Source organism: Salmonella sp. SAL03688, assembly GCF_046551895.1.
In the GTDB taxonomy this organism is placed as follows: domain Bacteria; phylum Pseudomonadota; class Gammaproteobacteria; order Enterobacterales; family Enterobacteriaceae; genus Salmonella; species Salmonella enterica.
Map to the genome: position 1 here is coordinate 115,343 of NZ_JBGDVI010000003.1, position 115,343 is coordinate 230,685.

Annotated in this window: 99 protein-coding genes, 1 tRNA gene, 1 other RNA gene and 5 pseudogenes (2 of these 106 running past the window's edge); 38 read left to right on the forward strand and 68 right to left on the reverse strand. The window is 54.2% G+C overall.

What is annotated here, in order from left to right; translation table 11 throughout:
• Window positions 1–698 carry the beginning of a gamma-glutamyltransferase gene (ggt, locus tag ACLJR2_RS04000; protein WP_000805089.1) on the reverse strand. Its footprint begins 1,045 nt before the window's first position, so only the first 698 of its 1,743 coding nucleotides appear in the window; it begins with the start codon at window positions 696–698; its stop codon lies off the left edge, out of view.
• A 125-nt stretch (window positions 699–823) separates the two neighbouring features.
• Here ggt and ACLJR2_RS04005 point away from each other — a divergent pair, with 125 nt between their 5' ends.
• A complete protein-coding gene (locus ACLJR2_RS04005) occupies window positions 824–1,240 on the forward strand; it encodes a DUF2756 family protein (RefSeq protein ID WP_000826042.1) in 417 nt (138 codons plus the stop codon).
• 12 nt (window positions 1,241–1,252) lie between these two features.
• Here ACLJR2_RS04005 and ugpQ read toward each other — a convergent pair whose 3' ends face one another.
• The 12 genes from ugpQ to livK form a co-directional block, all read right to left on the reverse strand.
• Complete coding sequence (ugpQ, locus tag ACLJR2_RS04010; protein WP_000073548.1) at window positions 1,253–1,993, reverse strand: glycerophosphodiester phosphodiesterase; 741 nt, start codon at window positions 1,991–1,993, stop codon at window positions 1,253–1,255.
• Window positions 1,990–3,060, reverse strand: a complete 1,071-nt coding sequence (locus ACLJR2_RS04015; protein ID WP_000907843.1) for a sn-glycerol-3-phosphate import ATP-binding protein UgpC — start codon at window positions 3,058–3,060, stop codon at window positions 1,990–1,992. Before ACLJR2_RS04015 ends, ugpQ begins: the two co-directional genes overlap by 4 nt.
• Before the next feature lie 2 nt (window positions 3,061–3,062).
• Window positions 3,063–3,908 (reverse strand): sn-glycerol-3-phosphate ABC transporter permease UgpE, encoded by an 846-nt coding sequence (ugpE, locus tag ACLJR2_RS04020; protein WP_000572196.1) that lies wholly within the window; start codon window positions 3,906–3,908, stop codon window positions 3,063–3,065.
• The gene (ugpA, locus tag ACLJR2_RS04025; protein ID WP_000099303.1) at window positions 3,905–4,792 is read right to left on the reverse strand and encodes a sn-glycerol-3-phosphate ABC transporter permease UgpA; all 888 of its coding nucleotides are present in this window, start codon (window positions 4,790–4,792) and stop codon (window positions 3,905–3,907) included. Before ugpA ends, ugpE begins: the two co-directional genes overlap by 4 nt.
• Before the next feature lie 104 nt (window positions 4,793–4,896).
• A complete protein-coding gene (ugpB, locus tag ACLJR2_RS04030) occupies window positions 4,897–6,213 on the reverse strand; it encodes a sn-glycerol-3-phosphate ABC transporter substrate-binding protein UgpB (protein WP_000624747.1) in 1,317 nt (438 codons plus the stop codon).
• Between the two features lie 258 nt (window positions 6,214–6,471).
• Window positions 6,472–6,840 (reverse strand): type II toxin-antitoxin system death-on-curing family toxin, encoded by a 369-nt coding sequence (locus tag ACLJR2_RS04035; RefSeq protein WP_000174964.1) that lies wholly within the window; start codon window positions 6,838–6,840, stop codon window positions 6,472–6,474.
• The gene (locus tag ACLJR2_RS04040; protein WP_001520924.1) at window positions 6,837–7,058 is read right to left on the reverse strand and encodes a type II toxin-antitoxin system Phd/YefM family antitoxin; all 222 of its coding nucleotides are present in this window, start codon (window positions 7,056–7,058) and stop codon (window positions 6,837–6,839) included. Before ACLJR2_RS04040 ends, ACLJR2_RS04035 begins: the two co-directional genes overlap by 4 nt.
• Before the next feature lie 131 nt (window positions 7,059–7,189).
• Entirely contained in the window at window positions 7,190–7,903 is a 714-nt protein-coding gene (gene livF, locus ACLJR2_RS04045) for a high-affinity branched-chain amino acid ABC transporter ATP-binding protein LivF (protein WP_000416116.1), read from the reverse strand.
• 1 nt (window position 7,904) lies between these two features.
• Window positions 7,905–8,672 (reverse strand): high-affinity branched-chain amino acid ABC transporter ATP-binding protein LivG, encoded by a 768-nt coding sequence (gene livG / locus ACLJR2_RS04050; protein WP_000082083.1) that lies wholly within the window; start codon window positions 8,670–8,672, stop codon window positions 7,905–7,907.
• A complete protein-coding gene (livM, locus tag ACLJR2_RS04055) occupies window positions 8,669–9,946 on the reverse strand; it encodes a branched chain amino acid ABC transporter permease LivM (RefSeq protein WP_000803764.1) in 1,278 nt (425 codons plus the stop codon). The genes livG and livM overlap by 4 nt, the downstream gene beginning before the upstream one ends.
• Complete coding sequence (gene livH / locus ACLJR2_RS04060; RefSeq protein ID WP_000003007.1) at window positions 9,943–10,869, reverse strand: high-affinity branched-chain amino acid ABC transporter permease LivH; 927 nt, start codon at window positions 10,867–10,869, stop codon at window positions 9,943–9,945. Before livH ends, livM begins: the two co-directional genes overlap by 4 nt.
• Window positions 10,870–10,928: 59 nt before the next feature.
• Entirely contained in the window at window positions 10,929–12,038 is a 1,110-nt protein-coding gene (gene livK / locus ACLJR2_RS04065; RefSeq protein ID WP_000822976.1) for a high-affinity branched-chain amino acid ABC transporter substrate-binding protein LivK, read from the reverse strand.
• A 421-nt stretch (window positions 12,039–12,459) separates the two neighbouring features.
• On the opposite strand from livK, the gene panM reads away from it, so the two are divergent.
• A complete protein-coding gene (gene panM / locus ACLJR2_RS04070) occupies window positions 12,460–12,843 on the forward strand; it encodes an aspartate 1-decarboxylase autocleavage activator PanM (protein ID WP_000778873.1) in 384 nt (127 codons plus the stop codon).
• A complete protein-coding gene (locus ACLJR2_RS04075; protein WP_001517957.1) occupies window positions 12,821–12,955 on the forward strand; it encodes a hypothetical protein in 135 nt (44 codons plus the stop codon). The genes panM and ACLJR2_RS04075 overlap by 23 nt, the downstream gene beginning before the upstream one ends.
• A gap of 83 nt (window positions 12,956–13,038) precedes the next feature.
• Here the strand turns inward: ACLJR2_RS04075 and livJ are convergent, their stop codons facing one another.
• The 5 genes from livJ to ftsY form a co-directional block, all read right to left on the reverse strand.
• Complete coding sequence (gene livJ, locus ACLJR2_RS04080) at window positions 13,039–14,142, reverse strand: branched chain amino acid ABC transporter substrate-binding protein LivJ (RefSeq protein ID WP_001533929.1); 1,104 nt, start codon at window positions 14,140–14,142, stop codon at window positions 13,039–13,041.
• A 321-nt stretch (window positions 14,143–14,463) separates the two neighbouring features.
• On the reverse strand, window positions 14,464–15,318 hold the full coding sequence (gene rpoH, locus ACLJR2_RS04085) for an RNA polymerase sigma factor RpoH (RefSeq protein WP_000159621.1): 855 nt from the start codon (window positions 15,316–15,318) through the stop codon (window positions 14,464–14,466).
• A gap of 245 nt (window positions 15,319–15,563) precedes the next feature.
• On the reverse strand, window positions 15,564–16,619 hold the full coding sequence (ftsX, locus tag ACLJR2_RS04090) for a permease-like cell division protein FtsX (protein WP_001081703.1): 1,056 nt from the start codon (window positions 16,617–16,619) through the stop codon (window positions 15,564–15,566).
• Complete coding sequence (gene ftsE, locus ACLJR2_RS04095) at window positions 16,612–17,280, reverse strand: cell division ATP-binding protein FtsE (RefSeq protein ID WP_000617729.1); 669 nt, start codon at window positions 17,278–17,280, stop codon at window positions 16,612–16,614. The genes ftsX and ftsE overlap by 8 nt, the downstream gene beginning before the upstream one ends.
• A gap of 2 nt (window positions 17,281–17,282) precedes the next feature.
• Window positions 17,283–18,758: a signal recognition particle-docking protein FtsY gene (gene ftsY / locus ACLJR2_RS04100; protein ID WP_001533896.1), complete on the reverse strand. Its 1,476-nt coding sequence runs from the start codon at window positions 18,756–18,758 to the stop codon at window positions 17,283–17,285.
• A gap of 125 nt (window positions 18,759–18,883) precedes the next feature.
• Between ftsY and rsmD the strand changes: the two genes are divergently transcribed.
• Together rsmD and ACLJR2_RS04110 are read left to right on the forward strand one after the other, a co-directional pair.
• Window positions 18,884–19,480: a 16S rRNA (guanine(966)-N(2))-methyltransferase gene (gene rsmD, locus ACLJR2_RS04105; RefSeq protein ID WP_000743276.1), complete on the forward strand. Its 597-nt coding sequence runs from the start codon at window positions 18,884–18,886 to the stop codon at window positions 19,478–19,480.
• The gene (locus ACLJR2_RS04110; RefSeq protein ID WP_000906759.1) at window positions 19,470–19,739 is read left to right on the forward strand and encodes a DUF1145 family protein; all 270 of its coding nucleotides are present in this window, start codon (window positions 19,470–19,472) and stop codon (window positions 19,737–19,739) included. The genes rsmD and ACLJR2_RS04110 overlap by 11 nt, the downstream gene beginning before the upstream one ends.
• A 21-nt stretch (window positions 19,740–19,760) precedes the next feature.
• Here the strand turns inward: ACLJR2_RS04110 and ACLJR2_RS04115 are convergent, their stop codons facing one another.
• Entirely contained in the window at window positions 19,761–20,132 is a 372-nt protein-coding gene (locus tag ACLJR2_RS04115) for a DUF2500 domain-containing protein (protein ID WP_000042851.1), read from the reverse strand.
• 141 nt (window positions 20,133–20,273) lie between these two features.
• Between ACLJR2_RS04115 and ACLJR2_RS04120 the strand changes: the two genes are divergently transcribed.
• The 3 genes from ACLJR2_RS04120 to tcp all read left to right on the forward strand — a co-directional run bounded on the left by ACLJR2_RS04120 (window position 20,274) and on the right by tcp (window position 25,022).
• Complete coding sequence (locus ACLJR2_RS04120) at window positions 20,274–20,900, forward strand: lysoplasmalogenase (protein ID WP_000964735.1); 627 nt, start codon at window positions 20,274–20,276, stop codon at window positions 20,898–20,900.
• Window positions 20,901–20,980: 80 nt separating this feature from the next.
• Window positions 20,981–23,179 (forward strand): Zn(II)/Cd(II)/Pb(II) translocating P-type ATPase ZntA, encoded by a 2,199-nt coding sequence (zntA, locus tag ACLJR2_RS04125; RefSeq protein WP_000106648.1) that lies wholly within the window; start codon window positions 20,981–20,983, stop codon window positions 23,177–23,179.
• Between the two features lie 199 nt (window positions 23,180–23,378).
• Window positions 23,379–25,022: a methyl-accepting chemotaxis citrate transducer gene (gene tcp / locus ACLJR2_RS04130; protein ID WP_000789682.1), complete on the forward strand. Its 1,644-nt coding sequence runs from the start codon at window positions 23,379–23,381 to the stop codon at window positions 25,020–25,022.
• 23 nt (window positions 25,023–25,045) lie between these two features.
• Here tcp and tusA read toward each other — a convergent pair whose 3' ends face one another.
• A complete protein-coding gene (gene tusA, locus ACLJR2_RS04135) occupies window positions 25,046–25,291 on the reverse strand; it encodes a sulfurtransferase TusA (RefSeq protein ID WP_001541054.1) in 246 nt (81 codons plus the stop codon).
• A 169-nt stretch (window positions 25,292–25,460) separates the two neighbouring features.
• Here tusA and ACLJR2_RS04140 point away from each other — a divergent pair, with 169 nt between their 5' ends.
• Both ACLJR2_RS04140 and ACLJR2_RS04145 read left to right on the forward strand, forming a co-directional pair.
• Window positions 25,461–26,126, forward strand: coding sequence for a 7-cyano-7-deazaguanine/7-aminomethyl-7-deazaguanine transporter (locus tag ACLJR2_RS04140; protein ID WP_001533906.1), 666 nt, complete (start codon window positions 25,461–25,463; stop codon window positions 26,124–26,126).
• Between the two features lie 72 nt (window positions 26,127–26,198).
• Complete coding sequence (locus ACLJR2_RS04145; RefSeq protein WP_001245277.1) at window positions 26,199–26,756, forward strand: DcrB family lipoprotein; 558 nt, start codon at window positions 26,199–26,201, stop codon at window positions 26,754–26,756.
• 3 nt (window positions 26,757–26,759) lie between these two features.
• Here the strand turns inward: ACLJR2_RS04145 and ACLJR2_RS04150 are convergent, their stop codons facing one another.
• A complete protein-coding gene (locus ACLJR2_RS04150; protein ID WP_001576500.1) occupies window positions 26,760–28,019 on the reverse strand; it encodes an MFS transporter in 1,260 nt (419 codons plus the stop codon).
• An 89-nt stretch (window positions 28,020–28,108) separates the two neighbouring features.
• Here ACLJR2_RS04150 and ACLJR2_RS04155 point away from each other — a divergent pair, with 89 nt between their 5' ends.
• The 3 genes from ACLJR2_RS04155 (at window position 28,109) to nikR (ending at window position 30,281) form a co-directional block, all read left to right on the forward strand.
• Window positions 28,109–29,158 carry an AI-2E family transporter gene (locus tag ACLJR2_RS04155; protein WP_000179594.1) on the forward strand — a complete coding sequence of 350 codons (1,050 nt, stop codon included), beginning with the start codon at window positions 28,109–28,111 and terminating at the stop codon, window positions 29,156–29,158.
• A 51-nt stretch (window positions 29,159–29,209) separates the two neighbouring features.
• A complete protein-coding gene (acpT, locus tag ACLJR2_RS04160; RefSeq protein ID WP_000285380.1) occupies window positions 29,210–29,788 on the forward strand; it encodes a 4'-phosphopantetheinyl transferase AcpT in 579 nt (192 codons plus the stop codon).
• Between the two features lie 91 nt (window positions 29,789–29,879).
• Window positions 29,880–30,281 carry a nickel-responsive transcriptional regulator NikR gene (gene nikR / locus ACLJR2_RS04165; protein WP_001190057.1) on the forward strand — a complete coding sequence of 134 codons (402 nt, stop codon included), beginning with the start codon at window positions 29,880–29,882 and terminating at the stop codon, window positions 30,279–30,281.
• An 89-nt stretch (window positions 30,282–30,370) separates the two neighbouring features.
• On the opposite strand, the gene ACLJR2_RS04170 is transcribed toward nikR, so the two are convergent.
• From ACLJR2_RS04170 to ACLJR2_RS04185, 4 genes are all read right to left on the reverse strand, one after another.
• Window positions 30,371–31,495 carry an ABC transporter permease gene (locus ACLJR2_RS04170; RefSeq protein ID WP_001214755.1) on the reverse strand — a complete coding sequence of 375 codons (1,125 nt, stop codon included), beginning with the start codon at window positions 31,493–31,495 and terminating at the stop codon, window positions 30,371–30,373.
• Complete coding sequence (gene rbbA / locus ACLJR2_RS04175) at window positions 31,495–34,236, reverse strand: ribosome-associated ATPase/putative transporter RbbA (RefSeq protein WP_000202925.1); 2,742 nt, start codon at window positions 34,234–34,236, stop codon at window positions 31,495–31,497. Before rbbA ends, ACLJR2_RS04170 begins: the two co-directional genes overlap by 1 nt.
• A complete protein-coding gene (locus ACLJR2_RS04180) occupies window positions 34,233–35,300 on the reverse strand; it encodes an HlyD family secretion protein (protein ID WP_000359828.1) in 1,068 nt (355 codons plus the stop codon). Before ACLJR2_RS04180 ends, rbbA begins: the two co-directional genes overlap by 4 nt.
• A gap of 305 nt (window positions 35,301–35,605) precedes the next feature.
• Entirely contained in the window at window positions 35,606–36,802 is a 1,197-nt protein-coding gene (locus ACLJR2_RS04185; protein ID WP_000439230.1) for an NAD(P)/FAD-dependent oxidoreductase, read from the reverse strand.
• A gap of 230 nt (window positions 36,803–37,032) precedes the next feature.
• On the opposite strand from ACLJR2_RS04185, the gene pitA reads away from it, so the two are divergent.
• Complete coding sequence (gene pitA / locus ACLJR2_RS04190; protein WP_000902764.1) at window positions 37,033–38,529, forward strand: inorganic phosphate transporter PitA; 1,497 nt, start codon at window positions 37,033–37,035, stop codon at window positions 38,527–38,529.
• Window positions 38,530–38,669: 140 nt separating this feature from the next.
• Here pitA and uspB read toward each other — a convergent pair whose 3' ends face one another.
• Complete coding sequence (gene uspB / locus ACLJR2_RS04195; protein WP_000626193.1) at window positions 38,670–39,005, reverse strand: universal stress protein UspB; 336 nt, start codon at window positions 39,003–39,005, stop codon at window positions 38,670–38,672.
• A 386-nt stretch (window positions 39,006–39,391) separates the two neighbouring features.
• Here uspB and uspA point away from each other — a divergent pair, with 386 nt between their 5' ends.
• Both uspA and dtpB read left to right on the forward strand, forming a co-directional pair.
• A complete protein-coding gene (gene uspA / locus ACLJR2_RS04200; protein ID WP_000323565.1) occupies window positions 39,392–39,826 on the forward strand; it encodes a universal stress protein UspA in 435 nt (144 codons plus the stop codon).
• A gap of 324 nt (window positions 39,827–40,150) precedes the next feature.
• The gene (dtpB, locus tag ACLJR2_RS04205) at window positions 40,151–41,623 is read left to right on the forward strand and encodes a dipeptide/tripeptide permease DtpB (RefSeq protein ID WP_001098270.1); all 1,473 of its coding nucleotides are present in this window, start codon (window positions 40,151–40,153) and stop codon (window positions 41,621–41,623) included.
• Between the two features lie 91 nt (window positions 41,624–41,714).
• On the opposite strand, the gene rsmJ is transcribed toward dtpB, so the two are convergent.
• The 3 genes from rsmJ to ACLJR2_RS04220 form a co-directional block, all read right to left on the reverse strand.
• The gene (gene rsmJ, locus ACLJR2_RS04210) at window positions 41,715–42,473 is read right to left on the reverse strand and encodes a 16S rRNA (guanine(1516)-N(2))-methyltransferase RsmJ (protein WP_001165134.1); all 759 of its coding nucleotides are present in this window, start codon (window positions 42,471–42,473) and stop codon (window positions 41,715–41,717) included.
• A gap of 6 nt (window positions 42,474–42,479) precedes the next feature.
• Window positions 42,480–44,522: an oligopeptidase A gene (prlC, locus tag ACLJR2_RS04215; protein WP_000184176.1), complete on the reverse strand. Its 2,043-nt coding sequence runs from the start codon at window positions 44,520–44,522 to the stop codon at window positions 42,480–42,482.
• 162 nt (window positions 44,523–44,684) lie between these two features.
• Window positions 44,685–45,338 carry a hypothetical protein gene (locus ACLJR2_RS04220; RefSeq protein ID WP_000469190.1) on the reverse strand — a complete coding sequence of 218 codons (654 nt, stop codon included), beginning with the start codon at window positions 45,336–45,338 and terminating at the stop codon, window positions 44,685–44,687.
• 623 nt (window positions 45,339–45,961) lie between these two features.
• Here ACLJR2_RS04220 and ACLJR2_RS04225 point away from each other — a divergent pair.
• A complete protein-coding gene (locus ACLJR2_RS04225) occupies window positions 45,962–46,804 on the forward strand; it encodes a 23S rRNA (adenine(2030)-N(6))-methyltransferase RlmJ (protein ID WP_000954233.1) in 843 nt (280 codons plus the stop codon).
• 104 nt (window positions 46,805–46,908) lie between these two features.
• Window positions 46,909–48,261 (forward strand): glutathione-disulfide reductase, encoded by a 1,353-nt coding sequence (gene gorA / locus ACLJR2_RS04230; RefSeq protein WP_000160780.1) that lies wholly within the window; start codon window positions 46,909–46,911, stop codon window positions 48,259–48,261.
• 46 nt (window positions 48,262–48,307) lie between these two features.
• On the opposite strand, the pseudogene ACLJR2_RS04235 reads toward gorA, so the two are convergent.
• The 7 genes and pseudogenes from ACLJR2_RS04235 to ACLJR2_RS04265 form a co-directional block, all read right to left on the reverse strand.
• A pseudogene (locus ACLJR2_RS04235) lies at window positions 48,308–48,439 on the reverse strand (L-asparaginase); the annotation flags it as partial.
• Window positions 48,432–48,512 (reverse strand): annotated as a pseudogene (locus tag ACLJR2_RS04240) (asparaginase domain-containing protein); the annotation flags it as partial. The pseudogenes ACLJR2_RS04240 and ACLJR2_RS04235, both read right to left, overlap by 8 nt.
• A 148-nt stretch (window positions 48,513–48,660) precedes the next feature.
• Window positions 48,661–49,032, reverse strand: a pseudogene (gene fraE, locus ACLJR2_RS04245) (fructose-asparagine asparaginase); the annotation flags it as partial.
• A 58-nt stretch (window positions 49,033–49,090) separates the two neighbouring features.
• Complete coding sequence (locus ACLJR2_RS04250; RefSeq protein WP_000498935.1) at window positions 49,091–50,410, reverse strand: anaerobic C4-dicarboxylate transporter family protein; 1,320 nt, start codon at window positions 50,408–50,410, stop codon at window positions 49,091–49,093.
• Window positions 50,411–50,463: 53 nt separating this feature from the next.
• Window positions 50,464–51,309, reverse strand: coding sequence for a fructose-aspartate kinase (gene fraD, locus ACLJR2_RS04255; protein ID WP_000028438.1), 846 nt, complete (start codon window positions 51,307–51,309; stop codon window positions 50,464–50,466).
• Window positions 51,310–51,372: 63 nt separating this feature from the next.
• Window positions 51,373–52,350 carry a 6-phosphofructose-aspartate deglycase gene (gene fraB / locus ACLJR2_RS04260; RefSeq protein WP_015633161.1) on the reverse strand — a complete coding sequence of 326 codons (978 nt, stop codon included), beginning with the start codon at window positions 52,348–52,350 and terminating at the stop codon, window positions 51,373–51,375.
• Window positions 52,351–52,525: 175 nt separating this feature from the next.
• Window positions 52,526–53,245: a GntR family transcriptional regulator gene (locus ACLJR2_RS04265; protein WP_000572565.1), complete on the reverse strand. Its 720-nt coding sequence runs from the start codon at window positions 53,243–53,245 to the stop codon at window positions 52,526–52,528.
• 325 nt (window positions 53,246–53,570) lie between these two features.
• On the opposite strand from ACLJR2_RS04265, the gene ACLJR2_RS04270 reads away from it, so the two are divergent.
• A complete protein-coding gene (locus tag ACLJR2_RS04270) occupies window positions 53,571–55,220 on the forward strand; it encodes an alpha,alpha-trehalase (protein WP_000934257.1) in 1,650 nt (549 codons plus the stop codon).
• 12 nt (window positions 55,221–55,232) lie between these two features.
• Here the strand turns inward: ACLJR2_RS04270 and ACLJR2_RS04275 are convergent, their stop codons facing one another.
• Entirely contained in the window at window positions 55,233–56,822 is a 1,590-nt protein-coding gene (locus ACLJR2_RS04275; protein WP_000185016.1) for an STY4199 family HEPN domain-containing protein, read from the reverse strand.
• Between the two features lie 280 nt (window positions 56,823–57,102).
• Between ACLJR2_RS04275 and ACLJR2_RS04280 the strand changes: the two genes are divergently transcribed.
• Window positions 57,103–57,459, forward strand: coding sequence for a glycoside hydrolase family protein (locus ACLJR2_RS04280; RefSeq protein ID WP_001120251.1), 357 nt, complete (start codon window positions 57,103–57,105; stop codon window positions 57,457–57,459).
• A gap of 5 nt (window positions 57,460–57,464) precedes the next feature.
• Here the strand turns inward: ACLJR2_RS04280 and ACLJR2_RS04285 are convergent, their stop codons facing one another.
• Entirely contained in the window at window positions 57,465–58,067 is a 603-nt protein-coding gene (locus tag ACLJR2_RS04285; RefSeq protein ID WP_001196081.1) for a response regulator transcription factor, read from the reverse strand.
• Window positions 58,068–58,697: 630 nt separating this feature from the next.
• Between ACLJR2_RS04285 and ACLJR2_RS04290 the strand changes: the two genes are divergently transcribed.
• The 3 genes from ACLJR2_RS04290 to ACLJR2_RS04300 all read left to right on the forward strand — a co-directional run bounded on the left by ACLJR2_RS04290 (window position 58,698) and on the right by ACLJR2_RS04300 (window position 62,371).
• On the forward strand, window positions 58,698–59,597 hold the full coding sequence (locus tag ACLJR2_RS04290) for a LysR family transcriptional regulator (protein ID WP_000358046.1): 900 nt from the start codon (window positions 58,698–58,700) through the stop codon (window positions 59,595–59,597).
• A 72-nt stretch (window positions 59,598–59,669) separates the two neighbouring features.
• Entirely contained in the window at window positions 59,670–60,698 is a 1,029-nt protein-coding gene (yhjD, locus tag ACLJR2_RS04295) for an inner membrane protein YhjD (protein WP_000191227.1), read from the forward strand.
• Between the two features lie 350 nt (window positions 60,699–61,048).
• On the forward strand, window positions 61,049–62,371 hold the full coding sequence (locus tag ACLJR2_RS04300) for an MFS transporter (protein WP_001148983.1): 1,323 nt from the start codon (window positions 61,049–61,051) through the stop codon (window positions 62,369–62,371).
• A gap of 39 nt (window positions 62,372–62,410) precedes the next feature.
• Here ACLJR2_RS04300 and ACLJR2_RS04305 read toward each other — a convergent pair whose 3' ends face one another.
• Both ACLJR2_RS04305 and pdeH read right to left on the reverse strand, forming a co-directional pair.
• A complete protein-coding gene (locus ACLJR2_RS04305; protein ID WP_000158680.1) occupies window positions 62,411–64,471 on the reverse strand; it encodes an AsmA family protein in 2,061 nt (686 codons plus the stop codon).
• A 109-nt stretch (window positions 64,472–64,580) separates the two neighbouring features.
• Window positions 64,581–65,348 (reverse strand): cyclic-guanylate-specific phosphodiesterase, encoded by a 768-nt coding sequence (gene pdeH, locus ACLJR2_RS04310; RefSeq protein WP_000595623.1) that lies wholly within the window; start codon window positions 65,346–65,348, stop codon window positions 64,581–64,583.
• A 229-nt stretch (window positions 65,349–65,577) separates the two neighbouring features.
• Here pdeH and ACLJR2_RS04315 point away from each other — a divergent pair, with 229 nt between their 5' ends.
• Window positions 65,578–66,507 (forward strand): sugar kinase, encoded by a 930-nt coding sequence (locus tag ACLJR2_RS04315; protein WP_000037575.1) that lies wholly within the window; start codon window positions 65,578–65,580, stop codon window positions 66,505–66,507.
• Window positions 66,508–66,560: 53 nt separating this feature from the next.
• Here ACLJR2_RS04315 and ACLJR2_RS04320 read toward each other — a convergent pair whose 3' ends face one another.
• From ACLJR2_RS04320 to bcsR, 9 genes and pseudogenes are all read right to left on the reverse strand, one after another.
• The gene (locus ACLJR2_RS04320) at window positions 66,561–68,048 is read right to left on the reverse strand and encodes a M16 family metallopeptidase (RefSeq protein ID WP_001163182.1); all 1,488 of its coding nucleotides are present in this window, start codon (window positions 68,046–68,048) and stop codon (window positions 66,561–66,563) included.
• A gap of 219 nt (window positions 68,049–68,267) precedes the next feature.
• Window positions 68,268–69,552 (reverse strand): annotated as a pseudogene (dctA, locus tag ACLJR2_RS04325) (C4-dicarboxylate transporter DctC).
• 157 nt (window positions 69,553–69,709) lie between these two features.
• Window positions 69,710–71,716, reverse strand: a complete 2,007-nt coding sequence (gene hmsP / locus ACLJR2_RS04330) for a biofilm formation regulator HmsP (RefSeq protein WP_001266348.1) — start codon at window positions 71,714–71,716, stop codon at window positions 69,710–69,712.
• A 173-nt stretch (window positions 71,717–71,889) separates the two neighbouring features.
• Window positions 71,890–75,432: a cellulose synthase complex outer membrane protein BcsC gene (gene bcsC, locus ACLJR2_RS04335; RefSeq protein ID WP_001225184.1), complete on the reverse strand. Its 3,543-nt coding sequence runs from the start codon at window positions 75,430–75,432 to the stop codon at window positions 71,890–71,892.
• Entirely contained in the window at window positions 75,414–76,523 is a 1,110-nt protein-coding gene (gene bcsZ, locus ACLJR2_RS04340) for a cellulose synthase complex periplasmic endoglucanase BcsZ (RefSeq protein ID WP_000988793.1), read from the reverse strand. Before bcsZ ends, bcsC begins: the two co-directional genes overlap by 19 nt.
• Window positions 76,524–76,526: 3 nt before the next feature.
• Window positions 76,527–78,827, reverse strand: a complete 2,301-nt coding sequence (gene bcsB, locus ACLJR2_RS04345; protein ID WP_000823796.1) for a cellulose biosynthesis cyclic di-GMP-binding regulatory protein BcsB — start codon at window positions 78,825–78,827, stop codon at window positions 76,527–76,529.
• A gap of 10 nt (window positions 78,828–78,837) precedes the next feature.
• The gene (gene bcsA, locus ACLJR2_RS04350; RefSeq protein WP_001275331.1) at window positions 78,838–81,462 is read right to left on the reverse strand and encodes a UDP-forming cellulose synthase catalytic subunit; all 2,625 of its coding nucleotides are present in this window, start codon (window positions 81,460–81,462) and stop codon (window positions 78,838–78,840) included.
• Window positions 81,459–82,211, reverse strand: a complete 753-nt coding sequence (gene bcsQ / locus ACLJR2_RS04355) for a cellulose biosynthesis protein BcsQ (protein ID WP_000996113.1) — start codon at window positions 82,209–82,211, stop codon at window positions 81,459–81,461. Before bcsQ ends, bcsA begins: the two co-directional genes overlap by 4 nt.
• The gene (bcsR, locus tag ACLJR2_RS04360) at window positions 82,212–82,415 is read right to left on the reverse strand and encodes a cellulose biosynthesis protein BcsR (RefSeq protein ID WP_000282616.1); all 204 of its coding nucleotides are present in this window, start codon (window positions 82,413–82,415) and stop codon (window positions 82,212–82,214) included.
• 244 nt (window positions 82,416–82,659) lie between these two features.
• On the opposite strand from bcsR, the gene bcsE reads away from it, so the two are divergent.
• Genes bcsE through bcsG form a run of 3 tightly spaced genes read left to right on the forward strand, consistent with a single transcriptional unit; the run spans window position 82,660 to window position 86,095 of the window.
• Window positions 82,660–84,231, forward strand: coding sequence for a cellulose biosynthesis c-di-GMP-binding protein BcsE (bcsE, locus tag ACLJR2_RS04365; RefSeq protein WP_001205775.1), 1,572 nt, complete (start codon window positions 82,660–82,662; stop codon window positions 84,229–84,231).
• On the forward strand, window positions 84,228–84,419 hold the full coding sequence (gene bcsF, locus ACLJR2_RS04370) for a cellulose biosynthesis protein BcsF (protein WP_000988321.1): 192 nt from the start codon (window positions 84,228–84,230) through the stop codon (window positions 84,417–84,419). The genes bcsE and bcsF overlap by 4 nt, the downstream gene beginning before the upstream one ends.
• Complete coding sequence (gene bcsG / locus ACLJR2_RS04375; protein ID WP_001533877.1) at window positions 84,416–86,095, forward strand: cellulose biosynthesis protein BcsG; 1,680 nt, start codon at window positions 84,416–84,418, stop codon at window positions 86,093–86,095. The genes bcsF and bcsG overlap by 4 nt, the downstream gene beginning before the upstream one ends.
• 81 nt (window positions 86,096–86,176) lie before the next feature.
• On the opposite strand, the gene ACLJR2_RS04380 is transcribed toward bcsG, so the two are convergent.
• Window positions 86,177–86,284, reverse strand: a complete 108-nt coding sequence (locus ACLJR2_RS04380; RefSeq protein ID WP_001537650.1) for a type I toxin-antitoxin system toxin Ldr family protein — start codon at window positions 86,282–86,284, stop codon at window positions 86,177–86,179.
• A gap of 372 nt (window positions 86,285–86,656) precedes the next feature.
• Here ACLJR2_RS04380 and ACLJR2_RS04385 point away from each other — a divergent pair.
• Together ACLJR2_RS04385 and ACLJR2_RS04390 are read left to right on the forward strand one after the other, a co-directional pair.
• Window positions 86,657–86,809 (forward strand): annotated as a pseudogene (locus ACLJR2_RS04385) (PLP-dependent transferase); the annotation flags it as partial.
• 117 nt (window positions 86,810–86,926) lie between these two features.
• On the forward strand, window positions 86,927–88,225 hold the full coding sequence (locus tag ACLJR2_RS04390; protein ID WP_001150184.1) for an aromatic amino acid transport family protein: 1,299 nt from the start codon (window positions 86,927–86,929) through the stop codon (window positions 88,223–88,225).
• A gap of 100 nt (window positions 88,226–88,325) precedes the next feature.
• Here the strand turns inward: ACLJR2_RS04390 and dppF are convergent, their stop codons facing one another.
• From dppF to ACLJR2_RS04425, 7 genes are all read right to left on the reverse strand, one after another.
• On the reverse strand, window positions 88,326–89,339 hold the full coding sequence (gene dppF, locus ACLJR2_RS04395) for a dipeptide ABC transporter ATP-binding subunit DppF (RefSeq protein ID WP_000103561.1): 1,014 nt from the start codon (window positions 89,337–89,339) through the stop codon (window positions 88,326–88,328).
• Entirely contained in the window at window positions 89,336–90,319 is a 984-nt protein-coding gene (gene dppD / locus ACLJR2_RS04400) for a dipeptide ABC transporter ATP-binding protein (protein ID WP_001196509.1), read from the reverse strand. The genes dppF and dppD overlap by 4 nt, the downstream gene beginning before the upstream one ends.
• A gap of 10 nt (window positions 90,320–90,329) precedes the next feature.
• A complete protein-coding gene (dppC, locus tag ACLJR2_RS04405) occupies window positions 90,330–91,232 on the reverse strand; it encodes a dipeptide ABC transporter permease DppC (protein WP_000084690.1) in 903 nt (300 codons plus the stop codon).
• 9 nt (window positions 91,233–91,241) lie between these two features.
• Window positions 91,242–92,261, reverse strand: coding sequence for a dipeptide ABC transporter permease DppB (gene dppB, locus ACLJR2_RS04410; RefSeq protein WP_000938843.1), 1,020 nt, complete (start codon window positions 92,259–92,261; stop codon window positions 91,242–91,244).
• Window positions 92,262–92,417: 156 nt separating this feature from the next.
• Window positions 92,418–94,025 (reverse strand): dipeptide ABC transporter periplasmic-binding protein DppA, encoded by a 1,608-nt coding sequence (gene dppA, locus ACLJR2_RS04415; RefSeq protein ID WP_000028047.1) that lies wholly within the window; start codon window positions 94,023–94,025, stop codon window positions 92,418–92,420.
• A gap of 555 nt (window positions 94,026–94,580) precedes the next feature.
• Window positions 94,581–95,906: a uracil-xanthine permease family protein gene (locus ACLJR2_RS04420; RefSeq protein ID WP_001136080.1), complete on the reverse strand. Its 1,326-nt coding sequence runs from the start codon at window positions 95,904–95,906 to the stop codon at window positions 94,581–94,583.
• 57 nt (window positions 95,907–95,963) lie between these two features.
• The gene (locus ACLJR2_RS04425; RefSeq protein ID WP_000940803.1) at window positions 95,964–97,088 is read right to left on the reverse strand and encodes an aryl-sulfate sulfotransferase; all 1,125 of its coding nucleotides are present in this window, start codon (window positions 97,086–97,088) and stop codon (window positions 95,964–95,966) included.
• A gap of 149 nt (window positions 97,089–97,237) precedes the next feature.
• Here ACLJR2_RS04425 and ACLJR2_RS04430 point away from each other — a divergent pair, with 149 nt between their 5' ends.
• A complete protein-coding gene (locus ACLJR2_RS04430) occupies window positions 97,238–98,245 on the forward strand; it encodes a substrate-binding domain-containing protein (RefSeq protein WP_000290701.1) in 1,008 nt (335 codons plus the stop codon).
• On the opposite strand, the gene ACLJR2_RS04435 is transcribed toward ACLJR2_RS04430, so the two are convergent.
• The 4 genes from ACLJR2_RS04435 to ACLJR2_RS04450 form a co-directional block, all read right to left on the reverse strand.
• Window positions 98,236–98,355: non-coding RNA, RtT sRNA (locus ACLJR2_RS04435), on the reverse strand. The two genes, ACLJR2_RS04430 and ACLJR2_RS04435, sit on opposite strands and share 10 nt — an antisense overlap.
• A 35-nt stretch (window positions 98,356–98,390) precedes the next feature.
• Window positions 98,391–98,467, reverse strand: a tRNA-Pro gene (locus tag ACLJR2_RS04440).
• A gap of 90 nt (window positions 98,468–98,557) precedes the next feature.
• Window positions 98,558–100,249, reverse strand: a complete 1,692-nt coding sequence (gene eptB, locus ACLJR2_RS04445) for a kdo(2)-lipid A phosphoethanolamine 7''-transferase (RefSeq protein WP_001269255.1) — start codon at window positions 100,247–100,249, stop codon at window positions 98,558–98,560.
• Between the two features lie 230 nt (window positions 100,250–100,479).
• On the reverse strand, window positions 100,480–101,184 hold the full coding sequence (locus ACLJR2_RS04450; protein ID WP_000637069.1) for an autotransporter outer membrane beta-barrel domain-containing protein: 705 nt from the start codon (window positions 101,182–101,184) through the stop codon (window positions 100,480–100,482).
• A 155-nt stretch (window positions 101,185–101,339) separates the two neighbouring features.
• Here ACLJR2_RS04450 and tag point away from each other — a divergent pair, with 155 nt between their 5' ends.
• Window positions 101,340–101,921, forward strand: coding sequence for a DNA-3-methyladenine glycosylase I (gene tag, locus ACLJR2_RS04455; RefSeq protein ID WP_001188419.1), 582 nt, complete (start codon window positions 101,340–101,342; stop codon window positions 101,919–101,921).
• On the forward strand, window positions 101,899–102,339 hold the full coding sequence (locus ACLJR2_RS04460) for an N-acetyltransferase (RefSeq protein ID WP_000619902.1): 441 nt from the start codon (window positions 101,899–101,901) through the stop codon (window positions 102,337–102,339). Before tag ends, ACLJR2_RS04460 begins: the two co-directional genes overlap by 23 nt.
• Here the strand turns inward: ACLJR2_RS04460 and ACLJR2_RS04465 are convergent.
• Window positions 102,308–104,641, reverse strand: coding sequence for a molybdopterin guanine dinucleotide-containing S/N-oxide reductase (locus tag ACLJR2_RS04465; protein WP_000148456.1), 2,334 nt, complete (start codon window positions 104,639–104,641; stop codon window positions 102,308–102,310). The genes ACLJR2_RS04460 and ACLJR2_RS04465 overlap by 32 nt on opposite strands.
• 152 nt (window positions 104,642–104,793) lie before the next feature.
• Here ACLJR2_RS04465 and ACLJR2_RS04470 point away from each other — a divergent pair, with 152 nt between their 5' ends.
• Together ACLJR2_RS04470 and ghrB are read left to right on the forward strand one after the other, a co-directional pair.
• The gene (locus ACLJR2_RS04470; RefSeq protein WP_000747548.1) at window positions 104,794–105,456 is read left to right on the forward strand and encodes an OmpA family lipoprotein; all 663 of its coding nucleotides are present in this window, start codon (window positions 104,794–104,796) and stop codon (window positions 105,454–105,456) included.
• A gap of 218 nt (window positions 105,457–105,674) precedes the next feature.
• Window positions 105,675–106,649: a glyoxylate/hydroxypyruvate reductase GhrB gene (gene ghrB, locus ACLJR2_RS04475; RefSeq protein ID WP_000804682.1), complete on the forward strand. Its 975-nt coding sequence runs from the start codon at window positions 105,675–105,677 to the stop codon at window positions 106,647–106,649.
• Window positions 106,650–106,698: 49 nt separating this feature from the next.
• Here the strand turns inward: ghrB and ACLJR2_RS04480 are convergent, their stop codons facing one another.
• A complete protein-coding gene (locus ACLJR2_RS04480; RefSeq protein WP_000190524.1) occupies window positions 106,699–107,409 on the reverse strand; it encodes a DUF3053 domain-containing protein in 711 nt (236 codons plus the stop codon).
• 438 nt (window positions 107,410–107,847) lie between these two features.
• On the opposite strand from ACLJR2_RS04480, the gene ACLJR2_RS04485 reads away from it, so the two are divergent.
• The 3 genes from ACLJR2_RS04485 to cueP all read left to right on the forward strand — a co-directional run bounded on the left by ACLJR2_RS04485 (window position 107,848) and on the right by cueP (window position 109,351).
• Window positions 107,848–108,138 carry an HTH-type transcriptional regulator gene (locus ACLJR2_RS04485; protein ID WP_000455790.1) on the forward strand — a complete coding sequence of 97 codons (291 nt, stop codon included), beginning with the start codon at window positions 107,848–107,850 and terminating at the stop codon, window positions 108,136–108,138.
• A 287-nt stretch (window positions 108,139–108,425) separates the two neighbouring features.
• Window positions 108,426–108,638 carry an RNA chaperone/antiterminator CspA gene (gene cspA, locus ACLJR2_RS04490; RefSeq protein WP_000014594.1) on the forward strand — a complete coding sequence of 71 codons (213 nt, stop codon included), beginning with the start codon at window positions 108,426–108,428 and terminating at the stop codon, window positions 108,636–108,638.
• A 173-nt stretch (window positions 108,639–108,811) separates the two neighbouring features.
• Window positions 108,812–109,351: a copper-binding periplasmic metallochaperone CueP gene (gene cueP, locus ACLJR2_RS04495; RefSeq protein WP_000047141.1), complete on the forward strand. Its 540-nt coding sequence runs from the start codon at window positions 108,812–108,814 to the stop codon at window positions 109,349–109,351.
• Between the two features lie 50 nt (window positions 109,352–109,401).
• Here cueP and glyS read toward each other — a convergent pair whose 3' ends face one another.
• From glyS to ACLJR2_RS04510, 3 genes are all read right to left on the reverse strand, one after another.
• The gene (gene glyS, locus ACLJR2_RS04500) at window positions 109,402–111,471 is read right to left on the reverse strand and encodes a glycine--tRNA ligase subunit beta (protein ID WP_001291739.1); all 2,070 of its coding nucleotides are present in this window, start codon (window positions 111,469–111,471) and stop codon (window positions 109,402–109,404) included.
• A gap of 9 nt (window positions 111,472–111,480) precedes the next feature.
• Entirely contained in the window at window positions 111,481–112,392 is a 912-nt protein-coding gene (glyQ, locus tag ACLJR2_RS04505; RefSeq protein ID WP_001168551.1) for a glycine--tRNA ligase subunit alpha, read from the reverse strand.
• A gap of 138 nt (window positions 112,393–112,530) precedes the next feature.
• On the reverse strand, window positions 112,531–112,833 hold the full coding sequence (locus tag ACLJR2_RS04510) for a YsaB family lipoprotein (RefSeq protein WP_000605592.1): 303 nt from the start codon (window positions 112,831–112,833) through the stop codon (window positions 112,531–112,533).
• Between the two features lie 165 nt (window positions 112,834–112,998).
• Here ACLJR2_RS04510 and ACLJR2_RS04515 point away from each other — a divergent pair, with 165 nt between their 5' ends.
• Window positions 112,999–113,994, forward strand: a complete 996-nt coding sequence (locus ACLJR2_RS04515; RefSeq protein ID WP_001182574.1) for an acyltransferase — start codon at window positions 112,999–113,001, stop codon at window positions 113,992–113,994.
• Window positions 113,995–114,016: 22 nt separating this feature from the next.
• On the opposite strand, the gene ACLJR2_RS04520 is transcribed toward ACLJR2_RS04515, so the two are convergent.
• Both ACLJR2_RS04520 and xylB read right to left on the reverse strand, forming a co-directional pair.
• Window positions 114,017–114,370, reverse strand: coding sequence for a YiaA/YiaB family protein (locus ACLJR2_RS04520; RefSeq protein ID WP_000340935.1), 354 nt, complete (start codon window positions 114,368–114,370; stop codon window positions 114,017–114,019).
• Between the two features lie 174 nt (window positions 114,371–114,544).
• A protein-coding gene (gene xylB, locus ACLJR2_RS04525; protein WP_000275307.1) for a xylulokinase crosses the window boundary here: on the reverse strand, window positions 114,545–115,343 show its 3' portion. 656 nt of this gene lie beyond the right edge of the window; only the last 799 of its 1,455 coding nucleotides appear in the window; its start codon lies beyond the right edge, outside the window; the stop codon is at window positions 114,545–114,547.

The window sequence follows — 115,343 nt, forward strand, 5'->3', positions numbered from 1 at the left end:
ATTTCCAGGCTTTTCGCCAGATTCTTCTGGATCAGCTTATCGCCTTTTTTCAGCGGCTCGCCGTCTTTCCAGAAAATAGCTTTGCTGTTCTCATGATTAGGGATCACTTCGCTGCCGTAAGTTTTTAAGTCGTCGGCCAGCGCATCGTTAACCACAAAACCCTCTTCCGCCAGCTTCATCGCCGGACGCACCACTTTATTCAGCGGCATCGTGCCGTATTTCTCCAGCGCCAGCGAGAACCCCGCCACGGTACCCGGCGTACCGGATGCCAGATGCGACGTCAGCGACTTTTTCGCATCGGCGTTACCCTGATCGTCGAGGAACATATCACGGGTCGCGCCAGCCGGCGCCATTTCACGAAAATCGATCGCCGTGGTAGCGCCATCTTTAGTGCGCAGCAGCATAAATCCCCCGCCGCCCAGATTCCCGGCTTGCGGATGCGTGACAGCCAGCGCATAGCCCACGGCGACGGCGGCATCCACGGCATTACCGCCCTGCTTTAAGATATCCACGCCAACCTGCGTCGCCATTGCATCCACCGAGGCCACCATCCCTTGCGTCGCCCGCACAGGATGAAAGACATCTTCTTCAACACCATAGGAGACTGGCGGCGCGACGGGAGGATTGGCCACCGCGCTAAACGTCCCCCCGGCCAGCAGAGCGGCGATCGCCACCCAGCGCATAAACGTTGGTTTCATCGTTGTTTTTCTCCAGATAAATGGGTGTATGTCCCGTTTAATCCTGGCCCACAACGCTTAAAAAATCATCATCATGGCGAAATAGAGGTACACTTAAAAAGAGGCCTCATCGGGAGGAGACGACAATGAAACGCTTACTACTTATTACGGCTTTGTTACCCTTTGCTGTATTGGCCCAGCCAATTAACACTATGAATAATCCTAATCAGCCAGGTTATCAGATCCCCAGCCAGCAGCGTATGCAGACGCAGATGCAAACGCAGCAGATTCAGCAGCAGGGTATGTTGAAACAACAGATGCAAACGCAGGCGCGCAGCCAGCAGCAAAATCTACAGTCGCAGTTGAATGCCAATACGCAGCGGGTTCAGCAGGGACAGCCGGGCAACGGTATGCTCGGTCAGCAAACGCTGCCCAATACGCAGGGCGGAATGCTCAGCGGCAGCGGAAATCCGGACCGGATGCTAAACCATTCCCAGCCAATGTTGCAGCAGGGCAGCGGGACGCCGCAGCCTGACATCCCGCTGAAAACCATCAGCCCTTAAAACTGACGGCCCTTAAAACTGAAAGTGAGGGCCGATGTCATCAATGCGATCGGTGCAGATACAATCCACGCCCCAGCGCAGCAGCTCTGCCGCCCGCTGGGGCTGATTGACGGTATACACCAGAATCCGCAGACCCGCGGCCTTAATCTCTTGCACTCGCGTCTCATCGAGTAATTTATGGTTGAGATGGAGGGAAACACAGCCCAGACGGGTCGTCAGTTCACGCCAGTCTTCACGCCATTTATCCAGTAGTAACCCGCGCGGCAGTTCAGGTGCTGCCGCCTGCGCCGCTTCCAGCGCCTCTATCTCAAAGGAAGAAAGCAGCGGCGGCGTCATCCCGGCCCACAGTTCGCGGGCGGCCAACGCCACGACACGTCCTGTTAGCCTTCCGCTCCCCGTTGTCGGTTTGATCTCAATATTCGCCATCATGCCGTGTTTACGGCAGCGCTCCGCCACCTGCGAGAGCAGCGGCAGCGGCTCGCCTTTAAATTCGCCGCTAAACCAACCGCCAGCGTCCACACGCAATAAATCCTGCCAGTTCAACTCGCCCGCCACGCCCCAACCGTTGCTGGTGCGCTCCAGGTTATCGTCATGCAGCAGGAAAATTTCGCCGTCTTTCGACAGCTTGGCATCAAACTCAATCATGGTGTGCCCGTATCGCGCGCCCACGTCAATCGCCGCCAGAGTGTTTTCCGGCGCCAGTTTACCGCCGCCGCGATGGGCGACAATGTGGGGATAAGGCCAGTTACTCATACACGTTGTCCTGTTTCGCCATCAAAAAGATGCCGCTGATGTTCCGGCAGATGCAGCCATAGCGTACTGCCCGCCACCGGGCGCTGCTGATGCGCCAACCGCACCACCAGTTTCTGATCGCCCCAGCGCCCATGCGCCAGATTATCCGCGCCCAGAATCTCCAGCGTGTCTACCGTTAGCGGCACGCCGCCTTCCGCCTGCGAGCTTAACGCAATATGCTCCGGGCGAATACCCAGCGTCATGTTACGTCCGGCATGACCCCGATAGCCCGCACCAATCGGCAACGCCAGACCGCCAGGCAATTCGAAACGGTCGCCGGAAGCGCTGATAACGCCGTCCAACAGGTTCATCGCCGGGCTGCCGATAAAGCTCGCCACGAAGCGACTGGCCGGTTTTTCATACACCTCTACCGGCGTGCCAATCTGTTCTGCGACGCCTTTATTCATCACCATCACCCGCTGGGCCAGCGTCATCGCCTCTACCTGATCGTGAGTAACATAGAGCGAGGTGGTACGAAGACGACGATGCAGATGTTGTAACTCCAGACGCATCTGCACGCGCAGCTTGGCGTCGAGGTTAGAGAGCGGTTCGTCGAATAAGAAGACTGCCGGCTCGCGGACGATCGCGCGCCCCATTGCCACGCGCTGCCGCTGACCGCCGGAAAGCTCGCGTGGACGGCGTTTAAGCAGGCCGTCCAGCTCCAGAATGCGCGCCGCCTCCCGCACGCGTTCTTCAATATGCGCTTTGCTCATACCGCGAATTTTTAGTCCCCACGCCATGTTCTCCTCTACGCTCATATGGGGATAGAGAGCATAGTTCTGAAATACCATCGCGATGCCGCGATCTTTGGGCTCCATCTCGGTGACCCGTTTGCGATCAATCCAGATATCGCCGCTGGTCACGCGTTCCAGACCGGCCACCATCCGCAACAACGTTGATTTGCCGCAGCCGGACGGCCCGACCATCACAATAAATTCGCCATCCGCCACGTCCAGCGTCAGCGGTTGAATGACCTGGGTTTTGCCGTCCCAGCTTTTGGTTACTGCCTGTAGTTTTAAACCAGCCATTTTTATTTCTCACTGTCCACTAAACCACGCACAAACGCCCGTTGCATGGCTAACACAATTACGACCGGGGGAATCAGAGTCAGCAGCATCGCGGCCATCACCTGGTTCCATTGCGTGGTACCTTCGCCGGTGGCGATCATCCCTTTGATACCCGCTACGGCAGTGCCAAGATTCACGTCGGTGATAATCAACAGCGGCCACAGATACTGGTTCCAGCCGTAGATAAAGGTGATGACGAATAACGCCGCCAGGTTGGTTTTTGACAGCGGCAACACGATGTCGCGGAAAAAGCGCATCGGCGACGCGCCGTCAATACGGGCCGCCTCCACCAGTTCATCCGGAAGCGTCATAAAGAACTGACGAAACAGGAAAGTGGCGGTAGCGGACGCCATCAGCGGTAGCGTCAGACCGGCATAGCTGTCGAGCATTTTCAGGTTGGCGATCACTTCCACCGTCGGGAAGATACGCACTTCAACCGGCAACATCAGGGTGATAAAAATCATCCAGAAGAACAGGTTACGCAGGGGAAAACGAAACCAGACGATGGCGAATGCGGAAAGCATAGATACCGTGATTTTGCCTACCGTAATGCTGAACGCCATAATGAAACTGTTAAGCATCATCAGCCAGAATGGCGCGCTATTAACACCGACGCCGTTGACCCAAATAGTTTTGATATTCTCCAGTAACTGCGTGCCGGGAAGCAGCGTCATCGGCGTCTCAAACACCGCGCGGTCGTCCAGCGTCGCCGCGACAAACGCGACATACAGCGGAAACAAAATGACCGCGATCCCCAGAATCAGCATGGTATGGCTGAATATTGTCAGCCCGCGACGATTCTCTATCATTGGTAACGCACCTTACTTTCCACATAGCGGAACTGCACCACCGTCAGAATGATGACGAGGAACATCAACACCACCGACTGCGCGGCGGACGCCGAGAGATCCAGGCCGGTAAACCCTTCGCGATAGATCTTATAAATCAGCGTCGTGGTGGCTTGTACCGGCCCGCCGGCGGTCGCGGCGTCGATCACCGGGAAGGTGTCGAAAAAGGCGTACACCAGGTTGACCACCAGCAGGAAGAAACTGACCGGCGCAATAAGCGGCAAAGAAAGCCGGAAGAAACGACGAATCGGCCCGGCGCCGTCAATGGCCGCCGCTTCCACCAGCGAGCGGGGAATGGATTGCAGCGCGGCAAAGAAGAATAAAAAGTTGTAACTAATCTGCTTCCAGACTGACGCAAATACCACCAGGAACATCGCCTGACCGCTGTTTTGCGCGTGGTTCCAGTCATAGCCGAATTCGCCAAGGAAATGGGTGATTAATCCCCGCCCCGGGTTAAACAGGAAAATCCACAATACGGCGGCGACGGCGGGCGCGACGGCATAAGGCAGCAGCATCAGCGTCTGATAAAAACGGCTGCCGCGCACCACGTAATCCACCAGGGCGGCGAAAAACAACGAGACCAGCAGGCCGCTAAATGTGACCAGCGCGCTGAATTTAATCGTCGTCCAGAAGGCGTCGAGATAATAACTGTCGTGAAAAAGCGCGACAAAATTCTCCAGCCCGACAAATTGGCTGGAAAAACCAAACGGATCGACGCTTTGCAGCGAATACCACAGCGCTTCGCCCGCAGGCCAGATAAAGAAAATAACGGTGATAACCAACTGCGGGGCAACCAGTAAATACGGCAGCCAGCGCGAGCGGAACACCGGACGGGATGATGACATGAAGGTTCTTTTCCTGGAAGGTGCCGGATGGCGGTGCAAGCACCTTATCCGGCCTACAAACGCTGTAGGCCTGATAAGCGCAGCGCCACCAGGCACTTATACACTTAAGATTTGCTCGCTTTCTCAAAACGACGCAGCAACTGATTCCCGCGATCCACTGCGGTATCCAACGCCTGTTGTGGGGTTTTCTTCCCGGTCCAGACGCTTTCCAGCTCTTCGTCCACGATGGTACGAATCTGCGGCATATTGCCCAGACGCAAGCCTTTGGTGAAGGGTAACGGCGGCTTATTCAACATCTGGCGAGTGGCGATATCCGCACCAGGGTTTTTATCGTAATAACCCTGCTCGCGGGTCAGCTCGTAGGCGGCGGTGGTAATCGGCAGGTAGCCGGTTTTTTGATGCCATTCAGCAGCGTTTTCCGGTTTTGCCAGGAAGTCGAGGAATTTGGCGACGCCGGTATAGGTTTCTTTATCTTTACCCTGCATGACCCATAGGCTGGCTCCGCCGATAATGGCGTTTTGCGGCGCGCCCTTGATATCAGCGTCGTACGGCATCATACCCACGCCATAGTTAAATTTGGCATACTGGCGGATATTGGCGAGCGAGCCGGAGGACGCGGTTGTCATCGCGCAGTCACCGTTATAAAACTTCTCGGTAGACTCGTCCTTACGCCCAACATAGCTAAAATCGCCTTTTTTATTCATCTCTTCCAGCAGCGCGATATGTTTCACCTGCTCTGGCTTATTAAACTCCAGCACCGCATCTGTACCGTCAAAGCCATTGTTTTTACTGGCGAAGGGGAGACCGTTCCAGGCGCTGAAGTTTTCCAGTTGGATCCAGCCTTGCCAGCCGCTGGCGTAACCGCATTTCATGCCTGCCGCTCTCAGTTTCGCGGTATAGTCAGCCAGCTCCTGCCAGGTTTTCGGCGGCTGTTCCGGATCTAAACCGGCTTTCTTAAAGGCGTCTTTGTTGTAGTACAGTACCGGCGTGGAGCTGTTAAAGGGCTGGGAGAGCAGATGCCCGCTTTTAGCATCGGTGTAGTAGCCTGCAACGGTCGGTACAAACTGGGACTCGTCAAAGTTAATACCGGCGTCTTTAAACACTTCATAAACCGGCTTAATAGCTTTCGAGGCCATCATGGTCGCTGTCCCAACCTCATAAACCTGCAATATTGCCGGCGCGTTGCCGGTACGGAATGCCGCGATCCCGGCGCTCAGGTTCTGCTCATAGTTCCCCTTATAGACCGGAACGATTTTGTAATCCGGATTGGCCTGGTTGAAACGTTGCGCCAGTGAATCAACTTCTTTGCCTAACTCCCCTTCCATTGAATGCCAGAATGGAATAGTGGTGACGGCCAACGCCTGACCCGTAAATGCCAGACTCAGCGCCAGTCCTAAAGCTGTATGTCGTAACGATATCATCGGTTATCTCTCTTTTTGTGCCGGGATGCGCGATATCACGCGTTTTATGTTCGCGGGGGTAACATGACATGCTCGAATGACAGAAAAATAACTTTTTTATTACAAAAAAAAGATAGTAAGGCGACAGAGAGATGGCAAGGCAGTGAAAGCGCCGGAAAAGAAAAGTGGGAGCTACGGCACGGATAGGTACGACATTATTCCCGGGGGCGGCGCACATGCCGTAACTCAACCAGGCGGAGCGTCGCCGGGATTAACGTCTCAGGCGCGTAAGCGAACGACAATTTGCTCCAGCGTAAGCCGCCCTGCCGCCGCATCGACTGTCATATCGACAAAATCCGGATTCGCAGCGAGTGAGATCCCGTTACGCTTTAAAAACAGCAGCGTAATAAATAAGGCGGTACGTTTGTTACCATCATTGAAGATATGCCCACGGGATATAGCGAGCAAATGCATTGCCGCCAGCAGCCACACGTCGGTCACCCCTTCATATTCGATTTGATTGAGTACCCGGTACATTAGCGCTTCCGCGCGCCCAGGATCAGGCATGCCTGTTACACCAGGCGTAACGCGGAGAAGCCTGTCGTGAAACTGAATTATCTCTTCCGCTGAGATAAGTTGTAGGGTCATTTATCCGCCAGCTCCCTGAGCTCATTGCCATGAACCGCCATAATGGCAGCAAACTCATCATCCATTCGCGCCGTCTGATAACGCTCAAACTCCTCGGCGCTGATGATCACTGCGGACTTATGCCCACGACGCGTGATGGTGACAGGGCCCCCCGTCACCGCACTTTCCAGGACTTCGGCCAGATTTTGCCGCGCTTCGCTATAGTTAACCGTACGCATAAACACCTCCCCAGTTGTACATGTTTATTGTACAACAAACATGTACAAAAAAAGAGCCATCAGGCTCTTTTGAAAAATTTTACCGCTTGCCGTTACCGGGGGCGGCGCACGCGCTTCCCCCCTGGCACAGTCTAACCGCCCAGATAGGCGCTGCGCACCGCTTCGTTCGCCAGCAGTGCATCACCGGTATCGGATAGCACCACGTGGCCGTTTTCCAGCACATAACCGCGGTCGGCGAGCTTCAGCGCCTGGTTGGCGTTCTGCTCGACAAGGAAGATGGTCATACCCTGCTCGCGCAACTGCTCAATGGTGTCGAAGATCTGCTGGATGATGATCGGCGCCAGCCCCAGCGACGGTTCATCCAGCAGCAATAGCCTCGGCTGGCTCATCAGCGCGCGGCCAATCGCCAGCATCTGCTGTTCACCGCCGGACATGGTGCCCGCTCGCTGGATACGGCGTTCATGCAGGCGCGGAAACAGCTCGTACACCCATTTGATACGCCCCTGAAACCGATCGCGCTCGGCAAAAAAACCGCCCATCGCCAGATTCTCTTCCACCGTCATCCGCGAGAAGACGCGCCGCCCTTCCGGCACTATCGCCACCGCTTCACGCATGATTTTCGCCGTCTGCCAGTCGGTGATGTCTTTACCGTCAAACACCACCCGTCCGCTGGAGGCACGCGGATCGCCGCACAAGGTGCCAAGCAGCGTCGTTTTCCCCGCGCCGTTAGCGCCAATCAGGGTAACGATTTCCCCCTGGTTGATGTGCAGACTGACGTCGTGCAGCGCCTGAATCTTGCCGTAGTGGGCGCTGACTTTTTCAAACGTTAACATCGTTTTTTCCATCTTATGCCTCACCCAGATACGCGCGGATAACATCCGGGTTGTTGCGGATCTCTTCCGGCGTGCCGTTAGCCAACGGCGTGCCCTGGTTCACCACGTAGATACGGTCGGAAATGCCCATCACCAGCTTCATATCGTGTTCAATCAGCAAGATAGTGGTGTTGTGATGGTTACGTAGTTCGGCAATCAGCTCATCCAGCTCTTTGGTCTCTTTCGGGTTGAGGCCGGCGGCCGGTTCGTCGAGCATCAGAATTTCTGGCTGCGTCACCATGCAGCGGGCAATCTCCAGCCGGCGCTGGTCGCCGTAGGCCAGATTACTGGCCTGGCGGTTGGCATGTTCCAGCAGGCCAATACGCTCAAGCCAGGTCGCCGCGCGGTCCAGCGCTTCGCTTTGCGCGCGGCGGAAAGCGGGCGTTTTCAACAGGCCGGAAAAGAGGCCCGTTTTCAGTTGCTGGTGCTGCGCCACCAGCAGGTTTTCAATCACCGTCATTTCGCGAAACAGGCGAACATGCTGGAAAGTACGTACCACGCCCATGCGGGCGATCTGCTGGCCCGGCAATCCTTCCAGATGCCGCTCGCGCAACGTGATCGTACCGCCTGTCGGCTTATAAAAACCGGTCAGGCAGTTAAACACCGTCGTTTTACCCGCGCCGTTAGGGCCAATCAGCGACACAATTTCCCGCTCACGCAATTCCAGCGATACATTGTTGACCGCCAGCAAACCGCCAAAGCGCATCATCAGGCCGTTAACCGCTAATAATGGCTGACTCATGCCTGCTCTCCTTTCGCCTGACCACTTTTCAGCTTCAACTGCGGACGCGTCATCGGCAGCAATCCCTGCGGGCGCCAGATCATCATCAACACCATCAAACCGCCGAGCATCAACATGCTGTATTCGTTGAAATCGCGCATCAACTCGCGCGACACCACCAACAGAACCGCCGCCAGGATCACCGCAAACTGCGAGCCCATTCCGCCCAGCACCACAATCGCCAGCACGAAGGCGGATTCGGCGAAGGTGAAAGATTCCGGGCTGACAAAGCCCTGGCGGGCGGCAAACAACGTCCCGGCGAAACCGGCAAACGCGGCGCTGATAGTAAAAGCGGTCAGCTTGATGCGCGTCGGGCTTAAACCTAATGAGCGACAGGCGATCTCATCCTCACGCAACGCTTCCCACGCCCGGCCCAGCGGCATACGCAGCAGGCGGTTAATGACAAACAGCGACAGGACCACCAGCAACAGGGCCACCAGATAGAGGAAAATGACCCGGTCGGATGGGTCGTACTTCACGCCAAAGAAATTGCTGAAGGTATCCCAGCCGCCTTCGCGGGTGTTGCGGCTAAACTCCAGACCAAACAGCGTCGGTTTGGGGATCTGACTGATGCCGTTCGGGCCGCCGGTAATTTCAGTGTTGTTGAGCAGCAGGATACGGACGATTTCGCCGAAGCCGAGCGTCACAATCGCCAGATAGTCGCCGCGCAGACGCAGTACCGGGAAGCCGAGCAGGAAACCAGCGGCGGCAGAGACCAGTCCCGCCAGCGGCAGGCAGGTCCAGAAACCCAAACCGTAATAGTGGTTGAGCAGCGCAAAGGTATAAGCGCCGATGGCGTAAAAGCCGCCGTAGCCCAATACCAGCAGGCCGGACAGCCCTACCACCACGTTCAGCCCCAGACCGAGGATGATATAAATCATGGTCATAGTGGCGATATCGACGCTACCGCGCGACACCATAAACGGCCACGCCACAGCGATAACCAGTAGCGCCATCAGAAACAGCTTTTGCTTAACGGTAGAGCCATCGATCGCCGGCAGAATAAACTTCGGTCCGGAGACGTGCTTCACCGCTTTCTGGAACATCGGACGCAGCAACTGAAAGAAAAAAACCACTGCCGTACCGATAAAGATCCACTGCCAGCGGATGTCGGCGGCGGTATCCACCACCAGTTTGGTGCCGTCCAGCTCCAGTTGTACGCCCATGAAGACGCCAGCCAGAACGAAGAACATCGCCGCAGAGAACAGAGCCATCGCAATATGCATCGGTTTCATACTTTCTCTACCTCCGGACGCCCCAGGATACCGGTCGGCATCACCAGCAGTACCAGAATCAGCAGAGCGAACGATACGACATCTTTATATTCGGTACTTAAATATGCAGACGAGAGCGCTTCGGCAACGCCCAAAATCAGACCGCCGATCATCGCGCCCGGAATGCTGCCAATACCGCCCAGCACCGCCGCGGTGAACGCTTTCATCCCGGCCATAAAACCGATGTAGGGGTTAATTACGCCATAGAACTGACCGAGCAGCACGCCCGCCACCGCCGCCATTGCCGCGCCGATAACAAACGTTAGCGCAATGACACGGTCGGTATTAATGCCGAGCAGGCTGGCCATTTTCAGATCCTCCGCGCAGGCGCGGCAGGCGCGGCCCATCCGGGAGTAGCGAATGAAAATGGTGAGCGCCAGCATAGCCAGAAAGGTGACTATCCAGATAACCGCCTGCATGGTGGTGATGGACGCGGAAAAGTTTTCGCTGCTGCCCACAATCCACTGGCCGTTAAACAGGCTGGGTAACGCCACGTCGCGCGAACCTTCCGTCAGGCTGACGTAGTTTTGCAGGAAGATGGACATCCCGATGGCGGAAATCAGGGCAATCAGGCGCTTGGAGTTGCGCACGGGCCGGTAAGCGACTCGCTCGATACTCCAGCCGTAGGCGCTGGCAATAATAATCGCGCCGATAAATCCAGCGGCCACCAGGAGCCAACTGGTGTCTATTCCCATCATCATTAGCGCGGCGATGATCATAAAAGAGACGTAGCTGCCGATCATATACACCTCGCCATGAGCGAAGTTGATCATGCCGATAATGCCGTACACCATCGTATAACCGATAGCAATCAGCGCGTAGGTGCTCCCCAGCGTGACGCCGTTAAACATCTGCTGCAAGAAATAGAGAAACTGCTCGGACATAAGGTAACCTTTTTAAACCCGCCCGGCGTGCGGGCGGTGGGATAACTTATCTTCTGGCATTACTTCGCGACGGTTGACGAGCCGTCGGCGTGCCACTGGAAGACGCCAAATTCAAATCCCTTAAGATCGCCTTTTTCATCCCATTTCAGCGGCCCAATAACGGTATCAGCCCCGTTCGCTTTAAGATCTTTCACCAGATCCAGTGGAGCATGGCTGGCGCTACGCGTCATTGCGGTCGCCAGTGACTGGACGGCGGCGTAGGTGATCCAGACATACGGACCGCTGGGATCTTTCTTGTCGGCTTTCAGCGCCTCAACAATCGCTTTATTCGCCGGGTCCTGGTCATAACGTTTTGGCATCGTCACCAACATGCCTTCCGCCGCACCGCCCGCAATATTGGACAGCGACGCGTTACCAACGCCTTCCGGCCCCATAAATTGCGTTTTCAGGCCATTAGCCCGCGCCTGGCGCAGCATCTGCCCCATTTCCGGGTAGTAGCCGCCGTAATACACAAAGTCGATATTCTCTTTTTGCAAGCGAGCAATCAGGGCGGAGAAATCTTTTTCACCGGCGGTAATACCATCAAAAAAGACAATATTGGCATTGCCCTGCTTCAGGCCATCCTGCACGGAGCGCGCCAGTCCTTCGCCGTATTGCTGTTTATCGTGAATGATAGCGATGCGCTGCGGTTTCACCGTTTCCAGGATGTATTTCGCGGCCGTTGGCCCCTGGGAGGAGTCCAGGCCGGCGGTACGCATAATGTACTGATAGCCGCGCTGGGTCAGCTCCGGGTTAGTCGCCCCCGGGGAGATCATCAGAATACCTTCATCTTCATAGATATCGGATGCTGGCTGAGTAGAAGAAGAACACAAGTGACCAATAACGTACTGAATACCGTCGTTAACGATTTTGTTGGCCACCGCCACCGCCTGTTTTGGATCGCAGGCATCATCGTACTCTACGCCGACCAGCTTATCGCCTTTAATACCGCCTTTAGCGTTGATGTCTTTAATGGCCTGGCGCGCGCCGTTAAATTCCATATCGCCCCATTGCGCTACCGGGCCGGACATCGCCCCGACTATGGCGACTTTAATATCATCTGCCATTGCCCCCTGCGAGACTGCTAATGCAACAATCCCTGCGATTATTGTTTTCGCTTTCCGTTTCATGTGCCTGTATCCCCATTCGTGATGTTATATGTTTTGTTTTTTGCTGGTTAAAAAGCAGACTGTACTTTTTATAAATGGTGCGCTTTTTACTGACTCATTAATGAGTTAGCGCAGCATTTAAAGCATAATAAGATTAAAATCTCTATTTTTCAGTCTATTAAGAAAAGATAATATTCTGCTTTTCGCTATAGATAAACAAAAAAAAGCATGCTTGTCAGCATAAAATAACGGCATATTAAGCGGAATAATTCACTAGCATTCAGGGAATTATGCTGCCTGTTTTCCATTCTCTAATGCTTCAAACTGTAATTATCGTTGTTAAAAAATTAATAACCTGGTAAATGACACAAAAAAGAGAAAGCATCTGGCCTGCCTGTTTCGGTACACTGATCGCATCTTTTGAAATCGGGACAAGCCGTCGATGAAGCTGACCATTCTTCGTTTAGAACACTTTAGCGCTCAGGATCAGATCGATCTGGGCAAAATCTGGCCGGAATATTCCGCCTCCTCATTAAGCGTAGATGAAACGCACCGGATTTATGCCGCGCGGTTTAATGAGCGTTTGTTGGGCGCCGTAAGAGTGACGCTGAGCGGAACGCAGGGCGCGCTGGATTCCTTACGCGTGCGTGAAATCACCCGTCGCCGCGGCGTCGGGCAATACCTGGTAGAAGAAGTCATCCGCGATAATCCCAACGTCTCGTCGTGGTGGATGGCGGATGTCGGTGTTGAAGACCGCAGCGTGATGGCCGCGTTTATGCAGGCGTTAGGTTTTACCGCCCAGCATGACGGCTGGGAGAAGCGCTAAAAGAAAGCCGGATGGCGCTGACGCTTATCCGGCCTACATGCCGGGAGAAAAGATAAAAACCACCTCGCAATTTTCCAAGAATTTCGCGTTGCAGGCAGGCGGCAAGTTATGAAATCCCCGGGAGCTTACATAAGTAAGTGGCCGGGGTTGAATAACGTAGCCAACGCACCTGCAGCGCGAAAGGCGCCAGGAAAATTACTTAGCGTCTGTCGCCGTACCATTCGCATGCCAGTCAAACACGCCGAACTCAAATCCTTTCAGATCGCCCTTCTCATCCCACGACAGCGGTCCCATTACGGTGTCGACCGTGGCGCCTTTCAGGTATTTGGCGATTTCCGCCGGATCGTCAGACTGGTTCAGACCCGCCTGCAACGATTGCAGCGCGGCGTAGGTGGTCCACACGAATGCGCCGCTAGGATCTTGTTTCTTGGCTTTGATGGCATCCACAATCGGTTTGTTCGCCGGGACCTGATCGTAGTTCTTCGGTTTGGTGACCAGTAAGCCTTCCGCCGACTCTCCGGCGATGTTAGACAGCGAGACGTTCGCCACCCCTTCCGGCCCCATAAACTGGGTTTTCAGCCCTGCGGCGCGGGACTGGCGCAAAATCTGCCCCATTTCCGGGTGATAACCGCCGTAGTAGACAAAGTCGATATTCTCTTTCTTCAGGCGCGCAACCAGAGTGGAGAAATCTTTTTCGCCAGCGGTGATGCCGTCAAAGAATACGACGTTAACGCCGCCTTTCTTCAGACCGTCCTGCACCGCGCGCGCCAGCCCTTCGCCGTACTGCTGCTTATCGTGGATAATCGCGATGCGCTGCGGTTTTACCTTCTCCAGAATATACTTTGCCGCCGTTGGCCCCTGGTCAGAGTCCAGGCCGGTCGTGCGCAAAATCAGGTTATAGCCGCGTGCGGTCAGCTCCGGCGCGGTCGCCGCCGGGGTTATCATCAGGATACCTTCGTCTTCGTAGATATCAGAGGCTGGCTGTGTGGAAGAGGAGCATAAGTGTCCGATAACATACTTGATGCCGTCGTTCACCACTTTGTTAGCGACAGCTACCGCCTGTTTCGGGTCGCAGGCGTCGTCATATTTCACCGCGACGAGCTTATCGCCTTTAATACCGCCTTTCGCATTGATATCGGCAATTGCCTGCTCCGCACCGGTAAATTCCTGGTCGCCATACTGCGCCACCGGACCGGACATCGCGCCGACAACCGCGACTTTAATGTCCTCTGCGAATGCCATATGGCTTAATGACAGGGCGATACATCCTGCCAATAACGTTTTACCCTTCATATTCATCCTGATAATCCCCATTATTCTGGTTGTTACGTGTGTTGTGGTGTTATTGTTCAGCACTTTATTTCGATTATTGGCTAGCTACCCGTGCTTTAGCAGCATACTCTGCTAAAACATACCCGATTTTTATTATTTTGGAATAGCTAAATTTACATCCAGATAACAGATTTGTGTCGGTGGGGGAGAGGAAGGGCCCGTAGGCCCGATAAGCGAAGCGCCATCGGGCCTACGTGTTGCCGGATGGCAGGGTAAACGCCTTATCCGGCCTACAAAAAACAAAACCCCCGAATTCACATTCGAGGGTTCATTGGCAATTCGCGAAGATTACGCTTCGATCGCAGCGCGAAGCTTTTTCATGGCGTTCTTTTCAAGCTGGCGCACACGCTCAGCGGAGACGCCGTAACGATCGGCCAGCTCCTGCAACGTAGACTTATTGTCTTCGTCCAGCCAGCGAGCGCGGATAATATCCTGGCTACGCTCGTCGAGCCCCTGCATCGCATCGGTCAGTCGGTTGGCGGCCTGCTCTTCCCAGTTATCGTCTTCAATGCCGTCGGCAAAGTTAGACGATTTATCCTGCAGATACAGCACCGGCGCCATTGGCTGGCTGTCGGACTCATCGTCCGAAGACATGTCAAACGTCATGTCCTGCGCCGCCATACGCGACTCCATCTCACGCACGTCTTTACTGGAAACACCCAGTTCGCGCGCCACCATTTCAACCTCATCCTGATTAAACCAGCCCAGACGCTGCTTGGTTTTACGCAGATTAAAGAACAGCTTACGCTGCGCTTTCGTGGTTGCGACTTTAACGATACGCCAGTTACGCAGCACGTATTCGTGAATTTCTGCTTTAATCCAGTGTACGGCGAAGGAGACCAGGCGCACGCCTACTTCCGGGTTAAAACGACGTACGGCTTTCATCAGGCCGATGTTGCCTTCCTGGATCAAATCCGCCTGCGGCAGACCATAGCCCGCATAGTTACGAGCAATATGAACAACAAAGCGCAGGTGAGACAGGATCAGCGTTTTAGCTGCTTCCAGATCGCCCTGGTAATGCAGCCTTTCAGCCAATGCCCGCTCCTCGTCAGCCGATAACATCGGCCACGCGTTCGCTGCCCGGATATAAGATTCCAGGTTGCCAACAGGGGCTAAAGCTAAATTTTGCATTTCTTTGGTCATTCAAATCCTCTCAATCAGTATTGCCTGGCACCGTCAGCGAGCAACAACCGTGCCAAAGCCGATGAGCAACGAGAATATCACCCACTCTTTTATCAGACAGTGATTTTATCCACAAGTTCAATGTAACACTGTGCATAATTTGCACAAATCTTGTGACATAAAGATGACGCGCGGGGAAGAGACAACAGGGACTCTTTCCCTGCGAACGGAAGCCCATTGCAGGGAAAGATTATACCACGATTTTATCAATCGGGAGTAAAGTGACGTAAATGTTGCACCGTGGCCAGCCAGGCGGCGATCCAGCCAATCATGGAACAGACCAGCAGCAGCAACAGGCACTCATCGAACGATAAGCCATTGAGATCAAACTTCGTGCCGAAGACCTGCGCCACTTCAGTCACCGCCGATGATAAACGCATCACCAAAATTTCAGACAATATCAGTGAAAGAAACGCGCCGGAAAAACCGAGCAACGCGCCGCCATAGAGGAACGGACGCAGGATAAAGCCATCGGTCGCGCCAATCAGCTTTTGCACGTTAATGGTATCGCGACGGGCAAAAATGCTCAGGCGCACGCTGTTGCCGATAACGAGGAAGACCGCCGCGACCATCAGCACGCCGATCATCGCCGACACGCGGCCCACCAGCCCGGTGAGCGCCGCCAGGCGCGCAAACCAGCTATCATCCATGCGGACTTCGTCAATGCCGTTAATCTGCGAGATACGGTCGCGCAGCGTATTAAGCGAGGCGGTACTCTGGAAGTCCAGCTTGGGGATCACCACCGCTACCGCCGGCAGCGGGTTCTCTTCCAGCATGTCCAGCGCGCCGCCAAAACCCGACCAGTTGCGGAATTCTCCCAGCGCGTCCTCACGGGACAGGTAGTTGACCTTTTCAACGCCCTGCTCGGCCTGAAGCTGCCCAACAACCCGCGCCGCCGCATCATCATCCAGCGTTTTTTGCAGATAAACGGTGATCTGCGGCGACGGATAATACTGAGTCGCCGCCTGGTTGACGTTCTTATAGACCATGTAACAGACGCTGGGCAGCGTCAGGGAGATGGCGATCACCATCACCGTCAGAAACGTCGCCAGCGGTTTGCTTTTCAGATCTTGCAGCGCGCCGTGCCAGGCATAGCGCACCTGTTCATTAAAGACATTCGTTTTACGTGAGTTCGGTTTCGGCATCGGCTTCTGGCGTCCTGGCGCGTTGCGCCCGCCGCCTGTTCCGCCGCGAGACTTACGCAGTCGATCCAGCCGTCCGCCGAACTGCCTGATTTGGTTAATCGCGTCGCGCCTATTCATTGGCCAGGCCTCCATGCAGATGTCCATCGCTCAGGACGAGCTGCCTATAGGAACGACGGGAGATAAGTCCAATATCGTGCGTCGCCATCAGTACCGTCACCCCTACGCGGTTAAACTCTTCAAACAGACGTAAAATCCCTTCCGACAACGCGTCGTCCAGGTTCCCGGTCGGTTCATCCGCCAGCAATACCGCTGGCTTATTGACCACCGCGCGGGCGATGCCCACGCGCTGTTGTTCGCCTCCGGAGAGTTGAATCGGGAAGTTTCTCGCTTTGTCCAGTAGTCCAACCTTATCCAGCGCCGCCGACACACGACGACGGATATCATCGCCGCTGGCACCGGCAATGATTAACGGTATCGCCACATTGTCATAGACCGTGCGATCCATCAGCAGATGGTGATCCTGGAAAATCATCCCAATCTGGCGGCGCAAAAACGGCACTTCGCGGTTTTTCAGACGCGTAATATCATGCCCGCTGAAGAAGATTTTGCCGGCGCTGGGCCGCTCAATCCCACAGATTAGCTTCAGCAGGGTACTTTTCCCCGCGCCGGAGTGGCCGGTCAGAAACGCCATCTCGCCTGGCCGCATATGGAATGTCACTCCCTGCAGCGCTTGTCTCCCGCCGAGATAGGCCTTGCTGACATGTTCAAAGCGAATCATTGTTAATCCTCTCGGGCAAAAAGTGCCTCAATAAAATCGTCCGCCTTAAACGGACGCAAATCCTCGATACGTTCGCCCACGCCAATGTAACGGATAGGAATGCCAAACTGGTCAGCTACCGAGAAAATCACCCCGCCTTTCGCCGTACCGTCCAGCTTGGTCAGGGTAATACCGGTTAAGCCTACCGCTTCATGGAACAGTTTGGCCTGGCTTACCGCGTTCTGTCCGGTGCTGGCGTCAATGGTCAGCATAACTTCATGTGGCGCTTCTTCGTCCAGCTTTTTCATGACGCGAACGATTTTTTTCAGCTCTTCCATCAGGTGCGACTTGTTCTGCAGACGCCCTGCCGTATCGGCAATTAACACATCCACATTACGCGCCTTCGCGGCCTGGATAGCGTCAAAAATCACCGAGGCGGAGTCCGCGCCGGTATGCTGGGCGATAACCGGAATGTTGTTACGCTGTCCCCAGACCTGTAGCTGTTCGACCGCCGCCGCGCGGAAAGTATCCCCCGCCGCCAGCATCACTGATTTACCCTGCTGCTCAAACTGGCGCGCCAGTTTACCGATAGTGGTGGTTTTACCCACGCCGTTCACGCCAACCATCAGAATAACAAAAGGCGTTTTACCTTCAATATTAAGCGGTTCGTCTACCTTCGCCAGAATCTCGCCCATCTCGTCTTTCAACAGACCATACAGCGCCTCGGCATCTTTAAGCTGTTTGCGGCTGGCGCCTTCCGTCAGATTAGCGATAATCTTACGCGTGGTTTCCACCCCGACATCAGCGATGAGCAACTGCTCTTCCAGCTCCTCGAACAAATCATCGTCGATTTTCTTGCCGCGGAACAGACTGATAAATCCGGAACCGAGATTTTCTTTGGTTTTCAGCAGGCTGCGTTTCAGGCGGGCAAAGAAACCTTCTTTAGTCGGTTTTTCCTGCTCCTGAACGATCGCTTCCACCGGCTCGTCTTCTTCCGCTGGCGGAACAACCATCACCGCCTCTTCCGCCGCCTGAGCGGCCAGCGCCTGCGCTTCCAGCTCTTCGTCGGTGAATTTCGCCGCGTTTTCGCCCTCTTCTTCTACCGCGGCAATGACCTCTACGGTTTCCGCTTCGGCCTGCCACTCTTCCGGCGAGATAGCCTCGTCTTTGACCTCTTCCGGCAGCGGCAATTCCTCGCGTTCCACCGCGATCTGCGGCGCTGCCGTCTCAATGGCCGCCGCGGGCTCCGGCTCTACCGGCTGCGGTTTTTCGCTCTCCTGAACTTTCTCAGTAACGTCCACCACCTCTTCCGCAAAGGCTTCGGTTTCTGCTTTGCTGTGTGCGGGCGTTTGCGCGTCTACGTCTGCCGCCGTTTCAACAGGGGGCTCAACCGGTCGTTGTTCCTCAACAATCTGCTGTTCTTCGGTCTGTTCCTGCTTCTGCTCTTTATCACCGAAGCCCAACCAGGAAAAGAAGCCACGTTTTTTCTGTTTTGCCATCTGCGACTACACCCCTCGCGGCGCTATATACATGGAAGCTAAAAAAATGATGAAATAGTCTATCACTTAACTTAATTCACATCACCGCCTGGAATAACTTGCAACAGGCGGTTCGAGCAAGAGAAATGAAAAAACCGACTCACTCTGGCAGCGGCCAAATCCGCATTATTGGCGGGCAATGGCGTGGCCGTAAATTACCGGTTCCGGACAGCCCGGGTCTGCGTCCCACCACCGATCGCGTGCGCGAAACGTTATTTAACTGGCTGGCTCCGGTAATGGTAGACGCCCATTGTCTGGATTGCTTTGCCGGCAGCGGCGCGCTGGGTCTGGAAGCGCTATCGCGTTATGCGGCCCAGGCAACGTTACTGGAAATGGATCGCGCCGTATCGCAGCAGTTGCAAAAAAATCTGGCGACGCTGAAAGCCAACAATGCTCGCGTCGTCAATACCAATACTCTGGCCTTCCTCAGCCAGCCGGGGACGCCGCATCACGTCGTCTTTGTCGACCCGCCGTTTCGTAAAGGGCTGCTGGAAGAGACGTTACAATTGCTGGAAACCCAGGGATGGCTGGCCGACGACGCGCTAATCTACGTAGAAAGCGAGGTGGAAAACGGTCTGCCGCCCGTTCCGGCGAACTGGACATTGTATCGAGAAAAGGTGGCCGGACAGGTCGCTTATCGTCTGTATCAGCGCGACGCGCAAGGAGAAAATGATGTTGATTAATCTGGGCCGCTTATTAATGCTCTTCGTGTGGGCATTTTTGATTCTTAATCTGGTGCATCCCTTCCCGCGCCCGCTCAATATTTTCGTCAACGTGGCGTTGGTGTTCATGGCGCTGATGCACGGTATGCAACTGGCGCTGCTGAAATCAACGATACCGAAAGAGGGTCCGCAGATGACGACGGGAGAAAAAATCCGCATTTTCCTGTTCGGCGTGTTTGAGCTGCTGGTCTGGCAGAAGAAGTTTAAGAACAAAAAATAACGTTTGCTGCCGGATGACGGTTTATTCGTTATCCGGGGTACGGCTAACAAACCCGACGAACCGCGTTCCCTTATAGCTCAGCGTACCTTGATCGCCCACCGTCAAAGCGTGGTACTGCTGCGCTTGTAAACGGAACGTTTTTTCCAGACCGCCATTGAGCGGCTTAAAACTGACCTCATAGCGCATACTGGTTCCCGCCGGGCTCACTTCCTGCTGGCGAGAGCGTCGGTCGTTAACCGGCTTCTCCCGTTTATTGCTAACCACGACCAGCTTTTGCTGTAACGGCGCCGCCTCATTAGCGGCTTTTTCCCGCCGTTGCTGAACGAAGCGAAACGACGCGGCAACTACGATTAATGCGATGATTATAATGAAGAAAAGCGGTGGCTTACTCATACTGTTAACCTGTCAGAAAATGCGGAAATAAGCATACCCTGCCCGTTATAGTGTTGTCATCTGACCGTCACGGCCTCTACACTGAATAATAGAGCCGCAAGCATACCGTTTGCGAAAAAATAACGAATTCAAGGAATTAAGATGCTTTGGTCGTTTATCGCTGTCTGCCTGTCCGCATGGCTGTATGTGGACGCCTCCTATCGCGGGCCAGCCTGGCAACGCTGGGTTTTTAAGCCCGTCACGTTATTACTATTGCTGTTACTGGCCTGGCAAGCGCCGATGTTTGACGCCATCAGTTATCTTGTGTTGGCCGGACTGTGCGCCTCGCTGGTCGGCGATGCGTTAACGCTCTTGCCGCGTCAACGCCTGCTGTACGCCGTCGGGGCATTTTTCTTATCGCATCTGCTCTACACCATTTATTTTGCCAGCCAAATGACGTTGTCGTTCTTCTGGCCGCTGCCGCTGGCGTTACTGATAGTCGGCGCGTTGCTTATCGCCGTTATCTGGACGCGACTGGAGGAGCTACGCTGGCCGGTATGTACTTTTATCGCCATGACTCTGGTCATGGTCTGGCTGGCGGGCGAACTGTGGTTCTTCCGCCCAACGGCGCCAGCCCTTTCGGCCTTTACCGGCGCGACGCTGCTGTTTATCGGCAATATCGTCTGGCTGGGTAGCCATTACCGCCGCCGTTTCCGGGCGGATAACGCGATTGCCGCCGCCTGCTACTTTGCCGGACACTTCCTGATTGTTCGCTCGCTGTACCTGTAAATAATAGCGCTTGACTCTGGAGTCGACTCCAGAGTGTATCCTCCGGTTAATGAGAAAATTATCATCAACCGGAGGACGTTATGTCGACCCCTGATACCGATGGCAAAAAAGTCCCGCCCTTTACCTCCTTCAGATTAGCCCCGGCAATACAGAAGGCCGATAGCTGCTGCTGCGAAGAACATTGCGCGTCCAGCGCGCCTGTTTCTACTGCCGTGGCAGGCACGCGCTATACCTGGAAAATCTCCGGCATGGACTGCGCCGCCTGCGCCCGAAAAGTGGAGAATGCGGTCCGCCAAATTCGTGGCGTCAACCAGGCGCAAGTGCTGTTCGCCACCGAAAAGTTAGTGGTCGATGCCGACGCCGACCTCCGCGCGCAAATTGAACGCGCCGTACAGAAGGCGGGTTATACCTTGCGTAGCGAAGATTCGCGCGACGCCGCGCCTGAATCTCGTCTTAAAGAGAACCTGCCGCTTATTACGCTGATCATTATGATGGCGATAAGCTGGGGGCTGGAGCAATTTAACCACCCGTTCGGCCAACTGGCCTTTATCGCCACCACCCTGGTCGGTCTGTATCCTATTGCCCGCCAGGCGCTGCGGCTGATGAAAAGCGGCAGTTGGTTCGCTATTGAAACGCTGATGAGCGTCGCCGCCATTGGCGCGCTGTTTATTGGCGCGACGGCGGAGGCGGCAATGGTATTGCTGCTGTTCCTCATCGGCGAGCGCCTGGAAGGATGGGCCGCCAGCCGCGCCCGTAAAGGCGTCAGCGCGTTAATGGCGCTTAAACCGGAAACGGCGACCCGTCTGCGCGACGGCGTACGGGAAGAGGTCGCTATTAATACCCTGCGACCGGGCGATATTATCGAAGTCGCCGCCGGGGGGCGTTTACCCGCCGACGGTAAACTGGTTTCCGGTTTCGCCAGCTTTGATGAAAGCGCGCTCACCGGCGAGTCTATCCCGGTGGAGCGCGCAACGGGCGACAAAGTCCCGGCAGGCGCGACCAGCGTTGACCGTCTCGTCACCCTGGAGGTGCTATCTGAACCTGGCGCCAGCGCGATTGACCGTATCCTGACGCTGATTGAAGAGGCGGAAGAGCGCCGTGCGCCCATTGAGCGGTTTATTGACCGTTTCAGCCGCATCTATACGCCAGTCATTATGGTCATCGCGCTGCTGGTGACGCTTATTCCGCCGCTGATGTTCGATGGCGGCTGGCAGGAGTGGATTTATAAAGGGCTGACGCTGCTGCTCATCGGTTGCCCGTGCGCGCTGGTGATCTCCACGCCCGCGGCCATTACCTCCGGGCTGGCGGCGGCGGCACGGCGCGGCGCATTGATTAAAGGCGGCGCAGCGCTGGAGCAACTGGGCCGTATCACGCAGGTCGCCTTTGATAAAACCGGTACGTTGACCATTGGTAAACCACGGGTGACGGCGATTCATCCGGCAAGCGGTATCAGCGAGGCTGAACTGTTGGCGCTGGCGGCAGCCGTAGAACAAGGCGCTACGCACCCGCTGGCGCAGGCTATTGTCCGCGAAGCGCAGACACGCGATCTGGCGATCCCGACGGCGGAATCGCAGCGAACGCTGGCCGGCACCGGAATTGAAGCGCAGGTTAACGGCGAACGTATTCTGATTTGCGCGGCGGGAAAACAGCCTACGGCAGCGTTTGCCGGGCAAATTAGCGAACTGGAAAACGCCGGGCAGACGGTGGTTCTGGTGCTGCGTAACGAGACCGTTGTTGGCGTCCTCGCCCTCCAGGATACGTTGCGTGACGATGCGCGCGACGCCATCCGCGAACTGCATCAGTTAGGCGTTAACGGCGTGATTCTGACCGGCGATAACCCACGGGCGGCGGCAGCGATTGCCGGCGAGCTGGATCTGGCGTTTAAAGCCGGACTACTGCCGGAAGACAAGGTGCGGGCAGTCACCGCCCTTAACCAACAAGCGCCGCTGGCGATGGTGGGCGACGGCATTAATGATGCGCCCGCGATGAAAGCCGCCAGTATCGGAATTGCGATGGGCAGCGGTACTGACGTCGCGCTGGAAACGGCTGACGCCGCCCTTACTCATAACCGTCTGCGCGGGTTAGCGCAGATGATTACGCTGGCGCGCGCTACCCACGCGAATATCCGGCAGAACATCACCATTGCGCTGGGGCTGAAAGCTATTTTCCTGGTGACGACGCTACTGGGTTTTACCGGGCTATGGCTGGCAATCCTGGCGGATACGGGAGCCACGGTATTGGTGACCGCCAACGCGCTACGTTTGCTGCGTAAAAACTAATCTTCTCCCGCCCGGCGGCGTCGTGTCGCCGGGTTATCCCGCGATATTCCTTTCTTTGTACATATTATTCACGCGAAAATTATTTATTTTCTATTACTTATCAAACCATTAATCAGAAATAGCGTGATTTGATGTAAGGTTAATATTTATCCAACCGATATTGATCATACCGTCTACAAAATAAGGAATGTTAGGCACTATGAAAAATATCAAAGTCATCACCGGCGTTATCGCGACGCTGGGCATATTTAGCGCCTTATTGTTGGTGACAGGAATACTGTTTTATTCCGCCGTCAGCAGCGATCGGCTGAATTTCCAGAATGCGAGCGCGCTGAGTTACCAACAACAGGAACTGGGCGGCAGTTTTCAGACATTGATCGAAACCCGCGTCACCATTAACCGCGTGGCGATACGCATGTTAAAAAATCAGCGCGATCCCGCCTCACTGGACGCCATGAACACGCTGTTAACCAACGCTGGCGCGTCGCTCAACGAAGCGGAAAAGCATTTCAACAACTACGTGAACTCCGAAGCGATCGCGGGCAAAGATCCTGCGTTGGATGCCCAGGCCGAAGCCAGCTTTAAGCAGATGTATGACGTTTTGCAGCAGTCTATCCACTATCTTAAAGCCGATAATTACGCCGCCTATGGCAACCTTGACGCGCAAAAAGCGCAGGATGACATGGAGCAGGTATATGACCAGTGGCTCTCTCAAAATGCGCAATTAATAAAATTAGCCAGCGATCAGAATCAGAGCAGTTTTACCCAGATGCAATGGACGCTGGGGATAATTCTACTTATCGTGCTCATCGTGCTGGCGTTTATCTGGCTGGGGCTGCAACGCGTTCTACTCCGCCCGCTGCAACGGATTATGGCGCACATTCAAACGATCGCCGACGGCGATCTTACCCATGAGATAGAGGCCGAAGGACGCAGTGAAATGGGCCAACTGGCCGCCGGTCTTAAAACGATGCAGCAGTCGTTAATCCGTACCGTCAGCGCGGTGCGCGATAACGCAGACTCTATCTATACTGGCGCAGGCGAAATTTCCGCCGGCAGCAGCGACCTCTCTTCCCGTACCGAACAGCAGGCCTCGGCGCTGGAGGAGACCGCCGCCAGCATGGAACAGTTAACCGCCACGGTACGGCAAAACACCGATAACGCACGCCAGGCGACGGGTCTGGCGAAAACCGCATCAGAAACCGCGCGTAAAGGAGGACGCGTGGTGGATAACGTAGTGAGCACCATGAACGATATCGCCGAAAGTTCGGAAAAAATCGTGGACATCACCAGCGTGATTGACGGTATCGCCTTCCAGACTAATATCCTGGCGCTGAACGCTGCGGTAGAAGCCGCCCGCGCCGGCGAACAGGGGCGAGGATTCGCGGTTGTGGCCGGAGAGGTACGCACGTTGGCCAGCCGTAGCGCGCAGGCCGCCAAAGAGATCAAAGTGCTGATTGAAAACTCCGTGTCGCGCATTGATACCGGCTCTACGCAGGTACGCGAAGCGGGAGAAACCATGAAAGAGATCGTTAACGCCGTGACCCGCGTGACCGATATTATGGGCGAAATCGCCTCTGCCTCCGATGAGCAAAGCAAAGGCATTGAGCAGGTGGCGCAGGCGGTATCGGAAATGGACAGCGTGACGCAGCAAAACGCCTCGCTGGTAGAGGAATCCGCAGCAGCAGCGGCGGCGCTGGAAGATCAGGCTAACGAACTTCGTCAGGCGGTCGCCGCGTTCCGCATCCAGAAACAACCTCGTCGGGAGGCGTCGCCGACGCCGTTAAGCAAAGGTTTAACGCCGCAGCCCGCCGCAGAACAGGCGAACTGGGAAAGCTTCTAATCAGAATAGTATCTGCCGTGCGGTTAATGCGCTTTACGCAATAAATAGCGGTACGGCAGCCCCTCCGTCTCTTGCGCCAGCAAATCGTGTTCCATAAAGGTACAGAACCCCGGAATATCACGCGTCGTCGCCGGATCGTCGGCGATAATCAGCAATGTTTCGCCAGTTTGCATGTTGCGCACCGTTTTGCGCACCATCATTACTGGTTCAGGGCAACGCAGCCCCAGGGCGTCAAGCGTATGGTCAGGGGAGGAAAACAGATCGCTCATCTTCGTCTCAATGGTAGAAAAACGGCGATATTTTACGCCCATCTTCGTCAGTAAGCCAGGCAGGTTAACGATTGCGTGAAAATTAGCCATTGCAATGCCAGCGCAAAACAGTATTATGCGGCGGTTCTTTATTGGGTTCCCTCACCCCATCCAACAAAAAGGTCACAATATGACTCCGTTTACACAATCACAGCGCATAAAAGCGTTGTTCTGGCTATCGCTATTCCATTTACTGGTGATCATTTCCAGTAACTATCTGGTGCAGCTCCCCATCACTATTTTTGGTTTCCACACGACCTGGGGCGCGTTTAGTTTTCCTTTTATTTTTCTCGCCACCGATCTTACCGTGCGTATTTTTGGCGCACCTCTGGCGCGCCGCATTATCTTCGCCGTCATGATCCCTGCGCTGCTGGTGTCGTATGTGGTGTCATCGCTGTTCTATATGGGCGCCTGGCAAGGTTTCGCCGCGTTGGCGGACTTTAATCTGTTTGTCGCCCGTATCGCCGCCGCCAGCTTTATGGCCTACGCGCTGGGACAGATCCTTGATGTCCATGTGTTTAACCGCCTGCGCCAAAATCGTCGCTGGTGGCTGGCGCCGACTGCTTCAACGCTGTTTGGCAATATCAGCGATACCCTTGCCTTTTTCTTCATTGCGTTCTGGCGAAGCCCCGATGCGTTTATGGCCGAACACTGGATGGAAATTGCGCTGGTGGATTATTGCTTTAAGGTGCTCATCAGCATTATTTTCTTCCTGCCGATGTACGGCGTTCTACTGAATATGTTGCTGAAAAAGCTGGCAGATAAATCTGAAATTTCCCCATTACCGGCAAGTTAAAGGTTCGTTTTCCGAGTTGTGATAAGATGGGCGAATGAGCCGTTATGGCCGTTTATCGAAAGGAAGAAGTCAATGCGCAATTTGGTTAAATATGCCGGTATTGGCCTGCTGGTTATGGGGCTTGCGGCCTGTGATAACAATGATACAAAAGCGTCGGCAGAAAGCGCCGCCGCAGAAAGCCAGGCCTCCGGTCAGCCCATCAGTCTGATGGATGGCAAACTCAGTTTCTCACTGCCGGCGGATATGACCGATCAAAGCGGTAAGCTGGGCACCCAGGCGAATAATATGCACGTTTATTCTGACCCGACGGGCCAGAAAGCGGTGATTGTTATCGTCGGCGATAATACCGATGAAGCGTTGCCGGTGCTGGCGAACCGCCTGCTTGAGCAACAGCGTAGCCGCGACCCGCAGCTTCAGGTCGTCACCAATAAGTCTATTGAGCTCAAAGGCCATACGTTGCAACAACTGGACAGCATTATCTCCGCGAAAGGCCAGACGGCGTACTCTTCCATCGTGCTGGGCAAAGTGGATAACCAATTGCTGACGATTCAGGTCACGCTGCCTGCGGACAATCAGCAAAAAGCGCAAACCACGGCTGAAAACATCATCAATACGTTAGTTATTAAGTAACCTTTACGATGATGATGCGGCCTCCGGCAGTGCAGACGGAGGCCGTTTTTTTAAGCGCCAGGTCAGCAATAGCGCCATCGCTACCAGCCCGGCTGCCGCCAGATAAATCACCGGCACGCCCGCCCAGGTCATCACCAGCCCCGCCAGCGGCCCGGTAACCCCCAAAGACATATCCATAAAGACGGTATAGGTCGCCAGCGCCGCGCCCTGGTTCTGCGGCGGCACGGCTTTGACGGCCACCACGCCCAGCGCCGGAAAGACCAGCGAAAACCCCATCCCCGTGAGTAAAACGCCGATTTTTGCCATCCACGGCATGGCTGCCGTCCCCACCAGTAACAGACCAATAATCTCCACGCCAAAGCAGATCATGGCGACATTCAACCCGCCTAAACGATTGATGCCGTTAGGGAACAGCAAACGCGTGCCGACAAACGCGACGCTAAATAACGTGAGCGCAAAGGCGGCACCATCCCAACCTTTAGCATCATAAAATAAGGTAATAAACGTCGCGATGACGCCAAACCCTGCCGAGGCCAGCGCCAACGCCATACCATACAGCCAGACACGCCCCAGCACCGCGCGAAACGGCAGCGGCTTGCCTTTGTTCGCCTTCACCGACGGACGTGGAAGGGCTAACAGTACCGCCAACAGCGCCACGCCCATCACCGTTAGCGCCAGTCCCTGTAACCCGCCCCAGGCATAACACAGCACGCCCAGCGGCGCGCCCATCGCCATTGCGCCGTAGGTGACGATACCGTTCCAGGAGATGACCCGACCAATATGCAACGACCCGACGACGCCGACGCCCCACAGTGTCGAACCGGTGCCGGCAAAACTTTGCCCAATCCCCAAAATCACGCGACCCAGCCCCAGTAGCAACAAACTGATCATCGGCCAGGCGCTGGCGATATCCGCCAGCAGGTAGCCGAGTCCGCTTAAAAAACAGCCGCATAAGCCAAAGACAACGATTTTTTTCGGCCCTAATACATCCGCATACCGCCCGGCATGGGGACGGCTTAACAGAGTGGCGAAGTATTGCAGGCTGATAATAAGCCCCGCCCAGAACGCGCTGAATCCCATCGCATCATGCACATAGCCTGGCAAGACGGCGAGCGGCAGGCCGATGGTCAGGTAGCTGGCAAAGTTAAACATCACAATGGAGACAATACGCAGATTGAGGCGCAATCCGTTTAGCGCCGGTTCAGCGACGGGTTCGGGCATGAGTATCACCGCATTTTTACAACATGTTTTCTTTTCTATCATGGCGCGCGGTGAAAATCAGTAGTGAGATTCAGATTATCGGTATCAGGGCAGCCGCTACACTTAGAAAAAAACACAACAAGGAAAACTTCATGGCAACCGCTCAACCCGACAAAACGGGTATGCATATTCTGCTGAAACTGGCCTCCCTGGTTATTATTCTCGCCGGGCTTCATGCCGCGGCGGATATTATTGTACAACTCTTGCTGGCGCTCTTTTTCGCCATTGTTCTTAATCCATTAGTGACCTGGTTTATTCGCCGGGGCGTGAAGCGACCGCTGGCGATTACTATCGTGGTGGTTGTCATGCTGATCGTGCTTACCGCGCTGGTGGGTGTGCTTGCCGCATCGCTTAATGAATTTATCGCTATGCTGCCTAAATACAGCAAGGAGCTGACGCGTAAGGTCTTACACCTTCAGGAGTTAATGCCCTTCCTGAATTTACATATGTCTCCGGAACGTATGCTCCGCGGGATGGATTCCGATAAAATCATGCTCTTCACCACAACATTAATGACCGGCGTATCGGGCGCGATGGCAAGCATTGTGCTGCTGGTGATGACCGTGGTTTTTATGCTGTTTGAGGTGCGTCACGTGCCTTATAAATTACGTTTCGCGCTAAACAATCCACAAATCCATATTGCCGGCCTGCACCGCGCCCTGAAAGGCGTCTCGCATTATCTGGCGCTGAAAACGCTGCTCAGTTTATGGACGGGCGCGATTATCTGGCTGGGACTGGCGTTAATGGGTATTCAGTTTGCGCTAATGTGGGGCGTACTGGCCTTTTTGCTCAATTACGTTCCTAATATCGGCTCGGTGATTTCCGCCGTTCCCCCCATGATTCAGGCGCTGTTATTTAACGGTTTTTACGAGTGCGTACTGGTCGGCGCGCTCTTTTTGGTGGTCCATATGGTGATTGGCAACATTATGGAGCCACGCATGATGGGCCATCGTCTGGGAATGTCCACGCTGGTGGTATTTCTTTCGTTACTGGTCTGGGGATGGCTATTAGGCCCGGTCGGGATGCTCTTGTCCGTTCCTTTGACCAGCGTCTGCAAAATCTGGATGGAAACCACTAAAGGCGGCAGCAAACTGGCGATCTTACTGGGGCCAGGCCGACCGAAAAGCCGTTTACCGGGATGAGGCGACAGATGCTACAATCTCCTCTTCTTCATAGGCAACGTTGGTCCTGATATGTACCAGGTCGTTCTGGGAAAAGTGTCAACATTAAGCGCAGGTCAATTGCCCGACGCGTTAATCGCTCAGGCGCCGCAGGGCGTTCGCCGGGCAAGCTGGCTGGCCGGGCGCGTGCTGCTTTCCCGTGCGCTCTCGCCGCTACCGGAGATGGTGTATGGCGAACAGGGTAAACCGGCTTTTTCCGCCGGAACGCCGCTGTGGTTTAACCTCAGCCATAGCGGCGACACTATTGCTCTGTTGCTTAGCGACGAAGGTGAAGTCGGCTGCGATATTGAAGTGATCCGCCCGCGCGATAACTGGCGTTCGCTGGCAAATGCGGTATTCAGCCTCGGCGAACATGCTGAAATGGAAGCGGAACGTCCGGAGCGACAACTGGCGGCCTTCTGGCGTATCTGGACGCGTAAAGAAGCCATCGTAAAACAACGCGGCGGCAGCGCCTGGCAAATCGTCAGCGTGGACAGCACGTTGCCCTCTGCCTTGTCGGTCAGCCAGTGTCAGCTCGATACGCTCAGTCTGGCAGTCTGTACCCCCACACCGTTTACGCTGACGCCGCAGACGATAACAAAAGCGTTATGACACATTAATTTTTCCCTCTGGCGGCGGACGTGTGTTACAAAATGCGGAGCTTCCCATGCGCCGACGCGCCATACCAAAAGGTTTAAGTCAGATGCAACGTGTCACCATCACCCTCGATGACGATTTACTGGAAACGCTGGACAGCCTGAGCCAGCGACGCGGCTACAATAATCGCTCCGAAGCGATCCGTGATATTCTGCGCGGCGCTCTGGCGCAGGAGGCCACCCAGGAACACGGTACACAGGGTTTCGCGGTACTTTCATATGTTTATGAACATGAGAAACGGGATTTAGCCAGCCGCATCGTCTCCACCCAGCATCATCATCATGATTTATCCGTCGCCACGCTGCACGTCCATATCAACCACGATGACTGTCTGGAGATCGCCGTTCTGAAGGGCGATATGGGCGACGTACAGCATTTTGCCGATGATGTTATCGCCCAGCGCGGCGTGCGCCACGGCCACTTGCAGTGTTTGCCGAAAGAAGACTAACGCCGGGGGCGCTTCGCTTGCCCGGCCTACGCTCGCACGTCTGTCGTTTGTAGGCCGGATGAGGCGCAGCCGCCATCCGGCAATAATGTTTACGCCATTGTGCCAATCGTTTTTCTGAAGCGTAACAGCGCTATCAGGAAGAACACGCCGCCTATCGCCAGCAGGGTCAGGAACTGCGGCCAGACGATACTCAAACCTGCGCCGCGATAAAGAATAGCCTGGGCAAGGCTGACAAAATGCGTCGTCGGCATGGTCAGCATAATATCCTGCACCGCCTGCGGCATACTTTCGCGCGGCGTGGAACCGCCGGAGAGCATTTGTAGCGGCAACAGCACCAGAATCATTAATAACCCCAGCTGCGGCATCGAACGGGCGATGGTGCCCATAAAAATCCCAATTGAAGTGGTGGCGAACAGGCTCAGCGCCACGCCCAACATAAACAATGGGATCGATCCTTCAATCGGTACGCCAAGCACGCCTTTCACCATCAGCATCAAAGACAAACCGGAAACCACCAGCACAACCAGCCCCATCGACCATACTTTTGCCATCATGATCTCAAAGGGCGTGACCGGCATCACCAACAGATGCTCTACCGTGCCGTGTTCTCGCTCGCGGATCAGCGCCGATCCGGTCAGCACTATCGCCAGCATGGTAATGTTGTTGATAATCGCCATCACGCCGCCAAACCACGCCGGGTCCAGATTTGGGTTAAAGCGCATCCGAATCTCCAGCGACACCGGCTGAACGCTATCTCCCCGCGCGCGCGCCACAAAGCTGTTGACCTCGCCGCTAATAATATTCTGGATATAACTGTTGCCGGTAAACGCCTGACTCATGCGCGTCGCATCGACGTTAACCTGAATATCAGGCTGACGTCCGGCCAGCACATCACGCTGGAAATTCGGCGGAATATTGACCGCAAAGGTATAGCGTCCGGCATCCAGTCCGGCATCCATTTCCGTTGCCGTAATCATCTCCGGCGGCAGAAACCACGGGCGGTAAAAACTATTCACAATACGGTTCGACAACTGCGACTGATCCATATCGGCGATGGCGATAGGGGCAAGATGCAACGAACCGGGCAGGACGGTAGCAGAGGAGTAAACCGAAATCGTAAAGGCGAAGACGATCAGCGCCAGCATCGCTTTGTCGCCCAGCAGACTGCGCAGTTCTTTAACGCCGAGGTTATAAATATTACGTAATCCGCGCATTACCCCTCCTGTTTTTTCAGCAGCAGAATGCTCAGACCCATCACCACCGGGACGGCAATCAGTAACGGCATAAATAACGGCCAGAGATCGGACAGATCCAACGCTTTGGAAAACGTCCCGCGCGCGATCGTCAGAAAATGACTGGTCGGGTAGATCTCGCCGATCCATCTTCCCGGTCCTTCCAGCGAAGCCACCGGATCGATCATGCCGGAAAATTGTGTTGCCGGAATGAGGGTAATAATCGACGTCCCAAAAATAGCGGCGATTTGGCTCTTCATAAACGTGGAGATCAGCAGCCCCAGACCGGTGGCGATGATGACGTAAAGTAGCGCCGCGAGGGTAAGCGAGAGAAAGCTGCCTTTCAGCGGCACGCCGAACACAAAGACCGACAGCGCGCACAGTAGCAAGAAGTTCAGCATACCCAGCGCGATATACGGCAGTTGTTTACCCAGCAAAAATTCGCTGCGCGTCGTCGGCGTTACGTACAGATTAATCATCGACCCCAACTCTTTCTCCCGCACCACGCTCAGGGCGCTAAGCATTGACGGGATCATCATGAGCAGCAGCGGAATGACCGCCGGAACGATAGCGGGCAGACTTTTCACATCCGGGTTATAACGATAGCGCGTTTCAATATTGAGCAGCCCGACCTGTTTAACCGGGTTCGGCTGACGACTTGCCGCCTCCTGCAGCCAGCTTTGGTGCATCGCCTGAACGTACCCCTTCACCGTCTCGGCGCGGCTGGGCATGGCGCCATCCACCCAGACGCCAATCTGCGCTGGCGTACCGCGAGCAATATCGCGGCCAAAATTAGGCGGGATCTCAATGGCAACCGCCAACTCTCCCGAACGCATCCGCCGGTCAAGCTCGTCATAGCTGGCGAGCGGCGGCTGTTCGATAAAATAGCGCGATCCCGCCAGATTGAGCGACCATGCCTGGCTGCTGACGGTTTGATCGCGGTCGAGTACGGCAAAACGCAGGTTCTCCACGTCCATACTGATGCCATAGCCCATAATCAGCATCAGAATTACCGTTCCCAGCAGCGCCAGCGTGGAACGTACCGGATCGCGGCGTAGCTCCAGCGCTTCGCGGCGACTGTAGCTGAACAAACGCCGGAAGCTCAATCCCTGCCGCGACGGTTTACCTGACGCGGCGGGCGTCTGGGATGGCGGTATTGGGGTTTCAGGCGCCGCTCCCGCAGCTTCCTGTAGCCAGGAAATAAACGCCGCCTCCAGATTGGCCGCGCCCCGCTGTTGCACCAATTCCTGCGGCGTACCGCTGGCGAGCACTTTACCGGCGTGCATCAATGACATTCGGTCGCAACGTTCCGCTTCGTTCATAAAATGGGTCGAGATAAAAATCGTCACCTTATCCTGACGCGAAAGATCGACCATAAGCTGCCAGAACATATCCCTGGCGACCGGATCAACGCCGGACGTTGGCTCATCAAGAATCAGCATTTCCGGGCGATGGATCACCGCTACCGCCAGCGATAAACGCTGGCGGATACCGAGCGGCAACGAAGCGGGGAGCGTATCTTCCACCTCCGTTAGCATAAAGCGTTCGATCATCTGCGCGACGCGCGCCGGGATCTCCGCTGGCGGAATATGAAACAGGCGGGCATGAAGTTCCAGATTCTGCCGCACGGTGAGTTCGTTATAGAGCGAAAAAGCCTGCGACATATACCCGACCCGGCGACGGGTATCGATGTCGTTCGGGTCTACCGGCTGGCCAAATAGCCAGGCCTGGCCTTCGCTGGCGGGAAGCAGACCGGTCAGCATTTTCATGGTGGTCGATTTGCCGCAACCGTTTGAACCGAGGAAGCCAAAAATCTCGCCGCGCGGAATGCGGAAATTAACATGGTCAACCGCGACGAACTTACCGAAGCGCATGGTCAGATCTTTCGCCTCAATGGCAATCTCTTCCTGCTCAGCGTGATACGGCGGGATCACCACTGGCTTATGCGCCTGGCGCTGCGCTTCTGGCAACAGGGCGATAAACGCCTGTTCCAGCGTCGCGCTATGGGTTTTTGCCCGCAGTTGCTGCGCGCTGCCGGTTGCCAGTATCTCGCCCGCATTCATCGCCACCAGCCAGTCAAAACGCTCCGCCTCTTCCATATAGGCCGTTGCGACCAACACGCTCATATTGGTCTGGCGCTGGCGGATACTGTCGATTAAGTCCCAGAACTGAGCGCGGGAGAGCGGGTCCACGCCGGTGGTAGGCTCATCAAGAATCAGCAATTCCGGGTCATGAATCAGCGCACAGCACAGCCCCAGCTTTTGTTTCATCCCACCGGACAGCTTCCCGGCAGGACGGTCACGAAACGGCGCCAGGCCGGTGCTGTTCAGCAGCTCGGTAATACGCGCTTCGCGTTCAGCTTTGTCATGACCAAAGAGACGAGCGAAAAAATCGACGTTCTCATAAACCGATAACGTGTGATAAAGGTTTTTCCCCAGCCCCTGCGGCATCCAGGCGATGCGCGGACAGACGTCGCGGCGATGTTTCGCATCGCGCATATCGCCGCCCAGGACGATAACGTTCCCTTGCTCAATCACCCGCGCGCCAGAAATCAGCGACAGCAGGCTCGACTTACCCACCCCGTCCGGACCAATCAGCCCGACCATACTACGGGCGGGAATGTCCAGCGTGATATTGTTCAGCGCGACCGTTTTTCCGTAATGCTGGCTCACCCCCTCAAGCTGCGCCACGGGAGGAACAGGCACCAGCGTCAGCGACGTCATTGCGACAGCCTCACGTTCAGATCGTCAGGCCAGGGCACGCGCTCATCCAGACGAACCCAGGCCATTCCCGGCAAACCGGTTTTGACATATTCCAGATGCTGTCGCAGCAGCTCTGGCGGAATACGCGCTTTGACGCGGAACATCAGCTTCAGCCGTTCATCGTGGGTTTCCACGGTTTTGGGCGTGAACTGCGCCACGCTGGCGACAAAACTGATCGTCGCCGGAATACGCAGATCCGGCGCGGCGTCCAGCACCAGTCGCGCTTCGCCGCCGATCTTCAACAACCCCGCCTGTTCGGTCGGCAGGAAAAATGTCATATAAACATCGCTGAGATCGACCATGTTCAACACCCGGCCGCCAGCCGATAACACTTCGCCCGGCTCCGCAACGCGGTACTGCACGCGTCCATCGCGCGGCGCTTTTAATTCGCTGTCGTCGATGTCGGCGACAATACGCCGCTCGGTCGCCTGCGCCGCTTCCACGCGCGTTTGCGCCTGGATAATACTGGTACGCGCCGCCTCAATCGCCGCTTTTGCCGCAGATACCTGCGCTTTGGCGGTCTCCAGGGCGGCGCGCGCGCTTTCCGCCGCCGCGCGATCGTCATCTAACTGTTGTACAGATACCGCGCCACGCTGCGACAGCGAACGGGAACGCACGTGACGTTTAGAGACGGAGTCCAGCTCAGCTTCCCGCTGTTTGACGACCGACTGCGCGGCGCGCATTTCACTCTGGCGTTGCTCCAGCAAGGCACGGGCGGCGGCAACCGCGCTCTCGGCCTCTTTAATCTGCGCAATCGCCTCCAGCCGCTGCTCCTGCAATACGCGGGTATCCATTTTCGCCAGCACCTCGCCCTGACGAACGAACTGCCCTTCCGAAACGAGGATGGTATCAATACGCCCGGCAATCTTAGTGGCAATATCCACTTCGGTGGCTTCAATTCTGCCGTTGCTGGCGGCAAATCCCTCCGGTATTCCCGCAGGGCGCAGCATCCACCAGGCTATCGCGGCCATCGCCACAAGAATCCCCGCTCCCCACCACACCAGATGACGCTTCATTTTGTCCATAATCGACCCGCCGTAATCCCTGTTGTCTAACCATGCGTGTCACAAAATCCGCCGGGCGTGCGCTCAGCGGGGGTTTCCATTCGGGATAAGAATGAAAAAAGAAAAGGGGCCAGACGACGAACAGACGCCGATGAAGCGCTCGCCGTCAAAGGGAGTGAATGATGTAGGTACCCGGAAAAGAGGGAGTAATGTTGTCATCATCAGCGTTCCTGGCCGTAAATGAAACACGCATACTCATAACTGCTATAAATCGATACTAACACCTCTGTCCGGGATGTCTATTCGCTTATTGTTTGTAATGGTACTTAGCGTTTTGCCGCCAAATCCTGCGCGCAGGCCCAGGCGCTCGACCACGCCCACTGGAAGTTATAGCCGCCCAACCAGCCGGTGACATCCATCACTTCGCCGATAAAATAGAGACCCGGCACGCGGCGCGCTTCCATAGTCCGCGATGATAGTTCGTTTGTATCCACGCCGCCCAGCGTCACTTCCGCTGTCCGATAGCCTTCGGTGCCGTTAGGCTGCACTTGCCAGGCCGTAAGCGTGTCAACCAACGCCTGCTGGTCACGAACGTTCAACTGCCTGAGCGATACATCCGGGATGTGCCCCAACTGTTGTAAACACTCCACCAACCGTTTCGGCAGATGCATCGCCAGCGTGTTCTTCAGACTCTGGTTCGGGTGCGCGTTACGCTGTTCATTGAGAACGTCTTCCAGCGAGAGGTCCGGCAATAAGTTAATGCTCACTAACTCGCCCGGTTGCCAGTAGCTGGAAATCTGTAAAACAGCGGGGCCGGACAGCCCACGATGGGTAAAAAGTAGGTTTTCCCGAAATACCGTGCCATTGCGGGCGGTAATTACGCAGGGCACAGAGACGCCAGACAGCGTCTGGAGCTGTTCTAACAGCGGCTTATGTAGCGTAAAGGGCACCAGCCCGGCGCGCGTCGGCAACACCTTGAGACCAAACTGTTCGGCGATTTTATAGCCAAACGGTGATGCGCCAAGCCCCGGCATCGACAGGCCGCCGCTGGCAATCACCAGCTTTTGCGTAGTCACCGTCTCGCCGTTCAACGCCAGTACGAAACCCGACTCATCACGCTCGACGCTCAGTACCTCGCTACGCAGGCGCATCGTTACGCCGCCTTTGTCGCACTCGGCAACCAGCATATCGACAATGCGTTGGGCGGAATCATCGCAAAAAAGCTGTCCCAGCGTTTTCTCATGCCAGGCTATCCCATACCTGCCGACCAGATCGATAAAGTCCCACTGGGTATAGCGGGCTAATGCTGATTTGCAAAAATGGGGGTTCTGGCTCAAATACGCAGCAGGCTCAACATAAAGATTAGTAAAGTTGCAGCGTCCACCACCGGACATGAGGATTTTACGTCCTGGCTTCTTGCCATTATCGATGAGCAGCACGCGGCTACCCGCCTGTCCTGCCTGCGCGGCGCAAAACATGCCCGCTGCGCCAGCGCCTATAATAACGGCATCAAACCTTTCCACGTCGCCTTCCTCTCTCAAATTCGGGCGGGAATTGTAAAGTTTCCTCAGTGGTCGCACCAGCGCGAAAAGCGCCTGAAAATGGTATTTATCTGAAATATATAAGATAATTCTTTAGTGATATCAAACAAAGCACGAAGTACATCAAAAAAAGTCTATATTTCACTTTGCCCGCGCCGCCAAAGTCACTGATAATGCGCCGCGTTCATGTCCTCAAAATGGCGTAACGTCCTATGCTACATTTGTTTGCTGGCCTGGATTTACATACCGGGCTTTTATTATTGCTTGCTCTGGCTTTTGTGCTGTTCTACGAAGCGATTAACGGCTTCCATGACACAGCCAATGCAGTCGCAACCGTGATTTACACCCGTGCGATGCGTTCGCAGCTGGCGGTTGTCATGGCGGCGGTGTTTAACTTTTTTGGCGTTTTGCTGGGGGGTCTCAGCGTGGCGTATGCCATTGTGCATATGCTACCAACGGATCTCCTGCTCAACATGGGTTCCGCGCACGGCCTCGCTATGGTCTTTTCCATGTTGCTGGCGGCGATTATCTGGAACCTCGGCACCTGGTATTTCGGGTTGCCGGCGTCCAGTTCCCACACGCTGATTGGCGCCATTATCGGCATCGGTTTAACCAATGCGATGATGACCGGCACGTCAGTGGTGGATGCGCTTAACATCCCGAAAGTTATCAATATTTTCGGTTCACTCATTATCTCCCCTATTGTCGGTCTGGTATTCGCCGGCGGTCTGATTTTCTTGCTGCGCCGCTACTGGAGCGGTACTAAGAAACGCGCCCGTATCCACCTGACGCCAGCCGAACGTGAAAAGAAAGACGGCAAGAAAAAGCCGCCGTTCTGGACGCGTATCGCGCTGATCCTCTCAGCTATCGGCGTGGCGTTTTCGCATGGCGCGAACGATGGTCAGAAAGGCATTGGCCTGGTCATGCTGGTGCTGATTGGCGTCGCGCCTGCGGGTTTCGTGGTCAATATGAATGCCTCCAGCTACGAAATCACCCGTACGCGCGATGCTATCAACAATGTCGAAACGTACTTTGAGCAGCGTCCTGACCTGCTGAAAGCCGTCACCGGCGTTGACCAACTGATTCCGTCTCCGGAACCGGGCGCGACTGAACCGACTGAATTCCACTGCCATCCGGCTAACACCATTAACGCGCTTAACCGTGCGAAAGGGATGCTGGCAAACGTGGAAAGCTACGACAAGTTAAGCGTTGAACAGCGTAGTCAGTTGCGTCGCATTATGCTGTGCATTTCCGACACGACCGACAAAGTCGTGAAATTGCCTGGCGTAAGCAGTGATGACCAGCGCCTGCTGAAAAAGCTGAAGACCGATATGTTAAGCACCATTGAGTATGCGCCGGTGTGGATCATTATGGCAGTGGCGTTGGCGCTGGGTATTGGTACGATGATCGGCTGGCGTCGCGTGGCGACCACTATCGGCGAGAAAATTGGTAAAAAAGGCATGACGTATGCGCAGGGAATGTCGGCGCAGATGACGGCGGCAGTCTCTATCGGTCTTGCCAGCTACACCGGTATGCCAGTTTCTACCACTCACGTACTCTCCTCTTCAGTGGCGGGAACCATGGTCGTTGATGGCGGCGGGTTGCAGCGTAAAACCGTGACCAGCATTCTGATGGCCTGGGTATTTACGTTACCGGCGGCGATTATTCTTTCCGGCGTGCTGTACTGGCTTTCCCTGAAGATTATTTAAGCCAAATGGGCCGGATAGCGCTGTCGCTAATCCGGCCTGTCAGAATGAAGCAACACAGGCCTGACAGGCCGCTACAAGCGGCGTCATCCGGGAGGCTTATCTAATACGAGCGGGTCAGGAAACTGGCCCGCTTTTTTCATTCAGTGCCAAATCATGAGCGCAATCAAGCTCACCACCACCAAACCGCATAACGCGCTGGTCAGCAGAAACTGGCGGCGCACGCGTTCACAACGGCGAATAAATTCTTCATCATGATGATCGCGATAGCGCTGAGCGTAGATATACCATACCAGGCGCACCTGTTTGTTGGGCTGACCATGCGTGGTAAAGAAGCCGCCGCCATCGACATATTGATAGAGCAAAGGATCGCAACCACGAAGTACCACTAACAGTGCGCGTAGCGATGAGAAATAGCGCGCCATATTAACAATGCAAACGACACATAAAGCCCAGAATAGTGAGACGGTGCTTATCATATCTCCTCCCCGGCGACCCGCCCACGGAGTTCCTCTCCGGGACTACCGCTCCCCGATACCCTGCCAGACAATCAGTGAAAGAGTACTACGAAAGCCGTCATATTAGCGCTCCGCATTCGAACGGCTCTTATACACATTGTAGGAGATCAGTTAATTTTTTTACCAGAAGGTTAATCACTATCAATGCAATTCCCTGAAAATTTTGTTTAACTAACTGGCAAGCAAGGCAGATTGACGGATTATCCTGGTCGCTATAATGTAAGGATAGTTATGGTAAACGGCTGAGCTAGCCCCGCGCATAGAGTTCGCAGGACGCGGGTGACGCGGCGGCATAAGAAACGCCAGTAGCTCAATGGTCATCGACAACTTATGGAAGGAGTAACACTATGGCTTATAAACACATTCTTATCGCAGTTGATCTCTCCCCGGAAAGTAAAGTTCTGGTTGAAAAAGCGGTCTCTATGGCGCGCCCCTACAACGCGAAAATCTCCCTCATCCACGTTGATGTGAATTATTCAGACCTGTACACCGGTCTGATTGACGTCAATCTGGGCGATATGCAGAAACGTATCTCCGAAGAAACCCACCACGCGCTGACCGAGCTGTCTACCAACGCTGGCTACCCTATCACTGAAACCCTGAGCGGTAGCGGCGATTTGGGCCAGGTGCTGGTTGACGCCATCAAGAAATACGATATGGATCTGGTCGTTTGCGGTCATCACCAGGACTTCTGGAGCAAACTGATGTCTTCTGCGCGCCAGCTGATCAACACCGTTCACGTTGACATGCTGATTGTGCCGCTGCGCGACGAAGAAGAGTAATACTTGCCGTACCGGCTGGCGGCTAAGACCGCATCTGGTCTATAGTCAATCAGGTTGGCCTGAACCATCAGGCAAATTCCGGCTATCAACAACAACGCCCGCTTATGTGGGCGTTTTGTTTATCCCCCCTTCTTCGCAGTACTCAGTACATCATTCCATCACACCAAACATAATTAGTGTGATCCACTAATTAGTTTGCGTATCATTTGTATAATAACCTATTGATCAGGCTAATAACCGCAGTCTATATCAGGGTAAGTCTTTTCGGCGCGTTTTGATATACGCGCTCATACGTTTCGGGATGGCATTAAAAGGCGAAGGAATATGAATACAACTGCACCTACGGGCTTGCTGCAGCAACCTCGTCCATTTTTCATGATCTTTTTTGTAGAATTATGGGAACGATTTGGCTATTACGGCGTCCAGGGCATCCTGGCGGTCTTTTTCGTTAAACAATTGGGTTTTTCTCAGGAACAGGCCTTTATTACCTTTGGCGCTTTTGCGGCGCTGGTTTATGGCCTGATCTCCATCGGCGGCTATGTTGGCGACCATCTGTTAGGGACTAAACGCACCCTGGTCCTGGGCGCAATTGTGCTGGCGATTGGCTATTTTATGACCGGCATGTCGCTATTAAATCCCGATCTGATTTTTATCGCACTGGGTACGATTGCCGTGGGCAACGGGTTATTTAAAGCCAATCCCGCCAGCCTGCTCTCTAAATGCTATCAGCCTAAAGATCCCCGGCTGGATGGCGCTTTCACCCTGTTTTATATGTCGATTAACATCGGTTCTTTGTTATCGCTATCGCTGGCGCCGGTGATTGCCGATAAATTTGGCTATGCGGTGACCTATAATCTGTGCGGCGCTGGTTTAATTGTTGCGCTTCTGGTGTACTTCGCCTGCCGTGGCATGGTGAAAAATATCGGTTCTGAACCGGATCATAAACCGCTACGTTTTCGCAATTTGCTGCTGGTACTACTCGGCACCGTCGTCATGATTTTCCTCTGCGCCTGGCTGATGCACAACGTTAAGATTGCCAATCTGGTGCTCATCATCCTTTCTATCGTCGTCACTATTTTCTTCTTTCGCGAAGCGTTTCGTCTGGATAAAACCGGCCGCAATAAAATGTTCGTGGCGTTTATTCTGATGATTGAAGCCGTGCTGTTTTACATTCTGTATGCGCAGATGCCTACCTCGCTGAACTTCTTTGCGATTAATAACGTGCATCATGAAATTCTTGGATTCGCCATTAACCCGGTGAGTTTTCAGGCGCTGAACCCATTCTGGGTGGTCGTGGCCAGTCCGGTACTGGCAGCGATTTACACCCGACTGGGTAGCAAAGGCAAAGATCTGACTATGCCGATGAAGTTTACGCTCGGCATGTTCCTCTGCGCGCTGGGTTTTCTGACCGCCGCCGCCGCCGGGATGTGGTTTGCCGATGCGCAAGGATTGACGTCGCCGTGGTTTATCGTGCTGGTGTATCTGTTCCAGAGTCTGGGCGAGCTGCTGATTAGCGCGCTGGGACTGGCAATGGTCGCCGCTCTGGTGCCGCAGCATCTGATGGGCTTTATTCTGGGAATGTGGTTCCTGACCCAGGCCGCCGCCTTCCTGCTCGGCGGTTATGTGGCGACCTTCACTGCCGTACCGGAAAACATCACCGATCCGTTGCAGACGCTGCCCATTTATACCGGCGTCTTTAGCAAAATTGGTCTGGTAACACTGGCGGTCACCGTGGTGATGGCCATTATGGTGCCGTGGTTAAACCGAATGATTAATACGCCAGGTACCGAACAGTAATACTCAGTGCCGGATGCGGCTTACGCCTTATCCGGCCTACAAATAATTGAGAATCGTAGGCCCGATAAGCGCAACGCCATCGGGCAATCCGTTACTCCGTCAGAGGGGTTCCGGCATAAATATCAAACCGATGCCCTTTGGTAACGATGGCGTTGGGCGTCGCGACATCCGCCAGCGGCGGCGCATAATCGGGACGTTTAACCACCACGCGTTTGGTCGCCAACTGACGCGCCGGCTCCAGCAGTCCGTCGGCGTCGAGATCCGGCCCCACCAACGACTGAAACACCCGCATCTCTTTCTTCACCAGCGCGCTTTTCTGCCGGTGAGGAAACATCGGATCGAGGTAGACCACCTGCGGGCGCGGCGTGATATCGGTTAACGCCGTCAGGCTGGAAGCATGAATCAACTGCAAACGCTCCTGAAGCCAGCCGCCAATATCCGCATCGGCGTAGCCGCGCGTCAGACCGTCATCGAGCAACGCGGCGACCACCGGATTACGCTCCAGCATCCGCACGCGGCAACCGACGGACGCCAGCACAAACGCATCGCGCCCCAGCCCCGCCGTGGCATCGACCACATCCGGCAGATAATCGCCTTTGATACCGACGGCTTTCGCCACCGCTTCGCCGCGCCCGCCGCCAAACTTGCGCCGGTGCGCCATCGCCCCGCCGACAAAATCGACGAAAATGCCGCCGAGTTTCGGTTCGTCGCGCTTGCGCAGCTCCAGATGTTGCGGCGTCATCACCAGCGCCATCGGGTTGTCTTCGTCATGCTCCAGTCCCCAGCGGGCAGCCAGAACAGATAAGGCGCCGTCTGTGGCGCCCGTTTCATCCATTAAGCAGATTTGCACGTAAAATCAGCCTTTAATCCCGTAATGCTCCAGCATCGCGTCCAGTTGTGGTTCACGGCCACGGAAGCGTTTAAAGAGTTCCATCGGCTCTTCAGAACCACCGCGAGTCAGGATGTTATCAAGGAACGACTGACCGGTCTCACGGTTGAAAATGCCTTCCTCCTCAAAGCGGGAATAAGCGTCCGCTGCCAGTACGTCGGCCCACAGATAGCTGTAGTAGCCTGCCGCATAGCCGCCAGCAAAGATATGGCTGAACGCATGTGGGAAGCGGCCCCATGTCGGTGACGGCACCACGGCGACCTGTTTTTTGATTTCAAAGAGCGTCTCAAGAATTTTCGCTCCTTGCTGCGGGTTAAATTCCGCATGCAGACGGAAATCAAACAGACCGAACTCCAGCTGACGCAGAATAAACAGCGCCGCCTGATAGTTTTTCGCCGCCAGCATTTTATCCAGCAGCTCCTTCGGCAACGGTTCGCCGGTCTCATAGTGGCCGGAGATAAACGCCAGCGCTTCCGGCTCCCAGCACCAGTTTTCCATAAACTGGCTTGGCAGTTCGACCGCGTCCCACGGCACGCCGCTGATACCGGAGACCCCGGCGGTCTCAATGCGGGTCAGCATATGATGCAGGCCATGACCAAACTCGTGGAACAGGGTGATCACTTCGTCATGGGTAAACAGAGCGGGTTTACCGTTCACCGGACGGTTGAAATTACAGGTCAGATAAGCGACCGGCTTTTGCAATGTGCCGTCCGCTTTACGCATCTGGCCGACACAGTCGTCCATCCACGCCCCGCCGCGTTTGTGTTCGCGTGCGTACAGGTCAAGGTAGAAGCTGCCGCGCAGCTCGTTATTTTCGTCATACAGTTCAAAGAAACGCACTTCCGGGTGCCAGACATCAACGTCAGTACGCTCTTTGGCGGTGATGCCGTAAATACGTTTCACCACTTCAAACAGGCCATTCACGGCTTTGTCTTCCGGGAAGTACGGACGTAGCTGCTCATCGCTGATGCTGTACAGGTGCTGTTTTTGCTTTTCACTGTAGTACGCGATATCCCACGGTTGCAGCTCCTCAACGCCAAATTCGGCTTTGGCGAAGGCGCGCAGCTGGGCCAACTCTTTCTCCCCCTGCGGGCGGGCGCGTTTCGCCAGATCGGTTAAGAAATCGAGCACCTGCTGCGGATTTTCCGCCATTTTGGTGGCCAGCGATTCATGGGCATAATTTTCGAAGCCCAGCAGTTGCGCCAGTTCATGGCGCAGCGCAAGAATTTCTTCCATCACCGGGCTGTTATCCCACTTACCGGCGTTCGGCCCCTGGTCGGAGGCGCGAGTGGAATAGGCGCGATACATCTCTTCGCGCAACGCCTGGTTGTCGCAGTAGGTCATGACCGGCAGATAGCTCGGGATATCCAGGGTCAGCAGGTAACCTTCCTGCTCTTTGGCTTCCGCCTGGGCTTTAGCGGCGGCGAGCGCGCTTTCCGGCATTCCCGCCAGTTCGGCTTCGTCGGTGATGAGCTTCGTCCAGCCCATGGTGGCATCGAGCACATTATTGCTGTACTGGTTGCCCAGCTCAGACAGGCGAGTGGCGATTTCGCCGTAACGCTGCTGTTTCTCTTTCGGCAGACCGATGCCGGACAGTTCAAAATCACGCAGCGCGTTATCGACCGCTTTCTTCTGCGCGGTATTCAGAGTGGCGTAATGATCGCCGTCGCGCAGGTCGCGGTACGCGTTGTACAGTCCTTCATGTTGCCCAACCCAGGTGCTGTATTCAGACAGCAGCGGCAGCGTCTGTTCGTAGGCTTCACGCAGCTCCGGACTATTTTTCACCGAGTTTAAGTGGCTAATTGGCGAGAAAATACGCCCCAGAACATCGTCGGCTTCCGCCAACGGCTGGCAGAGGTTTTCCCAGCTATACGGCGCGCCATGCGCCACAACGCCTTCTACCGCTGCCCGGCAATCGGCCAACGCTTTGGTGACCGCAGGCACCACATGCTCCGGTTTAATTGCAGAAAAAGGCGGCAGTGAAAAAGACGTTAGTAATGGATTGGTCATATGCGCAGTCCTGGTCTAAAAAAGAAATGAAGCGCTCTATCGCGCTTTCGCTATGGATCTAGAATGGGGGATAGTTGGGGGAATTTCAATGATGGTGGGCGCTCATTTCACCCGTGCAGCAACGCCAGCATCCGAACGTAGGCATTGCTGCTGAATCCAATTTTAACGACTGAAGATCAGTAGCTGTAGCGGCATAGTGACAATATCCAGCGCCAAAGTTACCGGCAGCAACACTCTGCCAAATTTTGCCCCGGACATACTGCGCTGATACTGATAGAACTCAACGGTGAAAGGATGGTAAAACGCTAGCTGCTGAGTAACGCTCTGATCTTTATTTTTCTGATGGATAGTCCCCTTCAGGTCCATGACGGATAGCGTGCAATTTACCGCGCCGTCTGCACAAATAAACCCATAGCCTACCGCCGCCAGTTTATCTTTCTCGTCCACCCAGGCGTAAGTCACATTGACTTCCCCCGTAAACTCCTTCTTATCTGTATCAATCAGGAATTTAACACCATCCTTTACTCGCATTTTATCCCGGCGAATAGTCGCATCTTTTAACAGCGCCACCACATTATCGCCGCCCTGGGTCAACAGGTAGTCAAAATGTTCGCCAACAAACACCCAGCCCGTTTTCCCGTTGCTATCTTTACCTAAGGAAAGCGCGGTAACGGTATCCGATTTCCAGGTAGACTGATGACGATTGCCATCTTTATCGGTGGCAAGTATCAGCCCAAATGAAAGACAGCCCGACAGCGAACAGCAAACCAGTAATAAAAACAGCGTGCGAACGACACATTTTCCATAATGGAACATCAATGAATCCTTTCTTTTCTATTATTAGCGCTATCATTTTAATCAATTAAACAAGGTAAAACCAGCACTATCATCATAATAAAAACGATTTCAGAATAAGACCCGGCAGGGGTAAGTCGGTGGACGCGTCGCGGCATAATTAGCGTTAAATTCAGATAGGCTTTTCATGGGCGTTTTTCTGAAAACAGGGCCGTGGCATCAATCGCTGTCATTTTTGCGCAAACTGCCCATGTATAATATTCTCAACTTTTTCGTTTCTGGAATACAAGGATTGTATATGACCACGTTATTATAGGTTATTGTACTGATATTTATTGTTTTCTTTATTTTCCCTGGGCGAAAAATTTTCCGTCGGAGTAAGCATCTGCAAGATGGCCGTAAATTAATTTCATCTTCTTCGCTGCTGCTGCGAAAATTTGGCAGCTCTCGCGGCTATAACGCGGATTACTACTTTGACATGCAGTACCTCTATGAAGTCTTCGTTGACGTTATTTACGCTCTGACGCCACAGCCTACTTGTTTTTCCTCCTGGCCAACGGCGATAAAAGCGCAAGAGCGGTAATCTCTACGGATCTGCGGTAAACTATCGGCTAACTTGTTTACTTCCCGGAATATCTGCATCCATGCTCAGTTATCGTCACAGCTTTCACGCTGGCAACCACGCCGACGTCCTTAAACATACCGTTCAGAGCCTGATCATCGAGTCGCTAAAAGAGAAAGAAAAACCGTTTCTCTATCTGGACACGCACGCGGGCGCGGGGCGTTATCAGTTGGGCAGCGAACATGCTGAACGTACCGGAGAGTATCTGGAAGGCATCGCCCGTATCTGGCAGCAGGACGATCTGCCCGCCGAACTGGAACCGTATATTAGCGTCGTAAAACATTTCAACCGCAGCGGGCAGTTACGCTACTACCCGGGCTCCCCGTTAATCGCCCGCCAGTTGCTGCGTGAGCAGGACAGTCTGCAACTCACGGAATTGCATCCCAGCGACTTCCCACTGTTGCGCGCGGAGTTTCAAAAAGACAACCGCGCCCGTGTGGAACGCGCTGACGGCTATCAGCAACTGAAAGCCAAATTACCGCCGGTTTCCCGCCGCGGTCTGATCCTCATTGACCCGCCTTATGAAATGAAAACCGACTACCAGGCGGTAGTCAGCGGCATCAGCGAGGGTTATAAACGTTTCGCCACCGGGACATACGCGCTATGGTATCCGGTGGTGCTCCGCCAGCAAATTAAGCGCATGATTCATGATCTGGAGGCCACCGGCATCCGTAAAATCCTGCAAATTGAGCTGGCGATCCGCCCGGACAGCGATCAGCGCGGGATGACGGCGTCCGGTATGATCGTGGTTAACCCGCCGTGGAAACTGGAGCAGCAGATGAACAACGTGCTACCGTGGCTGCACAGCAGGTTGGCGCCAAACGGTCACGGACACACTTCGGTAAGCTGGATCGTGCCGGAGTAATCACAGCCATCGGTGGAACCTTTCACCTTCAGGTATACAATCGCGAATATTTTGGCGGGTAGCGCAGAATCTATCCGTCCGACAACGAACATAAAGGAGCGGTCATGACCAAACACTATGATTACATCGCTATCGGCGGCGGCAGCGGCGGTATCGCCTCGATTAACCGCGCCGCTATGTACGGCCAGAAATGCGCGCTCATCGAAGCCAAAGAGCTGGGCGGCACCTGTGTTAACGTGGGCTGCGTGCCGAAGAAAGTGATGTGGCATGCCGCGCAGATTCGTGAAGCGATTCATCTGTATGGCCCGGACTACGGTTTTGACACCACGATTAATCAGTTCGACTGGAGCAAGCTGATTGCCAGCCGTACCGCGTATATTGACCGCATCCATACTTCATACGACAACGTGCTGGGCAAAAATAACGTGGATGTGATTAAAGGCTTTGCCCGCTTTGTCGATGCCAAAACCATTGAAGTGAACGGCGAAACCATCACCGCCGACCATATTTTGATCGCTACCGGCGGCCGTCCGAGCCATCCGAGCATTCCAGGCGTGGAATACGGCATTGATTCCGACGGTTTCTTTGCGCTGTCGGCCTTGCCGGAGCGCGTCGCGGTGGTAGGCGCAGGTTATATCGCCGTTGAACTGGCTGGCGTTATCAACGCGCTGGGGGCGAAAACGCATCTGTTTGTCCGTAAACATGCGCCGCTGCGCAGTTTTGACCCGATGATTAGCGAAACGCTGGTTGAGGTGATGAACGCCGAAGGCCCGCAACTGCATACTCACGCCGTGCCGAAAGCGGTAGTGAAAAACGCCGACGGCAGTCTGACTCTGGAACTGGAAGATGGCCGCAGTGAAACCGTTGATTGCCTGATCTGGGCCATTGGTCGCGAACCGTCGACCGACAATATTAATCTGGCGGCAGCGGGCGTGAAAACCAATGAAAAAGGTTACATCATCGTTGATAAATGGCAGAACACGAACGTAGAAGGCATTTACGCCGTTGGCGATAACACCGGCGCAGTGGAGTTAACGCCAGTCGCCGTCGCCGCCGGTCGCCGTCTCTCCGAACGCCTGTTTAACAACAAGCCGGACGAGCATCTGGACTACAGCAACATCCCGACCGTGGTCTTTAGCCATCCGCCTATCGGCACCGTCGGGTTAAGCGAGCCGCAGGCGCGCGAGCAGTACGGCGACGAGCAGGTGAAAGTCTATAAATCATCGTTTACCGCTATGTATACCGCGGTGACGACGCACCGCCAGCCGTGCCGTATGAAGCTGGTCTGCGTCGGGCCGGAAGAAAAAATTGTGGGTATCCACGGTATCGGCTTCGGCATGGATGAAATGTTGCAGGGCTTCGCGGTAGCGCTGAAGATGGGCGCTACCAAGAAAGACTTCGATAATACCGTCGCCATTCACCCGACCGCATCGGAAGAGTTTGTGACCATGCGTTAATATCTTGTACGCCCATCTTCAAGGGTGGGCGCACAAGCCTGCATGATTAATACGTACTGAAATAACTCTGGATCAGTTCCGGATTACGCGTCTGAGTTAATGCCGTCATCAGCAACACTCGCGCCTTCGCCGGGTTGAGCGAGTCAGACACCAGTCCAGGCTGCCCTTGCGCCATCGGCGCTGATTGCCGACGCGGGCCGCATTGCAGCGGTAAACACCACCGGTTTGTCGCTTTTCACGGTCAAATTAAGAGCCTATCCCAGTAGGCGTTATTGGCGCAGCCAGTTTGGACACGGACAGCGCGCAAAAACCGGAGCGTACACGTAGTACGTGAGGATTTTGAGCACTGCCCAGGACCAAAATGGCAAGTAAAATAGCCCTAATGGGATAGGCTCTAAGAAAGTAGGCGGTTTCATCGAGCGTGTCAGTGCCATGAGTAATAACCACACCGTCAACATCGTCCCGCGCCAATAACGCATTCACCTTCTGTGAAAGTTTCAGGATGATATCGCTGGTCATATTTTCGCTACCAATATTCGCCACCTGCTCGCCGTCAACGCGAGCGATATTATTCATTTCCGGCACGGCATTTATTAATGTTTGCACGCCAAGTTCACCAGATTTATATCCGGCGGTTTGCGTATTATTGGCTGCCGTCCCGGCGATAGTACCGCCTGTCGCGAGAATAACAATATGCGGTAGTGACGTTGTGCTAAATACACAGTGGCTGATGAGCAGCAACACGGTGGCCATGAAAACTCTAATTTTCATTTTCTTCCTCTGAATTAAAAATAATAAGTGACGTGTGCTATAAAAAATTTAATAACAATCAGGCCAGAACCATTTTTCCTATTAACAGCCCGACAATGACCGAGACAATCACGTTAACTAATCCCGGACGCATAAAACTATGGTTAAGCACATATTTGCCAATACGCGTCGTACCGGTATCGTCAAACGCCAGCGCCGCCAGACACTGCCCTGCCACCGGAATAAAGAAATAGCCGTTAACGGCAGGCCAGGAGCCGATTAACGCATAAGCGGGCAACCCTAACGCCAGCCCCAGCGGCAACAGAATTAACGTCGTTGCCGCCTGGCTGCTGACCATAGCGGACACGAAAAACATCATAATGGCGATAAGCCAGGTATGCTGTTGCAATAGAGTTTGCACTTCTGCCTTAATCAACGCGATATGACCATTCACGAACGTCTCACTCATCCAGGCCAGGCCGAAGGCGCAGACAATCGCCAGCGCGCCTGCCCGAAATACCGTACCGCTGATAATTTGATCGACCTGCGGCCGGCATAACAACACAATCAGGCAGGCAAAAGAGAGCATCGTAATCTGGATAGCGGCGGACATCGAAAGCGGTTGTAGCCCTTTCGCTGTCTCCACCATGGGCCGCAGCGCCGGAATCAGTCCTAACAGAACGATAACGATCGCGCTGGTCAGAAATAACGCCACCGACAATTTGGCGCGCGAAGTGACCACCGTATTTTTACTTTCTTTCTGCGCAGGTTTAATTAACCCTTCAGCAAGCCGACGTTGATATTCCGGATCGTCTTTTAACTCTTTTCCTTTATTAAAGGTCGCTATTGCCCCCATCGCTACGCCGATTAACGTGGCGGGCACGCAAATCATCATAATGGTTGAAATAGAGACGCCCAACGGCGCCATTAAACCAATCATCGCCGCCATGGCGGCAGATATAGGACTGGCGGTGATCGCCTGTTGCGATGCGATAACGGAAATAGATAAAGGACGTTCCGGTCGAATACCAGAATCCCGTGCGACTTCAGAAATAACCGGTAACAAGCTATAAACGACATGCCCCGTTCCTGACATAAAAGTGAAGATATAACAGATAAACGGCGCTAATAACGTAATGTAACGCGGGTGGCGACGCAGAATTTTTTCCGCCAGTTTGACCAGTAAATCCAGCCCGCCGGAGGCCTGTAAAGAAGCGGCCGCCAGGACAACAGAAAGAATAATCAGAATAACATCAATCGGTGGCGTAGAAGGCGTCAGGCCAAAAATAAAAACCATCACGCCGACGCCTAACCCGCCGACCATCCCTAAAAATACGCCGCCGATCCTGGCGCCTATCATCAGGGCCACCAGGATAAAACATAATTCCGTCCAAAACATACTTCCTCCTGGGTTATCTGGAGTGAGTGTCGCTTTACATTGAGGGACGTAACCTATTGTGCAAACGGTTTACCAAAACCAAATGCGCCGTAATGAGATAACACCTGCGCCGCCGATTTCCCGCCCTGCCGCATGGCGCGTAACACGCTTTCTTTATCGGGTTCCGCCATACCCGATTGCAAAATGGAAAGCAAAAAACCGGTTAAGAAGGCGTCGCCTGCGCCCAGCGTATCGACAGGTTCGATATAAGCAGGTTGCCACTCCAGATAATCCGCGCCGGAAAAATAATAAACTTTTTCATGCCCGCAGGTGGCAATAATATGCCGACAGCCATAACGATAAAGTTTATTGAGTTTTATTTTGATTTCATCTGGCGATAACCCGCTACAGGAGACAAATCCATAATCTACCCACGGGCATACCTTTTCAAAATAGTCGTCTGTACCGCGCCCGGAAAAATCAAAAGAGAGTAAGACGGTTTGTTGTTTAATTTTCTCCAGTTCCGATTCCAGGTGGCCGTTAATACTGGAATGGACTAAGGTAAATTGTGATATATAGCGAAGATCGTCGTCAGACAGACTAAAAGGATGTTCCCGCAATACGCCGTTTTTGTTGCTGGCGACAAATTGTCGATCACCATGCGAGAGACGGATACAGGCATACCCATTTTCGCCGGTATAATGGCGGCTGTGAGAGATGTCTATCTGTAGCTGGTGTAATACATTCTGTACGTGCTGCGCGGCGTCGTCATTGCCAAACGCCCCCATAAACGCGCTGGGGATGTCTGCTAATTTCGCATAGACAGCAAAATTTAATGCATTACCGCCGGGGTACATGATGCCGGAATGCAGGTATTTATCGACAACGTTGTCGCCAATACCCAATACGCTGATGCTCATCATTATTCCTTGTTTGTCTTTACAATAAAAAGCGTCCCTGCTTTTTTATCCATCCTGATGTAATTAATATTCCACTTTCCACATATAGCGGCGCGTCGTTAACGGATGCTGACGCTCCTCAGCTAACGCCCGATTGTAAACGGGATAAACGTTATTAAAGAGAGAGTGGTTAAAGTAATCAATAACCGTGGTTTTAATGGTCGATAGCCCCAGCTCTTTCGCATCGACAACTTCAATCCGGCGGCCATATTTTTTCAGGAAGTTTAACGCGCGTTCATCCACCGTCCGCGTATTGCCCTCGGAAAACTGGAAGAAGAAAGGCGTATTCGCATCGGTAATTTCAAACGGCCCGTGGAAAAACTCACCGCTATGAATACAGGCGGAATGTATCCATTGCATTTCCATAAAGATACAGATGCTCTGTAGGTAGGCTGCGCCATAGCCCGCGCCGCTGGCGACGGTGTAAATGACTTTATCGTCTTTATATTCCTGCGCGAACGCCTGCGCACGCTCCGCAACCTGCTCGCAAGCGCGCCAGACGATACGGTTGATTTTGCTGACGCCATCCTGAAAATCGTCGTAGTGCGCATACCCTTCCGTCTGCTGGAGCAGTTCGACCGCACTCAGCAGGCCTTTCATCGTTTTCTCTCCGGCAATATCTTTACCGTCGCCAAACGTGTACGTTTCCACATAGTCGCAATGCGCCACCAACGGTGAATCCATTATCCAGGTTAAACCAATGACCGGCGCGCCGTGCTGACGGGCGATTTCAGCCGCTTTAATTGTCTCTGGCGTATTACCTTTGTGAGAGGCGACAACCACAACGGCATTTTCTCCCAGCGCTACCGGCGGGTTGTTAATAAATTCTCCGCTGTTATACAGACCGACAGTCAACGCTTTCGCTTCTTTTTCTAAAAATGCTTTCGCCGGATAGAACGCCGCATAAGAACCGCCGCACGCCACATAATAGACGTGTTTAATGCCTCCTTTCTCTGCCTGGCTGGTCACAATATTGCTAACTGTCTCTTTCATACCCATCATGCTTTCCTCTGGTTCCATCAATGATACAGGCGAGGATTCGCCATAAATGACTCATAATGTATTATTATTTTTATATGACATTTAAAGACATTTTATCAAGATGGAAACCAAAAAAAATCGGGATCCGCGATCTGGATCCCGATTCAGCCTGCTCTTCGTTAGCGTAATGCTGACATCATACGGTAAACCGTATTTTATCGCCGACAATCAACTGTTGCGAAACGCAGGAGAGTTCTCCTTTGTTATCAATCATTTCACTTTTTATCAGGATCAGCGGATAACCCTCGTTGACGCCAAGATAATGGGCGACTTCAAAGCTGGCATAAACCAGTTCGATCATCTTACGGGAGTGGGTAAACCATAAGTGGTGTTTCTCGCGTAAGCATTCATACAAAGAGTGATTATTAAGATCTTCGTCCAGCAAAAACGCAAAACGTGGGGGAAGATGTACGGTTTCCAGCGATACCGCCACATCGTCGGCATAGCGGATACGTTCAATGACGACCGCTTTTTCGCCATCGTTCATATTCAGTAACGCTTTTGTCTCATCGTCTACCGATTCAAAAACGGATTTGATAGTGCGTGACCCCGGGCGACGTCCCTGGGACTGGCATAACTCGCTGAAACTCATGATGCCGGTCATACTGCGCTGAAATTTCTCACCAGAGACAAAGGTGCCTTTGCCGGAGACACGGGTCAGCAAATTTTCACGCGTCAGCGCATCCAACGCCTTACGGACCGTGACCCTGCTCACCTGCCAGCGCGCGCTCAGTTCATTTTCCGTCGGGATCTGCTGGCCTGGTTTATACTCTCCACGCGCAATGGCCTCTTTTAAGGCGGCTTCAAGCTGCTTATAAAGCGGTTTGGCGCTTTTACTGTCGGGTTGCTCGATCATTTGTATCCATTTGTATTATCATGATGCCATAGCTTGTATTATAACTATTTACGTTACCTTTGCTTGTGAATCCACGCCATGCGACGACGTAGTGATACCGCTATGAAACGAATGTTCTGATTTTAGGTCTGGGGCGGGCGTCATGAAAATAGGATTTTCGCAATACTATTCAGTAAGTTATGAAGTGTTTTTCTTGAGAGACAAATTGCAAAATGTGATCTATCGCACACTTTGCCACTCAGGTATCGAAGCGAATGTCTACGCTTAATAGACAGCCGGGCAACACCCGTATCTTTTACGACGCAAGCCGGAGGTCCTTGTCATTATGCTCAACCAGAAATTAAACCCCACGCCTTCTGAAGATCTGACTATTGATGTCGATCTGCTTTATGAAACAGACCCGTGCGAGTTAAAGCTGGATGAAATGATCGAGGCGGAGCCGGAGCCGGAGATGATCGAGGGGCTTCCCGCCTCTGACGCCCTGACCCCTGCCGATCGGTATCTCGAACTGTTCGAGCATGTACAGTCAACAAAACTGTTTCCAGACAGTAAAACGTTCCCGGACTGCGCGCCGAAGATGGACCCGCTTGATATCCTGATCCGCTACCGTAAGGTCAGACGCCACCGTGATTTTGACTTACGCCGCTTCGTCGAGAACCATTTCTGGCTACCGGAAACCTTATCCAGCGAGTATGTCTCTAACCCCGAAAACTCGCTCAAAGAACATATTGACCAGCTTTGGCCGATACTGACGCGCGAACCGCAGGATCATATTCCGTGGTCTTCGCTGCTGGCGCTGCCGCAATCCTATATCGTGCCGGGAGGCCGTTTTAGCGAAACCTATTATTGGGACTCTTATTTTACCATGCTGGGTCTGGCGGAAAGCGGGCGCGAAGATTTACTTAAATGTATGGCGGATAATTTCGCCTGGATGATTGAAAACTATGGCCATATTCCCAACGGCAACCGGACCTATTATCTGAGCCGCTCGCAGCCGCCGGTTTTCGCCCTGATGGTTGAACTGTTCGAAGAAGATGGCGTGCGCGGCGCGCGGCGTTATCTCGACCATCTCAAAATGGAATACGCCTTCTGGATGGACGGCGCCGAATCGCTGGCGCTCAACCAGGCTTATCGCCACGTTGTGCGGATGCCGGACGGTTCCCTGCTGAACCGCTACTGGGACGATCGCGACACGCCGCGCGACGAGTCCTGGCTGGAAGATGTCGAAACTGCAAAACATTCTGGTCGTCCGCCCAATGAAGTCTACCGGGATTTGCGCGCCGGGGCGGCGTCCGGCTGGGACTATTCTTCACGCTGGCTACGCGATGCGGGCCGGCTTGCCAGCATACGTACGACCCAGTTTATCCCTATCGATTTGAATGCTTTTCTGTATAAACTGGAGAGCGCTATCGCCAATATTTCAGCGCTGAAAGGCGAACGTGACACCGAGGCGCTATTTCGCCAGAAAGCCAGCGATCGACGCGCCGCCGTAAACCATTATCTGTGGGATGATGAAAACGGCTGTTATCGGGACTATGACTGGCGACGCGAAGAAATGGCGCTCTTTTCCGCTGCCAGTATCGTGCCGCTGTATGTCGGTATGGCGAACCATGAGCAGGCCGACCGTCTGGCAAATGTGGTACGCAGCCGTCTGTTAACGCCCGGCGGGATTATGGCGACCGAATACGAAACCGGCGAACAGTGGGATAAACCGAACGGCTGGGCACCGCTGCAATGGATGGCGATCCAGGGCTTCAAACGGTATGGCGACGATATGCTGGGCGATGAAATCGCCCATAACTGGTTAAAAACGGTGAACCATTTTTATCAGGAGCACCATAAACTGATCGAGAAATACCATATTTCCGGCGGTACGCCCCGTGAAGGCGGCGGGGGCGAGTATCCGCTACAGGATGGGTTCGGCTGGACCAATGGCGTGGTGCGCCGCCTGATTGGCCTTTACGGAGAGCCTTAACCTGCTCCGACCTCAGTGAATCGCATCATAAATGGCTGACTGAATTTTCAGCCATTTTTTATTGTCTGCGCTGGGCCGGGCCTGAGCGCGCAATCGGGCCTGCTCCGTATCGTGCTGCTGGCGCGTCACAACAGCCGGAACGGTGCAAAACGTTTGCAAATAGGTTTTATGCATCGCGGTCAGCGGCGCGCCGCTCGACATGTCATGACTTAACGTTGTGATAAATCGTCGGCAGGGTTTGACCTCATCCATCAGCGCGGGATAACGCAACAACAGTTGCAGCACCTCGGTATGTCCTGCCGCAAACGCCTGCTCCGTCCACGCGAGCTGCCAGTTCATTCCGCCCTGGAGGAACAGCGCCGTCACCCGCGTATCATTGCGCTCTATCGCCGCCCGCATGGTAAACGCATCCCAGGTAATCCCCATATGATTGAGCGTTTCCCGCGCGGAAGGCGCCTCGCGCGGCGGTTCATCCTGCGCCATTGCGGGAGTTTGCCCGTTATCGGAGCCTGGCGACGGCGAACTAAATAGCCAGAACGCGCCCGCCAGTATCGCCAGCGTCATGACGCCAACCCCGGCCCACAAAGTGCCGGAAATAAGTTGCTCACGCTCTTCAGGCGTACGCGGAGGCCGCTTACGCGGTGGTTCTATGCTCTCGCTAATCTCATGCTTATCTCCCCCGGCCTGCCGATCTTTAAGCCGCGCGGTTTCCCAGAACTGGCGCAATTCACGTTCATCCGCCAGCAGAAACGAAGCGGGATTCACGCGAGTACGTTTTTCGGCATAGGCGCGCTGGATGGGCCGAACGATTTGCTGATACTGAACGTTTAGCAGCATAAGCTGCGCTGAGGTGAGCGGCTGCCTGGCGATAACCTCGTTTCGCGCGAGGCGGCAATCATCCAGAAACATACGCAGGGTGGTGCGCGACTCGGCGAACAGCGTTAACGCTGAGGCGTCATTAAAAATTCTGACGTAATGACGGGCAAATAATTTTTTATCGACCACCATAAGCGCCAGTTCGCTGAACAACATGCCTTCCAGCGCATGTTGATCTTCTCCCTGTTTTAACCACTGGCGCAAACGGTCCGGGCCAAAATTTTGCTTGAGGTAGTGATTCAGCGACGCCCGATCCGGCCATGCGCGCGCAATAAGCGCTTTTAACGTCAGTTCTATCGCCCGAAGCTGACGCTGCGCCTCAAGATGCGCCTCCTGGTCGGGGTCTTCCAGCTCAGTTTGATACGTCAGTAGCGGCTGCTGCTGACGTAGATGTTCCAGCGAGGTGACAAAACGCAACGCGGCAAGGAGTTGATTTTCGCTCACCTCTTGCCCGCTGTCATACTGGGGAACATGCTGCTGAAGGTGACGCAGTTGCAGCATAAACTGGCTCAACTGCGCGTCATTTATCCGCAATTTTTTCGCCACCGCGCCCCAACCGCCCAGGTTAAGACGCGCCTGCTCAAGTTGTTCCATGAACCACCGGGGCTCTTTTCCCTCGGTGGTATGAATACCCAGCAGCAGCAGGATTTCTATTGATGCCTGGCGGATAATCCCCAGGCTATGTTCAAAAGGCGCACGTGTCGCCTGCGAAGCGCTATTCGTCATTATCTTCCCTAAAAAGACGATCCCGCGACGAGATCTTCGTTTTCTTTTAATTATGTTTTTTCATAGATATAACAGATTTAGCCACATTTCAGTGACTTAATCTTAATGATTGCAAATTTATAAGAAGATCGGTTACTAACCAAAAACATCAGTTTTTCATTCTGTCAACGCGGCGTGACGCTGAACGGCATAGACCTTTTCCCTGCCTGCGTTTGGCCGTCTGACCGCTAGCCACGCGTGCAGCACACTTTATAATCGCGCTTTTTATGAGAAAGATGCCATGCCGCACATTTCATCTCGCTTTAGCTCCGCCTGCATCGCGTTTATTAAACAGTGGCAGGGTCTGTCGCTGGAAAAGTATCGCGATCGGCAGGGTAACTGGGTGATTGGTTACGGGCATATGTTGACGCCGGATGAGACGCTGACGTTCATTACGCCCGACCAGGCGGAGGCATTCTTGCTGGATGACCTCAATAGCTGCGATATGCTGCTACAGAATTGTTTGCCGGAACTTAATGATCGGTTTCAACGCGAAACGCTTATTGCGCTGATGTTCAGCATCGGACATCAGCGTTTTTTATCATTAATCAATACGGGTGATATTTCACAGCCAGAAATAAGCGGACTGCGAATTTAACGTCGTTAATTCGATTCATTTAACATCATGGCGGCCTGGGTACGATTTTTTACATCCAGCCGCCGGTAAAGCGACTCCAGATGCGCTTTAACCGTCCCGGTACTAATATTTAACGCCCGCCCAATTTGTTTATTTGATTCTCCTGCGGCAAGCATCTGTAAAATTTCCCGCTGGCGGGCGCTTAACGCTTTTATATCACGGGACTCCAGCTCCGTTGAATTTAACCAATCCCCCGGTAAAAACATCATCCCGCGAGCGACAGCATTGAGCGCAAGGACAAAGGTTTCGGCATCAGAATCGCGTGGCACCACGGCCTGAACGTTAAATTGCATGACTTCATGCAGCCACTTTTGACTGCCATCCATCGCCGTGATAATAATCTTCACCTCCGGAAATTGCTGCGCGATTCTTTGTAACACCTCGCGGCAAAATTCAGCATCCAGGCCGCTATCCAGCATGACCAGCGCATCCGGCGCGCTTTCTATTTTTTGCCAGAGTTCTTCTGCCTGACCGACACTCTGGATACTTATTCCTGGAATGTGCTGCTGCAAACTGATTTTCATTCCATGAATAAATATTGACTGCCTGTCAAACATGATTACCTGCATTACTTTTCTCCACCTGGGTAAGATAATAGTCTCAAGATGAGGAAGGGTATTACCCGTAGGGTAAAATAAGAAGTCGCCATTTGGTATAGGCCATTTTACCGATAGTCATTGGTTGAGGAAGGGAAAGGTTATGAATATTTACAGCTTCAACATCGGGATTACAGAATTCGCTAAAATTAGCCTTTTAAAGTAAGGAATATCTTATTAGCGTGAACAGTCAAGGCTAATTTGAATATTAATTTAATGAAGAGTACGCCTGGCGCGTCACAAAGGAAATATCTGCTTTTCACCTGATGTGTTACAAAAAATAAAGTAGCACATTTTGTTAAAAAATAGCCAATCCGCCTGAAAACCGCGACGATGGGTCAATGACAATACCGTGTATGTACATACATTTCTCTCTCCCACTACACCCGCTGCTATCAGCGTGTTTTACCGCTCTCGTCCCGTTTATCGGCTTTTTGGCGCTAAAATGCCTGGCCGGAAGGCGATAAATCCGCCGCGCAACGCGATCAGACGTATTCGTCACGCGAGCAATGATTGCGAAAGGGCTTATTAGGTGCTAGAAAATCAATAAAACCAGCCGCTTCAGCGTCACTGTTTCAATAAGAACAATAATAGAGCCTGATGATGGATAAAATATATGCAATGAAATTGTTTGTACGCGTGGCGGAACGGGAAAGTTTTTCCCGTGCAGCAGAGGATATCGGCCTTCCCAAAGGCAGCGTCTCACGGCAAATACAAGCGTTAGAACATCAACTGGGCATCCGCCTGCTCCACCGCACCACCCGGCGGGTACAGCTTACTCAGGACGGAATGGTTTACTACGAACGGGCAAAAGATCTGTTGAGTAACCTGGATGAACTGGAGGGTCTTTTCCAGCCTGATCCCGCCAGTATCAGCGGCAAAATACGGGTAGATATACCGCCATGTCTCGCAAACAGCCTTATCATGCCGCGCCTGCCCACTTTTTTGCATCAGTATCCCGGCATTGCGCTGGAACTTTGTAGTAGCGATCGACAAGTCGATTTACTACGGGAAGATTTCGACTGCGTGGTGCGCACAGAGCCGCTACATGCGCCAGGGATACTGACGCGCCCGCTTGGCAAACTGAGAAGGGTGAACTGCGCCAGCCCACAATACCTGGCGCGCTTTGGGTATCCAGAAAACCTTGACGACCTCGCCTCACATGCGGTGGTGCATTATTCATTGACGCCGGGAGTCTCTTCACCGGGTTTTGCCTTTGAAACTCCCCACGGTATGCAGTGGGTAAAAACCGGCGGAATGCTAACGGTAAACAGTACAGAGACCTGGCATACGGCCTGTCTGGCAGGATTAGGGATCATTCAGACGCCGCGCATTGCTGTACGGGAGGCGTTACGCGCCGGAACGCTCATTGAAATTTTACCGCAATATCGCGCCGCTCCACTGCCGGTGACGCTGCATTATCCCCATCGCCGTAATCTTTCCCGCCGGGTACACCTGTTTATGGTATGGCTGACTGAAACCATTAAAGAGGCCGCAGAGTAGCCGCATTTTCAGCATCCACCGGGGAGAAGCTATACTGACATATTCTATTAATGATGAAGGACTACCGACCTGATGACGCAGGAAAATGACGTAAAACGCCCTATTCAGGAACTGGAGCACGACCCGATACAAAAAATAGAAACGCAGCCGCATGACGCCCTGGAAAAAAACGAAAAGGCAAATCAGGCGTTGCATTCCGTCACCACCCTGATGCAAAAAATACAGCGTCAACCAATGGTGGCCCACCTCATTCGCGCGACCGAACGTTTTAACGATCGACTGGGTAATCAGTTTGGCGCGGCTATCACCTACTTTTCGTTTCTGTCGATGATCCCGATAATGATGGTGTCCTTTGCCGCGGCAGGTTTTATCCTCGCCTCGCACCCTAATCTACTGGAAGATATTTTCAGCAAGATATTGATGAATGTGAGCGATCCTACGCTGGCGTCCACGCTTAAAAATACGATTAATACGGCGGTTCAACAGCGTACCACGGTAGGGCTGGTCGGACTGGGTATCGCGCTCTATTCCGGCGTTAACTGGATGGGCAACCTGCGGGAAGCGATTCGCGCCCAGTCACGGGACGTCTGGGAGCGCAAGCCGCAGGATCAGGAGAAAATCTGGCTCAAATATCTGCGCGATTTTATCTCGCTGATTGGATTATTAATCGCTTTAATCATTACGCTGTCCATTACTTCCATTGCCGGTTCCGCCCAGCAGATGATCATCTCCGCCTTGTACCTCGACAGCATCGAATGGTTAAAACCGGCCTGGCATTTGATCGGTCTGGCCATCTCTATTTTTGCCAACTATCTACTTTTTTTCTGGATTTTCTGGCGACTGCCTCGCCATCGTCCCCGTAAAAAAGCGTTGATTCGCGGGACATTTATCGCCGCTATCGGTTTTGAGGTGATTAAAATCATTATGACCTATACGCTGCCGTCACTGGTGAAATCGCCTTCCGGCGCGGCGTTTGGCTCCGTACTCGGTCTGATGGCATTCTTCTACTTTTTTGCCCGCCTGACGTTATTCTGCGCGGCCTGGATAGCCACCGCCGAATACAAGGACGACCCGCGAATGCCGGGTAAAACGCAACGCTAGTCTGCGGCTTGCTGCCGAATGGCACGCACGGCGTCGTCATTCGGCCTACTGATGTGTAGATCCAGGCCGGGCAAGCAAAGCGTACCCGGCGGTACAATCAGGCACGTCCTTCCGCCTCATCTCATTGTTTCAGCATATAAATCCAGTAATTAACTTTTATTTAACCATAAACCAGTTTTATCCACCAATTCTAAAATTATGTGAAGCATTTCATAGACGCAAAATGGCTGGCTTAAACATTATCCCCTTTTTGCGCTTTTTTTGACCATTTTTGGCTTTTGTTACACATTGAAATATAACTTTTGCTGTGCGTAATATGGCTATTCGTTCGCTAAAAATAAGAAAATAGTATGCAAGCAACCGCCACAACACTCGACCATGAGCAGGAACATGTTCCGGTAAACTCACGCAATAAAGTCGTTATTGCCTCGCTTATCGGCACCGCGATTGAGTTCTTCGACTTCTATATTTACGCCACCGCTGCGGTGATCGTGTTCCCCCTTATCTTCTTCCCCCAGGGCGATCCCACTGCGGCAACGCTACAATCGCTCGCCACCTTCGCTATCGCGTTTGTGGCGCGTCCGATCGGCTCTGCGCTATTCGGCCACTTCGGCGACCGGGTAGGCCGCAAAGTCACGCTGGTGGCTTCGCTGCTGACGATGGGGATCTCCACGGTTATTATCGGTCTGTTACCGGGCTACGCGACGATAGGTATTTTCGCGCCGCTGCTGCTGGCGCTGGCGCGTTTCGGTCAGGGACTGGGGCTGGGCGGCGAATGGGGCGGCGCGGCGTTATTAGCGACGGAGAATGCGCCGCCGCGCAAACGCGCGCTGTATGGCTCCTTCCCGCAGTTGGGCGCGCCGATCGGCTTCTTTTTTGCCAATGGCACCTTCCTGTTGCTCTCCTGGCTGCTGACCGACGAGCAGTTTATGAGCTGGGGCTGGCGCGTGCCGTTTATCTTCTCGGCGGTGCTGGTGATTATCGGCCTGTATGTGCGCGTGTCGCTGCATGAAACGCCGGTGTTTGCGAAAGTCGCCGCAGCGAAAAAACAGGTAAAAATACCGCTGGGCACGTTGCTGACGAAGCATGTCCGCGTAACCGTTCTCGGCACGTTTATTATGCTGGCGACCTACACGCTGTTCTATATCATGACCGTCTATTCCATGACTTACAGCACTGCCGCCGCGCCGGTGGGGCTTGGCTTGCCGCGCAATGAAATACTGTGGATGCTGATGATGGCGGTGATTGGTTTCGGCGTGATGGTGCCCATCGCCGGCCTGCTGGCGGACGCATTTGGCCGTCGGAAAAGCATGGTCATCATTACCACGCTCATCATTCTCTTCGCGTTGTTCGCCTTTACCCCGCTGCTGGGTTCAGGCAATCCAGCGCTGGTATTCGTGTTCCTGTTGTTAGGCCTGAGCCTGATGGGGCTGACCTTCGGCCCAATGGGAGCGCTGCTGCCGGAGCTATTTCCGACGGAAGTGCGCTATACCGGCGCATCGTTTTCCTACAATGTATCATCGATTCTGGGCGCTTCCGTCGCGCCGTATATTGCCGCATGGCTGCAAAGCCACTACGGGCTGGCGGCGGTAGGGGTTTACCTGGCGTCAATGGCGGCGCTGACGCTGATTGCACTGCTGTTAACCCATGAGACGCGTCATCAGGCGTTGTAATAGGGCGCCGGATGGCATCATCCGGCGCTACGTTTCACGTTACTGCTTCATCTGCGTTAAAATCGTCCGGCACTGATTGGCTTCGCCTTCAGAGGGCGAAATGAGCGCCAATAGCGCGGCGGCGGGCGTTACCAACGTCGCCAGCGCTGCCGCAACCGCGCCGCGCGCAATCAGCGGGCCGGGCTTGACGCCCGCCTGCGGATTTTTAAATGTCCCGCGCACGTACAGCGGCGATCGCAGCGTAATAATACGAATCCCTTTACTTTCCGGATCAATGGTTAAATCGAGCTGTTCAGAGGCGAAGCTCGCCGTACCGGTCACGTTAATCAACGCATTTTCTGTATCAAAAGCAAAAATTTGCGGTCGCGCCACGCCGTTCGCAATATTGAGATTCGCCGCCGCGCAGTTAACCCGCACTTCGTCATCGCCAAAAATCTGCCCGACAATATAGTTGCCGACGTTCAGCCCCACGATTTCCATCAGGTTGCGGCTAATCAATCCATCATTCATCAATAATTTGAGATTGCCGTTACTGTTGCCAAGCAGCGCGGCGACCGAGTTGCCCGTCCCGCGAATATCCGCATCGCCGTTCAGCTCGCCCAGCGTTTTCTGCATCAGCTCCACATCCGGCATCAGTTCTTTAAGCTTCAGCCGACGCGCCTGTATATCCGCCCGCCCCTGCATTGGTTTTTTATCCCCTTCCAGATGGATGTTGGAGACAATACTGCCGCCTGCCAGACCAAACTTCAGCGGCTGTAGACGTAAGTCGGCGTTTTTTAGGATGATATGGGTCGAAAGATCGCTAATCGGTAGACTGCCGCCATGCTCAATACGTCGGCCTTTAAACCGGACATCGGCGTCCATAACGTCCCATTTGTCGGTTTCAAAGCGATCGTAAGGCAACACTTTATCCGCCGGCTGAACATTCTTCTCGCCTTTGCGCTGTTCAGACCGTTTCGACTGCTCAGCGTCTTTCCCGGAATCCACGCCAATCAGCGGCCCAAGATCGGCCAGTCGTAACTGGCGCGATTCGACATCGCCTTCCAGTTTAGGGCGCGGTTTACCGGTGGTATAAGTGAGGGAGCCGTGGATATCACTGTCGCCAATGCGCCCATTAAAACCGCGATAATCAAATACCGATGACTTTTCGGCGTCAATTTTCGCCACCAATCGCCCATCGGTCTCAAACGGCGGCGTATCCGGCAGCAGCACGCCGGTTAAATCATATAAATCGCCCAGTGAATCGCCAGAGAATTTAAGCCGCAGATCGACGCCGCCCATTTTCATCGGCTCGTTCACCACGCCGCTAAAAGCCACCCGCGTATTACCAGAGCGGAAATCGGCCTGCACAGGAAAAGGCGTACTTTCGCTGCGTAGCGCCAACATACCGCCTATTTTGCCCGTACCGGTCAACGGTTCCCCGTTATAACGCCCCTGCGCCTTCAGGCCGAAGACATAGTCGCCCACGGTGGATTTGTCTGCTTTGCCTTTCGTTCCCGTCACTTCGCTGAACGGCAACGGTTTGCCTAACGGATCGACCAGAATAGTGATATCCGCTTTACTGACCTTATCATCGATCGCGATTCGCCCCTGGTCGAAGAGAATATTATCCAGCCGGAAGGACCAGGCTGAAGGTTTAGCATTGGGGTCCGTATTCTTGTCTTGCGCGAGGTTAAAGGTCCAGTTATTGGTTTTCTCGGACAGACGAATAAGACGCGCGTCGGGTTTCACCAGTTTGATCCACGGCAGCCAGACGGTTTTGGTCAGGAGCGCCAGCGGGGCAAGCGTCGCCTCAACGCGTGGCAGATGTACCATCGTAACTTCCGGAATATCCGGCGGATTGCCGAGAATGACGTCTTCCGCGTGAACATGCGGCCACGGTACCCAGCTTCGCCAGCCGGTCTCCTGTTTTTGGCGTTCCCACACCACGCCTAAATCGCCGCGAATAGCGAAAGGCCGGTTCAATTCGGTAGAGACTTTCTGGTTGATGGTCGGTTTGAGGCGGTTCCAGTCAAATGTTGCGATCAACAAAATCACTATGGCGATCAACAACAAGAAAGTCCCTGTGATGGCGGCGGTTATTTTGCCTGCTTTAGTCATGTGTTATTTCCTCACTTCTTCCCTTGCCTGTCCTAAAGATAGTTCAGCCAGACGAAAAAGGAGGATGACCGCGCCTCGTAATACCACGTATTACGGGAACAGTCTGGCGTTACAGGGTCAGAATCACCTCTTCGAGCGATATCAGCGGCACGGGTCGAGAAAGAAAATAGCCCTGGGCAGCAAAGGCGGGCGAACGCTGCACATCACGCCACTCTTCCAGCGTCTCCACGCCCTCGACAATAACGCCGCGGCAGTAGCGGTTCATCAGTTGCAGCAGCAGAATGAACAGGTTGCGCCCCTCCGCGGACTGACGCAGCATGACGAATAGCTCGCGCGCCACTTTAATGTAGTCATAACGCACTTCGCTCAGCGCTGAAAAATTGGCCATGCCTGTACCAAAATCATCCAGCCACAGCGGGCCGAACTCACACATCGAGGCGAAAGAGGAGTCTTTCGGCAAACGAATATGTTCCACCAGTTCGAAACGCAGCCAGGGTAAGCGCTCCATCGCGGCCAGAATGTCCGGCTGTCGTCGCATGGCAATCAGCGTAGGGCCATCGACATTGACCGATGCCAATAAGTGATGGCGAGTGAAAAAATCCGCTTTTTGTTCAAGCTGATGAAGTTGTTCTTTCACTACGTCAATGCGGTGTCGAACCGCTAACTCCGCGAAATAACGATCCGGGGCAATACGTCTGGAAGGGTTATCAGGATGGGTGACGACAGTGAGAAGTTCAACCGCCATCAGACGGCCATCCGTCTGGTATATCGGCTGGTAAGTATAGGCACGCTCGCATTGCAGCCAATAGCGCCGTTCCTGCAAATTCTCTATACCTGCATCAGGAACGCGTAGCTGCTGGATAACCTGCTTTATCATCTCAGTTGTCCTGTTAATGGGAGTGTGACTGTCCGGACTCGTCAAAGGTTATCGGCGTTCAGGCAGAGAACTTTACCCTCGGTCCCTGGCAAAATAAAAAACAGACCACGAAACTTGTCAAAAATACGCACTTGCTCAAAAAAATAATGGACCGATGTTTTAATATTATTGACCACTAAACATCCACAGCGCACACTAACGCTAATTTTTACAGATCAGGTTCACGACTATGTCTAAAAAGATTGCCGTGATTGGCGAATGCATGATTGAGCTGTCGCAGAAAGGCGCTGATGTTCAGCGCGGCTTCGGCGGCGACACGCTGAATACCTCCGTTTATATTGCCCGTCAGGTCGATTCTGCCGCTCTGGCCGTTCACTATGTGACGGCGCTGGGTACCGACAGTTTCAGCCAACAGATGCTGGAGGCGTGGCAGCATGAAAATGTGGATACCTCGCTAACGCAGCGGATGGAAAATCGCCTGCCAGGCCTCTATTACATCGAAACCGATGATACTGGCGAGCGTACCTTCTACTACTGGCGTAACGAAGCGGCAGCGAAATTCTGGCTGGAGAGCGAGCAGTCAGCGGCTATCTGCGAGGCGCTGGCGACCTTCGATTATCTCTACCTGAGCGGCATTAGCCTCGCAATTTTAAGCCCGACCAGCCGTGATAAGCTGCTATCTTTATTGCGTGAATGTCGGGCCAACGGCGGGAAAGTCATTTTTGATAATAACTATCGCCCGCGTTTATGGACAAGTCGCGAAGAAACGCAGCAGGTCTATCAAAAGATGCTGGAATGTACTGATATCGCCTTCCTGACACTGGACGATGAAGACGCACTATGGGGTCAACAACCGGTGGAAGAGGTCATTGCCCGCACCCATGCGGCAGGCGTGCAGGAAGTGGTGGTAAAACGCGGGGCGGACTCTTGCCTGGTCTCGATTCAGGGCGAGGCGCTCATTGACGTTCCGGCAGTGAAACTGCCGAAAGAGAAAGTGATAGACACCACTGCCGCAGGCGACTCCTTCAGCGCCGGTTATCTGGCCGTTCGTTTGACGGGCGGCAGCGCGACGGATGCCGCGAAGCGCGGACACCTGACGGCCAGCACGGTGATTCAGTACCGTGGGGCCATTATTCCGCACGACGCGATGCCGCAGTAAGTCATTCGCTCTTGCCCGGTGGCGCTGCGCTTACCGGGCCGACAGGCGGCAGCTTACTGTGCCGCCGGTGTTTCCGTCACTTCCGGATGCGCCTCATCTGCTTCAACAGCGGCGGCAGTTGTCGGGACCATGATTTCATCCCACGTCGCCTTTAACGCCTTCATATTAAATTCCGGCTCGCCTTGCGGTTGCAGCAAAATTAATGCCATCTCCTGCGATAGCTGCTGACGTAGATTCTGATTGAGCATATCGACGGTCAGGCTGTTGAGGAAATTCTGACGCAGCTTCTGATACTGCTCCGGCGCGATATCCACCACTTGATTCTGCAGCGAGCGCATACGCTGTCCAGTCAAAATGTCAGTATCGGTACGCGCGTAGGTCGCGAACAGCTTTTGCAATTCGAGATTTTTCTGCGCCACCAGCGCAGTAAACTCCTCTTCCGACAAACCTTTATCGCGTACTTTCGCCAGTTCATTCGCCACCAGGCTCAAATTGGTATTGAGCTTATCATTAGGTGATTCAATGTTGATGGCGCACTGCGCGCGCAGGAACAGAACCCGGCAGTCAAACCCCAGACCAATATCTTTCGCGTTATTTTTAGTAAGCTCTTGCTGGATATGCCAGAACAGCGCTTCGCGCGCCAGATCCGCCTGCCAGTAGCGCAACAGCGCCGCCGACTCGCGAATCGGTTGCCACGGCGTATCCCACATAATGGAGAGACGATCCTGGCGCACCGCATCGGTCATAATGCTCACTGATTCCGCCCGCAGCGGCGAAAGCGTCGGCACCGGGGCGGGCGTTTCGCGTTTACCTTTCAGCGTACCGAACGTTTTATTGATCTGCTCGGCGACGGAGCGCGCATCAATGTTGCCGACAACAATCAGCGTCATGGCATCCGGGGTGTACCATTTTTCATAGAAAGCCTGAATTTTGGCTGCGTCTACCGGCTGCTTTAACGGTTCCGCGGGATCGTGCCCCAATAACGCCGACCCTTTCAGCCGATAACGCCACCAGCCCTCTTTAGTATCTGCTGGCCACGTCGCAACCATATCTTCGCTGCTTAACGCATGATTCACCGTCTCTGGCGTAATGGTTAATTTACCGGAGACGTTAGCCAGATAGGTCAGCGCTTCTTTCAGCAGATCGTTACGGTTATTGGGTAAACTGAGGTTATAGAGCGTGGAATCATAAGAAACAATAACGGGCGGCATGGGACGTTTCGGATCAAACCCTTGCTGCCATAAAGAACGTGCCTGTGCGGCATCCAGACCACCGCTTTGCGTCAGCGCGATACGGGGAATCGCATGGCTGAACCCGCTCTGTTGCGTACTTTCGGTGAGCGAACCGGTATTAACCTGGAGACGAACTTCAATACGATCGCTGGGGCGCTGAGGCGTAGCCAACACTTGCCACTGTAACCCATTAGCCAGCGTCCCCTGTTGCCATGCCGGATCGGGCTGGAGCGCATCTGCCTGCACATAGCCGGCAGAGGCCAACATCAACAGACTGCCCGCTAAGAGTCGAATTTTTGTGCCCTGCATGTGAACCCCTGATCAACAATCCTGGTAATAAAAAGACAGCCCCGGCAGGGATGTCTGAATATGACGTAAAAACACTTCGTGTTAGACCGCGAGAACCTAAAAATGTCACGGAAGAAGTGAAATAATCCCTAAGCATCATGCTGTATGCTTTGGGCGCAGGGGTCAATTATGCGCAAACACCCGCAGTCCTGGAAGGGACTACGGGCATAAGTGGCGAGATTAGGAGGAAATTTCGTGCGTTTTGCCATCCGGCGCACGATTATTAAGCACATCGTCCAGCTTTTGGTGATCTAACTCTTTCACCCATTTGGCAACCACCACCGTCGCCACGCCGTTACCCACCAGGTTAGTCAGCGCGCGCTTCGGACATAAAGCGGTCGATACCGAGGATTAACGCCAGTCCCGCAACCGGTAAATGGCCCACGGCGGAGATAGTGGCCGCCAGCACGATAAAGCCGCTTCCGGTCACGCCCGCGGCGCCTTTTGACGAGAGCAGCAGCACGACCAGCAGCGTGATCTGGTGGAAGATATCCATATGGCTGTTGGTCGCCTGGGCGATAAACACCGCCGCCATCGTCAGGTAGATAGAGGTGCCATCAAGGTTGAACGAATACCCCGTCGGGATCACCAGCCCCACCACCGATTTACGGCACCCCAGTTTTTCCATCTTATTGAGCATACGCGGCAACGCTGACTCGGAAGAGGAGGTGCCGAGCACAATGAGTAATTCTTCCCGGATATAGCGAATAAATTTAAAAATGCTAAAGCCCGTTACCCGTGCAATCGTCCCCAGCACCACCACCACGAAGAGAATACAGGTGATATAGAAGCAGATAATGAGCTGCCCCAGTTGCACCAGAGAACCGACGCCGTATTTACCGATGGTGAAGGCCATCGCGCCGAATGCGCCAATCGGCGCCAGGCGCATGATCATATTGATGATGCCGAAAATGACCTGCGAAAAACTCTCAATCACATTGAAAATGAGCTGGCCTTTGCTGCCCAAACGGTGCAGCGCAAAACCAAACAACACCGCAAACAGTAAGACCTGCAGAATGTTGCCGCTGGCAAACGCGCCGATCACGCTGCCCGGTATGACATCCATCAGGAAGGCAATAATGCCCTGCTCCTTGGCTTGTGCGGCATAAACGGCCACCGCCTGCGCATCCAGCGTTGCCGGATCGACGTTCATCCCGGCGCCAGGTTGCACAACGTTGACGATGATAAGACCGATAATCAGCGCAATCGTACTGACAATTTCAAAGTAAAGCAGCGCGACCGCGCCGGTACGGCCCACCGCTTTCATGCTTTCCATGCCTGCGATGCCCGTCACGACAGTACAGAAAATGACAGGAGCGATGATCATCTTAATGAGCTTAACGAACGCGTCGCCAAGCGGTTTCATTTGTGCGCCCAGTTCAGGATAGTAATGGCCAAGGAGAATACCAATGGCGATTGCTGTCAGGACCTGAAAATAAAGACTTTTGAACAGAGAGGTTTTCATAGGGTGTCCTTGAAGTAAAAACCACAGGTCTTGTAAGGTTATGAGTAACCTGCGGCCTTAAAATAACACCCACACAACATGACAGAAATGCGCCAAGATCATAATTGAAACAAAAATGTTAAAAAGTTTGAGCTGGCTCGCACAAGCGCGACCTTTTTTAACTTTTGTAATCAGGATTTTCGTGCGACAGATACCGTTCTTCAAAGATATCCGCGGGAACGGGCCGAGCAAACAGGAAGCCTTGCGCGACGTTGACTCCCGCCTGTTCCAGCCACGCGCGTTGCGCCTCGTTCTCCACGCCCTCGGCAATCAATTGTAAATTAAGACTGCGGGCCATCAGAATAATCGCCGTCACCATACTGTGATCATCCGGTAACCCATCGACAAACATTTTATCAATTTTAAGGATATCGACCGGTAGCGACTTCATATGCTGTAACTGGCGCAGCCCCGCGTAACCCATGCCAAAATCATCCAGTGCGATACGCACGCCAGCATTACGTAACGGACGTAAGATAGCGACGGCAGCGTGCGGATCGTCGATACGGCGGCTTTCAGTGACCTCAAGAATCAGCGTACCCGGTTGAATACGATAGCGGTTTAACAATTCCAGCAGCTCCGACACCATGCCAGGGTGCATGAGCTGTAACGCGGAAAGATTGACGGAGAGCGGCAATGTCACGCCGCGCTCCTGCCAGGCGGCAAGCTGGCGGCAGGACTCTTCCAGCACCCAATGGCCCACCGTGACCATCAGGCCGCAGGATTCAATGCGCTCAATCAGCCCATCTGGTAATTCCCAGCTACCGTCCGGCTGTTGCATACGTAACAAGGCTTCGGCACTTAATACGTTGCCGCTGCGCATCTCGACCTGCGGCTGCAGCCAAATGGCAAACTGATGGTTATCCAGCGCGGTAAGGATATCGCTCTCTTCGGTAAGGCGCTGTTGAGCGGCCTCCATCTGCGCCGGGTCAAAGAACTGGATTTGATTTTTACCTTTTCGGCGCGCGGTAAACGCGGCGGAGACGGCGCGACCATAGAGCTCTTCGGCGGTCAGATCGCCATAATACATCGCAATGCCAATACTGCAGCTTGGGCGCAGTTGAATACCCTGAATGGGTAGTCGTTCATTAATGATAGTGAGTATTTGCTGACCTAATGTGATGGCGTGCCACGGCTCTTTGACGCCGTGGGCGATAATGGCAAAGTCATACCCGCTGACCTGCGTAAGCACCATGCGCGGCGCCAGCACCGACTTCAGCTTCTCAACCAACGTCAGTAATAGAATCTCCCGCTGCGTTTCTTGCAGCACGCCTGCCGTGTCACGCAACGTTTCGCACGTCACGATGATAAGCGCGGTGGTCTGTTGGCGGGCGATAACCTGTTCCAGCAATGCCATTAAAAAGGCTTTATTGGGCAGCTCGGAAACCGGAAAACGCATCGCGTTGTCCGTTTGCTCCTCGCGTTGACGCTGCATAAGCTGCTGGTTGAGGTTATAGCTGCGCACCAGCATTCCAATTTCATCATCCTGATGCAAACGCGGCAACGCCAGCTGATGTCCGATCAGCTCCTGCTGCGGAATGTCGTTCAGCTCGCGGGCGATTTTGCGCAGCGGATGCACAATCAGGCGGTTTACGCACCAGGCGATGGCCACCGTCAGGATCAGCGATAGAAGTAAGTAAATGGTCACTAACGTAGAGAGCGCGCTCATGACGAACTTGTACATACGGTACGAATCCGCCTGCAATACAAGGTAGGCCAGCGGTTGCGGATTGGCGGGACGCTCCAGCGAATAAACCGGCAAAGAAATTTGTACCGGCAGTTCGAAGAGACGCGTCACCATAACCGGGACGGGGCGTTCAGGAATGAAGCGCTTACGCAACGCCTGGAACTGATTCGGCAATACCACATCGGCGCGACTCACCACGCCCGCAGGTTTAATACTTTCCAGAATGGTTTCCGCGCCGGGGAGATCCGCTTTTAAAATCGCGGAAGAAAGAGGTTCCCGAACAGATCGCGCGATGCTTTCCAGTTGCGTAGCCGTGTTGTAGCGGTTCTGCTGTACCAGATGGAACAACAAAACGGTGCAAAAGACAAAAACAAACACCATGACAACGGCCGCAACCATTGCCATCTGTTTAATTGTTAACGAGCGGCTGACGCGCAAATTGACTCTCCCTGGATATCCCGGACTGCCGCCTGAGTATACCCGATTGCAGCGGCATTAAGAGAGGCTGTATCTGAAAAGGACTTTTCTGAATAACGGTTAATGATAGCGTCTGATGGCGCTGCGCTTCTCAGGCCTACGACGCCTGTCAATTCGTAGGCCTGACGCAATGATTACCAGTCAGCGTAAGGCACCAGAGGCTGCGGCGGTAAATCCATATCCCCCTGCCAGCCCGCCGCGGAATAACGGACATACAGCAGCAGATGACTGGGGGTATAATCTTTCGCCTGCTGAATATCGACAGCCGTACCCACAAACCAGTTGGCAGTAACACGGCGTTCAATGAGCGCCCGCGCGGTATAGCCAAATCCCTGGCTGCTGCCGCCGCCGTTGGTCTGGTCACGCGCATCCTCCTGATAATCTGCCGGGATCAAATTCATCAGCGGATAACGCGGCATGGTACGGGTGCGGGAGTGCGACCAGGATACCGAGCCGCCTAGCTCCCACGACCAGTTTTCCGTACGCTGCCGCCACATCACCGGCACCGCAAACGACAGGTATTCCTGCGGGCTATAATAACCGCCCTGACCCAGTGAATAACCGCTCAGATCTTTGTCGTAATGCCAGATCATGTTATTCAGCCCGACGGTAACGCGGCGGTTATTCTCGTTAATCACCTTATAGTAATAACCGGTCATCCAGCGCACGCGCCAGTTATCTTCCACATTTTTACCACTCAACTGGTCGCCGCTGAGCGACGCCCAGACACCGTTTGCTTCGCCTTTATCATAGCTGAGACTGACGCCGCCGCCGTTGGCCCGCACGCCGCCCCATTTGGTGCCGGTATTGCTGCTGGCGTCCTTTTGCCCGCCAAACGCCAGCAGCGAGCTGGAGATCGGGCGACGATGCGCGTTCAGGGTATAACCCAACGGCCCGATATCGTCGCTGTAGCTGACGCCGCCGACCACATCAACGACATTAAAGCCCATCGGCGTCGTGCCGATATCCCAGCGCCAGGTCTCATTCTGCCAGCCGACCGCCACGCTCGCGCCCGTATCGGCCTGGCTACGATGTCCGCTGCATTTCTCCAGCGTACAGGTACCCCAGTTATTATCGTATTTTCCGTCCGCATCCGTAGAGAAACGGCCAACATCCATATTCACCATATCAGTACGAAAGAACGCCCGTCCGTCCGACCAGGGCGCATCCACCTGAAGCATCGTGGTATGCGCCTTCAGATCGGAGTAGCCGCCAGTCCCGCTCGACCCCCAATAATCGTGCGCCAACGTGACATTGAGATCCTGCTGACGGTACAACTCCGCCGCATCGCTACGCACGCCGCGTTTTAGCCAGTCGTCTTTTTCATCATTGCGCGTCAGGCGGGTAAAGGTATCGTTATCCTGGGGACGAACCGGCGTAATCGCCGCGGCGACCATTGCGTCTTTGTAGGTCTCCAGCGCCCGCTGCGGCTCGCCCGTTTGCGCCTGAAAAGCGGCGGCGTCACGCAATACCATCGCGCTTTCCATTGATGGCGGCTGTGCTTTTGCCTGCGGCGTAATGCGGTTGAAGGTCCGCGCCGCCGCCGTGATATCGCCAAGCTGGAGCTGCGCCAGCGCGACGCGGCGCTGCATGTTAATAGAGGTGATTTGCGACGCAGGCAGCGCCGCCAGCTGAGCGCGCGCCGCGGCGTTATCGCCCTGTGCGATGTCGATTTCTACCCGCCCCAGCATGGCATCGACATTACCCGGTTCCCGCGCCAGAACGGCGTCATAAGCGGCGCGGGCCGCCGCATTATCGCCACGCTGCTGCGCCCAGTCCGCCAACGTTAACGCAATGCGCGTAGAGGGCGGCTGCTGACGTAACAACGCTTCCGCTTCGCGTTCTTTGCCGCTATCGCGCAAGCGGTTAGCGCTTTCCAGCACCTGGTTACTTTGCAATCGGCCCGCCAGTTCCTGAATATTGCTGTTCCACTGGCTGGTCGGTAGGGTATTGAGATGCGCCAGCGCCGCCCGGTCCCGATCGCTGCCGGAAAGATAAAGCCCATAAGCATAGACCTGTTCCGGATCGTTTGGCTTCTGCTGCGCCAGAGAGCGCATTTGCGCATCGGCCTGGGCGTGCTGCCCGGCCTGCCACAGATCGCGTGACAGTCGGTACGTCACCCACACGCTCCCCGGATCTAATGCCAGCCGACGACGGTGCAGTTCTGCGGCCTGCGCCCATTTGCCCTCGCTTTCCAGCGTTTCCGCCTGCTGCGCCAGACGGTCATTTTCCAGACTGCGTTCGATATCGTCGATACTGCGCCGCTGGCTGGCGGAAAGAGAAGCGATAAACGCGGCGGCTTTTTGCGGCGACTGCTGGCGATAAAGATTCGCCAGCCCGCGTACAGCATTGGTATTACCGCTATCCATACGCAGCGTCTGCTGATAATAACGTTCGGCGGCGGCATTATCTTTGCGCGCCATCGCCACATCCCCCAGCCCCAGTACCGCGTAGCTGTCGGTGTTATCCACCGCTCGCGCCTGCTGATAGAAACGCTCCGCCTGGGCCAGATTATTCGCTTTTAAGGCCGCGTCGCCCTGCTGAATTAACAGCCAGTAGCGATTGACCTTCAGCAGACTCTCCCACTTATCGCGGCTGCTGCTGTGCGGCGCTATCGCCAGCGCCTTTTCAAACTGCGCGACGGCGCGGGCGCGATCGCCACGCTGTGAGTATGCCTGCCCCAGCGCGCCGACCGCCTCGCTGTCGTCCTGCCGGGCGCTTACCGCCTGCTGCAATTGCGCAATGGCCTTACCGCCTTCTCCGGCATTAACCGCCGCGATGCCCTGCGAGCGCGCGCGGAACGCCGGATCGGCTAACTGTTTTTGCTGCTCGCTAAGCTGGGCGCGGGCGGCAGACACGCTATCGCCTTCGCTAAACTGCGTCAGATAGTCTTGCAACGCTTTTACGCTGGCGTCGCTCACCGGGAGATCTTTTATCTGCTGGTACCAGATGGCGGAGGCCGCGCTGCGTCCCATACTGGATTTCGCCATCTGTTTTAGCACCGCGAATCCCTCATCGCGCCGCCCGCTGGCGAACAACAGTTGCGCCAGCGCATTTTGCAGAGCGTTATTACCCGGACTGACGGCATTAATTTTCTGTAGCTGGTTAATCGCTTCGTGACGGCGGGCGGGCAATTTCGCCACGGTCGTCCAGTATTCGACCGCCAGTTCGCCCTCCGGCGGATAACCTTTAAACAACTTGTCGTAGCTGGCGATCGCTTGTTCAGTATGGCCGGTCGTCGCCAGTAAACGCGCCTCCTGCAAAGACTGGCGTCCTTGCGGCGTGGAGAGCAGCATCGCGGTGCGGGAAGATTGATACGCCGTCGACTCCGGCGCCAGTTGCGCCAGCCGGTCAAGTAGCTTCTGTGCCCCGTCGCTATCCCCCTGGCGCAACAAATAGCGGAAACGGGCAGCGATAACCTGTGGATCATTGGGGTCGATCAGCTCCAGGCGATAGAGCGACTGACGGACTAAGTCCTCACGGTGCGTGGCCTCGCCCAGCCGAACCTGCTCCAGCAACTGTTGCTGCGCGGAGGTCGCTGCGCCGGCAAGCGGTGTTAGCGCCATACCAAGCGATAAACCCAACAATGCCCGAGAAACGCCCCTTTTGCCAGGTAAGGCGTTTCGACCGCCAGCCGGCAAAAAAGCGTGCATGAGACTTAACGTGAACTTACGCATTCCTGGCCCCAGTCAGGTAATAATTCACCTTTGACGGTGAAGCGAAAACGGTGCTGATCCCAGCCTTGTCCAAAGAGAGTCAGCACATAGTTGTAATAGGCATCGCTGCCAGGAAAATGGTCTGCGACCCGCTGTCGCTGCACGGCCTGGGCGTCGCGATTTTGCAGGAAAGGCAGTAAGGCGGCGGAAAACCCGACCGGCCCCGTCCCTTGCGCGTTCCCGCTGACGACATCCACTTTCTCCGGTGGAACGCCGTTTTTCATCGTTAACGTCGCCATCGGTTTAAATCGCGCCAGTAAACGCGCTTTTTGCGGATCGCCATCATGCATCATTCCCGCCCATAAATAGACGCGAATCGCATCGTAGCTACTGATCAGCGTCTTTTCCGCTTTCAACTGCCAGCCTTGCTTGCTTTCATAACGCACCCAGTCCGGCGAGAAACCTTTCGGCGCGGTTTCCAGCAAAAGCCGCAAATTGGTTTCCCGTAACGTCGACCACGGCGCGCCAAAACGGCTAAAGTATTGCGCCAACTGCGGCGGCAGATAGCTTGGGTTAAAACGCCAGCTATTCGCCTCGGCAAAGCCGATTTTGCCAGGTAGCAGCATTGAGCCCAGCCCCGGCACATTCACGACCTCTTCGCGGGCGATGCGTTTTAGCAACGCCGTGCCCACCTCGGTATAACGCGTCTCTTTCCACAGACGACCGGCCTCCAGCAGCGACCATGCCATCCAGATATCGCCGTCGGACGCGGAGTTGCTGTCCAGCACCGACCAGGTGTCGGGATCTTTTTGCCCCCACAGCCAGGCGGGCAGATGTTCACGCAGCGATCCCTGCGCCAGATTGTTTTGCGTCCAGTTAAACAGTTGCGCGAACGCCGGTCGATCGTTCGCCGCCAGGGCAAAGAACATGGCGTAGCTTTGCCCTTCGGAGGTGGTAATTTTTCGCGCATCGCCCGGATCGATAACGCGTCCCTGCTGGCTAATGTAATCTTTCTTGAACTGTTCCCACGCAGGCCAGCTACAGGCCGCCTGCGCATTTATTGCCGTCAGCATGACGATCATCGTTATCCATCCGCACAGCATAGTCATCATGCGTTACTCATGGTCAGGGTCGAGACGACGGCGACTGAGAATACGTAGCAGACGCCACAATACCCACGCCAGTAATACCACACTGAGGGCCGCCAGTACCGCCAGCAGCACCGGGTGATTCGCCAGCGCATACCACAGCCGCTCAAACCACGGCAGATGTCCGACGTAATAGATATCGCCAACGCGCAGACTGTGAACGCCGGACTCGCGGATCACCGCCACGGAACCAAACATCGCGGCGCGTTTACCGCTGTCGTTCACAGCGTCGTTCAGTAGCTGGTAACCGCGCGGGCTGTCAGCCAGCAGAGCAATCACGCTGCGCTGATCATTAAACGGCGACTGGAAGCCCACCACCGCCGCCATTGGGCCGCTGGCGGTGACGGTGGACTGCGCATCCGCCGCGCGATCGGCCTCATCCGGCATAATCGACGGGAAAGCGGTCTGCCGCATCGGGGTTTTTACCCAGCTTTGTGTCGCCTGCACCAACAGATCGATACGCTTATCGTCTTTTAGCTTGCCCGGAATAGCGCCAATAATCAGCAGATCGGCGTCTTTGTCGGCTATCTGAGCGCTATCATCGGTGATGGTCAGATTAATTGCCGGGAAACCGGTCTGCCCGCCAATGGCGCCGACCGTATTCAGCAGCGTTTCCATTTGCGCTTCGGTTGGGGTCTTCGGCATCACCGCCAGCGTGTCAGACAGGTCGGCCATTCGGCTGAACGGGAAACCCGCATTGGCGAACGCGCGTAAATCCGGCATCGCGATAAAGTGGTAATATTTCGAAAAATCGATAGTGGAGTCATCCCCTATCACCACATGATTCGGTACCGGCTGGAAGGTAATACAGTTGTCCACCGACCCGCCCGGCATCGGATTCATGTAGCGGAAGTCAAAACGTAGTTGGTTCATCGCCCCCAGTTTGAGCGCTGGAATAGACACATCCGTTTTACCATCCAGCAGTCCCTGAAGTACCGGCAGGCGCAACAGGAGTCGATTAGTTTCCTGCGTGCTGTTGAGGCTAAAGGCTTGCAGGAACTGGTTATTCAGACTGATGTCCAGCCGTGAACTGTCTTTGGTCGGCGGCGAGGTATAACGGTAGTTGAGATCCATATCAATACCGTTGCTACGCAGCAAATAGAGGTCCGGCGGCAGATTCAAAGAAACGTTGATGGGCGCCGGCTCCAGCCCACTCGACTGGAGCTGCTCTTCATAGGTTTTCAGCTCGCCAAAAGTGACCGGGCGATCGGTACGCACCCAGTTCGGCGCATCATACGGTTTGCGCGCCAGCAGCGGTTTTACATCGTTGACCACCACGCTGGAACCGCGGAAGAGAATATTCCCTTGCGCGATACCTTTTGCCGCCTGCAACAGGTCTTTATCATCACGGCCAAACACGACCAGCAACTTCACATACGGATTATCCGGATGGCTCATCATCTCGATAACCGGCGCGTTAACCGCAGGATGATCGCGCAGGAAATCGGGGCGTCGATCGTTGGTGGCGAACACGATGGCATTGCGATCCGGCAGGTGATTATACAACACCGGGAAGCGCTGACCGCGCCAGCCCGCCCGCGAGCCAAACCAGGACGCGACAATAGAAGCCGCCTGCTGCTGCGCCAGATCCGGCATGTCAGCAAACACTATCGGCAACGTCACCGGACGGTTATCCCGCGGATCGAAAAACGGCACCGGGAAGTGGGACAGATCGTTATTCACCGCCAGCATGTTATAGGTCAGATCCAGGGCGCTATTTCGCCCGATGTCTAACCACAGAGTACTGCTGGCCGGGTTTTCACACACGTCGCGATAGTGGCCGACAAACTCCAGCCGCACCCGGTTAAAGTCGGTGATAAATAGCGGATTGATAGGTACCTGCGCCAGCGTCTTTTTCCCCAACTGCTCTTTTGTCACCGGCAGTACGCCCATCAGTTCATCATTGAGATAAACCTTGAGCTGCGACTGAACCGGCAGGAGCGACGGCGAGGGCGTATATTCCAGATTCAGCACCGCTTTCGACGCCACTTCATCGCTGCGCATACCAAATTCAATGCCGCCGTTAGGGTTAACGCCACGCAGCGCCATACTGCCCGGCGGCGGCGCGATTTGCGCAAAGGTCAGCTTGACCTCGCGCGAAGGCGCGGTTTGCGCCACGACGGGCGCCTCAGTTGCGGGCGACGGCGCAGGCTCGGTGGGTTCAGCATTTATCAATGGCGGCGTAGCAGGCGCCGCCGCCGTCATGAAAGCAGGAAACGCGCTTAATCCTATTACCGCCGCACAAATCCAGGACAATTTTCTTTTCATCGCATTATCATCATTGTTGAGCCTGAGCCATAACCCGATCCGACGGCTGTATCGCCGCTTGCCGCTCCGGGCGACGCGGAATAAACGATACAATCCAGGCAATTAACGCCGTCAACGATCGGAAAATTACTTTTACTGAAGGCGGCGCGAATTCCGCGAGGTGGCGATATCCGCGGAAGCCCAGCTTCAGAATATCCAGCAAGCTTTCCAGCGGTTTATCTTCCGGGAAGCTATCTTGCCAAAGCGCCCACGTATCGGCGCGCGCGAAGGTACACTGCACAAAATCAATATGTTGTTTGGTGGTGAGCGGCATCAGTTGTAGCCCGACCTCATTGCCCGTTACGCGCACCACCTGCGTTGGAAAGACATATTCCTGCTGCCCGCGTTTAAGCAACAGATTCACTTTCTGCCCTTCCAGCACCTGCGCCTGACCGTTGATCTTGATGCCTAACCCGCCGTCGGAGAAGTCATGTACGGTACAGGAGAACAAATGTCCATCTTCGCGGGCGATGGCCCCCGGCATGGCAATCTCGACCCGATGCGCGCGCCTGACCTGTTTACTCTCTACCGAAACCGCAACCGCGCCGCCGAGAATGACCAGGTTGTAGAAGACCCACACCAGGCTAACGATGACGGTCAGCGTTTCATTTTCCGGCCCGTAATAGTATCGCCATACGCCCGCCGCCACGCCGAGCAGGTTAAGCAAGACAAGGAAGATATACGGACGCGAGATTACCCAGTCGACGTACTTCTCTTCCACCAGCCCGCCTTTCGCCGTGACGTTAAATTTCCCTTTGTGCGGATTGATCAACGCGACCAGAGTCGGCGGTGCGATATACCATGCCAGTACCGTTTCATAGATTTCACTCCAGAAAGAGTGACGATACTTGCCCTGAATCTTCGAGTTAGTCAGGCTGGCGTGGACCATGTGCGGTATCACAAATAGCGCAATCATCAACGCAGGCGCATAAATGATATAGGCGTGCAGCAGCAGAAAAGCCAGCGGCGCGGTCAGAAAGATCAGACGCGGAATGCCGGACAAGAAATGGAACATCGCGTTGAGGTAGCACAGCCGCTGCGCCAGTTTTAAGCCTTTACCAAACAGAGGGTTATCGAGGCGGAAAATTTGCACCATGCCCCGCGCCCAACGAATACGCTGCCCGATATGCGCCGACAGGCTTTCCGTCGCCAGCCCCGCCGCCTGCGGAATGCGCATATACGCTGAGGTATAACCTCGCCGGTGCAGCCGGAGCGAAGTATGCGCATCTTCCGTCACCGTCTCAACGGCGATACCGCCAATCTCATCCAGCGGCTTACGGCGAATCACCGCGCACGATCCGCAAAAGAAAGTGGCGTCCCACATATCGTTACCGTCCTGCACCAGTCCGTAAAACAGCGTGCCTTCGTTAGGCGTTTTACGAAAACGTCCCAGGTTGCGCTCAAACGGGTCCGGGGAGAAGAAATGATGCGGCGTCTGCATCATCGCCAGCTGTTTTTCTTTCAGGAACCAGCCCATTGTCATTTGCAGAAACGAGCGTGTCGGCACATGGTCGCAATCGAAGATCGCCACAAACTCGCCTTTCGCGTGTTTTAGCGCATTGTTGATGTTGCCGGCTTTGGCGTGTTCATGCGTGGCGCGGGCAATGTAATGCACGCCAACATGTCGGGCAAACTGACGAAATGATTCGCGCCCGCCGTCATCAAGGATCCAGATATTCAGCTTGTCCTTCGGCCAGTCAATGCCAAGCGAAGCGTAAATGGTATTTTTGACCACATTAAGGTCTTCGTTATAGGTCGGTACAAAAATATCCACCGTCGGCCACTGCGACATCTCTTTCGGCAACGGCACCGGTTGACGATTTAACGGCCACACCACCTGGAAGTACCCCAGCACCAGCACAATCCAGGCGTAGGTTTCCGCAAACAGCAGAATCAGCCCGCACACCAGACTGACCGGGTCGTCCCAATTTAGCGTCGAGGTATAGCGCCACCAGATATAACGACAGGAGACCGTTAGCGACAGCACGATGAGCATCAGCGCGGAAAAGCGTCCCGGCATACGTCGTACCAACAGCGCAACGCCCCACAGCAACAGCAGAAAGATAAATTGCGATAGCGGGTTAAATGGCTGCGTAATACAGATCAGCGCCAGTATCAGTGAAAAGGTCACGATAACGCCCAGAATAAAACGCCGGGCGCCGTTGCTAAGATGTCCCAGCTCTTTTTCCTTTTCCAGATGCGTTGTCTTTTGACGCACCCGTTCCGGTAAGGTATCCATCCATTGATGGTAACGTCCACGAACGTCCTTCAGGCGCGCAAATGACCGCCAGCGCGGTTCATGACGTTCTTTAGTCGACGAGATCATCACCAGCCAGAGGGTCTGAATGAGGTAGCGGGCCGGGTCCAGCGGGCGCGGGCGGGCGGCGTTAATATGCGGGTAAAGCGCTTTATGCCCGTCGCGAATACGCTGCCAGCGCGGATGCTCAAGCGGAAACACTATCCACGCCAGAATCATCCACAGGCAGCCGAGCGCTGCGCTAAACGGCGACGCGCCGTGGCGGCGGTAACCCTGATAGCGCTCGCTCAAACGCGCGCTAACCGGCGGGATAAGCAGCCACCGGGAAAGGGCGCTCATCGCGGGCTCCCGGCGGACGTTTTGTCGCCCGCATCATGCAGCAGGCACCAGTTCGCCAGCGTTAACACCTCTTCGGCGGCTAACGAATCGCTGCGATATTCGCCTAACGGCTGTTTCGACGCCATGCACTCCGCCATCGCCTCATCGCGATGGATCACAATAGGCAGCAACCGGCGCTGGCTTTGCAGCCAGACCTGGTACAGATCGTCCTGTAACTGGCTGCCGATGCGTAAGTCATTGATCAGAATATGCGCCCCGGCAGGCAACGCCTGCTGATGAAGGCGAATATGGCAGTTAGCGTCAACCTGGGCTATCGCCAGCGTATGGTCGCAGAGGCTCACCAGCTGCCCTGTCAGCGGTGACGCGCCGTAGGGCAAGTCCAGTAAAATCCAGCTATAACGCCCGCTCGCTTTCAGCGCCTGGATAGCCGATCCGATCTCTCCCAGCGTCTCCTGCCAGGCCTGCAGATTTTCCCGCTCTTGCGCGGTGAGCTGTCCAAACGGCAGTAGATCAAGCTGCGAGGTATAACGTAATCCGGCATCGCGCCAGTCCTGGCCGTCCAGCAACGATCGCGCCCAACCGCCCTGATGGACGAAGTCGACGTTAAACGACATGCGCAGCAGGTTATCGGGGCTGGCGTCAATCACCAGGACATTTTCCCCTAAGATTTGTAACGCCCAGGCGAGTGCTGCGGTGAGAGATGTGGTTCCCACCCCGCCGCGCACGCCCTGCAGTCCCAGAATCGCCATTCATGGCTTCCTTAATGAATGTGGTTGCGCAAATTCAGCCAGGAGTGGCCATCTTTTAATCGCCGCCGCCAACTGTTCGCGTTGGGAAATATCGGTATAATCTATTTCGGGTAGTGAAAACGCCTGGCTTAATGCCAGAAAATCATTTTGAAAAGTGTAGCCCAACGTTGGATCGGACTGAGCGCCAGGTTCATTGTTATACATTCTGGTTGCTCCTTTTTAAATATTTCTCACTGGCAGCATTACGCCCCGTCGTCAATACGGGAGAACGCGCATTTTTCATCTTTCCGTGACATCATTTATAATGTGTAAAAATGCAAAGCGCAGAGTTACAGGGCATCCTGCCGGACAAATTGATTCACATGCTAAATCTGATGCGTTTTAATTTCAATGTTAGGTTTATTTCTGTGCTTTCGCTAGTAAACTGATAAACAGTTAAAATAGTGACATGAGGGACACTGTGGACCCCGTATTTTCTCTCGGCATCTCATCATTATGGGATGAACTGCGCCATATGCCAACCGGCGGCGTCTGGTGGGTTAACGCCGATCGCCAGCAAGATGCCATCAGCCTGGTGAATCAAACGATTGCGTCACAAACGGAGAATGCAAATGTCGCCGTCATCGGCATGGAAGGCGATCCTGGCAAAGTAATCAAATTAGATGAATCTCACGGTCCGGAGAAAATCCGCTTATTTACCATGCCGGATTCAGAAAAAGGGCTATACTCTTTGCCCCACGATTTGCTTTGTTCTGTTAACCCGACGCATTACTTTTTCATTCTTATTTGTGCAAATAACACGTGGCGGAATATAACGTCAAAAAGCCTGCATAAATGGCTGGAAAAAATGAATAAATGGACTCGTTTTCATCACTGTTCATTGTTGGTTATTAACCCTTGTAATAATAGCGATAAACAGTCCTCGTTGCTGATGGGCGAGTATCGCTCACTTTTCGGCCTCGCCAGTTTACGTTTTCAGGGCGACCAACATTTGTTCGATATTGCCTTCTGGTGTAACGAAAAAGGCGTCAGCGCCCGACAGCAGTTATTGCTGTGTCAGCAGGACGAACGCTGGACGCTATCCCATCAGGAGGAGACGGCAATTCAGCCGCGTAGCGACGAAAAACGCATTCTTAGCCACGTCGCCGTCCTTGAAGGCGCGCCGCCGCTCTCGGAACACTGGACGCTTTTCGACAATAACGAAGCGCTATTCAACGACGCGCGCACGGCGCAGGCCGCGACAATTATTTTTTCGCTTACACAGAACAACCAAATCGAGCCGCTTGCTCGTCGCATTCATACTTTGCGGCGCCAACGGGGAAGCGCGCTGAAAATTGTCGTGCGCGAAAATATCGCCAGTTTGCGCGCCACCGATGAGCGCCTGCTGCTGGGCTGCGGCGCGAATATGATCATTCCCTGGAACGCCCCGCTTTCACGCTGCCTGACGCTTATTGAAAGCGTGCAGGGGCAGCAGTTCAGCCGTTACGTACCGGAAGACATCACCACGCTACTGTCGATGACGCAGCCGTTGAAACTGCGCGGTTTTCAGCCGTGGGATACCTTCTGCGATGCCATCCATACGATGATGAGCAACACCCTGCTCCCCGCCGACGGGAAAGGCGTTCTGGTCGCGCTGCGCCCGGTGCCGGGCATTCGGGTTGAGCAGGCGTTAACATTATGTCGGCCAAACCGAACCGGCGATATTATGACCATCGGCGGCAACCGCCTGGTGCTGTTTTTATCATTCTGCCGGGTCAACGATCTGGATACCGCGTTAAACCATATTTTCCCTTTGCCGACGGGCGATATTTTCTCTAATCGTATGGTCTGGTTCGAAGATAAACAAATCAGCGCCGAGCTGGTGCAGATGCGCTTATTGTCGCCGGAACTGTGGGGAACGCCGCTACCGCTGGCAAAACGCGCCGACCCGGTAATAAATGCCGAACACGATGGCCGCATCTGGCGTCGTATTCCTGAACCCCTGCGATTGCTCGACGACACCGCGGAGCGTGCATCATGATGACCATCAGCGATATCGTGCAAATTATTCTTTTTTGCGCGCTGATTTTCTTTCCGCTGGGGTATCTGGCGCGTCATTCGCTACGCCGTATCAGTGATACAACCCGGCTGCTATTTGCCAAACCTCGTTATGTAAAACCAGCCGGAACTCTGCGCCGCGCTACGAAAGTCAAGGCAGACAAAAAATGACTCAGCATACTCAAACTCCTTCAATGCCTTCTCCGCTCTGGCAGTACTGGCGCGGTCTTTCCGGCTGGAACTTCTATTTTCTGGTCAAGTTTGGCCTGCTGTGGGCAGGCTATCTGAATTTTCATCCTTTACTGAATTTGGTATTCATGGCGTTTCTGCTCATGCCAATACCAAAGTATCGCCTTCACCGGTTGCGCCACTGGATTGCCATTCCCGTCGGCTTCGCGCTGTTCTGGCATGATACCTGGCTGCCCGGCCCGCAAAGCATTATGAGCCAGGGGACGCAGGTGGCGGAATTCAGCTCCGGTTATCTGCTCGATCTGATCGCCCGTTTTATTAACTGGCAAATGATCGGCGCCATCTTCGTACTGCTGGTTGCCTGGCTTTTTTTATCACAGTGGATTCGGGTCACGGTGTTTGTGGTCGCCATCATGGTATGGCTGAATGTCCTGACATTAACCGGCCCGGTTTTTACGCTGTGGCCGGCAGGCCAGCCAACCGATACGGTGACGACGACTGGCGGTAATGCGGCCGCTACCGTCGCGACAGCGGGCGATAAGCCGGTCATCGGCGATATGCCTGCGCAAACCGCGCCGCCGACGACCGCGAATCTGAACGCCTGGTTGAACACCTTCTATGCCGCGGAAGAAAAGCGGAAAACGACGTTCCCGGCGCAGCTTCCGCCTGATGCGCAGCCGTTCGACCTATTGGTCATCAATATTTGTTCGCTCTCCTGGTCGGATGTCGAAGCGGCAGGCTTGATGTCACATCCGCTATGGTCGCACTTTGACATTTTGTTTAAACACTTTAATTCCGGCACGTCTTACAGCGGCCCGGCGGCCATTCGTCTGCTGCGCGCCAGCTGTGGTCAACCATCGCATACCCGACTTTATCAACCAGCCGATAACGAATGTTATCTGTTTGATAATCTGGCGAAACTGGGCTTTACTCAGCATCTGATGATGGATCATAACGGTGAATTTGGCGGCTTCCTGAAAGAAGTTCGCGAAAACGGCGGTATGCAGAGCGAACTGATGAACCTGTCCGGCCTGCCAACCGCCCTGCTGTCATTCGACGGCTCGCCGGTATATGACGATTTGGCGGTCCTGAACCGCTGGTTGGCAGGGGAAGAACGTGAAGCCAATTCCCGCTCCGCGACTTTCTTTAACCTGCTGCCGCTGCACGATGGCAACCATTTCCCCGGCGTCAGCAAAACGGCGGATTATAAAATCCGCGCGCAGAAACTGTTCGATGAACTGGACGCCTTCTTTACCGAACTGGAGAAATCCGGGCGTAAGGTGATGGTGGTCGTCGTACCGGAGCACGGCGGCGCGCTGAAGGGCGACAGAATGCAGATCTCAGGCCTGCGCGATATTCCCAGCCCCTCCATCACCAACGTCCCGGCGGGCGTGAAATTTTTTGGCATGAAAGCCCCGCATGAGGGCGCGCCGATTGATATTAATCAGCCGAGCAGCTACCTGGCGATTTCCGAGCTGGTCGTACGCGCCGTGGACGGTAAGCTCTTTACCGAAGACAGTGTGAACTGGAACAAGCTGACCAGCAATCTGCCGCAAACCGCGCCGGTTTCAGAAAACGCTAATGCGGTGGTGATTCAGTACCAGGGTAAGCCCTACGTTCGTCTGAATGGCGGCGACTGGGTGCCTTACCCGCAGTAAACCGAAAAAGGCCGCAAGGTTTCCCCTGCGGCCTGGTTCGGGCGCATGTTGCCATTACGGCGGACAAACGCTCAAAACGCGTTACTTCCTGTCACGTAGCCAGTTGACGATCACACTGGCGATAATGCCAGCAATGATCGGTGCCGCCAGATCGTGCCAGAAGGCCACGCCCAACTGCGTAAGCGTCATATAGCCGCCTTGTTGCAATGGCAACCGTTCGCGGCTATCCTTGATGTGTTGAGGTTCAAGTTAGCCCCCGTCAGGTTGCCAGGTTTATACCAGTCAACGTGCGGGGGTTTTCTCTATCCAGCAACCTATGCCGCCGGGGATCAAGCCCCCGCAACATTGCGCCTCACCGGGTAAACCCGGCTTGCTGCTGATATTACGGCAAAATCCCCGTCCCGGCACGGCGCTAACGTGCAATCTGCGTGACGCTTCGCAGACGATTACTTTTATTTGCCAGAATACATTCAGCATTTCTGAGGCTGGCAGTCAGCCGCTCAATTCTGTAAATTATGCCTCCTCGCGGCCAGTCCCGGTGATACCGAAACCCTCGTTCAGCATCCTGCGTCTATGACATATTCGCCTGTTGCGCCAGAGGAATGGCTAAAAGCAGGTATTACCGACGAACTTATCCGTCTTTCAGCGGGACCTGAAGATCCCGACGATATTATTCATGACCTTGAACGCGCCAGCAGAAAAGCAGCATTCTGACGATTGCTCGGCGAACCGCTGTCACCGGTTTGCCGCATCGGGTATCAAGGCACTATAGCCTGGTTATAGGCAGCATTCTTTATGAGAGAGCTGCGTATATTTTGGGCAGGGGGCTCTATGCAGGACGACACATTACCATTAAATAACAGTAACGCTACGACCACATCGCTTTCAACGAGATTACCGTTTACAAAATATGATTTTGGCTGGGTGCTCTTGTGTATCGGTATGGCGATCGGCGCCGGTACCGTCTTAATGCCAGTGCAAATCGGTCTCAAGGGGATCTGGGTATTTATTACCGCTTTTATCATCGCCTATCCCGCTACCTATATTGTGCAGGATATTTATCTAAAAACGTTATCTGAAAGCGAAACCTGTGACGATTATACGGATATTATCAGTCACTATCTTGGCAAAAACTGGGGCATTTTTCTCGGTGTAATCTATTTTCTTATGATTATCCACGGGGTGTTTATTTATTCCCTGTCGGTGGTGTTTGATAGCGCCTCCTATATCAAAACCTTCGGCCTTACTGAGGTCGATCTTTCGCAGTCTATTATCTATAAAGTCGCGATTTTCGCCGTGCTGGTGGCGATTGCCTCCGGCGGGGAAAAGTTATTATTTAAAATTTCCGGCCCGATGGTGGTGGTAAAAGTCGGGATCATTCTGATATTCGGTTTCGCGATGATCCCACACTGGAATCTTGATAATATTTCCGCCTTTCCCGCCGCATCGGTTTTCTTTCGCGACGTACTGCTCACTATCCCATTTTGCTTCTTTTCTGCGGTCTTCATTCAGGTGCTAAACCCAATGAACATCGCCTATCGTAAGCGCGAACCTGACCGTGTGCTGGCCACCCGGATGGCGATTCGCACGCATCGCATTAGCTATATTACGCTGATTGCCATTATTCTCTTTTTCTCGTTCTCGTTTACCTTTTCGATTAGCCATGAAGAGGCGGTATCAGCGTTCGAGCAGAATATTTCCGCCCTTGCGCTGGCAGCTCAGGTAATCCCTGGCCATATCATCCACATTACCTCTACCATCCTCAATATTTTTGCCGTACTTACCGCGTTCTTTGGTATTTATTTAGGTTTTCACGAAGCGCTTAAAGGTATTGTACTGAATGTATTGAGTCGTATTATGGATGTCAAAAACGTCAACCCACTGTTACTGACATCTGGAATCTGTGTCTTTATCGTGGTGACTCTGGTTATTTGGGTTTCGTTTCGCGTCTCAGTATTGGTCTTTTTCCAGTTAGGCAGTCCGCTTTATGGCATTGTCGCGTGTATTATTCCCTTTTTCCTGATTTATAAAGTAGCGCAACTGGAAAAATTACGCGGCCTGAAAACCTGGCTTATTCTGTTATATGGAATATTGTTGTGCCTGTCGCCGTTATTAAAATTGATTGAATAAGTCGTACCGGAGAGCCATGCCCGGTGGCGCTACGCTTACCAGGCCTACAGGTACGGTGTAGGCTTGATAAGGCGCAGCCGCCATCCGGCATAAAACGCAATTAACTCAGCGGTTTCTGCGGGTTTTCATCCTGATCGACGGCAAAGCAGGCCACCAACTGGCCGTCGTACTCTTTAAGCTGCGGCTGTAACTGCGTGCAGGGTCCGAAGCGACGGCGGCAGCGGGCGTTGAAGGCGCAGCCCGGCGGCGGGTTCAGCGGGCTCGGCAACTCGCCGGTCAGCTTAATCCGCTCACGGCGATCGTCCGGATTCAGCCGCGGCGTGGCGGAGAGCAACGCCTGGGTATAGGGATGACGTGGATTGTTAAAAATCTGCTCTTTGGTCCCTTTCTCCACGCAGCGGCCTAAGTACATGACCATCACTTCATCGGCGATGTGTTCCACCACCGACAGGTCGTGCGAGATAAAGACATAAGACAGCCCCATATCCTGTTGCAAATCCATCATCAGGTTCAGCACCTGGGCGCGCACCGACACGTCGAGCGCGGAGACCGGTTCGTCGGCAATCACTACGTCCGGATCAAGCATCAGACCGCGGGCGATAGCGATACGCTGACGCTGGCCGCCGGAGAACATATGCGGATAGCGGTCGTAGTGCTCGGTTTTCAGCCCCACCTTCGCCATCATCGCCAGCGCTTTTTCACGACGCTGCGCTTTACTCAGGCTGGTATTGATCAGCAACGGCTCTTCCAGAATTTGCCCCACTTTCTTGCGTGGGTTCAGGGAACCGTAGGGGTTCTGAAACACAATCTGAATTTTCTGCCGCCGCAGTTTCTGCGCGTGCGGATCGTGTTTGAGCAGATCCTGCCCCTGGTAATAAAGCTCGCCGCCGGTTGGCGTTTCAATCATCGTCAGCAGGCGACCCAGTGTGGATTTTCCACAACCGGACTCCCCCACTACGGCCAGCGTTTTACCGCGTTCGAGATTAAACGACACGCCATCCAGCGCTTTTACCAGCCGTTCCGGAGAAAAGATCCCCTTCTTCACCGGATAGTGTTTTTTCAGGTCGATAGCCCGCAACAGCGGCTGTTGCAAGGTGGCCTCATGCGTACTCATAGTGTGGGCCTCCCGGCATCATCGAGTGGGTAATGACATTTTGACTGACGTCCATCGTCCAGTTGGTTGAGAGCAGGTTCTTCCGCACGACATCTGTCCGTGGCGTAGGGGCAGCGCGGGTTAAGCAGACAACCCGTCGGTCGGTCATATTTCCCCGGCACCACACCCGGCAGCGACGCCAGACGCGCTTTGTCCTGAGCAAACTCTGGTAACGCGCGTAGCAGTGCCTGCGTGTAGGGATGACGCGGCGCGCGGAAAATATCCTGCGCAGCGCCGGTTTCGACGACCTGCCCGGCGTACATGACGATGATTTTGTGCGCCGCTTCCGCCACCAGCGCCAGGTCATGGGTAATCAGCACCAGCGCCATGTTCTCTTTTTGCTGCAACTCCAGCAGCAGCTCAATAATTTGCGCCTGAATGGTCACATCCAGCGCCGTGGTTGGTTCATCAGCAATTAACAGCTTTGGTCGACAGGCTATTGCCATCGCAATCATCACGCGCTGACTCATGCCGCCAGAAAGCTGGTGCGGATAGACATCCAGACGAGAGGCCGGATCGGGAATGCCCACCTGGTTCAACAGGTCAATCGCTCGCTGACGACGGGTTTTCTTGTTCCCGCCCTGATGTACCTTGATGGCTTCCATAATCTGAAAGCCAACGGTATAGCAAGGATTGAGGCTGGTCATCGGGTCCTGGAAAATCATCGCCACTTCAGCGCCCACCAGGTTGCGACGTTCCTTCTCGGAAATGCGCTTCAGATCCTGTCCGTTAAAGAGCAGGTTTTCCGCCATCACGCGGCCTGGGTAATCGATAAGCCCCATAATCGCCAGCGAGCTGACGGATTTGCCGGAACCAGACTCGCCGACAATACCGACCACCTCACCCTGCTTCACGCTGTAGCTAATGCGGTCGACGGCTTTGAACGGTGTCCCTTCGTCGCCGAAGTGCACCGATAATTGATCTACATTTAATAACGCCATCTCGAACCTCTTACTGCTTCAGTTTGGGATCGAGCGCGTCACGCAGACCGTCACCCATCAGGTTAAATGCCAGTACCGTCAGCAGAATCGCCAGCCCCGGGAAGGTCACGACCCACCAGGCGCTTTGCGCGAACTGCAATACGTCAGAGAGCATGGTGCCCCACTCCGGCGTTGGCGGCTGTGCGCCCATGCCAAGAAAGCCGAGGGCGGCCATATCGAGAATGGCGTTAGAGAAACCGAGCGATGCCTGAACGATCAGCGGCGCAAGGCAGTTCGGGAAAATATTGACGAACATCTGACGCATCGCGCCTGCGCCCGCCACGCGGGAGGCAGTCACATAATCGCGGTTCACCTCTACCAGAACCGCCGCGCGGGTTAAGCGGACATAGTGCGGCAGCGCCACAAACGTCAACGCCAGCGCAGCGTTGCCGATGGAGGGGCCGAAGATCGCCACCAGCACCAGCGCCAGCAGCAGGCTCGGCAGGGCCAGCATAATATCGACCACGCGCATGATGATGTTATCGACCAGACCGCCGAAGTAGCCCGCGACCAGGCCGAGAATAATCCCCATTACCAGCGACAGGACGACCACCAGACAGCCGACCAGCAGTGACAAACGCGCGCCATACATCAGGCGCGAGAGGACATCGCGACCAACATCATCCGTTCCCAGAATATGCGCCCAACTGCCGCCTTCCTGCCAGACCGGCGGCGCCAGCAGCGCATCGCGGAACTGCTCTGCCGGGTTGTACGGCGCAATAAAGTTGGCAAACACCGCAATCAGGATCACGATGAGAACATACGCCAGCCCGACGACCGCGCCTTTATTGCGTTTAAAATAGTGCCAGAACTCCCGCAATGGCGTCATGGGCGCCGGTGCGGCATTAACATTATTTTCAGTAACCTGTGACATGATGGCCCCTTACTTCTTATGCCGAATACGCGGGTTCACCACGCCGTACAGCAGGTCTACCAGCAGGTTGACGAGAATAATCATCGTCGCTACCAGTAACACGCCGCCCTGCACTACCGGATAATCGCGGCGTTGCAGCGCATCGATCAGCCAGCGCCCCAGACCGGGCCACGAGAAGATAGTTTCTGTCAGAATCGCGCCCGCCAGCAGCGTACCCACCTGCAGGCCGATCACGGTGACGACTGGCAGCATGGCGTTACGCAGAGCATGAACGATAATGACGCGCATCCTGGTCAACCCTTTGGCGCGTGCGGTACGGATGTAATCCTCCCCCAGCACTTCCAGCATCGACGAACGGGTCATACGCACAATGACGGCCAGCGGGATTGTGCCGAGCACCATCGCAGGCAGGATCATATGCGCCAGCGCATCAATAAAGTTACCCTCTTCGCCCCAGATAGCGGTGTCGATCAGCATAAAGCCCGTCAACGGATTGGTATCATCAAGGAACACCATATCGCTCACGCGCCCGGAAACCGGCGTCAGGTTCCAGTGGACGGAGACCAGCATGATCAGCATCATGCCCCACCAGAAGATAGGCATAGAGTAACCGGTCAGCGCCAGGCCAACAGCAGTGTGATCGAAGATAGAACCGCGCTTCACTGCGGCCAGCACGCCCACCGGAATCCCCACGGCGACGGCAAAAATCATGGCGCAGACGCCAAGTTCCAGCGTCGCTTTAAAGCGAGGTACGAACTCGTCCCATACAGGGATTCGGCTTTTCAGCGAGATGCCTAAATCGCCATGCATCACCCCCCAGATATAATGGAGGTACTGCTGCCACATCGGTTTATCAAGACCGAGTTCAGCCAGCAGTTGAGCATGACGCTCAGGGGAAATACCTCGCTCACCCGCCATGATCATCACCGGATCGCCGGGGATCATGTGGACAAAGGCAAAGGTGAGAAGGGTAATACCGATAAACGTCGGGATAACGAGTCCCAAACGTCGGAGAATGAACTGCAACATAACCCGAATTCTCTCTCATGACGCACGGCCTGGAACCGTGAGTCTGTATTGCTCACAAATCTTATCCCACGCAAACTGCATCGCGGATAAAGCATTACGCCGGATGGCGCTGCGCTTATCCGGCCTACACAACACCGGGGCGCAGCGCTCTTTTAATTATTCGACAGAGACGTTTTCGAAGTGATGTTTGCCTAATGGATCAACCACATAGCCTTTAACTTCTTTACGCACTGGCTCATAAACCGTGGAGTGAGCGATGATTAGCGCTGGCGCCTGGTCATGCATCACAACCTGGGCCTGTTTATAGAGCTCAATACGCTTGTTATGGTCGTCGGTCGCACGCGCAGGCTGAATCAGGTCTTCAAACGGCTTATAACACCATTTTGAATAGTTGGAGCCTTGCTGGGCGGCATCGCAGCTGAACAGCGTGGCGAAGAAGTTATCCGGATCGCCATTATCGCCGGTCCAGCCCATCATCACCGTCTGGTGCTCGCCATCTTTAGCGCGCTTGAGGTATTCGCCCCATTCATAGGTGACAATTTTGGCCTGAACGCCAATCTTCGCCCAGTCCGCCTGGATCATTTCCGCCATACGACGCGCATTCGGGTTATAGGGACGCTGTACCGGCATCGCCCACAGATCGATGGTGAAGCCTTTTTCCAGACCGGCTTCTTTCAGCAGCGCCTTCGCTTTTTCCGGATCGTAGCCGTAGTCTTTAATATCGTCGTTGTAGCCCCACATTGTCGGCGGGATCAGGTTTTTCGCCGCAACGCCCGCGCCCTGATAAACGGCTTTGATGATGGCCTCTTTATTCACGGCATAGGTCAACGCCTGGCGAACTTTGACATCATCCAGCGGTTTTTTCTGCACGTTATAGGAGAGATAACCCACGTTCAGGCCAGCCTGCTCCATCAGGTTGATGTTTTTATCTTCTTTCATGCGCGCAATATCCGCCGGGTTCGGATACGGCATCACCTGACATTCGTTCTTCTGCAGTTTGGCGTAACGCACAGAGGCGTCAGGCGTGATGGAGAAGACCAGGCGGTCGATCTGCGGCTTCGTGCCCCAGTAGCCGTCAAAGGCTTTGTAGAGAATGCGGGAGTCTTTCTGATATTGCACCAGTTGGAACGGGCCAGTGCCGACCGGGTTCAGATCCACTTTTTCCGGCGTACCGGCTTTCAGCATGTTGTCAGCATATTCTTTGGAAAGAATAGAGGCGAAGTCCATGGCTAAATCGGCAAGGAACGGCGCTTCCGGACGCGTCAGCACAAACTGCACCGTGTGATCGTCTACCTTCTTCACTTCGCTAATCAGATCCGGCAGCCCCATGCCTTCAAAGTATTCATAGCTGCCGCCAGACACTTTATGGTACGGGTTCTGCTCGTTTTTCTGCCGGTCAAAAGAGAACACGACATCATCGGCGTTCAGCTCGCGCGTGGGTTTGAAATCCTTGCTGGATTGCCATTTCACCCCTTTACGTAGGTGGAACGTATAGGTTTTACCGTCTTCGCTGATATCCCACTTCTCAGCAAGACCCGGGATCACTTCCGTGGTGCCGGTTTTGAATTCAACCAGACGGTTATAGATAGGTACGGAGCTGGCATCATAGGTGGTGCCAGACGTAAAGAGCTGTGGGTTAAAGCCTTCCGGCGAGCCTTCTGAACAATAAACCAGGGTTTTGGCCTGCACGCTTGCTGCAACGGTCATGGCCACCAGGCTCAAACCAAGCTTCAGCATCCCTGACTTCTTCAAGGAAATACTCATTCTTCTGCTCCAATTGTGATGTATGTTGTTTTGCCCTTTGCAAAGGCTTTTACCGCCCGGCCTTTTTTGTTTTTTACCTGGTCAGGTCAGTAGTGAGAGGTGGGGATTCCGTTCGCATAATCGACTGAGTTGCAGTGCGGATTCTCCATAAAATGCCCCTCATTCCCTACAATCTGTCAATAGAATGTCAAAACGTCAATACAGGTAACCAGCTTTTACAACAACGGTGAGAATTAACAAACAAAGATTAAAAAAAGTTCAGAAGGGTATTTTCAGCAGGGAAATTTGTGCTATGGGCAGAAAGGCAGAGTTATTCACTTAATATTTTGCAACAGTTAGTGATTAACAATTAGACATTAATTGAAAAATTTCTTTCGATATGTTGATTATCTGAGCGATTAATACCACTAACGCTAAAACGCACAGGCGAAAATGCTGAGGTTATCCATAAGCCGTGTGCAAAAAAGAGTTATACGGACATTGAAAAACACCATCGAATATGTCACAAAATTGTAAATAAGTAGGCCGTCGTGCGGCCTACCGCGATCACAAAAACTAACTTTTGACCCTGGCCTGCGTGCGCTTTTCGCTCCAGTTAAACAACGAGTTCACCAGAATCGCCGTCAACGTCCCCGCCGCCATGCCGTTACCAAACACCATCTGCACGCCTGAAGGGAAATTTTGATAAAGACCCGGCACCAGAATAGGCAGCATGCCCATCGCCAGCCCCATTGCCAGCGCGTAGGTTTTGCCCGGCGTATGCAGTGGCTCACGCGCAATCATATCAATGCCGATAACCCCGATAATGCTGAAGACAATCACCGCCGTACCGCACACCACCGAACCTGGCAGACAGGTCGCCAGACGTACCAGCGGCGCGAATATGGCAATCAGGATTAACAATCCTCCGGCAGCCGCAGTCACGAAACGCGATTTCACATTAGTGGTGCGTACCACCCCAATATTTTCGCCGGAGGTGATAATTAAGGAGGTGCCAAAAATCCCCCCCAGCAGCGACATTACCGCATCACCACGAATGGTGCGTGGAATCGCCTGCTGCACATTTTGCGTGGAATTGACTATTTCCGCGGTCGCAATCGTTTGCCCGGTTGCTTCAGCCATAGAGATGACCGCGTAAATCAGTAACGGCAGCGAGGCGGAGAGATCAAAAATCGGCCAGCCGAACGGCAAAAGCTGTGGGAAACTAAACAGCGGCCCGTGACTAACACCGCTAAAATCGGTGCTGCCCAGCGCCATTCCCAGCAGCGTTCCCGCTAAAAGGCCGAACATCACCGCCAGCTGGCGCAAAATACCGCTAAACGCCAGCGCGAAAATCAGCGTTATCAGGATAGTTCCCAGCGATAAAATGATACTGGTTGGATGAGCGAAGTCGGCGCTCCCTGGCTGGCCAATGATCAACCCGCCGTACAGGCGAATAAGGTTAATCGACACCATTAGCAGCATGATGCCAATGATAAAGGGGGGAAAATGGTGCAGGCAGCGGCGGAAAATCGGCAACGCGATAAAGTAGAACAGCGAGGTCAGAATTACGGCGCCAATCGCGGTCTGGATATTGGTCTGTAAAGCGATCGCAACGAAAATCGCAATCGGCGCGCCCCCCGGTACCATAATAAACGGCAAACGCGCGCCCACCCCTTTCACACCCAGGCTTTGCAAAATAGCGCCCAGACCGCACATCAGAAAGGTCGCGCTAAGTACCGAGGCGGTCACCGTATCGGTAAAGTGGAGCGCTTTGGCGATCAGAAAGACGGAGGTAATGGGGGTGGCGGCAACGACCAGCACATGCTGAAGCGCCAAAAGTAAGGTGGTTTGCCAGGGTAATGCATCGTTATCCGGCGTAGTAAGGCCAGGTTGCGGCATGATTAACTCCCATAAAACATCAAAAAAATAACCGCCAGCGCGGGCTGGCGGTCTGTATTATTTCAACCAACTAATGGCATCAGCGGCATAGCGATGCGCACGGAAGGCGCTGTTCTGTTTTCCAGGAATAATGCCTTTACTGAGGTGCTCCGGATATTCATTAAAGAACGGAATGATATATTCCCATACCGTTTCGCCTTCCGGGGTGACTTCAAACAGGCGGCCAAACGCCGATTCACAGATAAAGGTGTTTCCGTTCGCCAACCGCTGCGCGCTCCCCATATACGGCGAGAAAAACGCCGGCGGGAAGATATCGCGATACTGCCAGGTAATCGCTTTGGTCTGCGGATCGAACTCCAGCACCGTGGAATGCGGCGAGGTGACGCCGGGACGCAGGTTGCCGTTATCGAAAACCAGAATCGACCCGTTCTCCATCTCAACCGGCGTGTGCTGCTGCGCTACGACTTCCGGCCCTGCATGCCAGATAACCTTCCCGCTCTCTTTATCCACGGCAATGACGCCGGAAGTGGTACGCAGGCTCATCAGTACCAGGCCATCACGGGTGACGGACAGGCCGTTAATCATCGGCCAGTGGCGGCGGTCGAAAATATCATGAATCGGGAAATCTTCCGGATTCAAATGCTCCCAGGCGCGCCATTCCCAGACCACTTCACCGTCGCGATTGACCTCTTTGACGACGTCGCTCTGAATGATGCCGTCCGGCGCATCGCGGCGCGGGTCGCCGCCGGTAACACGGGCGGCGATATCGGCAGGTAACGGCGACGCGGCGGTATACAGCAGATTACCGTTCGCCAACCATTGCGCATCATGGTGATGGTAAATATCTTCGTAATGCCAGACGATTTCGTTATCCGGCGTCACTTCGTAGAAGTCGCCGCCGTGCCAGAGATCCCACGCCGGATAGAGGTTCGCTGAAGTGCGGTGGCTGCCGTTATAACCCAGATTACCGTTCGGCAGCAGCACCGCATCACGCCCGGCGCGAACCGGAAGCTGCCACTGATGCGCGACTTCGCCCTGCTCGTCCACCAGGTAAACCCGCCCTTCGGCGGTTTGCGGCGCAAAAAGCGTATAGCCGCCAAAGCTCTTCGCCTTATCAGCGTAGATAAGGCCCGCCAGACGGCGTCCAAGGGTGAAAGTCGAATCCTGAGTTAAGTGTGCCACATCGCCTCCTGAGGAATAAATTTGCGCCAAAATACCCCATTAAAACGTTTTAATGAAGAGTTTTTTACGATCCTCACTGAAAAAAAGCAAACGTTACCGTCTGGTAAATATGCTACCCTGTGCGCAAATTTTCGCAGGTCAGGAAGCAGATGGCTGTTCAAAATAAAAAACGCGCAAAGTTGATTGATGTTGCCCGCCATGCAGGCGTATCGCCAGGGACGGTATCCAATGCATTGCACAACACCCGCTTTGTCGAGCCGCAGACGCGACGGCGTATTGAAGAGGCCATTGTTGCGCTCAACTACACGCCGAATATTCGCGCCCGCCAGTTACGAACCGGCAAAACCAATACCATTGCCTTGCTCTCTTCGGTGCCGCTGGCGATTGCCTCCGGCGCGTCACGACTGGGATTTATGATGGAGGTGGCGTTAACGTCCGCGATGATGGCGCTGGAAAAACAGCATGCGCTGATTCTGGTGCCGCCGGGGGCAAATCCACTGGATGCCGTCAGCTTTGACGCAGCGATCCTGATTGAGCCGGCGGAGAACGACCCGCAGCTCCAGGCGCTGGCGCAAGCGGGCATTCCCTGCGTCACCATTGGCCGCACGCCGGGCACCGACACGCCTGTGCCGTGGGTTGAGCTGCACTCGGCGGCAACAGCACAGCTTCTGCTAACGCATCTGGAGGCCTCCGGCGCCAGCAAATGTGCGTTATTTGTCGGTAACACACGGCGAACATCAGTTCTGGAGAGCGAAGCGGCTTACCAGCGCTGGTGCGCGGGGCGCCAGGCCCCCGTCGTCTACTCTCTCAATGAAAGCGAGGGTGAAAATGCCGGCTACCAGGCCGCGCAGCAGCTATTACAGGCGCATCCCGACGTTGACGGCGTGCTGGTGCTGATCGATACCTTTGCCAGCGGCGCGGTACGGGCTTTCCAGGAACAAGCAGTAGCTATCCCGGAGCGGATGCGCGTGGTCACCCGCTATGATGGTATCCGCGCGCGCGAATCGCTGCCGCCGCTGACGGCAGTGAATATGCATCTTGATGAGGTGGCGCGACAGGCAATCACGCTATTATTTGATTTGCTGGCGGGCAAGAAGGTCAGCCACAGCGACGGGATCATGCCTAAACTGGTGGTGCGAGCGTCAACCTGCCGGTGATAGAGGATGGCTCGCCCTGCGGGCCGTTGCTGACGCAACATTTTCTCGCTTCGCTCGGGTCGAACCTCTTGCCCTCCGGAGGTTCTCATCCTCGTCAGACTTCAGATACAAAAAAACCCTGCTCATTGAGCAGGGTTTCTGAATTTGGTCGGTGATAGAGGATTCGAACCTCCGACCCCTTCGTCCCGAACGAAGTGCGCTACCAGGCTGCGCCAATCACCGAATGCGGGCGCATCTTACTGCTCAGGCGCACGCCCGTCAATCCCTTAGTCGCAAAATACAATTCAATCGGCGAGAAAGTCGGCAGACAACCTACTTCGCGGCGACTTTCTGCGCATCGGGAATATGGCACCAGTTGTTGTTCTGGTTAATGCCGCCATCCGGCGATGTATACCCCAGGCAGCCCATTATCGTATCGTACAGCTCCACATGACGACGCGGCACTTTGATCTCCGCCTGTTGTTTCAGGTGAGCGAACATCTGCGCATGTTGCGGTCTGGCAAGATATTTATCCGACATCCATACCAGCATCGGAACACGGAATTGCTCCGGCGGCGCCATATTGCGCGGCGTACCGTGCAAATGTTCGCGTTCGTTAATCGACTCGCCGTGGTCAGCCGCGTAGAACACAATCGCTTTTTTATCACGCAGCTGATCGAACACACTGGTAATAAAGTGATCCACATAGGTCACGGAGTTATCGTAAGAGTTGATCATCTGCGCTTTCGTGCAGCCGCTATCGACCCCAATACATTCGGGCTTCCACTGAGCGTAGCTGCGCGGATAACGTTGCGTATAGTTAAAATGCGACCCCTTAGTATGCAGGATAATCAGATGCTTACCCTCCGGGTTCTGGGCAAGCGAGTTCTGCATCTCATCAATCAACAGCATGTCATCAACCGTTTTACCGCGGTTACGCGGCTCGGCGCCGATCTGCTCGCGGTAGGAGATATTATCCGCCATGGTATTGCTATAGAACCACATCTCGCTCTGCATGGCGTACAGATCGGAACTGAATCCGAGCTGTTTGAGTACGGCAAAAACATTCTGCTCTTTTAAGGTACGCTGCGGGTTATTATCCGCCCCGCCTTCCCGTACAAACATACAGCGTAAAGAAAGCTTCGTCGCGGTATCGCAAGAATAGCCGCGGAACGCCGCCAGATTTTTTTCCTGCGCCAGCTTCGGCGTGGTATTACGCTCGTAGCCGAAAATCCCCATGTGATCCCAACGGGTCGTCTCACCGATAATGAAAACAACGTAGGTGTCATCCCCATCCTTCGGCGCAACATAGGTAAATTTCCTGGCCGGGTTTATTAACGAATTATTGTCCGACGACTCATCTACCTGCGCCCAGGCATACAGCCCTAACGCAGATAACCAGTTTGAAGGCAGATAGGAGTTCGCCACCACGCCGCCATAGCTGGGTAAGTCGATACCTGTCGCCCGTTCAACCTTTTTTTGCTGTATATCCAGCAGGCGGATAGGCGCCCACACCATTACGCCTGCGAGTACCACTACAGCGGCGCTGCGAAAACGCTGCCCCGGCGTACGTAGCTGGCGCAACAACGTGTAGCGACAGTGGTTACTCCAGATAAAGATGAGCGGAAGCACGCTCACGGCAATCAGCCACAATACGAAGTGCAGCCCCACCACCTCTTTCGAGAGATCGATATCGGTGGTCATAACAGACGCAATAATGCCGTAGCCAATCACCACGTTCAGGAAGGTCATGTAATAACTGGCGCCAGCGGAAAACAGCACCACCAGCGTGGCCAGCACGCGCCAGACGCGTCGGCCAAACAGTGAAAGAAGACGAAGTAAGAAGAAAGTGACCAGCACCGTGGCGCCAAGTTCGACAACCGCGGAAAGGCCTTTCCAAATGGTAAATTCTTGCGCATAACTGCCGAAACGGCGGTAAAACACGGCGCAATTCATAAACAGACCGATATAGAGCGCAAGCAAGAAACTAAGTTTCTGTTGCGTCATCGATTTAATGTATCTCATGCAAACAAACCCTGGGAATCGGGATAAAAACGACCTGTACAACGATTCTGTAATCAAACAGGTAAATATGCGGCTAACGCAGATGTGAGAAAGTCTACCAGCGCGGCTAAGTAGACCACAGGAAGCGCAAAAAGTGTCTATAGAGAATGTGATTGACCTATATATTTTTGTAAATATATAGACAGGGTATTAGCTGAACTTCTAATAAGTCCTGGTGGCGGTTTATCCTGTTAAAACCTGGCGCTCACCCCCAGGGTATACAAATAATCACTATCCGTAGCGCTGTTTTCCGCCTGGGAAAACGCCGCATACGCCGCCATGTGCGGGTTAAGTAACACGTCCGCGCCTACGGTGACATCCAGCCAGTTTCCCGCCTGATTTCCTGCGGTCATACGACTCAACCCGGACTGCGCTTTCCAGATATTTTCCCCAAACTGTTGGTTATAGCTGATTTGCGCCCAGGGACGGACATCGCCGAACTGCGAGTTTACCCGCCAGCCTAATGTACTGACGCTGGCATGCCATAACGGATCGGTAAGCGCTAATGTCGTCGCGCTATCGCCATATTCGTTATACATTGATGACGTCGAACCGTCGTAATGCAGCGCCGCGACCGGCCCAGTGGTCACGCGTCGGGAAAGCGGAAAATTCCAGCCCATAATGATACCGCTGGTCGCATCAAGCGGGGTTTCATCCGCCAGGCTAAGCACCAGCCCCACCGTATTTTGCGTAGACTGAATACGTTCGGCCAGTATGTCGTTGTAATTCGGTTGGTGATCGCTGTCCCAGGTATAGCGTTCCGTCGTATGCCCCGGAGCCGCTTCAGCGATATATTCTTGTTGCCAGGCATACGTGGTATTGATAAAAAACGAGCAGGCCATAAGGCCCGCCAGACAACGCAATGTCCGGCGACCACGGCGTTTTCTTACAATCATCAACGCGACTCCAGAGTAGAGCCGAATTCGGCGATATTATTGTCATTGAATGAAGGATGTCGGGCATCAGCCCTGTATTAACTATTGTCCTTTTAGCGAGCCCGTCAAGCGGGTTGAAGGAAATTTTCGCGGTAACCACAATAACGAGGAAGTCTATGCAGCGTTGCGACTGGGTCAGCCAGGACCCCCTTTATATTGCCTATCATGATAACGAGTGGGGCGTACCGGAAACCGATAGCAGAAAGCTGTTTGAAATGATCTGTCTTGAAGGTCAACAGGCCGGTTTATCCTGGATCACCGTGCTTAAAAAGAGAGAGAACTATCGCGCCTGTTTTCATCAGTTTGACCCGGTACGCATCGCAGCTATGCAGGAGGAGGAGGTTGAACACCTGCTGCAAAATACGGGCATCATACGACATCGCGGTAAAATTCAGGCCATTATCAGTAACGCCCGCGCCTGGCTTGCGATGGAGCAAAACGGCGAGTCTTTCGCCGATTTTGTCTGGTCATTCGTTGATGGCCAGCCGCAGATCACCCAGGCGGCCAGCCTGGATAAGATCCCCACCTCAACACCTGCGTCCGATGCGCTTGCTAAGGCATTGAAAAAACGCGGTTTCAAGTTTGTCGGTACGACTATCTGTTACTCCTTTATGCAGGCGTGCGGACTGGTCAACGACCATATTACCGGCTGTTTTTGCCATCCGGGAGAAAAACATGATTCGCAAATCCCAGAGTGAAGACATGGCGTCTATTCTGGCGCTGTGGATGAAAAGTACCATTTATGCCCATCCCTTTATCGAAGAACGTTACTGGCACGAGAGCGAAGCAATTGTACGCGACGTCTATTTACCCGCCGCGCAAACCTGGGTATGGGAGGAAAATGGACAACTGAAAGGCTTCGTCAGCGTACTGGAAGCCCGTTTTGTCGGGGCGCTGTTTGTCGCCCCCGACGCGTTAAGACACGGCATTGGCAAAGCGCTTCTGGAATATGTCCAGCAACGTTTTCCTCTGCTGAGCCTTGAGGTTTACCAGAAAAATCAATCCGCCGTAAACTTCTACCATGCGCTTGGTTTTCGTATTGAAGATAGCGCCTGGCAGGAGGATACCGCCCACCCCACCTGGATTATGAGTTGGCAGGCGGATCAAACGCCGTAAGCGGTAGCGCCGGGCCGGTATATTTCTCAAACCAGACCAGCGCGGTGTTGCCCGCACAACCGTTCCCCAGCCGGGAACTGGGAAGATCTTTTGTCAGGACGTTTACCGCGCCGTTTTTGCATATGCCGCCTGCGGTAGGTTCAGGGTCCGGCCATGCGCCTTCGTGAATACAGATAACGCCAGGCCGAATTCCGTCGGTAACGACCGCGCCCGCCAGAACCTGCCCGCGATGATTCCAGACGCGTACCGTATCGCCATCGACGATTCCGCGCGTTGTCGCATCCTGCGGATGAATCGTCACCGGTTCGCGTCCGGCTACCGCATACCGCTCCCGTAATGAACTGTAGTTGAGCTGGCTATGCAGACGGTGCGCCGGATGCGCGGAAAGTAGCTGAACCTGCCCCGCATCGGCGTTCCCGTGCCACTCATCCGGCACCAGCCACATCGGATGACCGGGACAATCCGCGTAACCATAGCTGGCAATGCGCGTAGAATAGATTTCGATTTTGCCGCTGGCCGTTTTTAGCGGATGGTTATCAGGATCGCGGCGAAAATCCGCGAAGCGCACAAACTGCGCGTTGGCGGGATTTTCCGGCATCTCCAGTAAACGGTTAGCCTGCCAGAATGCGGCAAACGGCGGCAGCGTCACCCCCTGGCTGGCGCCACGCTGGGCGGCAATATTGTAGAAAGTCTCCAGCCACGCCAACTCGCTTTTTCCTTCGGTGAACCGAGCGTAACCACCGGCTTCCCACCGTTCGCTCAGTTCAGCAAAAACGTCAAAATCATTCCGCGCCTCCCACCGGGGCGACACGACCTGCTTCATCGGCGCCAAATGCTGATTGCTATAGTCGCCGGTCATGGTTAAATCGTTACGCTCATAGCTGGTGGTCGCAGGCAGAACAATATCCGCGTGTTTCGCGGCGGCCGTCCAGAAACATTCCGAGATAACGACCAGTTCCGGTTTTTGCCACGCGCGAATCAGACGGTTGGTATCCTGATGATGAGTAAAGTTCGCGCCGCCCGCCCACCAGATAAAACGAATATCCGGGAAGCGGCGATCCATTCCATTGTGTTGGTAAAACCCACCGGGGTTTTCCAGCGCCTCGACAATACGCGCCACCGGTATTTTATCTACCGCATCGACCCCGCCAGGGATGCTTCCCTGCATCGAGGCTAACACGGCGGCGCGGCGCGTCGGATTTCCGCCGTTAGCAAAATGATAAGAAAAACCAAACCCGCCGCCAGGCGTACCAATTTGCCCCAGCATTGCGGCCAGCGTAACGATCATCCAGTGCTTTTGCTCGCCGAACTGCTGACGCTGCATTCCCCAACCGGCCATCAACATGGTGGTGTTATGATGAAATATTTCCGCCAGTTCGCGGATTTTCACCGCAGAAACGCCGCAAATTTCTGCCGCCCATTCCGCTGTTTTGGCCGTGCCGTCGGTCGTGCCCAAAAGATAGTCGGCGAAGCGGTCATAACCCGTCGTGCAGCGGGCAAGGAACGCTTCATCCTGCCAACCGTTTTCCACCAGCGTATGGGCGATCCCCAGCATTAACGCTACATCGGTGCCCATATGTGGGGCGATCCACTCCATCTTATCGCCAAAAAAGTCGACGCTTTCCGATCGCATCGGATCGATGCAGATCAGGCGTTTGCCGCTTTGTCGCAGCGCCGCAAAATAGTCGAGCCCCTGTTCATCCGAGGCGTTCCAGGCAATTTTCAGAGTATTCAGCGGGTTCGCGCTCCAGAGCACCACCACCTCGCTATGTTCCAGCACCACCGGCCAGCTAGTCTGCTGCTGGTAAACCTCGTTGCCACCCACCACATAAGGCATGATAGCCTGCGCCGCGCCGGTGGAATAATCGCCAAGATGGCCGGTATACCCTCCCGCCAGCGCCATGTAACGCTGCAATAGCGTAGCCGCTTTATGCAATACGCCGTTCGAACGCCAACCGTAGGAGCCGGCGAAGATGGACGATGGCCCATAACTTTCGCGAATACGTTTGTGCTGAGCGTGGATCAGATCCAGCGCGTCATCCCAACTTACGCGAACAAACTCATCCTGCCCGCGTATGCCTTGCGGCTTATCGGGGGAAGCCAGGAACCCTTTACGCACCATCGGGAAGCGAACCCGCGTTTTACTGTGCACCTGGTCATGCACAACGGTTTGCAGGGAGTTCTGGTGTGCCGTCGGGAGTTCGCCATACGAGGCAAAAATGCGTTCTCCGTCGGTTTCAACGCGGACTGGCCCCCAGTGTGCGGCGGTCAATACCGAATGACGCGATGGTGCGTGGGTCAAGGTTCGCTCCTGAATTATTGGGATTATTTATTTTGCCGATCAATGTTACTTACAAATTTCAGAGTTTTCCCTGGAATTTTCTTCATGTGCAGACGTCATAATCAACCGCCACGGTCGCTGTGGTAAAAATAAAAAAGTGATAAGGATTTAAGATGAAAAAACGTGTATTTGTGATTGCTGCCATCGTGAGCGGCGCCCTGGCAGTATCTGGCTGCACAACAAACCCTTACACCGGCGAACGCGAAGCAGGTAAATCCGGCATTGGCGCGGGTATTGGATCGCTGGTCGGCGCAGGCATCGGCGCACTCTCCTCCTCCAAAAAAGATCGCGGTAAAGGCGCGCTGATTGGCGCGGCGGCTGGCGCGGCGCTGGGCGGCGGCGTGGGTTACTACATGGACGTACAGGAAGCGAAACTGCGTGACAAAATGCGGGGCACAGGCGTTAGCGTGACGCGAAGCGGCGATAATATCATTCTGAATATGCCGAATAATGTCACCTTCGACAGCAGCAGCGCGACGCTGAAACCGGCAGGCGCTAACACGCTGACCGGCGTGGCGATGGTGCTGAAAGAGTATCCCAAGACCGCCGTCAATGTGGTGGGCTACACCGACAGTACCGGTAGCCACGATCTGAATATGCGTCTGTCGCAGCAGCGTGCTGACTCCGTCGCCAGTTCGCTGATCACCCAGGGCGTCGACGCCAGCCGTATCCGTACCAGCGGAATGGGTCCGGCGAACCCGATCGCCAGCAACAGTACGGCAGAAGGTAAGGCGCAAAACCGCCGCGTCGAAATTACCTTGAGTCCATTGCAGTAAACGACAGTACCGGGTAAGGCGGCATGCTTTACCCGGCCTGCACTATTCCCTCTCCAGACCGGATACACGTCGCATCATTCGGTATTCATTCATCATTTACCACGACACGGCTGCCGACAGCGGGGAAATTGGCTGGTCGATGATGGCTAAACGGGTTAATAATAAGCCTGTTCCGATTGGCGCATGCCGCGCTTACCTTTTGATTTACGGAGAGTCGCATGAAGCCGTCCATCATTCTCTACAAAACCCTGCCTGATGATTTGCTGCATCGCCTGGAGGCGCATTTTACCGTCACCCAGGTACCGAACCTGCATCCGGAAACGGTAGCGCGACACGCGCAGGCATTTGCCAGCGCGCAAGGCCTTCTGGGCGCCAGCGAAACCGTTAACCGCGCGCTGCTGGAAAAAATGCCGGCGCTACGCGCGGCGTCGACCATCTCGGTGGGATACGATAATGTCGAAGTGGACGCCCTTACTGCCCGCAAAATAGTCCTGATGCACACGCCTGCCGTTTTGACGGAAACCGTTGCCGATACAGTGATGGCGTTGATGCTGACCACTGCCCGCCGCGTGGTGGACGTCGCAGAACGGGTTAAAGCGGGTGAATGGACGGAAAGCATTGGCCCGGCGTGGTTTGGCGTCGATGTGCATCACAAAACACTCGGTATCGTTGGGATGGGGCGTATCGGGATGGCGCTGGCGCAGCGAGCGCACTTTGGGTTTACCATGCCGGTTCTCTATCACGCTCGTCGGCGGCATCAGGAGGCGGAAGACCGGTTTAACGCCCGCTACTGCGATCTGGATACGCTGTTGCAGGAGGCTGATTTTGTCTGCGTGATCCTGCCGCTAACGGCAGAAACGCGACATCTGTTTGGCGCAACACAGTTTGCCAGAATGAAATCGTCCGCTATTTTTATTAATGCCGGACGCGGCCCGGTGGTCGATGAAAACGCGCTGATTGCCGCGCTGCAAAACGGTGAAATATATGCGGCAGGTCTGGATGTCTTTGAGCAGGAACCGCTATCCGTGGATTCGCCCCTGCTGAACATGCCTAATGTCGTCGCGGTGCCGCATATTGGCTCGGCAACGCATGAGACGCGCTACAACATGATGGCCTGTGCGGTGGATAATTTGATTGATGCGCTGCAGGGAAAAATAGAGAAGAACTGCGTCAACCCGCAGGCGGCGGGATAACGCTACAGGCCCGATAAGCGCTGGCTTGCGCTTATCGGGCAGACTGTCATTACTGGGTCGCGTTTACCGCCGCCGTCCAGGCCTGATTAAACGCCTGATGCTGCGAGGCCAGCGGCCCAATCAGCGCATTATATTGGCTGGCCTGCTGTGAGGTCGGGAACTGAATGCCGTTCGCGACGAAGCTCACCTGCTCGCCCTGTTGCGCAATATAATCGCCCACTTGTACCAACTGCTGCGTAAAGATCTGCGCCGCCGGGATCAGCGGCTGCAAAGCATCTGCCGGCACGGTGACTACTTTTTTGTAGACCTGATCAAACACAGGTTTCAGGTCATCGGCCTGCTTTAACGCGCCATGCGCGGCATCAGCCTGCAGTTTTGCATTCTGCAACTGTTGCGCCAGCACGCCTAACGAACCATTTGCCTGCCGCAGCGGCTCACGTTGCGTCATATAATCCTGCGGAACGCGGATGGCGTTAACGCTATCGACCACCGGGCGCAGACCGGAATCCATCGCCTGGTTTACCTGCTGCGAGTAGCCATACAGTATCGCGTAATCAGACACGAACGGACCAAACTGTTTTTTCTGATCGGCCGTCAGCGTTGGTAAACGCTCTCCGCTACGCATTGCTGTATTCTGCAGGAAATCGACAAACGCTTTGCGCTGATCGCCTTCTTTATCAAAACACCCGCTCAGGCTAAACACCATTAATAACGCCACAACAGGCGCAAACCAGCGAGAGCAGGACTTACCTGTCGCCATTGTTAATACTCCTTTCACCCAAAAATGCGCACAACGACACCTGCGTGCCTGACGGCTTACAAGGATAGTCCAGGTCAGGCTTGCAGGATACCCTTTCCACGCGATCTTGTAGCGGAAAATTATGTTTATCTGCATCAATGCTTAATTTGTTATTTTATTGTTAATTTTTGGCCTGACACTGCGATAAAAAACGCGGCAAGAAAGCTTTCCAGCGGGGAGTGTAATATTTTTTTAATCTTTACAATTATTTTCTGAAAGACGGATATACCTTCCTGGATCAAATTGTTAGCGTCCTAAAAGTCGCGTAGCGTAAGGCATCGAAACGAATCGATAGCGCTTCCTGGCGGCGCGTCGCCCCCCACCCGCAAGTTTCCCGACTATTCTTAAGAGGCTTCGATGCACTTCACGATCCCGCTGTGTGATTTACAGGAGTTCTCAATGGAATATAAAGATCCGATGTTTGAGCTGCTGAGCAGCCTGGAACAAATTGTTTTTAAAGATGAAACGCGAAAGATCACCCTGACGCAAAAACCCAATCCTTTTACCGAATTTGAACAGTTACGGAGAGGGACGGGACTAAAAACAGATGAATTCGCCAGAGCGCTGGGCGTAACGGTTGCCATGGTTCAGGAATGGGAATCGAAACGCGAAAAACCCACGCCAGCAGAGCTCAAATTGATGCGCCTGATACAGGCGAACCCACGCTTAAGTAAGCAATTGATGGAGTAATTTTTACCCCTTTCTGTTTTAACGGTCCTGCGTAAGGACCGTTTTCCCCGCCCGATTCCTGACCTGGAGAAATAAAGTAAAATAAAAGTTGCATCGCCCGGCATTACATGAGTTAATGTGCTCAACGGTTTGACGTACAGACCATTAAAGCAGTTTAGTAAGGCAAGTCCCTTCAAGAGTTATCCATTAGATACCCCTCGTAGTGCGCATTTCCTTAACGCTTAAAAAATCTGTAAAGCACGCCATAACGCCGAAAGGCACACTTATTTTTTAAAAGGTAATACACTATGTCCGGTAAAATGACTGGTATCGTAAAATGGTTCAACGCTGATAAAGGCTTCGGCTTTATTACTCCTGATGACGGTTCTAAAGACGTGTTCGTACACTTCTCCGCTATTCAGAACGATGGTTACAAATCTCTGGACGAAGGTCAGAAAGTTTCCTTCACCATCGAAAGCGGCGCTAAAGGCCCGGCAGCTGGCAACGTAACCAGCCTGTAAGCTTAAAAAGCTCAGAATTTTGAATCCCTGCCTGATGGCGGGGATTTTTTTTATTCCAATTCCCCCTCTCCCCCCAGCATAACTTTGCATTACTTTACCCTGTGTCCCTTTGACCTTTCCCTTAGGGGAACCCCTATAGTAGGTAAGGAGATTGTTCACAAGGAATTGAAGTTATGTCGAAATCATCATGGTTATTACTTTTGGGTTTATGCGCCAGCGGCTCCGCGCTTGCGGCATCCTCAGAATCCGCTTTTCTGGCGCAACATGGGCTGGCGGGAAAAACGGTTGAGCAGATCGTGGATTCGATTGATCAGACGCCGCAGAGCCGTCCTTTGCCTTACTCCGCGTCGATTACCAGTACCGAACTCAAATTATCTGACGGAGAGCAGATTTATACGCTGCCGTTAGGCGACAAATTCTATCTCTCTTTTGCGCCCTATGAATGGCGGACACACCCCTGTTTTAACCACAGCCTTTCCGGCTGTCAGGGAGAAATGCCGAATAAACCGTTCACTGTAAAAGTGACAGACAGTAAAGGCGCTGTCATCGTACAAAAAGAGATGCAAAGCTATCGAAACGGATTTATCGGTGTTTGGCTACCGCGCAATATGGAAGGGACGCTCGAAGTAAGCTACAACGGTAAAACGGCGTCACATGCCATTGCCACCAGAGATGACAGCCAGACCTGTCTGACGGAATTACCATTACGTTAAAAATAAAAAAACCTGCCCGAAAGCAGGTTTTTTTTTAATTAACTGAACGCTTATTGTAGTAACGAAATATCCGCAACCTGCAGGAACAGTTCGCGTAGTTTCGACAACAGCGTCAGGCGGTTGATACGGATATCTTTCTCTTCCGCGTTAACCATGACATTTTCGAAGAATTCATCCACCGGCGCGCGCAGAGCAGCCAGCTCAATCAACGCTTCCTGATAACGACCATCGGCAAAGTACGGCTGAAGCTTATCACGCAGCACAACCAGATGTCTGGCCAACTCAATTTCCGCCGCTTCTTTCAGTACGGAGGCGTGGACGATATCGTTCAGCGGCTCAGTGGCTTTCGCCAGGATGTTGGAGACGCGCTTGTTCGCCGCCGCCAGCGCAGAGGCTTCTTCCAAGGTACGGAAGTGCGATACCGCTTTCATACGAGCATCGAAATCTGCCGGACGGGTCGGACGACGCGCCAGTACCGCCTGGATGGTGTCGACGGTGTAACCTTCATCCTGATACCAGGCGCGGAAACGACCCAGCATAAAGTCGATCACATCATCGACTACGTTGGCATTGGTCAGCTTGTCGCCATACAGACGCACGGCTTCTTCGGTCAGCGTTTGCAGATCAAGGTTGAGGTTCTTCTCAACAATGATACGCAGCACGCCCAGCGCGGCACGACGCAGCGCAAACGGGTCTTTGTCGCCTTTCGGATGCTGACCAATACCGAAGATACCCGCCAGAGTGTCCATCTTATCGGCGATCGCCAGCGCGCAGGCCACCGGGTTAGACGGCAGGTCATCACCGGCAAAGCGCGGCTGATACTGCTCGTTCAGCGCCACAGCGACATCTTCCGCTTCACCATCGTGACGCGCGTAGTGCATCCCCATCACACCCTGGGTGTCGGTGAACTCGAAGACCATGTTGGTCATCAGGTCGCACTTGGAGAGCAGGCCCGCGCGAGTGGCGTGGTTGACGTCAGCGCCAATCTGACCGGCAATCCAGCCCGCCAGCGCCTGAATACGGTCGGTCTTGTCGCGCAGCGTGCCCAGCTGTTGCTGGAACAGCACGGTTTGCAGACGCGGCAGATGGTCTTCCAGACGTTTTTTACGGTCGGTATTGAAGAAGAATTCAGCATCTGCCAGACGCGGACGCACCACTTTCTCGTTACCGGAGATAATCTGGGTCGGATCCTTCGATTCGATGTTGGCGACGAAGATAAAGTTCGGCAGCAGCTTGCCCGCGTTGTCATAAACCGGGAAATACTTCTGGTCGCCCTTCATGGTGTACACCAGCGCTTCGGCAGGCACGGCGAGGAATTTCTCTTCGAATTTCGCCGTCAATACCACCGGCCATTCCACCAGCGAGGCCACTTCTTCCAGCAGGCTTTCGCTCAGGTCGGCATTACCGCCAATCTTGCGTGCCGCTTCTTCGGCGTCCGCTTTGATTTTGGCTTTACGCGCTTCGTAGTCGGCAATGACTTTACCGCGCTCCAGCAGAATTTGCGGGTACTGGTCAGCATTGTCGATAGTGAACTCCGGCTCACCCATAAAGCGGTGGCCGCGAATGACGCGGTCAGACTGAATACCCAGAATAGTCGCCGGAATGACCTTATCGCCCAGCAGCAGAGTCACGGTGTGCACCGGACGCACGAAGTGGACGTCAGACGCGCCCCAGCGCATCAGTTTCGGGATCGGTAGTTTCGCCAGCGAGGTGGCTACCATGTTCGGCACCAGCGCTTCGGTACTTTCGCCCTTCACGTGGGCACGATACAGCAGCCATTCGCCTTTGTCGGTCTTCAGACGCTCGGCCTGATCAACGGTGATCCCGCAGCCGCGCGCCCAGCCTTCTGCCGCTTTGCTCGGTTTGCCTTCGGCGTCAAACGCCTGAGCAATCGCCGGACCACGTTTTTCGACTTCGCGATCGGGCTGAGATTCAGCAAGATTCGCCACTTTCAGCGCCAGACGGCGCGGGGCGGCAAACCATTCAACGTTACCGTGCGCGAGGCCGGCGTTATCCAGCTCCGCAGTGAAGTTCGCAGCAAAGGACTCAGCCAAACTGCGCAGTGCTTTTGGTGGCAGCTCTTCAGTGCCGATTTCCACCAGAAAAGTTTTCTCAGACATGGCCGCCTCTTACTTGTCTTTGTTGCACATCGGGAAGCCGAGGGCTTCACGGGAAGCATAATAAGCCTCTGCCACTGCTTTGGTCAGGGTGCGAATACGCAAAATGTAGCGCTGACGTTCGGTGACGGAGATAGCTTTACGCGCATCCAGCAGGTTGAAGCTATGGGCGGCTTTCAGAATACGCTCGTAGGCCGGCAGCGGCAGCGGGTTTTCCAGTGCTAGTAGCTGCTGGGCTTCTTTCTCATACTGCTCGAAGCAGGTGAATAAGAAATCCACATCGGCGTATTCAAAGTTATAGGTGGACTGCTCCACTTCGTTTTGATGGAACACGTCACCGTAGGTGGTTTTACCCAGCGGGCCATCGCTCCAGACCAGGTCGTAAACGCTGTCCACGCCCTGGATATACATCGCCAGACGTTCCAGACCGTAGGTGATTTCACCGGTCACCGGCTTGCACTCCAGGCCGCCGACCTGCTGGAAGTAGGTGAACTGCGTCACTTCCATGCCATTCAGCCACACTTCCCAGCCGAGTCCCCAGGCGCCCAGCGTCGGGTTCTCCCAGTTATCTTCCACGAAACGGATGTCGTGAATGGTCGGGTCCATACCCAGCTCTTTCAGAGAACCGAGGTACAGCTCCTGAATGTTGTCCGGAGACGGCTTAATCACTACCTGGAACTGATAGTAGTGCTGTAAGCGGTTCGGGTTTTCGCCGTAGCGGCCATCGGTCGGACGACGAGAAGGCTGCACATAGGCAGTCGCCATCGGCTCTGGCCCCAGCGCGCGCAGGCAGGTCATTGGATGAGAAGTTCCCGCGCCGACTTCCATGTCCAATGGTTGAACAATGGTGCAGCCCTGGCGAGCCCAGTAATCCTGTAAGGTCAGGATCAAGCCCTGGAAGGTCCTGGTATCAAACTTTTGCATATTATTTCGTGCTGGATACGTGTGGATTTAAAGGAAGGAGCCAGTATACCCGCTGGATGCGAGATATACAGTATGAAACCGGTTTGTTTAGCGAAAATTGCCGGATTTCGCGGCATCACACCTCACCAGGCGCGGCTTTTACCGCATAGAAAGATGTAAAAACTGCCCATCTGCATCAAAAGAGCAGACAAAACTCTCTTTACGGAAGGTATTACCCCGCATCTCATAGCTCCCCTGAAACTGTTCGAAGCCGGTAACAGCAATTTTCTGTGCGCCAGTGTTGTAACGCTGCGCCGCCTGAGCTTTACACAATGCTTCCATATCCAGCGTGCGTGTTGGGCTCACTTTACTCTGCTGGGCTTTTTGCGTCGGTGGCGGTGTCGCTGTGCATCCCACCAGAGCGATGGCTATCATCACAGTACAGAAATACTTCATTATCATTTTTATTACCGTCTGGTTTGCTGGTCAGTCTTATTATTAAGGTTTGTGGGTAACAGAAACATTGTGCGAATCTCCTTACGCCATCACAAGATGTAGCGTAGAAAGTCGGATTTTTCCAGTGAGCCACCGCGCTGGAACTCTATTGAAACGGAAGCTGAGGAACTGATGCAGCCTAAAATTAACTGGATTGATAACCTGCGAGGGATCGCCTGTTTAATGGTAGTGATGATCCATACTACAACGTGGTACATCACCAACGCCCACAGCGTCAGCCCGCTAAACTGGGATATTGCGAATGTCCTGAATTCGGCTTCGCGCGTTAGCGTTCCCCTGTTTTTTATGATTTCAGGCTATCTTTTTTTTGGCGAGCGCTGCGCGCAACCGCGGCATTTTTTACGTATCGCCCTGTGCCTTATCTTTTACAGCGTTGTCGCCCTGGCTTACATTTCACTTTTTACTTCGATCAACGTCGAGCTTTCGCTAAAAAATGCGCTGCAAAAACCCGTGTTTTACCACCTGTGGTTTTTCTTTGCGATTGCGGTGATCTACCTGGTATCGCCATTAATCCAGGTAAAAAACGTGAGCGGCAAAATGCTCCTGACGCTGATGGTGGTCATTGGTATTATTGCTAACCCAAATACTGTGCCGCAAAAAATTGGCGGCGTTGAATGGTTGCCCATCAATCTGTATATCAGCGGCGACACGTTCTACTACATTCTCTACGGTATCCTGGGCCGCGCCATTGGAATGATGGAGACGCAAAAGTCATCGCTGACGCTTATCTGCGCTGCCCTGTTCATCATCGCGGTATTTGTTATTTCTCGCGGCACATTGCATGAATTACGCTGGCGCGGAAATTTTGCCGATACCTGGTATCTGTATTGCGGTCCCATGGTGTTTATTTGCGCCGTCTCACTGTTCACGGTAGTTAAAAATAAGCTGAATGCGCGGACGTTACCTGGACTGGGGCTTATCTCCCGCCACTCGTTGGGCATTTATGGTTTCCACGCGCTGATTATCCATGCGCTACGTACTAATGGTCTGGAGTTAAAACGTTGGCCGCCGTTAGACATCGTGTGGGTTTTTGCCGCGACGGTGACAGGAAGCCTGCTACTTTCCATGCTGTTACAGCGTATTGATAAACGGAAATGGGTTAGCTAAACGACAATGATGGCTCCGGCCATCATTCATCATCACTGTAGGAAGCGTAAAGATCGGTTCCATATATACTGACCCCCAGCGCCACCAGACACAGTATTTTCAGCGCGCCCGCCAACGCCAGGTTAAATACGCCGACCGCGACCATGCCGATGCCAAGCAACAGCAAAGATTTGCAACGAGAAAGCAAGCGGCCATTTCCCGTGTGTTCCTGGCGAATTAAGACTGGAAAACCACACATGACGATTGCCGCAAAAAAATATCCCTTTTCGCTTAATGTATGACAGCCTGGCCACAGTCCCACCAGGTATACCACTGCACCGACAACTAACATTCCCAGGCCGAATATCCGTTTCCTGCGTGCAACGTGATCGTCCATCTCACTCTCCTTGTGGTTGTGTGAGACACATTAAGCGAAGAAATAGCGATGAAAAAGGCGCCTGCCCAGCAATAATATAAAAATCAGAAAACACACATACTTACTTCTATATAATTCAATAGAATTAATATTTACGGGAAATGCCTTTCAGCCAAAACCGAAAGGCATTCTGACTTATGACATCAACGGCAACAGCTGCTGATAGAGTCGACGGAAGGTTTCACGACGTTGTTGATAAACCGCATGACGCTGCACATCGGGATAATGCGCCTGCTCCAGCGGCAACTGCGGCAATACATCGGCGAGCGGAGTCTGTTTATTCACCGCAATTTGCGCCAGACGCGCCGCGCCCAGCGCTGGCCCCACATCGCCGCCAGTACGATAATCAAGCTGTAGCCCGCTAATATCAGATAGCATCTGACGCCAGTATTCGCTGCGCGCCCCGCCGCCGATAAGCGTCACGCTGGCGGGTTTGACGCCGCAGGCGTGAACCACATCCATGCCATCCGCCAGAGCATATCCCACGCCTTCCAGTACCGCCCGCGCCAGTTCCGCCGGGCCATGCTGATGGGTTAAACCAAAGAAAACGCCTTTTGCCTGCGGATTATTGTGCGGCGTGCGCTCGCCGGACAGGTACGGCAAAAACCAGATCGGATCGGTATGCTCATCCGCCAGCTGCGCGGCGGCAATCAGTGTCGGGACGTTCTTCTGCCCGGTGAGTTTAGCCGCCCAGTCCAGACAAGAGGCGGCGCTCAACATTACAGACATTAAATGCCAGCGTTCCGGCAGCGCATGGCAAAAACTGTGTACTGCGCTCTCCGGTTTACTCAGAAAGCCGTCGCTGACGGCAAAATAGACGCCCGATGTTCCGAGTGAGAGCATCGTCTGTCCGGCATCGATCATTCCTACGCCGACCGCGCCAGCCGCATTGTCGCCGCCGCCCGCCACCACAGGTACTGCTGGCATTCCCCAT

What these genes read in the sequence shown, in the direction of transcription:
- pdeH (WP_000595623.1), bottom strand. Translation starts at nt 65,348, where the DNA reads ATGATAAAGCAGGTTATCCAGCAGCTACGCGTTCCTGATGCAGGTATA.
- dppD (WP_001196509.1), bottom strand. Translation starts at nt 90,319, where the DNA reads ATGGCGTTATTAAATGTAGATCAATTATCGGTGCACTTCGGCGACGAA.
- ACLJR2_RS04485 (WP_000455790.1), top strand. Translation starts at nt 107,848, where the DNA reads ATGGAATATAAAGATCCGATGTTTGAGCTGCTGAGCAGCCTGGAACAA.
- rbbA (WP_000202925.1), bottom strand. Translation starts at nt 34,236, where the DNA reads ATGACGTCGCTGACGCTGGTGCCTGTTCCTCCCGTGGCGCAGCTTGAG.
- uspA (WP_000323565.1), top strand. Translation starts at nt 39,392, where the DNA reads ATGGCTTATAAACACATTCTTATCGCAGTTGATCTCTCCCCGGAAAGT.
- ACLJR2_RS04220 (WP_000469190.1), bottom strand. Translation starts at nt 45,338, where the DNA reads ATGTTCCATTATGGAAAATGTGTCGTTCGCACGCTGTTTTTATTACTG.
- bcsQ (WP_000996113.1), bottom strand. Translation starts at nt 82,211, where the DNA reads ATGGCGATTCTGGGACTGCAGGGCGTGCGCGGCGGGGTGGGAACCACA.
- ugpB (WP_000624747.1), bottom strand. Translation starts at nt 6,213, where the DNA reads ATGATATCGTTACGACATACAGCTTTAGGACTGGCGCTGAGTCTGGCA.
- ACLJR2_RS04150 (WP_001576500.1), bottom strand. Translation starts at nt 28,019, where the DNA reads ATGATAGAAAAGAAAACATGTTGTAAAAATGCGGTGATACTCATGCCC.
- eptB (WP_001269255.1), bottom strand. Translation starts at nt 100,249, where the DNA reads ATGAGATACATTAAATCGATGACGCAACAGAAACTTAGTTTCTTGCTT.
- livK (WP_000822976.1), bottom strand. Translation starts at nt 12,038, where the DNA reads ATGAAACGGAAAGCGAAAACAATAATCGCAGGGATTGTTGCATTAGCA.
- livJ (WP_001533929.1), bottom strand. Translation starts at nt 14,142, where the DNA reads ATGAATATGAAGGGTAAAACGTTATTGGCAGGATGTATCGCCCTGTCA.
- ACLJR2_RS04520 (WP_000340935.1), bottom strand. Translation starts at nt 114,370, where the DNA reads ATGGACGATCACGTTGCACGCAGGAAACGGATATTCGGCCTGGGAATG.
- bcsZ (WP_000988793.1), bottom strand. Translation starts at nt 76,523, where the DNA reads ATGATGACTATGCTGTGCGGATGGATAACGATGATCGTCATGCTGACG.
- tcp (WP_000789682.1), top strand. Translation starts at nt 23,379, where the DNA reads ATGAAAAATATCAAAGTCATCACCGGCGTTATCGCGACGCTGGGCATA.
- glyQ (WP_001168551.1), bottom strand. Translation starts at nt 112,392, where the DNA reads ATGCAAAAGTTTGATACCAGGACCTTCCAGGGCTTGATCCTGACCTTA.
- cspA (WP_000014594.1), top strand. Translation starts at nt 108,426, where the DNA reads ATGTCCGGTAAAATGACTGGTATCGTAAAATGGTTCAACGCTGATAAA.
- livG (WP_000082083.1), bottom strand. Translation starts at nt 8,672, where the DNA reads ATGAGTCAGCCATTATTAGCGGTTAACGGCCTGATGATGCGCTTTGGC.
- ACLJR2_RS04300 (WP_001148983.1), top strand. Translation starts at nt 61,049, where the DNA reads ATGCAAGCAACCGCCACAACACTCGACCATGAGCAGGAACATGTTCCG.
- dppF (WP_000103561.1), bottom strand. Translation starts at nt 89,339, where the DNA reads ATGAGTACGCATGAGGCCACCTTGCAACAGCCGCTGTTGCGGGCTATC.
- yhjD (WP_000191227.1), top strand. Translation starts at nt 59,670, where the DNA reads ATGACGCAGGAAAATGACGTAAAACGCCCTATTCAGGAACTGGAGCAC.
- dtpB (WP_001098270.1), top strand. Translation starts at nt 40,151, where the DNA reads ATGAATACAACTGCACCTACGGGCTTGCTGCAGCAACCTCGTCCATTT.
- livH (WP_000003007.1), bottom strand. Translation starts at nt 10,869, where the DNA reads ATGTCCGAGCAGTTTCTCTATTTCTTGCAGCAGATGTTTAACGGCGTC.
- ACLJR2_RS04040 (WP_001520924.1), bottom strand. Translation starts at nt 7,058, where the DNA reads ATGCGTACGGTTAACTATAGCGAAGCGCGGCAAAATCTGGCCGAAGTC.
- ACLJR2_RS04390 (WP_001150184.1), top strand. Translation starts at nt 86,927, where the DNA reads ATGCAGGACGACACATTACCATTAAATAACAGTAACGCTACGACCACA.
- bcsA (WP_001275331.1), bottom strand. Translation starts at nt 81,462, where the DNA reads ATGAGCGCCCTTTCCCGGTGGCTGCTTATCCCGCCGGTTAGCGCGCGT.
- dppB (WP_000938843.1), bottom strand. Translation starts at nt 92,261, where the DNA reads ATGTTGCAGTTCATTCTCCGACGTTTGGGACTCGTTATCCCGACGTTT.
- bcsR (WP_000282616.1), bottom strand. Translation starts at nt 82,415, where the DNA reads ATGTATAACAATGAACCTGGCGCTCAGTCCGATCCAACGTTGGGCTAC.
- ugpA (WP_000099303.1), bottom strand. Translation starts at nt 4,792, where the DNA reads ATGTCATCATCCCGTCCGGTGTTCCGCTCGCGCTGGCTGCCGTATTTA.
- ACLJR2_RS04290 (WP_000358046.1), top strand. Translation starts at nt 58,698, where the DNA reads ATGGATAAAATATATGCAATGAAATTGTTTGTACGCGTGGCGGAACGG.
- ftsX (WP_001081703.1), bottom strand. Translation starts at nt 16,619, where the DNA reads ATGAATAGGCGCGACGCGATTAACCAAATCAGGCAGTTCGGCGGACGG.
- acpT (WP_000285380.1), top strand. Translation starts at nt 29,210, where the DNA reads ATGTACCAGGTCGTTCTGGGAAAAGTGTCAACATTAAGCGCAGGTCAA.
- bcsB (WP_000823796.1), bottom strand. Translation starts at nt 78,827, where the DNA reads ATGAAAAGAAAATTGTCCTGGATTTGTGCGGCGGTAATAGGATTAAGC.
- prlC (WP_000184176.1), bottom strand. Translation starts at nt 44,522, where the DNA reads ATGACCAATCCATTACTAACGTCTTTTTCACTGCCGCCTTTTTCTGCA.
- livM (WP_000803764.1), bottom strand. Translation starts at nt 9,946, where the DNA reads ATGAAACCGATGCATATTGCGATGGCTCTGTTCTCTGCGGCGATGTTC.
- ACLJR2_RS04120 (WP_000964735.1), top strand. Translation starts at nt 20,274, where the DNA reads ATGCTTTGGTCGTTTATCGCTGTCTGCCTGTCCGCATGGCTGTATGTG.
- ACLJR2_RS04285 (WP_001196081.1), bottom strand. Translation starts at nt 58,067, where the DNA reads ATGCAGGTAATCATGTTTGACAGGCAGTCAATATTTATTCATGGAATG.
- ACLJR2_RS04275 (WP_000185016.1), bottom strand. Translation starts at nt 56,822, where the DNA reads ATGACGAATAGCGCTTCGCAGGCGACACGTGCGCCTTTTGAACATAGC.
- ACLJR2_RS04250 (WP_000498935.1), bottom strand. Translation starts at nt 50,410, where the DNA reads ATGTTTTGGACGGAATTATGTTTTATCCTGGTGGCCCTGATGATAGGC.
- ACLJR2_RS04420 (WP_001136080.1), bottom strand. Translation starts at nt 95,906, where the DNA reads ATGCCGCAACCTGGCCTTACTACGCCGGATAACGATGCATTACCCTGG.
- fraB (WP_015633161.1), bottom strand. Translation starts at nt 52,350, where the DNA reads ATGATGGGTATGAAAGAGACAGTTAGCAATATTGTGACCAGCCAGGCA.
- ACLJR2_RS04145 (WP_001245277.1), top strand. Translation starts at nt 26,199, where the DNA reads ATGCGCAATTTGGTTAAATATGCCGGTATTGGCCTGCTGGTTATGGGG.
- ugpQ (WP_000073548.1), bottom strand. Translation starts at nt 1,993, where the DNA reads ATGAGTAACTGGCCTTATCCCCACATTGTCGCCCATCGCGGCGGCGGT.
- ACLJR2_RS04315 (WP_000037575.1), top strand. Translation starts at nt 65,578, where the DNA reads ATGTCTAAAAAGATTGCCGTGATTGGCGAATGCATGATTGAGCTGTCG.
- ACLJR2_RS04470 (WP_000747548.1), top strand. Translation starts at nt 104,794, where the DNA reads ATGAAAAAACGTGTATTTGTGATTGCTGCCATCGTGAGCGGCGCCCTG.
- ftsY (WP_001533896.1), bottom strand. Translation starts at nt 18,758, where the DNA reads ATGGCAAAACAGAAAAAACGTGGCTTCTTTTCCTGGTTGGGCTTCGGT.
- ACLJR2_RS04225 (WP_000954233.1), top strand. Translation starts at nt 45,962, where the DNA reads ATGCTCAGTTATCGTCACAGCTTTCACGCTGGCAACCACGCCGACGTC.
- ugpE (WP_000572196.1), bottom strand. Translation starts at nt 3,908, where the DNA reads ATGATAGAGAATCGTCGCGGGCTGACAATATTCAGCCATACCATGCTG.
- glyS (WP_001291739.1), bottom strand. Translation starts at nt 111,471, where the DNA reads ATGTCTGAGAAAACTTTTCTGGTGGAAATCGGCACTGAAGAGCTGCCA.
- nikR (WP_001190057.1), top strand. Translation starts at nt 29,880, where the DNA reads ATGCAACGTGTCACCATCACCCTCGATGACGATTTACTGGAAACGCTG.
- tag (WP_001188419.1), top strand. Translation starts at nt 101,340, where the DNA reads ATGCAGCGTTGCGACTGGGTCAGCCAGGACCCCCTTTATATTGCCTAT.
- gorA (WP_000160780.1), top strand. Translation starts at nt 46,909, where the DNA reads ATGACCAAACACTATGATTACATCGCTATCGGCGGCGGCAGCGGCGGT.
- ftsE (WP_000617729.1), bottom strand. Translation starts at nt 17,280, where the DNA reads ATGATTCGCTTTGAACATGTCAGCAAGGCCTATCTCGGCGGGAGACAA.
- ACLJR2_RS04075 (WP_001517957.1), top strand. Translation starts at nt 12,821, where the DNA reads ATGACGGCTGGGAGAAGCGCTAAAAGAAAGCCGGATGGCGCTGACGCT.
- ACLJR2_RS04515 (WP_001182574.1), top strand. Translation starts at nt 112,999, where the DNA reads ATGCAGCCTAAAATTAACTGGATTGATAACCTGCGAGGGATCGCCTGT.
- ACLJR2_RS04265 (WP_000572565.1), bottom strand. Translation starts at nt 53,245, where the DNA reads ATGATCGAGCAACCCGACAGTAAAAGCGCCAAACCGCTTTATAAGCAG.
- ACLJR2_RS04380 (WP_001537650.1), bottom strand. Translation starts at nt 86,284, where the DNA reads ATGACGCTTACGCAGTTGGGCGTGGCCTTCTGGCACGATCTGGCGGCA.
- ACLJR2_RS04480 (WP_000190524.1), bottom strand. Translation starts at nt 107,409, where the DNA reads ATGGCGACAGGTAAGTCCTGCTCTCGCTGGTTTGCGCCTGTTGTGGCG.
- panM (WP_000778873.1), top strand. Translation starts at nt 12,460, where the DNA reads ATGAAGCTGACCATTCTTCGTTTAGAACACTTTAGCGCTCAGGATCAG.
- dppC (WP_000084690.1), bottom strand. Translation starts at nt 91,232, where the DNA reads ATGTCACAGGTTACTGAAAATAATGTTAATGCCGCACCGGCGCCCATG.
- zntA (WP_000106648.1), top strand. Translation starts at nt 20,981, where the DNA reads ATGTCGACCCCTGATACCGATGGCAAAAAAGTCCCGCCCTTTACCTCC.
- bcsE (WP_001205775.1), top strand. Translation starts at nt 82,660, where the DNA reads ATGAGGGACACTGTGGACCCCGTATTTTCTCTCGGCATCTCATCATTA.
- ACLJR2_RS04005 (WP_000826042.1), top strand. Translation starts at nt 824, where the DNA reads ATGAAACGCTTACTACTTATTACGGCTTTGTTACCCTTTGCTGTATTG.
- pitA (WP_000902764.1), top strand. Translation starts at nt 37,033, where the DNA reads ATGCTACATTTGTTTGCTGGCCTGGATTTACATACCGGGCTTTTATTA.
- ACLJR2_RS04305 (WP_000158680.1), bottom strand. Translation starts at nt 64,471, where the DNA reads ATGACTAAAGCAGGCAAAATAACCGCCGCCATCACAGGGACTTTCTTG.
- uspB (WP_000626193.1), bottom strand. Translation starts at nt 39,005, where the DNA reads ATGATAAGCACCGTCTCACTATTCTGGGCTTTATGTGTCGTTTGCATT.
- ACLJR2_RS04015 (WP_000907843.1), bottom strand. Translation starts at nt 3,060, where the DNA reads ATGGCTGGTTTAAAACTACAGGCAGTAACCAAAAGCTGGGACGGCAAA.
- bcsG (WP_001533877.1), top strand. Translation starts at nt 84,416, where the DNA reads ATGACTCAGCATACTCAAACTCCTTCAATGCCTTCTCCGCTCTGGCAG.
- ACLJR2_RS04140 (WP_001533906.1), top strand. Translation starts at nt 25,461, where the DNA reads ATGACTCCGTTTACACAATCACAGCGCATAAAAGCGTTGTTCTGGCTA.
- ACLJR2_RS04320 (WP_001163182.1), bottom strand. Translation starts at nt 68,048, where the DNA reads ATGCAGGGCACAAAAATTCGACTCTTAGCGGGCAGTCTGTTGATGTTG.
- ACLJR2_RS04170 (WP_001214755.1), bottom strand. Translation starts at nt 31,495, where the DNA reads ATGCGCGGATTACGTAATATTTATAACCTCGGCGTTAAAGAACTGCGC.
- ACLJR2_RS04460 (WP_000619902.1), top strand. Translation starts at nt 101,899, where the DNA reads ATGATTCGCAAATCCCAGAGTGAAGACATGGCGTCTATTCTGGCGCTG.
- ACLJR2_RS04430 (WP_000290701.1), top strand. Translation starts at nt 97,238, where the DNA reads ATGGCTGTTCAAAATAAAAAACGCGCAAAGTTGATTGATGTTGCCCGC.
- dppA (WP_000028047.1), bottom strand. Translation starts at nt 94,025, where the DNA reads ATGAGTATTTCCTTGAAGAAGTCAGGGATGCTGAAGCTTGGTTTGAGC.
- ACLJR2_RS04450 (WP_000637069.1), bottom strand. Translation starts at nt 101,184, where the DNA reads ATGATTGTAAGAAAACGCCGTGGTCGCCGGACATTGCGTTGTCTGGCG.
- bcsC (WP_001225184.1), bottom strand. Translation starts at nt 75,432, where the DNA reads ATGCGTAAGTTCACGTTAAGTCTCATGCACGCTTTTTTGCCGGCTGGC.
- ACLJR2_RS04510 (WP_000605592.1), bottom strand. Translation starts at nt 112,833, where the DNA reads ATGATAATGAAGTATTTCTGTACTGTGATGATAGCCATCGCTCTGGTG.
- ACLJR2_RS04035 (WP_000174964.1), bottom strand. Translation starts at nt 6,840, where the DNA reads ATGACCCTACAACTTATCTCAGCGGAAGAGATAATTCAGTTTCACGAC.
- livF (WP_000416116.1), bottom strand. Translation starts at nt 7,903, where the DNA reads ATGGAAAAAACGATGTTAACGTTTGAAAAAGTCAGCGCCCACTACGGC.
- cueP (WP_000047141.1), top strand. Translation starts at nt 108,812, where the DNA reads ATGTCGAAATCATCATGGTTATTACTTTTGGGTTTATGCGCCAGCGGC.
- ghrB (WP_000804682.1), top strand. Translation starts at nt 105,675, where the DNA reads ATGAAGCCGTCCATCATTCTCTACAAAACCCTGCCTGATGATTTGCTG.
- tusA (WP_001541054.1), bottom strand. Translation starts at nt 25,291, where the DNA reads ATGAGCGATCTGTTTTCCTCCCCTGACCATACGCTTGACGCCCTGGGG.
- ACLJR2_RS04155 (WP_000179594.1), top strand. Translation starts at nt 28,109, where the DNA reads ATGGCAACCGCTCAACCCGACAAAACGGGTATGCATATTCTGCTGAAA.
- fraD (WP_000028438.1), bottom strand. Translation starts at nt 51,309, where the DNA reads ATGAGCATCAGCGTATTGGGTATTGGCGACAACGTTGTCGATAAATAC.
- ACLJR2_RS04180 (WP_000359828.1), bottom strand. Translation starts at nt 35,300, where the DNA reads ATGGACAAAATGAAGCGTCATCTGGTGTGGTGGGGAGCGGGGATTCTT.
- ACLJR2_RS04270 (WP_000934257.1), top strand. Translation starts at nt 53,571, where the DNA reads ATGCTCAACCAGAAATTAAACCCCACGCCTTCTGAAGATCTGACTATT.
- bcsF (WP_000988321.1), top strand. Translation starts at nt 84,228, where the DNA reads ATGATGACCATCAGCGATATCGTGCAAATTATTCTTTTTTGCGCGCTG.
- ACLJR2_RS04280 (WP_001120251.1), top strand. Translation starts at nt 57,103, where the DNA reads ATGCCGCACATTTCATCTCGCTTTAGCTCCGCCTGCATCGCGTTTATT.
- ACLJR2_RS04115 (WP_000042851.1), bottom strand. Translation starts at nt 20,132, where the DNA reads ATGAGTAAGCCACCGCTTTTCTTCATTATAATCATCGCATTAATCGTA.
- rpoH (WP_000159621.1), bottom strand. Translation starts at nt 15,318, where the DNA reads ATGACCAAAGAAATGCAAAATTTAGCTTTAGCCCCTGTTGGCAACCTG.
- rsmD (WP_000743276.1), top strand. Translation starts at nt 18,884, where the DNA reads ATGAAAAAACCGACTCACTCTGGCAGCGGCCAAATCCGCATTATTGGC.
- ACLJR2_RS04110 (WP_000906759.1), top strand. Translation starts at nt 19,470, where the DNA reads ATGTTGATTAATCTGGGCCGCTTATTAATGCTCTTCGTGTGGGCATTT.